We start from the raw sequence: 114,280 nt of genomic DNA on the forward strand, positions 1-114,280 counted from the left end.
CCGCCCGCTCTGGGCGCGGGGGTCGCCCCCCACCCGTCCCCCACCCCCGGCCCCCCCCCCGGCGGCCCCCCCCGGGTTAGCCCCGCGGCGCCCCGGACCGTACGGTCCGGGGCGCCGTCGTGCATACCGCGGGCTCACTCCTCGACGAGGAGCTTCTCGCGCAGTTGGGCCAGGGTGCGGGCTAGCAGGCGGGAGACGTGCATCTGGGAGATGCCGACCTCCTGGGCGATCTGCGACTGGGTCATGTTGCCGAAGAACCTCAGCAGCAGGATGCGCTTCTCGCGCGGCGGCAGGTCCTCCAGCAGCGGCTTCAGGGACTCGCGGTACTCGACGCCCTCCAGGGCCTCGTCCTCCGCGCCCAGGGTGTCGGCGACCGCGGGCGACTCGTCGTCCGTGTCCGGGACGTCCAGGGAGAGCGTGGAGTACGCGTTCGCCGACTCCAGCCCCTCCAGCACCTCCTCCTCGGAGATCGCCAGCTTCTCGGCCAGTTCGTGCACGGTGGGGGAGCGCCCGTGCAACTGGGACAGCTCGGCGGTCGCCGTGGTGAGCGCCAGCCGCAGTTCCTGGAGCCGTCGCGGGACGCGCACCGCCCAGCCCTTGTCCCGGAAGTGGCGCTTGATCTCCCCCACCACGGTCGGTGTGGCGTAGGTGGAGAACTCGACGCCCCGCTCCGGGTCGAACCGGTCCACCGACTTGATCAACCCGATCGTGGCGACCTGCGTCAGGTCGTCCAGCGGCTCGCCGCGGTTGCGGAACCGTCGGGCCAGGTGCTCCACGAGCGGCAGGTGCATCCGGACCAGCCGGTTGCGCAGCTCCGCGTACTCCGGGCTGCCGTCGGGCAGCCCGCGCAGCGTGACGAACATCGCCCGCGCCGCGCTCCGGTCGCGCGGATCGTGCCGGCCCCGACCGGCGCCGGGTCCGCTCACGTCGCGCTCGTGTTCGCTCATGCTTCCCGCCCTCCCCCAGCTCCCGCTGGGAGGTGCCCCCGGTCGCCCGCCCCGGCCGGACGACGACTCGCGTGCGTCCGCGGTGCCGGGAGCGCCCGGCTGTGCCTGCTCCAACCCGGCGGCAGGGTCCGGCGCCGTCGCCGGCTCCGGCCGCCCGACCGGTTCCCGAGTTCCGTCGGTGCCGTCCTCGGGATGCGGCCTGGCCTGCTGTTCGGGGATGCCGCCCGGCGTGCGCGGGGCGGGTCGGCCGCCCGTGCCCCCGGCGGGCGGTCCCGGTGTGTCGTGTCCCTCGTCCCGCACCGGTCCGTCCCCGTTCCTCACGCCGGACCGGGTCCCGCGCCGCGTTGTTTGTAGAGGCTGATCGACACGGTCCGGTCCTCGGCCACGGTCGAGTCGACCTTGCCCGCGAGGGCCGACAACACCGTCCAGGCGAAGGTGTCGCGCTCCGGCGCGCGGCCGTCGGTGGTCGGCGCCGAGACGGTGACTTCCAGGGAGTCGTCCACGAGTCGGAACACACAGCTGAGGACGGAGCCGGGCACGGCCTGCTGGAGCAGGATCGCGCACGCCTCGTCCACGGCGATGCGGAGGTCCTCGATCTCGTCGAGGGTGAAGTCCAAACGCGCCGCGAGGCCGGCCGTCGCCGTCCGCAGCACCGACAGGTAGGCACCCGCAGCCGGCAGCCGGACTTCCACGAAGTCCTGGGTCCCGGGCTCTCCTGCGATCTGGGACACCCTCACCTCCAAGGTGGTACAAGCTCTTCGGGGCTCCGGGGGAGCACCCCCCGGGTAACGCGCAACATGGTGCAGCGGTGACGCTATCGCGCTCACGGCGCGGGTGTCCCGGGGACCCCGCCCCTCGGCATCACTCATCGTAAACACATCGGTACGCACAGTCGGTAGGGGCGGGTGGATACCGATGCGGTGACGGTCCGGCCGCCCGGCACGGCGCGTCGGGGTGTCGTACCCACGGCTCCGCCCACCGAACCGTCGACCGGGCGGTCGTCACACGAGGACGCAGTCGACGAAGCACCAGCGCCACCGCTCGCCGGGCTCGAACGTCCGCATCACCGGATGCCCGGTCTCCTCGTAGTGCCCCGTCGCGTGCCGCAGCGGCGAGGAGTCGCAACAGCCCACGTGGCCGCAGTCGAGGCAGATCCGCAACTGCACCGGGTTGGTCCCCGCGGCCAGACAGCCCAGACAGGTCCGACTCAAGGGTTCCGGTTCCGGCTGGGGCAACGCCGAAACGTGCGTGCACTCCTTCATGCTGGCCCAGGTTACTGATCCGCCCGGCCCCGTGGGGGACCGTGCGGTACGGCCCGGACCGGCCGCCGACGACGGGCGCCGGCCGGGGAGCCGGACGAGAGGGGACCGTCATGGACGCGCTGTCGGTGGTCGGACTGGTCGCGGCGAGCACCGCGGTGGCGGGTGCGGCGCGCCGCACCCCGGTGCCCGCGCCCCTGCTGCTGGTCACCGTCGGACTGATCGCCGCCTACGTCCCCGGCGTCCCCGAGTTCACCCTCGACCCGCACGTCGTGCTGCCGCTGCTGCTCCCGCCGCTGCTGCACCTGGCCGCGCTGGAGAGTTCGTACCTCGACCTGCGGGCCAACCTGCGTCCGGTCGCGCTGCTGTCGGTGGGGTACGTCCTCTTCGCCACCGTCGCCGTGGGATGGCTGGCCTACCTGCTCCTGCCGGGGCTGCCGCTGACGGCCGCCCTGGTGCTGGGGGCGGTGATCGCACCGCCCGACGCGGTGGCGGCCACGGCCGTAGCCCGGCGGGTGGGCCTGCCGTCCCGGATCACCACCATCCTCCAGGGCGAGTCGCTGGTGAACGACGCCACCGCGATCACCGCCTTCAAGGTCGCCCTCGCGGCCGCGGTGGGGGAGGGCATGAGCTGGGCCGGCGGCGTCCACGAGTTCCTGCTGGCCGCGGTCGGCGGGGTCGGCGTCGGGCTGGTCCTGATGGTTCCGCTGCACTGGCTGCGCACCCACCTGCAAGAGCCGCTGCTCCAGAACACCCTGTCGCTGCTCATCCCGTTCGTGGCGTACGCGGCGGCCGAGCAGGTGGGGGCGTCCGGGGTGCTCGCCGTGGTCGTCGTCGGCCTCTACCTGGGGCACCGGGCCTGGCAGGTCGACTTCGAGACCCGGCTCCAGGAGGCCGCCGTGTGGCGGATGGTGTCGTTCATCCTGGAGTCCGCGGTGTTCGCGCTGATCGGCCTCCAACTACCGGTCGTCCTGCGGGGACTCGGGCCGGTCGGCGGGCCGGACGCGGCCTGGTACGCGCTGGTGCTGTTCGTGCTGGTGGTGGTCGTCCGCTTCGTGTGGTGCTACCCCGCCACCTACCTCCCGCTGTGGCTCTCGCCCCGGATCAGGGCCCGCGAGTCGGACACCGACTGGCGACGCCCGCTGGTGGTGAGCTGGGCGGGGATGCGCGGGGTGGTGTCCCTGGCCATCGCCTTCTCCATCCCGCTCACCGTGCACGGGGGAGGACCGTTCCCCGCCCGCAACCTGATCCTGTTCCTGACCTTCACCACCGTGATCGGCACGCTCGTGGTCCAGGGGCTGACCCTGCCCGGCCTGATCCGGCTGCTGAAGCTGCCGGGGCGGAGCCCGCAGGCCCGCACCCTCGCCGAGGCCGAGGCGCAGAACGCCGCCTCGCGGGCGGCCGACGAACGCCTGGCGGAACTCCTGCGGGACCCGCGCAACGCCCTGCCCGAGCCCCTCGTGGACCGGTTGCGGCTGGTGCTGGAGCGACGCCGCAACGCCGTCTGGGAACGGCTCGGCTCGCCCAACCCCGTCACCGGCGAGTCGGTCGACGGCACCTACCGCAGACTGACCCGCGAGATGATCGCCGCCGAGCGGGACGTCTTCGTCCGGCTCCGGGACGCCCGGGCGATCGACGACGAGCTGATGCGCACCCTGCTGCGCCGGCTGGACCTGGAGGAGGCGGCGGTATACCGGGAGGAGGCCGACTGAGCCCCCCGTCACACGGCTTCGGGACCGGGACGACCGGTGACCACCGCGACCAACCGGGTGCCCGCGGGGAAGGCGCCCTCCTCGGTGAGCGACAACAGTGCCCACAGCAGCTTGGCGACGTACAGGCGCTCCACCGCCAGCCCGTGCCGCTGCTCGAAGTCCGCGGCGAAGGCCCGCAGGTGCGCGGGGACCCGGGCGTACCCGCCGCAGTGGAACCGTTCGTCCAGGGACCAACGGCCGCGCGGCCCGCCGAAGGCCGCGTGCTGGAGCGCAGTGGTGGCCCCGGCGAGGAACCCGCCGCCCACCACCGGTATGCCGAGCGCGCGTTGCCGGGGGCCCAGCCCCGCGGCGAGCCCGGCGAGGGTGCCCCCGGTGCCGCAGGCCACCGCGATCACGTCCGCCCGTCCCCGCAACTCCTCGCCGAGCGGCAGGCACCCGCGCACGGCAGCGGCGTTGCTGCCGCCCTCCGGGATCACGCACGCCCCGTCGGCGCCGAGGCCGAACTCGGTCAGCAGCGCGGCGACCACCTCCGGCTCGGACGCACGGCGGTAGGTCGCGCGGTCCACGAACCGCAGCCGCATGCCCTCCGACGCGCACCGGGCCAGCGAGGGGTTCAGGGGGCGCCCGGCCAGCTCCTCACCGCGCACCACCCCGATGGTGGGCACCCCGAGCAACCGCCCGGCGGCGGCGGTGGCCCGCAGGTGGTTGGAGTAGGCGCCGCCGAAGGTGACCACGGTGCGGTCACCCGCCGTCGCGAGGTTGGGCGCCAGCTTGCGCCACTTGTTGCCCACCAGCTCGGGATGGATGAGGTCGTCCCGCTTCAGCGCGAGCCGTACGCCCCGGGCCAGGAAGCGCGCGTCCCGCAGCTCCTCCAGTGGCGAGGGCAACCGGGGGCCCAGGCGTTCCACCCCGGTACCCGCTTCTCCGCTCGCCCCTGCCACCTGCACATTCTCCCGCACCGCACGGCACACCGGCACGGGATGGCGGCCGAGCCGGGGAGCGGGCCCCGCGGCCCGGCCCCGCCCGTCCCGCCGGCGTCGATCAGTGCCGCAGCACCCCGTCCCCGTGCACGGCGATGTGCTGCTCCAGCTCCTGCACCGCGCGCTGGGTCGCCTCCGGGGTGCCGGTGCCGCGCCGCTCCGCGTAGTACGCCGCACCGAGCCGCTTCAGCAGGTCCGATCCGGCGCGCTGCGCCTGCACCTCGTCGAGCTTCTGCTTGCCCTGGGTGAGTCCCTGCTGGACCTGCTCCCGGGCGCGGTCGAGGAATCCCGCCATCGTGAACCACTTCCGTTCGTCGTGCCGCTCTGCGGCTGGTGAGCCTGTTGGTCGTCCGCTGATGTCGTCCTAGGTACGCGCATCAGGAGAACGCGTACCGGGATCTTGGAGTTCCCACACCTGCCCTGCGGACCCCGACTCACCCGATCGGACGGGGGCGCGGCGCCGACTTGACCGACGGCCGGGGAGGAACGGGTGAGGGAACGGTTCGGCAAAAACCCGAAGCATGCCCCGAACGGCGGCTTCCAATCCCGCTCTTTTGTGTGATGGCACCGGGGTCCCCGGTGCTGAAAGGCTCCTCCCGCAGATCGGTGCACGCGTGTGGGAGGGCAAGAAGCATGTCGGTAGGCGAAGAGGTCCGTAGCGAACAGCCGCAGCGGAGCCTCGGCACCGCGGCCGCGCGGAACCTGGCCACCACCACCAAGTCGGCTCCGCAGATGCAGGAGGTCAGCGCCCGGTGGCTGCTGCGCATGCTGCCCTGGGTCGACGTGCAGGGCGGCGCGTACCGGGTGAACCGCCGGCTGAGCTACGCGGTGGGCGACGGCCGGGTCACCTTCGTGCAGACCGGCGAGGACGTCCGGGTCGTCCCCGCCGAACTCGCTGAACTGCCCGCCCTGCGGCACTACGCCGACGAGGGCGTGCTCGCGGACCTGGCCGACCGCTGCGAACAGCGCAGCTACGCCCCCGGTGACCTGCTCACCTCCTTCGGGAACCCGTCCGACGAGGTGTTCCTCCTCGCCCACGGCCGCGTCGAGCGGATCGGCGCCGGCCCCTACGGCGACGACGCCGTCCTCGACGTCCTCGCCGACGGCGCGTACTTCGGCGAGCAGGTGCTGACCGCGTCGGACACCATCTGGGAGCACACCGTCCGGGCCGCCACCCACTGCACCGTCCTCGTCCTGCCCCGGTCGGCGTTCCGGGGCGTCGTCGACCGCAGCGACTCGCTCCGCGCCCACCTCGACTCCCTCCGGGCCGCACCCGAACGGCACGCCAACCGGTACGGCGAACGCGAGATCGACCTCTCCTCCGGCCACGTCGGCGAGGCCAGGCTGCCGGGCACCTTCGTCGACTACGAACCGGCCCCCCGCGAGTACGAGTTGAGCGTGGCCCAGACGATCCTGCGGGTCCACACCCGGGTCGCGGACCTCTACGGCCGTCCCATGGACCAGACCGAACACCAACTCAGGCTCACCGTGGAGGCGCTCAAGGAGCGCCAGGAGCACGAGATGGTCAACGACCGGGAGTTCGGTCTCCTCCACAACTGCGCCTACGAGCAGCGCATCCAGCCGCACGAGGGTGCGCCCACCCCCGACGACCTGGACGAACTCCTCAGCCGCCGGCGCGGGTCCAAGCTGTTCCTCGCCCACCCGGGCGCGATCGCTGCGTTCGGCCGCGAGTGCAACGCGCGCGGGCTGGTCCCCGACACGGTGGACGTCGAGGGGACCCGGATCATGACCTGGCGCGGGGTCCCGCTGTTCCCCTGCGACAAGATCCCGGTCACCGCCGCCCGGACCACCTCCATCCTGTGCCTGCGCACCGGCGAGGACGACCAGGGCGTCGTCGGGCTGCGCCAACCGGGCATCCCCGACGAGATCGAACCGAGCCTGTCGGTGCGGTTCATGGGCATCGACCGGCAGGCGGTCACCTCCTACCTCGTCACCTCCTACTACTCGGCCGCGGTCCTCGTCCCGGACGCACTGGGCGTCCTGGAGAACGTCGAGATCGGCCGCCGGCGGTGACCCGCACCGGCCCGGAACCCGGGAACGGAGCCGACACCCTCGCCGCACCGGCCGTCCCGTGTCCCGCGCCGCCACCGACGGGCGCCGACGACGAGGCGAGCGCGCTGCTGGAGGGGGCGCGGGCCGACGTCGACCCGGAACTGCGCCGGGCCGTGGACGCCATGCCCGGCCCGCTGCGCCGGGTGGCCCGCTACCACTTCGGCTGGGAGCGGGCGGACGGCACCCCCGCCACGGGCAACGCCGGCAAGGCCGTCCGTCCGGCCCTGGTCATGGCCGCGGTACGGGCGTTCGGCGGCCGTCCGCAGGAGGCGGTCCGGCCCGCGGCGGCCGTGGAGCTCACCCACAACTTCACCCTCCTGCACGACGACGTGATGGACCGTGACACCACCCGCCGGCACCGGCCCACCGCATGGACGGTGTTCGGCGTGCCGGACGCGATCCTCACCGGCGACGCCCTCGCCGCGGTGGCCGCACGGCTGCTCGCCGAGGACCCGCACCCGGCGGCGGCGCGGGCGGCGGCCCTGCTCGCCGGCTGCGTGGTCGAACTGTGCGCGGGGCAGCAGACCGACACCGCGCTGGAACGGCGGGACCCGGGCGAGGTGACGCTCGCCGACTGCATCGCGACGGCGGAGGCCAAGACCGGTGCGCTGCTGGGCTGCGCCTGCGCCATGGGCGCGTTGTACGCGGGTGCGGAGGAGGAGGCGGTGGCCGCGCTCGACGCCTTCGGTCGGGAGGCCGGCCTGGCCTTCCAGCTGATCGACGACGTGATCGGGATCTGGGGCGACCCCCGGCGCACCGGGAAGCCCGCCGGGGCGGACCTGTTGGTCCGCAAGAAGTCCTTCCCGGTGGTCGCCGCGCTCTGCTCGGGCACCGCGGCGGGCCCCGAACTCGCCGAACTGTACGCGGCCCCGGCCGGGTCCACCGGCCCCGACGACCTGGCCCGCCTGGTGCACGCGGTGGAGGCGGCGGGCGGCCGGGACTGGGCGCAGCACCAGGCCGCGGACCGGATGGGTCGCGCGGTGCAGTCGCTGGCGCGGGCGCTGCCCGGGCCGGAGTCCGCCGGCGAGTTGCTGTCCCTGGCCGAATTCGTCACCCGCCGCTCGGCGTAGCCGTGTTGCCCGCCCCGCATGACCCTCCGTCATCCGGCCTGGGGTTCAATGAGGTCTTCCAGTTGGGACGCGGTACAGGAGGCGGCGGCGTATGGGCGTGGGGATTCGGACCGGGGGAGCCGCGGACCGGGAGGCCGTGGTCCGACTGCTCGACGAGGGCTTCCGGGACGACCCGGTCAGCGGCTGGGTGTTCCCGGACGAGGAGGGGTTCCGCCGTGCACACCCCCTGATGATGGAGGCGATCCTCGACATCGTGCTGGAGGCGGGTCGGGTGGACCTCACCGAGGACGGGGCCGCGGTCGCCCTGTGGCTGAGCATCCCCGAGGGCGGCCCCGAGGAGGACGGGGCCGAGGAGGACGAGGACGGTCCGGCCCGGATGCGGGAGGCGGTCGACCCCGCCAACGAACGCATCGAGTGGATCGGCCGGCTGACCGAGGGCTGCCATCCGCAGCACGCCGCCCACGAGTACCTGTGGATGATCGCGGTGGACCCGTCGCGCCGGGGCGAGGGCCTGGGCACCGCCCTGATCCGCTCGGTCCTCGACCGCTGCGACCGCGAGGGCACGGCCGCCTACCTGGAGGCCAGCAGCGCCCGCAGCCGGGAGCTGTACCGACGTCTGGGCTTCGAGGTCCGCGAGCCGGTCCTGGAGCTGCCGGACGGTCCGACGATGTGGCCGATGTGGCGGGAGGCCGTCGCCTGAGCCCTTGGGCCGGGGTGCCTACCGGGTGATGACGAAGGTGTACGCGGTGGCCGTGAGGGTGAGGACCGCGCAGACGGCCCAGAGGGCCCACCAGCCGGCGGCGGGGTCGGTCGTCGTGAGGGCCAGACCGCCGGCGGCGACGCCGAGGGGGCCGGGAACGGTACGGACACAACGGGCCTTCATCGGGTCCCCCTGCTCGATCGGGCTCTCCGGGGAACCGTGCAGGGCGGGGTCCGGCCGTGTCAAGCGGCCCCGACCGGTGGGACACGACGAGGGGGGCGACCCGTGGTGACGGGTCGCCCCCCTCGTTCCCCCGGTCGGTGCGCGTGGCACGGGCGCGGGGGCGGGAACCGGGCGGTTCAGCCCTGCTTGGTCTCCCAGAAGATCTTGTCGATCTGTGCGATGTAGTCGAGCGCCTTCTGGCCCGTCGCCGGGTCGGTGGACGCCTTGGCGGCCGAGAGGGCCTTCAGGGCGTCGTTGACCAGCTGGTGCAGTTCGGGGTACTTCTCGAAGTGCGGGGGCTTGAAGTAGTCGCTCCACAGCACCGAGACGTGGTGCTTGGCCAGTTCCGCGCGCTGTTCCTTGATGACGGTGGCGCGCGCCTGGTAGTGCGGGTCGTCGTTGCCGGCCATCTTGTCCTGCACGGCCTTGACCGACTCGGCCTCGATGCGGGCCTGGGCCGGGTCGTAGACACCGCAGGGCAGGTCGCAGTGTGCGCTGACCTTGACCTTGGGTGCGAATAGGCGGGAGAGCATGGAGCCGTCCTTCCTCGTGATCGTCTTCTCAGGTGGGACATTACTCCGTGGGAGAGGGCTTTTCGCGAGGGCCCCCTAGGGCCTAGGACGAAAGACCGGGCGGTTTTTCGGACCGGTGGCGTACGCGGAGGACGGACCAGGAGGTGTCTGATGCCGGAGACGGCACGGGAACGGGAATTCGGTGCGCAGTTCGGGCTGGCCGAGGTGGAGGGGCCGTCGATGGTGCCGACCCTGTACCACGGGGACCGGCTCCTGGTGCGCTACGGCGCTCGGGTGAAACCCGGGCAGGTGGTGGTGCTGCGCCACCCCCTGCAACAGAACCTCCTGATCGTGAAGCGGGCCGTGGGGCGCCGGGACGGCGGCTGGTGGGTCCTCGCCGACAACCCGACGGCCGGCGCGGACAGCACGGTCTACGGGACGGTGCCGGAGGAGTTCGTCCTGGGCCGCGTCCTCGCCCGGTACCGTCCGCGCCGGTCCGGGGGTCAGCGACCGCGGGCGGGGGTGCTCTGCTGGCTGCTGACCGCGGCGCGGCCGGTGTCCGCGCGCTCCGCCTCCCGGCGTTTGCGGGCGCGGTAGGCGGCCACGTTGGCGCGGGTGGCGCACCGGTCCGAGCAGTAGCGGCGGGAGCGGTTGGTGGAGGTGTCCAGGTAGGCGTTGCGGCAGGGCGCGGCCTCGCACAGGCCCAGCCGGTCGACGCCGAATTCGGTCAGGTGGATGGCGAGCCCCATCGCCGCGATGGCGGCGTAGCCGGCGGTGGCGTTCGAGGGGTGGTCGGCCAGGTGCATGTGCCACAGCGGGCGGCCGTCGTCGTCGCGGTGGTCGTGGCCGGAGACCTGGGGGCTCACCGGGAACTCCAGGAGCAGGGAGTTCAGCAGGTCCACCGCGAGGGTCTCGTCCCCCTGGTCGGCGGCCTCGAAGACCGCCCGCAGCCGGGCGCGCACCGAACGCAGCCGGGTCACGTCGGTGTCCGTGGCGCGACGGGCGGCCGACTGGTTGGCGCCGAACAGCTCCCGCACCGCTTCCACCGAGGTCAGCGAGTCCTCGCCCCGGACCGGCTCCTCGCTGTTGACCAGGCGCACGGCGTAATCCGAGTAATAGGCCAGTTCCACTTGTAGTCCTTACGGGTGCCGTCTATCGTCGGGACGGGTGCGGTGGGTAATGACTGCTCATCGCCCAAGGGTATTACGTTCATCGATCGATCCTCAGTGGCCGTACGGGCGAGGAAGGCGGACGACATGACCGGGACCACCACCGGGACCGACTGGCGGGCCTGGCAGGAGAGCTGGGACCGACAGCAGGAGTGGTACATGCCGGACCGCGAGGAGCGGTTCCGGGTCATGCTGGACGTGGTCGAGGCGCTCGTCGGGCCCGAACCCCGGGTGCTGGACCTCGCGTGCGGTACGGGGAGTATTACGGATCGGCTGCTGCGGAGGTTCCCGAACGCCCGAAGCACCGGAGTGGATCTCGACCCGGCGCTGCTCACGATCGCCGAGGGCACCTTCGCCGGGGACGACCGCGTCTCCTTCGTGACCGCCGACCTCACCGCGCCCGACTGGCGGGAGCGCCTGCCGCACGACTCCTACGACGCGGTGCTGACCGCGACGGCGCTGCACTGGCTGCACACCGGGCCGCTGGCCGTGCTGTACGGGCAACTCGCCGGGGTGGTGCGGGAGGGCGGCGCCTTCCTGAACGCCGACCACATGGTCGACGGCGCGACGCCCCGGATCAACGAGGCGGAGGCGGTGCTGCGCCGGGCGCGGCGCGAGACCGCCCGGGCCGAGGGGGCCCTGGACTGGGCCGACTGGTGGGCCCTGGCGGCCGAGGACCCGGCGCTCTCGGCGGCCACCGCACGCCGGTTCGAGATCTACGGGGAGCACGCGGACGGGGACACGCCCTCGCTCGACTGGCACGCACGGACCCTGCGGGACGCCGGGTTCGCCGAGGCCCGGGGGGTGTGGGCCTCGCCCTCCGACGCGATGGTCCTCGCCCTGCGCTGACGGCGCCGGTCGCTCCCGCTCCGTCCGGCGGAGCGGGAGCGACCGGTCAGCGTGCGGTCACAGGACCTTCGACAGGAAGGACCGGGTGCGCTCGTGCCGGGGGTTGGTCAGGACCTCGCGGGGGTCGCCGGACTCGACGACCACCCCGCCGTCCATGAAGACCAGCGAGTCGCCGACCTCCCGGGCGAAGCCCATCTCGTGGGTGACCACGACCATCGTCATGCCCGACTCGGCGAGGTCCCGCATCACGTCCAGCACGTCGCCGACCAACTCGGGGTCGAGCGCGGAGGTGGGCTCGTCGAACAGCATCAGCTTGGGGTCCATCGCGAGCGCCCGGGCGATCGCCACCCGCTGCTGCTGCCCGCCAGAGAGCTGCGAGGGGTAGTTGCCCGCCTTGTCGGCGAGGCCGACCCGGTCCAGCAACTCGTGCGCACGCTCCCGGGCCCGGGCCTTCGCCTGCTTCCTGACCTGGATCGGCGCCTCGATGACGTTCTCCAGGGCCGTCTTGTGCGGGAACAGGTTGAAGCGCTGGAACACCATGCCGATGTCACGGCGTTTGAGTGCGACCTCGCCGTCCTTCAACTCGTAGAGCTTGTCGCCCTTCTGACGGTAGCCGACGAGTTCCCCGTCCACGTACAGCCGCCCGGCGTTGACCTTCTCCAGGTGGTTGATGCAGCGCAGGAACGTCGACTTGCCGGAGCCGGAGGGGCCGATGAGGCAGAACACCTCGCCGCGCGCGACCTCCAGGTCGATGCCCTTGAGCACCTCGACGTTGCCGTAGGACTTGTGGACGCCTTCGGCCTTCACCATCGCGGTCATGCCGCGGCCCCCTTCCGGCCGGACAGGGAGAACACGTTCTTCTTGACCCGCTGCCAGGGCGTCGGCGGCAACTGCCGGCTGGAGCCCCGGGCGTAGTGCCGCTCGACGTAGTACTGGCCGACGCTCAGGACCGAGGTCATGATCAGGTACCAGGCGGCCGCCACGAACAGCATCTCCACGGGCGAGCCGGAGGTCTGTCCGATGTCCTGGGCGTATCTGAGCAGCTCGTAGTACTGCACCGCCGACACCAGGGAGGTCGTCTTCAACATGTTGATGACCTCGTTGCCGGTGGGCGGCACGATGACGCGCATGGCCTGCGGGATGACGATGCGGCGCAGCGTCTTGGAGTGGCTCATCCCCAGGGCGTGGGACGCCTCGGTCTGGCCCTCGTCCACCGAGAGCAGGCCCGCCCGGCAGATCTCCGCCATGTAGGCGGCCTCGTTCAGGCCCAGGCCGAGCAGCGCCGTCAGGAACGGCGTCATAAAGCTCGACCAGTAGTCCTTGTAGATCGGCCCGAGGTCGACGTACTCGAAGACCAGGCCCAGGTTGAACCAGACGAACAACTGGACCAGGACCGGGGTGCCCCGGAAGAACCAGATGTAGAACCAGGCGATGGACGAGGTCACCGGGTTCTTCGAGAGCCGCATCACCGCGAGGAGGATGCCGCCCACGATGCCGATGAGCATGGAGAGTGCGGTGAGCAACAGGGTGCTGCCGACGCCCTTGATGATGCGGTCGTCGAGGAAGTAATCGGGGACCGCACCCCAGTTGATCTTGCCCTGGGCGAACGCGTAGACGATCGAACCCAGCAGGGCCAGGGCGATGAGGGCGGCGACGTACCGACCGAAGTGCCGGACCGGCACGGCCTTGACGGCCTCCGGTCGGGGGGACGGCGGGGCCGCGGGGGCGCCGCCGTCCGTCTTGCCGATGTCAACGGACACGGTGTCTTGCCTTTCGATGCCGTGACGGCTTCAGCGTGCGGGGCGGCTCACTTGCCGCCGTTGACCACGGCCTGCTCGACGGCGCCCGCTTCGACGCCCCACTTGGCGATGATCTTGCCGTACTCGCCGTTGGCGATGATGGCGTCGAGCGCGGCCTTCAGGGCGTCCCGGAGTTCGGTGTTGCCCTTGGCCACGGCGATGCCGTACGGGGCGGCGTCGACCTGCTCGCCGACGATCTCGAAGTCCTTGCCGCCGCCGGAGGTCTTCACCGCGTAGGCCGCGACCGGGAAGTCCGAGGAGCCGGCGTCGGCGCCGCCCGAGCGCAGTCGGGTCTGGGCCTGGGCGTCGGTGTCGAACGCCTCGATGGCGAGCTTCTCGTCACCGCACTTCTCGGCCTGGTCCTTGGCGAGGTCGTGGGAGACCGTGCCGCGCTGCACGACGATCTTCTTGCCGCACAGGTCGTCCCAGGTGGCGATGGACTGGGTCTTGCCCTTGGGCGTGTAGAGGGAGACGCCCGCGTTGAAGTAGTCGACGAAGTCGACGCCCTCGCCGACCTTCTTGCCGGTGTCGCCGTCCACGCCGTTCTGCCGGTCCTTGGTGTCCGTCATCGCGGACATGGCGATGTCGTAGCGCTTGGCGCGCAGCCCCGTGACCAGGGTGTCGAAGGTGCCGTTCTCGAACGTGAACTTCACTCCGAGCTGCTTGCCGAGCGCATCGGCCACATCCGGGTCGATACCGGCGGTCTTGCCCGAGGCGTCCTTGAATTCGACCGGGGGATAAGCGATGTCCGAACCCACCTTGATCTCACCCTTGTCCCGGATGGCCTGGGGGAGCTTGTCGGCCAGCGGCGCGGCGGCAGCACTGCTCTTGCCGGCGTCACCAGCGGGTTCCTCGGCCTTCTTCTCCTTCGTCTGGTCACCGCAGCCGGTCAGCAGCAGCGAGCCGGCGACCGCGATCGCACCGAACGCGACGAGCCGAGCCTGCCCGGACTTCGCAGCGAACGGGCGATGGGGGGAGCGAGCGGTCATGGTGAATCCTCCGGCGAGTGGGTGAGGTGCCGGTGGTCGGCGGGCACACACCTTCGGGTGTCGCGACCACGAGTGATTACGGCATCTTGCCATTCGTGCCTGGTCAAACAGCCCGTCAGGCATGTCAAAATCGGATAACGGGCGGCCCCCGAAATGCGACAGGTCGGTACATCCCTGGCCGGATCTTCTGCGGGGTCGCTCTTCGTTCGCCGGAAAATCTTCGGCACCCCTCCGACCCGGCCGATGCTCTTTGCTAGAGCAATGCGGGCGTCTATGGATCTGTCATGTTCTTGTCCGTATATTCATGACATTCGCCTATGAGTCACATCACCGTCCGTCCCTCGACTCGTCCGCGAAGCCGTCCGTCCGGTATGAAGGTTCATCACACCCCCCACCAGGGGCTCAGGGCGCGCGTGCGGCGCGCCCGTCGCTCCGGGTCCGTATGCGTCACAGGCAGTAGCGCCGTCGAGGTGTTCCCACCCCGCGGCAGCGGATCCGGGCGGTGCCCGCCCACCCCTTTACCAGGAGTGGTCACCCTCAAACAGCAGAGAATTAAGGGGTAAGACAAGTGGCAGCGGAGATCGTCAATCCTCGCAGCGACAGTGACAGCGGTGTGTCCGGGGCCGACGGCGCCGCGCGCGGTCAGGGCGACGGGAAGTACGAGGGCGGCGCCGAACCCCTCGATTCGCTCGACCCCGTGTTCGCCCTGCACCGGGGCGGCAAGATGGCCGTCCAGGCCACCGTGCCCGTCCGCAACAGGGACGACCTGTCCCTGGCCTACACCCCCGGCGTGGCGCGGGTGTGCAGCGCCATCGCCGAACAGCCCGACCTCGTCCACGACTACACCTGGAAGTCCCAGGTCGTCGCCGTGGTCACGGACGGCACCGCGGTGCTCGGACTCGGCGACATCGGTCCCGAGGCGTCCCTGCCGGTCATGGAGGGCAAGGCGATCCTCTTCAAGCAGTTCGCCGGCGTCGACGCCGTTCCGGTGGCCCTCGCGACCACCGACGTGGACGAGATCGTGGAGACGGTGGTCCGGCTCGCCCCCTCCTTCGGCGGCGTCAACCTGGAGGACATCTCCGCGCCGCGCTGCTTCGAGATCGAGCGCAAGCTCCAGGAGCAGCTGGACATCCCCGTCTTCCACGACGACCAGCACGGCACGGCGGTCGTCACGCTCGCCGCGCTGCGCAATGCCGCGAAGCTGACCGGTCGGACGATCGACGAGCTGCGCGTGGTGATCTCCGGGGCCGGGGCCGCCGGGGTCGCCATCGCCAAGTTCCTGCTCGAAGCGGGCATCGGCGACGTGGCGGTCGCCGACCGCAAGGGCATCGTCAGCCGGGACCGGGACGACCTCAACCCGGCCAAGCGGGAACTCGCCGAGATCACCAACCGGGCCGGCCTCACCGGGAGCCTGGAGTCCGCGCTCGCCGGGGCGGACGTGTTCGTCGGGGTCTCCGGCGGCACGGTGGCCGAGGCGGCGGTGGCCTCGATGGCGGACCGGGCGTTCGTGTTCGCCATGGCCAACCCGGACCCCGAGGTCCACCCCAGCATCGCGCACAAGTACGCGGCCGTGGTGGCCACCGGCCGTTCCGACTTCCCGAACCAGATCAACAACGTGCTCGCCTTCCCGGGTATCTTCGCCGGGGCGCTCCAGGTGCGGGCCTCGCGGATCACCGAGGGCATGAAGATCGCCGCGGCCGAGGCGCTGGCCGCGGTGGTCGGTGACGAGCTCTCCGCCGAGTACGTGATCCCGTCGCCGTTCGACGAGCGGGTCGCCCCCGCGGTGACCGCTGCGGTGGCCGCGGCGGCCCGGGCCGAGGGAGTCGCCCGCCGTTAGGCCGGCCGGGCCGTTGGTCGGCCCGCCCGTCCACGTCCTCCACGGGGGTGTGGTGGCCGGTCCCGGAGGTCTCCGGGGCCGGCCTTACTGCGTCCGGGGCGCGCTCCTGCCGGGGAGGGTGCTCCGCGTCACCCGGGTCGGGCGTTCCGGCCGGGCGCGCCCGGGCCTATCGTCGCGGGCATGTTCGCCGCCTACGCCGCTCGCATCGACCGTGATCACCCCCTGGAGGGGTTGGAGCTGGGGGAGCGCCCCGCCCCCGTGGCCCGACCGGGCTGGACCACCGTGAACGTCCGGGCCGCCTCGCTCAACCACCACGACCTGTGGTCCTTGCGGGGGGTCGGGCTCGCCGAGGACCGGCTGCCGATGATCCTCGGCTGTGACGCCGCCGGGGTGGACCAGGACGGCAACGAGGTCGTCCTGCACTCCGTCATCGGCCAGACCGGGCACGGGGTCGGTCCCCGGGAGGGGCGCTCCCTGCTGAGCGAGAAGTACCCGGGCACCTTCGCCGAGCAGGTGTCCGTACCGGAGTGGAACGTGCTGCCCAAGCCGGCCGGGCTCAGCTTCGAGGAGGCCGCCTGTCTGCCCACCGCCTGGCTCACGGCGTACCGGATGCTCTTCACCAACGCCGGTGTGCGGCCCGGGGACTCGGTGCTCGTCCAGGGGGCCGGGGGCGGGGTGGCCACCGCCGCGATCGTGCTGGGCAGCGCCGCCGGGCTCCGGGTCTTCGCCACCAGCCGGGACGAGGCCAAGCGGCGGCGGGCGGTGGAGTTGGGGGCGGTGGAGGCGCTGCCGCCCGGGGCCCGACTGCCGCGGCGGGTCGACGCGGTCATCGAGACGGTGGGGGCCGCGACCTGGTCCCACTCCGTCAAGTCGCTGCGGCCCGGGGGGACCCTGGTGATCTCCGGGGCCACCAGCGGCGATGCGCCCTCGCACGCCGAGCTGACCCGGGTGTTCTTCCTGGAGCTGCGGATCGTGGGCTCCACCATGGGCTCCAAGGACGAGTTGGAGGACCTGCTCGCGTTCTGCGACACCACGGGGGTGCGGCCGGTGATCGACCGGGTGCTGCCCTTGGACCGGGCCCGGGAGGGCTTCGAACGGATGGCCGGGGGCGGGCAGTTCGGGAAGATCGTGCTGACCGTGTAGACCGCCCGGGCGGGCGCCGTCCGTCGGCCGCCCCGAGTGTCAATTCGGGTTGACGCCCGGGGCTTGTCAACTTAAATTGACATCATGACCGAAGCAACGGATCTGGCCGTGAGGGCCGGTGATCGTGACCCCCGGATCGGGCTGCGGGCCGTGGTCGCACTGCGGCAACTGTTGGAGCGGCTGGAGGCCGTCCAGGTGCGCAGCGCGCGGCAGCAGGGGTGGTCGTGGCAGGAGATCGCCACGGAGTTGGGGGTCAGTCGACAGGCGGTGCACAAGAAGCACGGGAGGCAGTGATGTTCGAACGGTTCACCGCGGAAGCGCGAGCCGTCGTGGTCGGCTCGGTGGGGCACGCCGAGCGGCTGGGGGTGCGGAAGGTTCGGGAGGAGCACCTGGCGCTCGCCCTGCTGGACGGCCGGACGGGCCGGGCCGCTGCGGTCCTCGCCGCGCTCGGTGTCGACCGGCGGCGGGAGTCCCTGGAGCGCGAGCTCCTTGGGGCGCGCCGCCGGGCGGGACTGTCCCGGGCGGACGCCGAGGCGCTGGCCGGCCTCGGCATCGACCTCACCCTGATCGTGGACCGGGTGGAGCACGGGCACGGGGCCGGGGCGCTCGACCCCGGGCGGACCGCCCGGCGCGCCGCAGTCCGCGGCCCGCTCTTCGGGCCCGGCTACTCCCGCGAGGCCAAGGCGGTGCTCAAACGGGCCCTGCGGATGGCGACGGAACGCAGGGAGCGGGAGATCGGTGGCCACCATCTGCTGCTGGCGCTGACCGCCCACCCCGGTGTGGTGGCCGAGACGCTCGCCGACCACGGCGCGGGGCTGGAGAGCGTCCGACGGTTGGTGTGGGCGGGGGTGGCCGGCGGGGGGCGCGGACGGGCGGCCTAGACCGCCACGCGGCGCGGCCCGGGGTGGTGCCGGTAGCGGGAAAGGCTCCCTACCGAGCGGAACCGGCGTCCCGAGCCCCGGGGCGCAGCACGCCGGCGATCCGGGCCGCGGCCGTGGACAGATGGTCCCGGGCCTCGCTCAACTGCTCCACCGTGACCCCGTGGTCCCGGGCCGTGTCCCGGACGTCGTCCCGGAAGCGGTCCAGGAGCCGTTCGAGGTCGCGGGCCGGATCACCGGAGGAGGGCTCCTGCGCCCACGGGGGTGCGAAGTCGACCGGGAAGTCGGGTGCGGCGTCCGTGTACGTCGGGCCCTCCGCCCCCGTCCGGCCCGCGGGAGGTCCATCGGCCCCGGAACGGTCGGCTCGGTCGGCGGTGGGTGCGTCCGGCGTGCCGAACCGGCTGAACTCCTCCACCAGTTCGCTGAGCGCCTCGGGCATGCCCGTGGGCCAGTCGTCCGGGGGGACGTGGGCGCGCACCTGGTCCTGGACCCGCTCGACGATCCGTTGGACCTGCTCCTGGGCACGGGCCTGGGCCTCCTTGGCCAGTCGACGGGCATGCTGGGCCTCCTCGCGGGCCCGGCGGCTCTCGTCCCTCGCCCGCCGGGCCTGGTCCTTCCAGCCCTGCTTGGCCCGGGTGAAGTCCTCCTTCACCTGCCGCCACGCCTCCGGGTCCCCGAGCACCCCCGCGAGAGGATCGGAAGGGGCGGTGGTGCCGTGGCCGTCCGGCTCGTCCGCCGAGGGGTTCATCCGTCGGGCGGCCGTGCGCAGGTCGCGGCGCACGTCGTGGGCGGCGGCGCGCACGTCGTTGCGGATCTCCGCGGCGAGCTCGGCCACCGACGCGCGGATCTCCACCTCCAGATCGGCCAGCTCGCCGCTGCGGGCGGCCAGCTCGGCGCGGCCGGCCTCCGTGATCGAATAGACCTTGCGGCCGCCCTCGGTGGCGTGGGTGACCAGTCCCTCGGCCTCCAGCTTGGCGAGCCGCGGGTACACCGTCCCGGCCGAGGGCGCGTACAGCCCGCGGAAGCGCTCCTCCAGGAGGCGGATCACCTCGTAGCCGTGGCGGGGGGCCTCGTCCAGCAGCTTCAGCAGGTACAGGCGGAGGCGGCCGTGGGCGAAGACGGGAGGCACGTCACCGCCCCTTCCGGCCGGTGCCGAGGAGCGGGGCATCGGGTGGGGGTGCGGTGACCGGGACGCCGTGGCACCGCCGCTGCGGCGAGGTGGTGGACCACTCGGTGGTGGTGGGCATGGTGCGGCCTCCCTTGACCCCGGGTCACGCGCCATATCGCGTCTCCCGCAATACACGATATATCGCAGGTGGTCGAGGTCAAAGCGGAGAGGCGGGGCGCTCACGCGCACGGCCATCCAGCGGCGTACGCCCCCGAGCGCCCCCGCGAAGGGCGCACGGCGTGCGCGGACGATCTGCCTTAGCGTGGGGGCATGCTGTCCGACGCGAACCCCGACACCGGCGCGCTCCTGCTGTGCAGGGCGGCACCCGAGACCGTCACCGCAGCGGCCCGGCTGCTGCGGGAACCCTTCCGGTGCGTCGCCGCGGGGGACGGCTGGACGGCCCTGGTCCCCGGGACCGCCCCCTGGGGGGACGGCGGGGACCCGGTGGAGCGGGTGGTCGCGGGCTGGGCCGGCGCGCTCGCGGTCGGCGGCCAGTGGGCCGTGGTGGCGCTGTGGTGGGACCCCGACCACAGCGGATTCCTCCTCGCCTCCGGTTTCCGCCGCCCGGTCGGCTTCGCCTGGCTCGCGGCCGGCACCCCGGTCGGCGAGGACGAGGCCGTCCACACCTTCGCGCTACGGCTCGGCCTCGACCCGGTGCTCGACGTGCAGGCACTGGAGGAGCTGGCCCGCCCGGACTCGGCGGCGGACGCACGGGCCCGGCTGATCGGGCTGGTCGCGGTGCTCGCCCGGACCGGAGTGGTCCTGCCGCCCGGGTTGGCCCCCGGTGCGCCCCTCGCCGAACTGTGGGCGCTCGCCGCCCGGTACGAGGTGGCGGCGACCCACGGGTGGGCGCTGCCGGTGCGGGCGCTCTCGATGGCCCAACTCGCGCTCGGCGTGCCCATGACGGCGTGGGGCCTGAGGACCCGACGGGGGCCGTGGGTGGCGGCCGGGGCGGTGCTCCTCGCCTCCGGCGCGCTGGGGCTGCGCCGGACCCGCTGAGCGGCTGCCGCCGGCGCCGGCCGGCGGCGGGCCCGCAGGCCCTGGGAACCGACCCGCCCCGACGACCCCGCTCCTCGCGCTAGTCGTCCTCGTCCTCGTCGTCGAGACGGGCCAGCCAGGTGGCCAGGCGCTCCACGGGGACCTCGAAGTCCGGATTCAGGTCGACGAAGGTGCGCAGCTGCTCGGCGAGCCACTCGAAGGTGACCTCCTCCTCGCCCCGCCGCTTCTCCAGCTCCTCGATGCCCCGGTCGGTGAAGTACACGTTCCACTCCTGGTCAGGACCCTACGTTGGTGCCTTCAGGGTAAGGCCCCACAACGGGCGGAGGGCCCGGGTGGTGACACCCGGGCCCTCCGCACGGCTCATGCCGGAGGCGTCACGCCTCGAACACCTCGCGCACCAACTGCTCCTGCTCGGCCTGGTGCCGCTTGGCGGAGCCGACCGCCGGCGACGAACCGTGCGGGCGGGAGATCCGCCGCAGCCGCTCGTCGTGCGGGAGGTCCGCCCCGACCGCCAGGTCGAGGTGGTCGATCAGGTTCAGCGCGATGAACGGCCACGCACCCTGGTTCGCCGGCTCCTCCTGGGCCCAGAGGTACTTCTCCGCGTTCGGGTACTTGGAGATCTCCGCCTGGAGCTCCGCACCCGGCAGCGGGTACAGCCGCTCGATGCGGATGATCGCCGTGTCGGTGATGCCGCGCTTGACCCGCTCGGCGTCCAGGTCGTAGTAGACCTTGCCCGCGCAGAAGACGACCTTGCGCACCGCCGCCGGGTCCACCGAGGCGTCCCCGATGACCGGGCGGAAGCCGCCCGTGGTGAACTCCTCCGTCTTCGACGCCGCGGCCTTGAGCCGGAGCATCGACTTCGGGGTGAAGACGACCAGCGGCTTGTGGTGCGGGTTGTGGACCTGCCAGCGCAGCAGGTGGAAGTAGTTCGACGGCAGGGTCGGCATCGCGACCGTCATGTTGTTCTGCGCGCACAGCTGGAGGAAGCGCTCCGGGCGGGCGGACGAGTGGTCCGGGCCCTGGCCCTCGTAGCCGTGCGGCAGCAGCAGGGTGACGCCCGAGGTCTGGGCCCACTTCTGCTCGGCGGAGGAGATGAACTCGTCCACCACGGTCTGCGCGCCGTTCACGAAGTCGCCGAACTGCGCCTCCCACATCACCAGGGCGTCCGGGCGGGCCAGCGAGTAGCCGTACTCGAAGCCCATCGCCGCGTACTCCGACAGCAGGGAGTCGTAGACGTTGTACCGGGCCTGGTCCTCGGTCAGGTACAGCAGCGGGGTGTAGTCCTCGCCGGTGGCCCGGTCGATCAGGACGGCGTGCCGCTGGCCGAAGGTGCCGCGGCGGGAGTCCTGGCCGGAGAGCCGGACCGGGGTGCCCTCCATCAGCAGCGAGCCGATGGCGAGGGTCTCGCCCATGCCCCAGTCGATGGTGCCGTCCTCGACCATCGCCATCCGGCGCTGGAGCTGCGGCAGCAGCCGCGGGTGCACGGTGACCCGCTCGGGGATGCTCACCTGGGACTCGGCGATCCGCTTGACGACCTCCTGGGAGACCGCCGTGGTGACGGTCACCGGGAACTCGGCCTGCGGCTCGGCGATGTGCACCTCGCCGGGCTGCGAGGTGGCCTCGCGGACCTCGGTGAAGACCTTCTCCAGCTGGCCCTGGAAGTCCTGGAGCGCCTGCTCCGCCTCCTCCAGGGTGATGTCGCCGCGACCGATCAGGGACTCGGTGTAGAGCTTGCGCACCGAGCGCTTCTTGTCGATCAGGTCGTACATCAGCGGCTGGGTGAACGCCGGGTTGTCGGTCTCGTTGTGCCCGCGGCGGCGGTAGCAGATGAGGTCGATCACGACGTCCTTGTTGAACGCCTGACGGAACTCGAACGCCAGCCGCGCCACCCGCACGACGGCCTCGGGGTCGTCCCCGTTGACGTGGAAGATCGGGGCCTCGATCATCCGGGCCACGTCCGTCGCGTACATCGACGAGCGGGAGGACTCCGGGGCGGCGGTGAAGCCGACCTGGTTGTTGACGACGATGTGGACCGTGCCGCCGGTGCGGTAGCCGCGCAGCTGCGACATGTTCAGCGTCTCGGCCACGACGCCCTGGCCGGCGAAGGCCGCGTCACCGTGCAGGGCCACCGGCAGGACGGTGAAGTCCGTGCCGCCCTTGTTGATGATGTCCTGCTTGGCGCGGGCGACGCCCTCCAGCACCGGGTCGACCGCCTCCAGGTGGGAGGGGTTGGCGGTGAGCGAGACCTTGATCTGCTCGCCGTCCAGACCGGTGAAGGTGCCCTCGGCGCCCAGGTGGTACTTCACGTCGCCGGAGCCGTGCATCGACTTCGGGTCGAGGTTGCCCTCGAACTCGCGGAAGATCTGCGCGTAGGACTTGCCGACGATGTTGGCGAGGACGTTGAGCCGGCCGCGGTGGGCCATGCCGATGACGACCTCGTCGAGGCGGGACTCGGCCGCCGAGTCGATGACCGCGTCCAGCAGCGGGATGACGGACTCGCCGCCCTCCAGCGAGAAGCGCTTCTGACCGACGTACTTGGTCTGGAGGAAGGTCTCGAACGCCTCGGCGGCGTTCAGCCGGCGCAGGATGCGCAGCTGCTCCTCGCGCTCCGGGTTGGAGTGCGGGCGCTCCACCCGGTCCTGGATCCACTTGCGCTGCTTGGGGTCCTGGATGTGCATGAACTCGATGCCGGTGGTGCGGCAGTACGAGTCGCGCAGCACGCCGAGGATGGAGCGCAGCTTCATCATGGACTTGCCGGCGAAGCCGCCGACCGCGAACTCCCGCTCCAGGTCCCACAGGGTGAGGCCGTGCTCGGTGATGTCCAGGTCGGGGTGCTTGCGCTGGCGGTACTCCAGCGGGTCGGTGTCGGCCATCACGTGGCCGCGGACCCGGTAGGAGTGGATCAGCTCGAAGACGCGGGCGGCCTTGGTGACGTCGTCGTCGTGCGAGGCGTCGATGTCCTTGAGCCAGCGGACCGGCTCGTAGGGGATGCGCAGCGCTTCGAAGATCTCGTCGTAGAAGCCGCTCTCGCCGAGCAGCAGGTTGGCGACGACGCGCAGGAACTCGCCGGAGGCGGCGCCCTGGATGACCCGGTGGTCGTAGGTCGACGTGAGCGTCATGACCTTCGAGATGCCGAGCTTGTTCAGGGTGTCCTGGGAGGTGCCCTGGAACTCCGCCGGGTAGTCCATCGCGCCGACGCCCATGATCACGGACTGGTTGGGCATCAGACGCGGCACGGAGTGGACGGTGCCGATGCCGCCGGGGTTGGTCAGCGAGACCGTGACCCCGGTGAAGTCGTCCATCGTCAGCTTGTTGTCCCGGGCGCGGCGGACGATGTCCTCGTACGCCTGCCAGAACTCGAAGAAGTTGAGCGTCTCGGCCCTCTTGATGGCCGCGACGACGAGCTGGCGGTCACCGTTCGGCTTGACCAGGTCGATCGCGAGCCCGAGGTTGATGTGCTCGGGCTTGACCAGGGTCGGCTTGCCGTCCTTCACCGCGAAGGAGTGGTTCATCGCCGGCATGGCCTTGATGGCCTGCACCATCGCGTACCCGATGAGGTGGGTGAAGGAGATCTTCCCGCCCCGGGCGCGCTTGAGGTGGTTGTTGATGACGATGCGGTTGTCGAACAGCAGCTTCACCGGCACCGCGCGCACGGAGGTGGCCGTGGGCAGTTCCAGCGAGGCGTTCATGTTCTTCACGACGGCGGCCGAGGGGCCACGCAGCGTCACCAGCTCCGGGCCGGCGGGCGCTTCGGCCGCGGGCTTCGCGGCGGGCGCCGGCGCGGCGGCCTTGGCCGGAGCGCCCTGTGCGGTGGCGCTCGGCGCGGGGGCCGGAGTCGGTGCGGTCTGCGGGGCCGCAGCGGCCTTCGGGGCCGGAGCGCTGGGGACGGTCGCGGCCGGCGCGGGCTTCGCGACCGGTGCCTCGGGGGCGGCGACCTCCGCCGGAGCCGGGGTGGCAGCTGCCCCCGGCTTGTAATCGGCGAAGAAGTCCCACCAGGCACGGTCTACCGAGTTCGGGTCCTGGAGGTACTGCTGATAGATCTCGTCGACGAGCCACTCGTTGGCACCGAACGCGGCGGCAGGGCCCTGGCCCTGACCTGCGTGTTCGGTGGTGGGGGAGCTCGGGTTACTGGGGGACTGTGGCGACACGGCGGCAACCGCCCTCTTCCGCTTCACAAGATGATGGACAGCGGGAATTAAGGCTACGCCTTGCGGGGCCAGGAGTGCAGGCGGGACGGGTGATCCGTCGCGTAAGTCACACCGGAACCCGTGTTTCGGGGCGTGAAATGGCGGGAAACAAGCGGGGTTCCCGGTCGTGCGGGGGCAAATGCGCACGTCAGGGCGTGGCGGGGCGGTCGGTGGAGCGCGTCGTGCGCACCACTGCCAGCTCGCGGCCGTACTGGATCGTGTCAGCTCACTCGTTCATCAGGGGACGTCCGGAACCTGAACGGATTCCTCGCGGACGTGACCGTATGTGACGAGAACGTCTCCGGGAGCCGCCATGGCGCAGGGGGGCGGCCCCGGTGATCTTCGGCCTGCCGCCCCGAACCCTAACGTCAACCGGGGCCGCGGGACAGCCCCGGAAGGATGACCTGGATCCGGCAGCCGCGCGTGGACTCCGCGACCCCGATCCGGCCGCCGTGCAACTCCACCGCCCACCGGGCGATCGCGAGCCCGAGCCCGGTCCCGCCGTCGCTGCCCCCGGGGCCCACCGGCACGGTCGTCGGGAGCGCCGCCCCGCCCGCGGCGGGATCGGTGTAGGGCCCCCGGTTGAACCGCTCGAACACCCGGTGCCACTCCGACTCGGGGATGCCCGGCCCCTCGTCCACGACCTCCAGCGTCAGCGAGTCCGGGCCGGCGCCCCCGCGGGCCTTCACGGTGACCCGGCCGTGCGGGGGGCTGTGCTTGACCGCGTTGTCGATGAGGTTGGCGACCACCTGGTGGATGCGCTCCGGGTCCGCGTGCGCGGTGAGCTCGGGGGGGCACACGTCCAGGTGCAGGTGGACGTCGGTGCGGGTGTGGCTGCCGGAACCGGAGGCGAGGCCCCCGCGGGCCGAGGACACCATGTTGGCCTCCTTCAACACGCCCGACAGGTACGGCCACACCTCGAAGCGGCGGGCCTTCAGCGGGACCACCCCGTTGTCCAGCCGGGACAGGTCCAGCAGGGTCTCCACCAGCCGCCCCAGCCGCTCGGTCTGCTTGAGCGCGGTGCGCATGGTCTCCGGGTCGGCGGCCGACACCCCGTCCACCACGTTCTCCAGCACCGCCCGCAGCCCCGCGATCGGGGTGCGCAGCTCGTGCGAGACGTTCGCCACCAGCTCCTTGCGCTGGCGGTCCTGGGCCTCCAGGTCGTCGGCCATGCGGTTGATGGTGGCGGCCAGGTCGCCCAGCTCGTCCCCGCGGTCGTGGCCCCGCACCCGGCGGGTGTAGTCGCCGTGCGATATCGACCGGGCCACCGTGTTCATCTCGTCCAGCGGCGCGGTCAGCGAGTGCGCCACGAACTGGGTGATCAACAGGGTGGCGATGACCGAGAACACCGTGATGAACCGCAGTTCGGTCTCGGTGCGCACGGCGATCATCAGCAGTCCGGTGGTGATGAACACCGAGACCACGACCAGCGTGCCCAGCTTGGTCTTGATGGAGAACGGGCGCAGCCGGGGGGCGCCGGGGCCCTGCGGGCCGGGGGGCCCGCTCACGGCGTCGGGGTCTCCAGCGCGTATCCCACCCCGTGCACCGTGCGGATGCGTTCCGCCCCGATCTTGCGGCGCAGCGCCTTGATGTGGCTGTCCACGGTCCGGGTGCCGGAGGCGTCCGCCCAGTCCCACACCTCGGCGAGCAACTGCTCCCGGGAGAGCACCGCGCGCGGGGTGTTCGCCAGGCACACCAACAGGTCGAACTCGGTCGGCGTCAGGTGCACGTCCCCGCCCCGCACCCGCACCCGGCGCTGGGCGTGGTCGATCTCCAGCTCGCCCAGGCGCAGCGTGCCGCCGCGGGGGGTGGTGGCCGCGAGGGCGGCCCGCTCGACGCGGCGCAGCAGGACGTGCACCCGGGCGGCCAGCTCCCGCATCGAGAACGGCTTGGTCATGTAGTCGTCGGCGCCGACCCCGAGGCCGACCAGCATGTCCGTCTCGTCGTCGCGGGCGGTGAGCATCAGCACCGGAACGGGCCGCTGGGCCTGGACCCGGCGGCAGACCTCCAGGCCGTCGAAGCCCGGCAGCATCACGTCCAGGATCAGCAGGTCGGGCTGCCAGGCCTGGGTGGTGTCGACGGCGGTGGGCCCGTCGCCCGCGGTCTGGACGAGGAACCCCTCCGCGCGCAGCCGGGCCGCGATCGCCTCGACGATCGTCGCGTCGTCCTCCACCACGAGCACGCGCCGCTGGGCGCCGGGCGACACCGGTGCGCCGCCGTGTTGAGTGGTGTGTGTCTGCTCCATCGCCCGCCCCTGACTGAGCCGTTGGGAATCCGTGGGGTGATCCCATGGTTGTGCCAGACGCGTGGTGATCGACGCGCCGGTTGCAGACTAAGGGCACGGAGCGTGAACAGGCTATCCAGTACGGACGGCGAGGTGAACGACGTCCGGAACGCCCCGGGCGACCGGGATTTCCTGGGTACGGACCCCTTGGAACCCGGAATTCCGCAATGTTCCTTCAAAAACGGCGGAGGGTTGCGCGGACCAGACCGCGAGCACCCCGCCGGGGGCCAGTCGCTCGCGGCACAGGGCGATGCCGGTGGGGGTGTAGAGCCCCTCGTTGTCCTCGGTGACCGTCCAGTCGGGACCGTTGTCGACGTCCAGGCAGAGCGCGTCGTAGCTCCGCCCGGCGGTGCGCAGGTGCTCCAGCAGATCGGTGTGGAGGACCTCGGTGCGCGGGTCGTCCAGGGCAGCCCGGGACAGCGTCGACAGGGGGGCGCCGGGGCGGTGCCAGTCGATGACGGCGGCCTCGCGCTCCACCATCGTGATCCGTCCCCAGCGGGGGTCGGCCGCGGCGTGCGCCAGGCTGAAGCCGACGCCCAGGCCGCCGATCAGGAGGTGTCCGCCGTCCCGGTCCAGCGCCGCCGCGGCGGCGTCCACGAGCAGCCGCTCGGACCGGCCGTCCGAGGTGTCCATCAGGAAGCAGCCGTTGGCGATGATCTGGAGCAGGTCGCCGTGGCGGCGCAGGACCACCTCGCCGTGGGGGCCCGTGCGGCGGTCCAGGACCTCCGGCTCCTCCGTGGGGCGGTGCGGGGGAAGGCTGTAGTGGTGCGGCATGCACGCCATTGTGGCCCGGTCGGCGCCGGGCGCGGCCGGATGTCGCCGACGGGTTCCGCTCTCGGCGAACCCGTCGCCGTTCGCCCGGGGAACAAACGGCACCCCCCATGCATTGAGTCAACACAGCTCAACTTGAATGCCGAAGGGGAGATCATGGCTGCTGAGTCTGTTGGTTCCAAGGGCACCGCGCTGTCGCTGCCCGTGCTGCCCCTCGACGACGAGGTCGTGCTGCCCGGCATGGTCGTGCCGCTGGACCTGAACGACGCCGACGTGCGCGCCGCGGTGGAGGCCGCCCAGGCCGCCGCCCGCTCCGCGCCGGGCAAGCCGCGGGTCCTGCTGGTCCCGCGGATCGACGGCACCTACGCCGGCACCGGCGTCCTCGGCACCGTGGAGCAGGTCGGCCGGCTCGCCGACGGCGACCCCGGTGCCCTGATCCGCGGTCGCGAGCGGTTCCGCATCGGCGCCGGCACCACCGGACCGGGCGCCGCCCTGTGGGTCGAGGGCGTCCGCGTCGAGGAGCCCGTGCCCGAGCCGCTGCCCGGCGCCGTCACCGAGCTGATCACCGCGTACAAGGCGCTGGCCACCAGCTGGCTGCGCAAGCGCGGCGCCTGGCAGGTGGTGGACCGCGTCCAGCAGATCGAGGACGTGTCCCAGCTCGCCGACAACTCCGGCTACTCCCCGTTCCTCACCGTGCAGCAGAAGGTGGCGCTGCTGGAGACCGCCGACCCGGTGGCCCGGCTGAAGCTCGCCGCCGAACAGCTCCGCGAGCACCTCGCCGAGCAGGACGTGGCCGAATCCATCGCCAAGGATGTCCAGGAGGGCGTCGACAAGCAGCAGCGCGAGTTCCTGCTGCGCCGGCAGCTCGACGCGGTCCGCAAGGAGCTGCGCGAGCTGAACGGCGACGCCGACGGCGAGGCCGAGTCCGACGACTACCGGACCCGGGTGGAAGCCGCCGACCTGCCCGAGAAGGTCCGCGAGGCCGCCCTCAAGGAGGTCGACAAGCTGGAGCGGGCCAGTGACCAGTCCCCCGAGGGCGGCTGGATCCGCACCTGGCTGGACACCGTCCTCGAACTGCCGTGGAACGAGCGCAGCGAGGACCGGTACGACATCGAGGGCGCCCGGGCGGTGCTGGACGCCGAACACGCCGGCCTCGCCGACGTGAAGGAACGCATCACCGAGTACCTCGCGGTGCGCAAGCGGCGCCAGGACCGGGGTCTCGGGGTGGTGGGCGGTCGGCGCGGCGGTGCGGTGCTGGCCCTGGTCGGCCCGCCCGGCGTCGGCAAGACCTCGCTCGGCGAGAGCGTGGCGCACGCCATGGGCCGCGAGTTCGTCCGGGTCGCCCTCGGCGGCGTCCGGGACGAGGCCGAGATCCGCGGCCACCGGCGCACCTACGTGGGTGCGCTGCCCGGCCGGATCGTCCGGGCGATCAAGGAGGCCGGGTCGATGAACCCGGTGGTCCTGCTGGACGAGATCGACAAGGTCGGCTCCGACTTCCGGGGCGACCCGGCGGCGGCGCTGCTGGAGGTCCTGGACCCGGCGCAGAACCACACCTTCCGGGACCACTACCTGGAGGTCGAGCTGGACCTGAGCGACGTGGTGTTCCTCGCCACCGCCAACGTCCTGGAGGCCGTCCCGGAGGCGCTGCTGGACCGCATGGAGCTGGTCCGCCTGGACGGTTACACCGAGGACGAGAAGGTCGTCATCGCCCGGGACCACCTGCTGCCGCGCCAGCTGGAGCGGGCGGGCCTGAGTGCCGAGGAGGTCACCGTCGAGGAGGGCGCCCTGCGCAAGCTCGCCGGCGAGTACACCCGCGAAGCGGGCGTGCGCACCCTGGAACGGGCGATCGCCCGCCTGCTGCGCAAGGTGACCGCCCAGCACGAGCTCGGCGAGCGGGAGCTGCCGTTCACCGTCACCGACGGGGAACTGCGCGGGCTGATCGGACGGCCGCACCACGTGCCCGAGTCCGCCCAGGACCCGGCCGAGCGGCGGACCGCGGTGCCCGGGGTGGCCACCGGCCTGGCCGTGACCGGCGCCGGCGGCGACGTCCTCTACGTGGAGGCGTCCCTGGCCGACCCGGAGACGGGCGCGGCGGGGCTGACCCTCACCGGTCAGCTGGGCGACGTGATGAAGGAGTCGGCGCAGATCGCGCTGAGCTTCCTGCGCTCGCGCGGCGCCGAGCTGGAACTCCCGGTCGGCGACCTGAAGGAACGGGGCGTGCACATCCACTTCCCGGCGGGCGCGGTGCCCAAGGACGGGCCGAGCGCGGGCATCACCATGACCACCGCCCTGGCCTCGCTGCTCAGCGGACGCCAGGTGCGCACGGACGTGGCGATGACCGGCGAGGTCTCGCTGACCGGGCGGGTGCTGCCGATCGGCGGGGTGAAGCAGAAGCTGCTCGCCGCGCACCGGGCCGGCATCACCACCGTGGTGATCCCGAAGCGGAACGAGCCCGACCTCGACGACGTGCCCGCCGAGGTCCTGGAGAAGCTGGACGTCCACCCGGTGACGGACGTCCGTCAGGTCCTGGAGCTGGCGCTCACCCCGGCGACCCGGACCGCCGCCGAGGGGGTCCCGGTCGCGGCGTGACGACGCGCCCGGCCCCCGAGGCGGCCGAACGGCCCCTTCCCCCGCGGGAAGGGGCCGTTCGGCCGTCCGGGGTCAGCCCGTGGCGAGGGCCTGCACCCGGTCGAGGGCGCCGTTGAACCGGTTGTGGTCGCCGACGGTGGGACCGGTGGAGGTGTACTGCCACATGGTCTGCACGGTCCAGCCCGCCGGGAGCGGCCCGATGGCCGCCGCGTACCGGGCGATCCACAGGGGGTTCACCGCCCCGAAGGCGGCGGAGTCGCCGGTGCACTGCACCCACCAGTTGGTCGCGGTGTAGATGACCGGGTCCCGGCCGGTGCGGTGGCGGTAGCGCTGGGTGAAGTCCCTGATCCAGGTCACCATCTGGGCGGGCGTCTTGTCGTAGCAGGCGTCGCCGTACGGGTTCCACTCGATGTCCAGGACGCCCGGCAGGGTCCGTCCGTCACGGGACCAGCCGCCCCCGTTGTCCACGAAGTAGTCGGCCTGGGTTGCGCCGTTCGTGGTGTCGGGGGTGGCGAAGTGGTAGGCCCCGCGGATCATGCCCACCGCGTACGAGCCGTTGTACTGCTGAGGGTGGTACGGGTTCTTGTAGTACGTGCCCTCCGTCGCCTTGACGTAGGCCCAGCGCACCCCGCTGTCCCACAGCGTCGACCAGGCCACGTTGCCCTGGTGGCTGCTGACGTCCACCCCCTCCGTCTGGACCACCCGGCTCTCCGGCGGCGTCCCGTGCCGGCCGTCGTGCGCGAGGACGCCGATCCCCATGTACGCCGAGCCGCGCGGCGGCACGGCCGGGGCGACGGACTCCTCCGCGGGCTCCGGGTGCTCCGAGGGGCCGTCGGGTTCCGTGGGCGCGGCGGGGACGGGCTCGCCGGCGGCGGCGGGCGCGCCCGGCTCGTCGGCCGGCGGTCCCTCCGTCGCGCCCGCCGCCGGGGCGGGCAGCAGGACCCCCACCGTCAGCAGCAGGGCGGGCAGCGGACGCCGCGCCCACCGGTGGGCGCGGGAACGGGAGCGGGGACGGAACGGGGTACCGGGTCGGTGCACGGCGGGGCCTCCAGTCGGACCGGGGAGAACGGGCTGGAGTTCCAGGAGTACGGCGCCCGCCGCCGGTCCGCGCGTCGAGCGCGGCGGGGGAGCGACCCCGGGAGCGGGACTGCGAAATACTGGACGGGGCCGCGGCGTCGCGGCGCGGCCCGGGAGCGGGCACGAGCACGGACACCGGGAACGGGGACACGGGGCATGGGAACGGGTGTGGACGAGAAGCGGAAGGGCGCGCCTCCCGGGGACGCGGACGGCGCAGCTGCGACGGCGGGGGGTTCCCCCGGCGCCGCGGACGCAGCGGAGCGGGTGCGGGCGGAGTTCCCGGCGCTCGAACGGGAACTGACGGTGTTTCTGCGGCGGGCGAGGGCGGCCTCCGGGGAGATCGCCCGGGCCGTGCACCCGGAGCTGGAGCCGGGCGCGTACGGGCTGCTGGTCCGCCTCGACGAGAGCGGGGTGCTGCGGGCGACCGACCTCGCGGGGTACGTCGGGGTCGGCAAGGCGACCATGAGCCGACAGCTCAAGGCGCTGGAGTCGCTGGGCCTGGTGAGCCGGGAACCGGACCCGGCCGACGGTCGGGCGTCGTTGATCCGTTTGACTGACACCGGGCGGACCCGGGTGCACCGGGTCCGCGAGGCGCGCCGGGCCCGGTACGTCAGCCAGCTGACCGACTGGTCCCCCGCCGAGGTCGCCGAGCTGGCCCGGCTGCTGCACCGGCTGAACGAGTCGACCGCGGGCTGAGCGCGGGCGGTCGGGCGCCGCCGGCGAGGTCGTCGACCTCCCGGAGGGGTATCGGCGCGGGCCGGGCAGCGGTACCCGTTCGCCACGGAGTACGACCCGGACCGCCGCTTCCCCCACCGTGGTCCCCGTCCACGGCGACCGGCCCGTTCCCGAAGGGGAAGCCCCGGCGCCGGGCGTCGCGGACGCGAACGGTGACGGGCGGTCCACGACGTCCGACCGGTGGGAGACCGCGGCGCGGGACCAGAGGCACCCGTCGGCGGTGCCCGCCGAGCCGGAGCCGACCGGGAACCGCTGCGCGGCCCCCTCCCTACCGGGACCGCGCAACGGCCTACAGCACCACGTACCCGGCGGTCGCGTCGTCGTGCTGCTTGCCCGCGGCGGGACGGCCCCCGGCCGTCTCGGCGGCACGGACCTGGTCCAGCAGGACCCCGGGGCCCTGCTTGGCGAGCACGTCCAGGCACTCCGCCCAGTCCCCGAGCCCCAGCCGCTCCACCCAGCGGGAGGCCCCGTCGGTCAGCGCCGCGAGCGAGCGCACCGTGGCGCGGGGCCACTGGCCGGCGACGGCGCGCGCGGCCACCTCCGGGTCGGCGGCGGCGGTGAAGAAGCCGCCCTCCTTGTTGCGCAGCAGGGCGTCGGTGGCCTCGGTGGAGCGCAGCACCTCCCGTGGCGCGCGGTCGAGCCGGTCGTCCAGCACGGCCTGGACGACCCCGTCGACGCGTTCGGCGAGCAGGACGGAGTCGGACAGCACCAGGTACTCGATCCGGGCCGCGTCCCACCGCGCGAGGACCACCGTGGCTTGCGGCGTTCGCACGTGAGAAAGGTCACAAGTCTGACCGTGCGCATTCGCAGTCCTACGGATTGCGTGCGAAAGGACCTCCCGCAGCGTCAGATCAGGGTGCAAAACGGACAGTTCGCCAAGTGCTCCGCCGAGCCGTGCGGTGAACCAGGGAACGCCGTGCACGCATCCGTCGTCACCGGACGGCGGAGTGACGCCGTCGAGGACGACCAGCGTGCCGCCTTGTCCGCAGGCGGGTGAAGCCGCAGAGACGAAGTCCTCGTTGGGGCGGTCGGGGTCACCGGGGAGGGTGGCGAATTCGATGCGCATCGGGCCAGTCTGCACGAGCCCCCATCGATGCCCACGAATCGGCGGCCGGGGTGACGCAGGGGTGAACGGGGGTCAACGGCGCGCCGGTCGCGATGCCGGAGGCACTGCCGGATTTGTGGAAAAATGATCTGTTCCGTCGAAACGTGGTGGGGCATCCTGCCAAACCCTGCCGATCACGTCCAACCGGCGCACCACAACCCCCGCGTGACCCGTGCCAGGGGAACTTGCCGCTCAACTCCCGGTCGATGTTCACTCCTTCGGGTGGCGGGTCCGGTGATGCGCAACCACTCTTCACCGGCGCTGGAATGGTCGGGTCCGAATCCGGCGGACCCCGGTGGGCTGAAGGTCCGTCACCCGGAGCCATGCCTGCCGGAACCAGTGGGTAGTCGACTCAGAATGCGAGCACCGGTGCAGAAGATGCGGCCTCGGCGCAAAGGCGGGCGGACGGCCTCGGAGCGGGGCGCGGTTCCGGCCCCGTCCGGTCCACCCGGGACGCCGCCGCGGGACCCCTCCGGCACGTCGGACCCCGCGCCCCCCGCGGGCAGCGGCGTCCCGACGGTGCCCGAACCGCCTGACGGGGGCTCACCACCCGGTCCACCGGGCAAGCGGCGCGCCCGGGTCCGCAACCGACTGCTCATCTCGGTCACCGTCGTCGCCGCGGTCGTCGCGGGCGCCGGCGCGCCCGCGCTGCTCACCTCCGCGGGCGAGTTGCGCGAGGCGCAGTCCCTGGTCACCGACGCCGAACACGCCCGCCGGGGCAGTTCCCTGGCCCATGCGCTCGCCGAGGAGCGCGACGAGGTCATCGCCTTCATCGCCGCCGGCCGCCCCGCGGGCAAGGGACTCTCCGAGCAGCGCAGCGCCCGGGTCGACCGCCGGGTGCAGGAGCTGCGCCCCGACGCCCCCGCCGCCCTGCGCGCACGCTTGGACGCGGTCGCCGCGGCCCGCCGCGCTGCCCTCACCGGCAAGGGCAGCGCCCTCAAGGCCCACGAGGCGTACGCGGGGGTCATCGCCGAGCTGCACCGGCTCGCCGAGGACGTCGCCGAGCGCACCCCGCCGTCCGCGGCCCCCGGCGCCCGGGCGCTGACCGACCTCGACCGCGCGGTCGAACAGGCCTCCGCGGCGCGCGGGCTGCTGGTCGCGGCCCTGAGGGTGCCCCGCTCGACCACCACCCAGATCAACCCCGTCACCGGGGCCGTCGAGACGGTCACCGAGGACACGGGCGCGGACGCCGCCAAGCGACTCGAACTCAGCACCGCGGGTCAGCTCGCCCACCACCGCTCCCGCGCCGCGCTCGCCGACTTCCGCGAGGTCGCACCGACCGCGGACCTCGCCTCCTACGAGGCCACCGTCAACGGCGCCGAGGTGACCTCCGCCGAGCGCCACCTGGGCCGGCTCACCGACGAGGCCGCGTTCAGCGCCGCGGACGCCGCGCTCGATCCCGCCGAGGTGGCCGCCGCCCTCGCCTCGCGCGTCGACCTGATGCGGAGCGCCGAAGCCTCCCTCGCCGAGGCCCGCCTCGCCCGCCTGGAACGGCTGCGCGACGACGCCGTCACCGACCTGGAGATCCGGGTGGCCCTGCTCGGGGCGCTGCTGCTGGTCGCGGTCGGCGTCTCGATGGGCACGGCCCGGTCGCTGACCCGGCCGCTCGCGGTGCTGCGCCTGGGCTCCGCCCGGCTGGCCGCCGACCCGGCCGCCGAGGAACCCGTCTCCTTCACCGGGCGCAACGACGAGTTCGCCCAGGTGGTGCGCTCGGTGAACGCCCTGCACGCGCACGCCCTCGCCCTGCACGAGCGGCTGGTGACCCTGGAGGACGACCGCAAGCACCTCATCGGCGAGCGCACCACGATGGCCGACCGCACCGCCCGGCTGCGCACCGAACTCGCCGAGGCCGCCGCCCAGCTCGAACGGGTCCGGCACAGCATCCAGGGCACCTTCGTGAACCTCGCGCTGCGCACCCTCGGCCTGGTCGAGCGCCAGCTCGCGGTCATCGAGGGACTGGAGGAGCGCGAGCAGGACCCGGACCGGCTCGCCACCCTCTTCCGCCTGGACCACTTCGCCACCGTGATGCGCCGGCACAGCGAGAACCTGCTGGTCCTCGCCGGTGCCGACCACGGTCACCAGCACCCGGGGCCGGTGCCGCTGGTGGATGTGGCGCGGGCCGCGGTCAGCGAGATCGAGCGGTACGAACGGGTCCGCATCACCTCGCTGCCCCCGCACGCGCACATCGCCGGGTTCGCCGCCGACGACCTCAGCCACCTGCTCGCCGAGCTGATGGAGAACGCGACCTCCTTCTCCCCGCCGGAGACCTCCGTCGAGGTCTCCGGCTGGCTGCTGGAGAACGGCGAGGTGATGCTCTCCGTCCAGGACGAGGGCATCGGCATGGCCGCCGAACGGCTGCGGGAGCTGAACGTCCGCCTCTCCGAGGCCGACGCCCGGGACCGGATCACCGGGCCCGAGGCGGAGGAGGGCCTCGGCCTCGGGCTGTACGTCGTGGCCCGGCTCGCCCACCGGCACGGGGTGCGGGTCCAGCTGCGCGAGCAGAAGCAGGGCGGGGTCACCGCCGTCGTGGTGCTGCCCAAGGGGATGCTGGCCGCCGAGCCCGCCGCGGCGACGGCACTCCCGCCGCCGGTGCCGCGGACCACCGGGGCCGGGACGACGCTGCGGCTGCCCGGCTCGGAGGCCGAGGCCAACGCCAACGTGCTGGGGAGCCGGGCGGACCAGGGCGCCCCGGATCCGCTGATCACCGCGGCCGAGGACGCCGTGCGCCGGGCCGGTGCGGCGGCGGAGCGGGCGATGGACGGACCGTCGACGCATCCCGAGGCTCCCCCCGGGACCGGCGCCCGGCCCGTCGAGGCACTCGCCGAGACGACGATGGAGCTGACGCTCCTTCCGGTTCCGCAGCCTCTCGGGGCGCACGGCTTTGGGGGCGACCCGGTGGGCCGCGCCGGTCGGGGCCCGGGACACCACGCACGGGCCCGGGACGAAGCCCCCGGCGTGACGACGGCGCCCGATTCGCCGTCCACGCCGGCGCGCGATGCACGAACCGCGCCGGCGCACACACCGTCAGAACCGCCTGCCGCGCACCCCGTGCGCCCGGCCGACGGGACCACCGCGTCCGCCGTTCAGGGGGACGCGCCCGCGAGGACACGCCTGACCGACAAGGGGCTGCCCAAGCGGACACCTAGGATCAGTGAGCCCGTGACCGTGGCCCAGCCCAGAGGAGGGGGCGTCGACGCCGACGCCCTGCGGCGCAAGCTCGGGGGCTTTCACCAGGGGGCCGCAGCCGGTCGCCGGGACGTCGCCGCCGAGATCGGCGGGGCACCGGCGGGACCGTCCGGAGGCGGCGGAGGAACACAGGGGGACACAGTCGAGGAGGGAAGCAGTTGACTGCGCCCAGCACATCGTCCGGTACCACCACCACTTCGCCCCGCACCGCCCCGCCGGGCCGCACACGCCCCGGCGGCGGCGCCGCGGGGGACGGAACGGCCCGGGGACACGGGCTGAGCCCCGAGGCCCGCAACTTGCACTGGCTGCTGGAGAACCTGGTCGAGGAGGTGCCCGGTCTGCTGTCGGTGGCGGTCGTCTCGTCGGACGGTCTGCTGTTGCTCTCCTCCGACCCCCGGCACGCCGAGGACGCCGGGCGGGCCGGCGCCGACCGGCCCCAGGGGCCCCGGGGCTCCTCCGCCGACCTCGCCACCATCGTGTCCGGGCTCGGCAGCCTCACGCTCGGCGCCGCCAAGCTGATGGACGGCGGCGGGGTGAAGCAGACCGTCATCGCCATGAGCGGGGGCAGCCTGATGGTGATGTCCATCAGCGACGGCTCGCTGCTCGGGGTGCACGCCACCGCCGACTGCGACATGAGCATCGTGGCCTACCACATGGCCCTCTTCGTGGGCCGTGCCGGCCATGTGCTCACCCCCGAACTCCGCAGCGAGCTCCGGCAGTCGATGGAGGCGCGGCCCCCGGTCGAGGAGAGCGCCGAGGTGCCCCGCCCGCGGGGCCCGCAGGACTTCGGCTCCCACACCGCCGGGAGCGCCCAGTGACCGCTGCCGGTCCTCCGCCCCCCGCGTCCTCCCACCCGGCGGACCCGGCCGACCCGGGTGTCGGGCCCACCGGCAAGTTGCCGGTGCGGGGCGCCGACAAGCGTCCGGCGCGGGTGCGGCCGTACTCCCTGACCGGGGGGCGCACCCGGTTCGGGCACGTCCTGCTGGTGGAGACGTTCGTCGCCGCGCTGGAGGCGCCCGAGGAACGGCGGGAACTGCCCAACGGCTCGCTGGAGACCCGGGTGATGCCCGAGATGCGGGCCATCGTCGAACTCTGCCGACGGATGCGGACGGTCGCCGAGATCGCCGCACTGCTGAAGATGCCGCTCGGCGTGGTGCGGGTGCTGCTGAGTGACCTGGCGGATCAGGGCAAGATCCGTGTATATGGAACCGGTCACGGCCCGGGACAGCCGGACCGCGCACTGCTGGAAAGGGTGTTGAGTGGACTCCGTCGCCTCTGAACCGTTGTCGTCCGCCGAGGTCGACGACGAGCCCCTCAAGGCGTGGCAGACGGACCGCACCCGGGCCCCGGTCGCCACGAAGATCGTCATTGCGGGTGGCTTCGGGGTCGGCAAGACCACCCTGGTCAAGGCCGTCTCGGAGATCGAACCCCTCCAGACGGAGGCGTTGATGACCGAGGCCAGCGCCGAGAGCGACGACCTGTCGGCGACCCCGCAGAAGACCACCACCACGGTCGCCATGGACTACGGCCGCATCACCCTCGACGACGACCTCGTCCTGTACCTGTTCGGCACGCCCGGGCAACAGCGGTTCTGGTTCATGTGGGACGACCTGGTGCGCGGCGCGATCGGCGCGGTCGTCCTCGCGGACACCCGCCGGATAGCCGACTGCTTCCCCGCGCTCGACTACTTCGAGAGCTGCGGACTGCCCTACGTGGTCGCCGTCAACCACTTCGACGGCAGCGAACGCTTCGACGAGGAGGACGTGCGCGACGCGCTCACCGTCCCCGCGCACGTCCCCATCCTGATCATGGACGCTCGACGCCGGATATCCGTCGTCGAAACGCTGTTGGCCCTGGTTCGCCAGGCCCTGGAGTACAGCCCCGCCTAAAGCCGCCGGTGTCGGAAGCGGGCAACCCCCGCTCCGTCCCCGGACGTTCCGTGGTCCAGAGGTTCAACAGGAGAACGCTCGTATGCGGAGAATACTGATAGTCGGAGCCGGTCAGTCCGGACTCCAGCTCGCCCTCGGCCTCCAGTCCCGGGGGTACGAAGTCACCCTCATGTCCAATCGCACGGCCGACGAGATCCGGTCCGGTCGGGTCATGTCCACGCAGTGCATGTTCCACACCGCGCTCCAACACGAGCGCGACCTCCAGCTCAACTTCTGGGAGTCCCAGGCCCCCCGCATCCAGGGCCTCGGCGTCTCCGTCGCCGGTCCCCCCGCGGACGGCACCGAGGACGGCCCCCGCTCCCGCGCCGTCGACTGGGTCGGCCGACTCGACGGACACGCCCAGTCCGTCGACCAGCGGATCAAGATGGCCGGCTGGATGGACACCTTCGCCCAGCGCGGCGGACAACTCGTGATCCACGGCGCCGCCGTCTCCGACCTCGACTACTTCGCCCGCACCTACGACCTCGTACTCGTGTCAGCGGGCAAGGGCGAACTGGTGTCGATGTTCGAACGGGACCCGGAGCGCTCCCCCTACGCCGAGCCCCAGCGGGCCCTGGCCGTGGCCTATGTGCACGGCCTCGGGGCGCGGCCCGAGCACCCCGACTACGACGCGGTGCGCTGCAACCTGGTGCCGGGGGTCGGCGAACTGTTCGTGATGCCCACGCTCACCCTCTCCGGGCGGGCCGACATCCTCTTCTGGGAAGGGCTGCCCGGCGGCCCCGCCGACGTCTTCCGGGGCGTCCGGGACCCCGCCGAACACCTGGCGCTCACCCTGGAGCTGATGGAGCGCTACACCCCCTGGGAGTACGCCCGGGCCACCAAGGTGGAGTTGACGGACGCCCACGCCACCCTCGCCGGCCGGTACGCGCCCACCGTGCGCCGCCCGGTCGGCACGCTGCCGGGCGGCGGCCGGGTGCTCGGCGTCGCCGACGTGGTCGTCGCCAACGACCCCATCACCGGCCAGGGTTCCAATTCCGCCGCCAAGTGCGCCGCCTCCTACCTGGCGTCGATCGTCGAGCACGGGGACGCCGAGTTCGACGAGGCGTGGATGCAGTCCGCCTTCGACCGCTACTGGCAGACCGCGCACCACGTCACCCGGTGGACCAATGCGATGCTCGCGCCGCCGCCGGACCACGTGCTGGGCCTGATCGGCGCGGGCGGCCAGCTCCAGCCGGTGGCGGACCGGATCGCCAACGGGTTCAACGACCCGGCCGACTTCGACGGCTTCTTCTTCGAGCCGGACAGGGCGGACGCCTACCTCGCCCAGGTGGCCGGCTGACCCCGCCGTCCGGCCGGTGCCGGGCCGCCGACGTCCTCGTTAGGGTCGGGGCGTGAGCAGACACGTTCCCTTCCGACGCCTGCACAACTTCCGCGACGCCGGCGGCCACCGCACCTCCGACGGCCGCACCGTGCGCCTGCGGACGCTGTGGCGGTCCGACTCGCTGGGCAAGCTGTCCGCCGACCCCCCGGGGTCGGCGGACCCGGACGGCGACTGGCAGCGGTTCCTCTCCCTGGGCGTGCGCACGGTCATCGACCTGCGGTACCCCCGGGAGGTCGAGGCCCGGGGACGGGTGCCCGCACACCCGTCCCTGACCTACCTCAACCTGAGCGTCGAGCACCGCCCCTACGACCAGGAGGCCCAGGGCCCGGAGGTCGAGATCGGCCCCTACCTCGCCGAACGGTTCCTGGAGGTCGCCGAGGACGGGGTCGGCGAACTGCGCACCCTGCTGACGACCCTGCGCACCGGCGAGGGCCCGTTCGTCGTCCACTGCGCTGCGGGCAAGGACCGCACCGGACTCGTCACCGCGCTGGTGCTCGCCCTGCTCGACGTCCCCGAGGACCGGATCGTCGACGACTTCGCCCGCACCGGGCTCGCCACCGGACGCCTCCTCGACGACTGGCGCGCCGAGCACCCCGGGCGCGAACCCCGCTGGCCCGGCTACGGTCGGGCGCCCGGCGAGGTCATGGCCCGCTTCCTCGCCGGACTCACCCGGCGGTACGGGTCGGCGCGGGGGTACGCGGAGCAGCGGCTCGGGGTGACCGAGGAGCACCGCGCGGCGCTGCGCAGCCGCTTCCTGGAACCGCTTCAGCTGGTCGCGGGGGCCGGGCCGGCAGCGCCGTAACCCGTGTCGGAGCCGTCCCGCGCCCCGGCCGGCAGCGGCGGCGGCAGGTAGGCGGTCAGCGGTGCGGCCTGAGGGTCGGGCCGCACCGCGCCCAGCACCGGGTTGGCCGTCAGCGGGGAGACCTTCACCTCCGCACCCGGCCGGGGCGCGTGCACCACCAGCCCCTCGCCCAGGTACAGCCCCACATGGGTGGCCCCGGGGAAGTACACCACGAGGTCACCGGGGCGCAGCCCGTCCAGCGGCACCCGCGACAGCCGGTCCCACTGTTCCTGACTGGTGCGCGGCAGCGTGCTGCCCGCCGCCTCCCAGGCCCGCGAGGTCAGCCCCGAGCAGTCGAAGGAGTCGGGACCCTCGGCGCCCCAGGCGTACGGCTTGCCGATCTGCGCCACCGCGTACCGCAGGGCCACCGCCCCGCCCGCCGAGGGCGTGCGCTCCGTGGCGGGCGTTCCGGGCGCTCCGCCGGTGGGCGGGGCCTGGGCGGGGGCGGAGCCGGTGGCGGCGGTCGCCTCCAGCCGGCCGAGCGCCGCGAGTTGCTCCGGGGTGAGCGAGGCCAGCAACTCCTCCACCTCATCCAGCCGTTCGCCGACCGCGTCCCGCTGCCGGGCGTGCCGGTCGGCCACCGTCTGCTGTGCGTCCAGCGCGGCCCGGGCCCGGCCGGCCAGCACCGCGGCGGACCGTTCGTCGGCGGAGAGCCGGGCGATGGCCGCCCCCCAGTACCGGGCCGCCCGGTCCCTCAGCTGCCCCTCGGTGAGCAGCCGATCGGGGTCACGGGCCGTCAGCAGCCGGAGGTAGGGGGCGAACGGGTCGCCGCCCCGGTACTGGTCCCTGGCCAGCGATCCGGCGACGGTCCGGCTCCGGTGCAGCTCGCCGCGGGCCTCGGCGAGGCGGGCCTGGAGGGTGCCGACCTCCTGCTGGTGCCGTGCCAGCTCCGCCGCGGTGGCCCGCAACCGGTCGGCGGCGTCGTCCGCCTCCCGGAAGAGCCGTTGCAGGTCGGCCAGGAGCACGGAGACCGGCCGCTCGGGGGGCTTTGGCACCGCGGCGGCGGTGACCGGGCCGAGGGACGCGGTCAGCGTCCAGGCGGCGACCGTCGCCACCGCCGCCCTGACCGCCCGCCCCGCACGCCTTGCTGACATCGCGTCACCTCCGGCCCGGGGGCGCCCCGTGCGCCCCGCAGGGGGAGCTTGCGGGCGCCCCTCGCCCCCCGCGCGCGGGACTGGGCGGAACGGAGCAGTGCGGTCACCCGGAGTCGGTACCCGGCCCCCGTCCCGGGCCGGCCGGCTTGCTCCAGGGCCACCGCGGGCCGACCGGGCCGCCGTCGGGGTCGTACTCGTACTTCCACCCCCGGTGCAGGACCAGGCGCCGGCCCCCCTGCACGGCGACCCGCCGGTAGACGAGGACCGTCGGCGGCTCGCCGTCCGCGCCCGGCACGGGCACCTGGTAGACCTTCGGGGGGTGGCCGGTCGGGCCCACCAGGACCGGGAGCACCCGGCCGTCGAGGGGGCCGCCGACGAACGGGGTGTCTTCGCTGCGCACGTCACGCAGTGTCGCATCCGCCCGGTCCGTCCCGGGCGACCGCCCGTTCCCGATCACCTCTTGTGACCGTTTGACCACTTGAGTTGCACATTTCCGATGAAGAAGGGCAAGAAACGGAAAACCGCTGACCAGGTGACGGCAAGGCTTGCGGAAAGCCGGGCAAAGGCCGGGAACCCGGGGGTGATCAACTGGCACCATGACGCGCATGAATGAAGCCGCCGCCTCCGCGGACCGCCGCGCAGCCGCCCGCGACAGCATCGACGCACTCGCCCTCGGCGACGCCTTCGGCGAGCGGTGGTCCCCGCTGCTGCGCGAGCGCCCGCAGGCCGTCGAGGAGATCCGCGGCCGTCGGATGCCGCGCGAGAAGGAATGGCCCTGGACCGACGACACCGCCATGGCCCTGGCGGTGCTGCGGGTCCTCGACGCACACGACGGGATCGACCCGGTGGCCCTGGCCACCGCCTTCGGCAGCGCCTACGCGGCCGATCCCGACCGCGGCTACGGCGCCGGGATGCGGGAACTGCTGCCCCGCTACGTCGAGCACCCCGGGACCTGGCGCGAAGCGGCCGCCGCCCTCTTCGACGGCCGGGGCAGCCTCGGCAACGGGGCGGCGATGCGGGTGGCACCGCTCGGCGCCTGGTTCGGCGAGGACCTCGACCGCGTCGTCGTCGAGGCCGAGCGGTCGGCCCTGGTCACCCACGCCCACCCCGAGGGCGTCGCGGGCGCCGTCGCCGTCGCGGTGGCCGCCGCCCTCGCCTCCCGGGCCCGACTGACCGTCGCCGCGGTCGCCGAGCGCACCCCGCCCGGCGCGGTCCGCGACGGGCTGCTCGCCGCCGACCGCCTGCCGTTCGCCACCGAACCCCGGCGGGCCGCCGAGGAACTCGGCAGCGGGGTCCTGGTCCGCGCCGACGACACGGTGCCGTTCGCCGTGTGGACCGCCGCCCGCCACCCCGACGACCTGGTCGCCGCCCTGTGGGCCACCGCCGAGGGCCTCGGCGACTCCGACACCACCTGTGCGATCACCGCGGGCGTCGTGGGCGCCCGCACCGGCACCGTCAGCGTCTCCGAGGCGTGGCGCAAACGGCGCGAGGCGCTCCCGGAGTGGGTCGGCGTGCCCACCGCGCCCTGATCCGGCGGGCACCTCACCCGTTCGGCTGAACGCCGTCGGACTCCGCTGGGTACGCCAGCCGCAGGGGGAGACGACCACGGTCCCGTTCCCGGTGCACGTCGACCTCACCGCGCTCCACCCCCGCCCTCCCGGGAGCGCCCGACCTCGGACGCCAGGGCCGCCGCCATCACGGCCCGGGCGATCGGGGCCGCGTCGCCGCCGCCGCTGATCTCCCCGCGGACCGCCGAGGCGTCCTCCACCACCACCGCGACCGCCACCGCCGGCCGCGGGCTGTCCTCGCCCTGCGCCCAGGAGACGAACCAGGCGTAGGGCACGCCCGCGTTGCCCACCCCGTGCTGGGCGGTGCCCGTCTTGCCGCCGACCGTCGCGCCCGGGATCGCGGCCCGCGCCCCGGTGCCCCCGGTGACCACCCCCTCCATCAGCTCCCGCAGCTGTGCGGCGGTGCGCGGGTCCATCGCCTGCCGGGCCGGGCGGGGCGGGGCCGTGCGGACGGTGCTGCCGTCCGCGGTGGTGGTGCGCTCCACCAGGTACGGGGTGCGGACCGTGCCGCCGTTCGCCACCGCCGCCGCCACCACCGCCATCTGGAGCGGGGTCGCCCGGGTGTCGAACTGGCCCACCGAGGAGAGCGCCAACTGGGCGGTGTCCATGTGCCGGTCGAAGGTGCTGGGCGCCACCGCGAACGGAATGCGCACCGCCGGCTCGTTGAAGCCGAAGTCCCGGGCCGCACCGACCATCCCGGCCAGTCCCACCCGGGCCCCGAGCCCCGCCAGGACCGTGTTGCACGACCAGGTGAACGCGTACCGCAGGGAGGCGCCCGCGCAGCCGTCCACCGCGTTGGTCAGCTCCTTCGTGGTGCCCGGCAGCCGGTACGGGTCGGGGACCGAGGTCGGCTCGTCCAGGTCCCGGACCACCCCCGACTCCAGCGCCGCCGCGGCGGTGACCACCTTGAAGGTGGAGCCCGGCGGATAGGTCTGCCGGACCGCCCGGTTGAGCATCGGCTGGTCCGGGTCGGCGTTCAGCTCGCGCCAGGCCCGGTCGACCGCCGGACCGTTGCCGGACAGCACTCCCGGGTCGTAGGAGGGCGAGGAGACCAGGGCCAGCACCCGGCCGCTGTCCGGCTCCACCGCGGCCACCGCTCCCTTGCGGCCGGCCAGCGCCCCGTACGCGGCCCGCTGCGCCGCGCCGTCCACGGTGGTGACGACCCGTCCGCCGGGGCTGCGCGAGCGGGTCAGCTCCGGCCAGAAGGGCAGCGGGGCGAGCAGCGGATCGGTGCCGGCGAGGGTGCGGTCCTCCGCGTGCTCCAGGAAGGTCGTCCCGTACGTCTGGGAGGAGAAGCCGGTCACCGGGGCGTAGAGCGGGCCGTTGCGGTAGGTGCGTTCGTGGCGCAGGTGCTCGTGGGTGTCCTTCGAGCCGGTGACGGGTTCGCCGTCCACCAGGATCGCGCCGCGCGGCTGGGCGTAGCGCTCGATGGCGCCGCGACGGTTGGCCGGGTCCTCGTCCAGCGCGCCGGCCGCGACGAGCTGCACCCGGACCGCGTTGACCAGCAGCGCGGCGAGCAGCAGCAGGCACACCGCGCCGGCGTGCCGGGCGCAGCGCCGCAGGGTGCGCGGGGGGCGGCCGGGCGCGGTCACGGCGCCGGCTCCGCGGGGACCGGGCGGCGGGCGGAGTCGCTCAGCCGGATCAGCAGGGCCACGATGATCCAGTTGGTGACCACGGAGGAACCGCCCTGGGCGAGGAAGGGCATCACCATGCCGGTGAGCGGGATCAGCCCGGTGACGCCGCCGGCGATCACGAAGGACTGGAGGGCGAGGATGGTGGAGAGCCCCACCGCGAGCAGCAGCCCGAAGGGGTCCCGCAGGGCGAGGCCGGTGCGGAAGCCGCGCTCCACCACCAGGGCGTACAGCAGGATCAGCGCGGACAGTCCCGCGAACCCCAACTCCTCGCCGGCGGTCGCCAGGATGAAGTCCGACTTGGCGGCGAAGCCGATGAGGACGGAGTCGCCGAGGCCGAGCCCGGTGCCGGTCAGCCCGCCGGCGGCGAACGCGAAGAGCGACTGGGCGAGTTGACCCGGCCCTTCGCCGGCCTCGATGGAGGCGAAGGGGTGCAACCAGTCCTGGACGCGGGTGTGCACGTGCGGTTCCAGCCAGCCCACCGCCACCGCGCCGACCGCGGCGAGCAGCAGGCCCACCGCGATCCAGCCGGTGCGGCCGGTCGCCACGTACAGCAGGGTGACGAAGAGGAAGAAGAACAGCAGGGAGGTGCCCAGGTCCCGTTCGAGGACCAGGACGAGCACGCTGAGCGCCCAGACGGTGACGATGGGCCCCAGCACCCGGCCGGTGGGGAGCGGCAGCCGCCACGCCCGCCGTCCGGTGTACGCGAGGGCGTGCCGGTGGGCGGCGAGGTAGCCGGCGAAGAACAGCGCCAGCAGCACCTTGGCGAATTCGCCGGGCTGGAAGGAGAGTCCGCCGACCCGGATCCAGATGCGGGCGCCGTTCACGGCGGGGAAGAAGATCGGGACGATCATGAGGAGGAGCGCCGCGGCCATGCTGAGGTACGCGTAGCGCTGGAGCACCCGGTGGTCGCGCAGGGCGAGGACGACCACCGCGAACAGGGTGACGCCCAGCGCCGACCAGACGAGCTGGGCGGGGGCCGCGCGGTCGCCGGGGGTCTCCAGGTCCAGGCGGTGGATGAGGACCAGCCCGACGCCGTTGAGGAGGACCGCGATCGGCAGCAGCAGCGGATCGGCGTGGCGGGCGCGCCACCGGACCGCCAGGTGCGCCAGCAGGGCGAGGGCGCCGAGCCCGACGCCGTGGCCGAGGACGCCCGCGGGGACGGTGCCGGTCCGGCCGAGCCCGGCGGCGCAGTGGCCGAGGACCGGCAGCAGGACCGCCGGGACCAGCAGGGCGAGTTCGGTGCCGCGCCCCCGCGGACGGACGACTGCGGGGGCCGCACCGGTCGGCGGGGCCTCGGCGGTCGTTCCGGTCATGCGGGGAACGTAGCAAGCCGTACGGTTGATGTCCCGTTATGTCGGCACTTGCGGGACGGTCGGCGGGGCGTCAGCAGAAGTGCGGCGCGGGGCCGATGTTGTCGATGTAGTGGGCCGCGCCCCAGGCCCAGGTGCCGTCGGTCAGCAGGTACCAGAGGCTGTTGCCCTCGACGTGCTCCCCGCGGGTCTTGCAGTAGATGTGGACGACCGCCCCGTACGGCTCCTTGCGCAGGACGCGGCTGCCGCGGGTGGGGGAGTCGCGCAGCAGCAGCCCGCCGTGGGCGACGACCCGGCCCTGGTAGGAGTGGTGCCGGCCGTCGTCACCGGTGGGGGCGGTCGGGGCGGCGGCGGCCACGGGGGCCGACACGGCGAGGGCCAGGGCGGTCGCGGCGGTGGCTATGGCGGCGGAGCGCAGCTTCACGGGAACTCCCGGAGTGGGGGGCGGCGGTCGGTTCCACCCTAGGAAGACGGGGTGCGGGCCGCGCGCTGCGTTCCGCCATCGGGTGGGCGCGGCCGGGTCAGTCGGTCCGGGGCGCCGGCAGGGTCAGCCGCGCCACCGCGCCCCGCTCGGCCGGGGCCGGCCCGTCGAGGTTGGCGAACGTCAACCGGGCGCCCAGCGCAGTGGCCTGACCGAGGGCGATCGTCAGGCCCAGGCCGTGGCCCTTGGTGCCGCCCTCGGTGCGGAAGCGCTGGGGCCCGTGCTGCACCAGGTAGGCGGGGAACCCGTCGCCGTGGTCCCGGACGGTGACCTCCGGGCCGTCGACGCTGACCGTCACCGGGGTCCGGCCGTGGGTGAGCGCGTTGGCCACCAGATTGCCCAACACCCGCTCCAGTCGGCGACGGTCGGTCTCCACGCAGGAGTCCCGCACCACCCGCACCTCCACCTCGGCCCCGGCGCTGCGGGCGACCCGTTCGGCCAGCGGGCCCAACCGGTGTGCGGCCAGGTCGGGGCGCTCGCCGCCGGCGTCCAGGCGGGAGATCTCCAACAGGTCCTCGGTGAGCGTCCGCAGCGCGGCCACCCGGTTGCGCACCAGTTCGGTGGGGCGCCCGGGCGGCAGCAGTTCCGCCGCCGCGTGCAGCCCGGTGAGCGGGGTGCGCAGCTCGTGCGCCACGTCGGCGGTGAACCGCCGCTCGCTCTCCAGCCTGCTCTGGAGCGAGGCCGCCATGGAGTCCAGCGCGGCGGCGACCGCGGCCACCTCGTCCTGGGCCCGCGCCGGGTCCCCGGTCCGCGGGTCGTCGACCCGGGCGTCGAGGTCGCCGGCGGTGATCCGGCGCGCCACCCGGGCCGTCGCGTGCAGCCGCCGGGTCACCCGGGTCACCGCGAACGCCCCGACCAGCAGGGTCGCCCCGATCGCCAGCGCCGAGGAGCCGAGGATGGCCCGGTCGAGCCCGGCGATGGTGCGCACCCCCTGCGAGTAGTCGACGGCCACCGCGATCACCCGGTCGCCGTCCGCCGGGCCGGCCGCCCACATGGTGGGGCGCGGCGAGCGGTCGCCGACCATGGTGCCGCGCTCGCCGGCCAGGGCCAGCCGGCGCAGCGAGCCCGGCAGCTCCGGGGGGTCCAGCGATGCTCCGGGGCCCAGCAGTTCGCCGCCCTCGAAGGCCCGGGTCGCGTCCGTCAGCCGGATCAGCGCGCGCTCCCGGGCCTGGTCCACCGTCTGGTGGGTCACCGACGCGTGCACCAGTACGCCCAGCAGCGCGGCCAGCGCACAGCACATCACGGTGATGAACACCGCCGCCTTCCACGGCAGCGACGCCGTCCACGAGCGCAGCCGCCGCAGCGCGCCCCGCCGGCGGGCGTCGCCGGGCGCCGCGGTCACGGGGCGACCCCCGAGGGCGAGGCGCCGGGCCGGGGCCGGGAGCCGGGGGACCGGGCGGTGCCGTCGACCCGGAGGAACTCGTCCTTCGTCGGCAGCATCGCCTGCTGGTGGCGGTCCCAGGACCACACGGTCCGGTACTCGTAGCCGGGGATGCCGGAGACGGCCCGGATCACCAGGTCCCGGCCGGCGACCTGCACCCCGGTCACCGCGTCGGAGGTCTCCATGACCTGGGTCAGCCCCCCGGCGGCCTCGCTGAACACCCGCACCGCCAACTGTCCGTCCGGCAGGCGGATGCCCACGATCAGCTCGGCCCGTCCGTCGCCGGTCAGGTCCCGGTGCTGCGGGGCGAGGACCGGGCAGTCGGGGGTGCCGACGCTCTTGCGGTCGCAGCGTTCGATCCGTTCGACGGTCTTCTCGTCCAGACCCGTCGGGCCGGCGAAGGTGTCCGGGTGCTCGGCCGCCTGGGCCCTCAGCACGGTCAGCGGATCGAGGCGGCGCAGGTCCCCGCCGGGGGCGACGAGCCCCGAGACGGCTTCGGTGGCGGCCTCGCCGTAGTCGAACGCGGGGGCGGAGGCCGGGGGGAGATCCGGCCACAGCCGGGCCGGAGCCACGGCGGTCGGCGTGGCCCCGGCGCTCTCCAACTCACCGGGGTCGCCGCAGCCGCCCAGCAGCAGCAGTGCGGACAGGCCCAGGACCCCGCCGAGACGGACCGCACGAGGTCGGCGGGGTCTGCGGTGGGACACGAGGCACTCCTGCACGGGCGGGCGGGACGAGGATCGTTCAGCCCGCCACGGTACGGGAACGGGCCGGCAACCCCCTAAGCGAGGACCACCCGGTCCGCCCACGCGCCCGGGGGCGCCACCCACCCGCACGGGCGGACCGGACCCTCGGGCCTGGCCGGTTCCCCACCCCGCCGAGCGGGTCGCCTTGCGGCCCGCGAACCCCGCCTGGTCCCATGGGCAGCGGGGGTGGTGCCATGAGCGACCTGCGGGTCGTGCCGGTGCGTGAGCACGGCCGGGACCTCCTCCACGTCACCCTCCGCTCGGGGCGCACCCTCGCCTGGTACGACCACGAACAGGCCCGGGTGACCGTGCTCAGCACCGGGGACGCGGACGCCGTGCTGGCCGCCCTCGCCCCGTACCTGAGCGGCCGGGTCACCGTCGGCCCGCCCGTGGTGCCGGGCGCCGCGGACCTCGCCCGGCTGGCCCTGCACCCCGACGACGACCTCGCCCCCAACCGTCCCGGCGAGGCCCTGAGGATCGACCTGGAGCGGGTCCCCGCCTCCCGGCACCGCTTCCGGGGCCGGGACGGCCGGCCGGAGGCGCTCGCCGCAGAAGAGGCCACGGGCGCCGCGCTGGAGGCACTGGAACCCGGCGGGTGGCGCGTCCTGCACTCCGTCCCGCTGCCGGGCACGGACCGGCTGGCGCACCTGACGATCGGGCCGGCCGGAAGCTTCGCGGTCTCGGTCCTCGCCGGACGGGGGCGCCGGGTCCGGATCGCCGACCCGCAGGTGACGGTCGGGCGGTCCGCGCCCGTTCCGCTGCTGCGGACCGCCCGCTCCCTCGCCGAACGCGCCTCCCACGCGTTGACCGCACCCGTCGCCCCGGTGCTGGTGGTGGTCGGCGCCGGCGCCCTCACCCCCGGCGCGGCCCCGCGGGACCTCCGCGTCCTCACGGCAACCGGACTGGCCGCGCTGGGGCGCACGGGCGGGGTACTGAAACCGGCCGAGGTGGAGACCCTGTACGCAACGGCGCGCGACCGGGGCACCTGGCGCCGGCTCTGAGCGCCGGCACCGCCCCTCAGCGGGGCAACCGCGCCGCCCGCCCCGGGTCGTACAACGGCGCGAGCAGGTCCCCGTGGTGCGCCAACCGCCCCGCGAGGTCCTCGGCCCGCACCACCAGTTCCCCGGGGTCCCGGCACGCCTCCGCCTCCGCCCAGGTCAGCGGCGCCGACACGGTGGGTTCCGGTCCGGCGCGCAGCGTGTACGGGGCCGCGGTCGTCTTCGCGGCGGCGTTCTGACTGAAGTCGACGAAGACCTTGCCGGGACGAAGGTTCCGGGCCATCCGGTGCGTGACCAGCCCGGACAGCTCCCGCTCGGCGGCCACGGCCAACCGCTTGGCGTACGCGCTGACCTCGGCGGACGGCGTCGGCTCCAGACCGACGAGGAGGTGCAGGCCCTTGGCCCCCGAGGTCTTCACGTACGCGTCGAGCCCATCCGCGGCGAGCCGTTCCCGCAGCCACAGGGCCACCTCGCAGCACTCCACGACGGTCGCCGGCGGCCCCGGGTCGAGATCGAGGACCAGCCGGTCGGCCCGCGCGTACGCCCCGTCCCGCCACTGCGGGGTGTGGAACTCCGTCACCAGGTTGGCCGCCCACATCAGCGACGGCAGGTCCTGGACCACCACCTGACGCTGGCCGCCGCTCGAATGGGGGACCTCGGCGGTGCGCACCCAGGCCGGGGTGCCCGGCGGCACGTTCTTGGTGAAGAACCGCTGCCCCGTCGCCCCGTCCGGGTACCGCAGGAACGACACCGGACGGTCCCTGAGCTGGGCCAGCACCGGTTCCGCGGTGATCGCGTAGTAGTGCAGGAGCTGCCCCTTGGTGAATCCGCCCGCCGGGTACAGCACCTTGTCGAGGTTGCTGAGCGCGAGGCGCCGCCCCTCCACCTCGGTCATCGGCGTCATACCATGAGACTGCCACGGAATGGTGCATTTCGGTCAGGTGGTTCCGGCTCCCGGAAGGCGGCGGACGTGCGCTCGATCTGGAACGGCTCCCTCGCCTTCGGCCTGGTCAACATCCCCGTGAAGCTGATGAGCGCCACCGAGAGCCATGCGGTCTCCTTCCGTCAGATCCACACCGAGGACGGCGGCCGGGTCCGCTACCGCAAGGTCTGCGAGCTGGAGGACGAGGAGGTCGCCGCCGCCGACACGGTCCGCGGCTACGAGATGCCCGACGGCACGGTCGTCGCCGTCACCGACGAGGACCTCGCCGCCCTGCCGCTGCGCACCACCAAGACCATCGAGGTGGTCGCGGTACTGCCGACCGACCGGATCGACCCCCTCCAGATGGACACCCCGTACTACCTCTCCGCCCACGGCCCCGACGCCGCCAAGCCGTACCTCCTGTTGCGCGAGGCCCTGCGGCGCACCGACACCGTCGCCCTGACCAAGTTCGCCCTGCGGGGCCGCGAACGCCTGGCGATGCTGCGGACGGTCGACGAGGTCCTGTGCCTGCACTCGCTGCTCTGGCCCGACGAGATCCGCGCCACCGACCACATCGCCCCCGAGGGCCGGGTCACCGTGAAGGACGCCGAACTCGACCTCGCCGACGCCCTGATGGACACCCTGGGCGAGGTCGACCCGGACACGATGCACGACGAGTACCGCGCCGCGCTCGACGAACTCATCACCGCCAAGCTCGCCGGCGAACTCCCCGCCCCCGGCCGCCCCGAGGAACCCGCCGGCGCCGACGTCATCGACCTCGCCGCCATCCTGGAGCAGTCGGTGGCCGCGGCCAGGAAGAAGTCCCGGAGCGCCACGGGGAAGGGGGCGGCGGAGAGCGCCGCGGAGCCGCCCGCGAAGAAGGCGGCGAAGAGGGCGGTCAAGGGGACCGCCAAGAAGACGGCCGGGAGGACCGCCACCGGGGCCACGGCGAAGGGGACGACCAAGAAGGCCGCGAAGAAGACGCCGAAGAAGACCGCCGCGCCCCGCAGGCGCAGCGCGTAGGGTCTTCCGGTGCCGGTCGGCTCTCGCCCCGCAACGTGCTGGACCTGCCTGGTGTCCTGGTGCCCGCCGCATCGCCGCGCCGCTGCCGTGCGGCGATGCGGCCCGAGTCGGCGGACGGCCGTCAGCCCAGCAGGACCGCGGCGACGGACCGTGCCCGGCGGGCGGGGCCGGGGCCCCGTTCACGGAGGGCGGTGACGATCGCCCCGTCGACCAACAGCATGAACTGCGCGGCGAGTTCGGCGGGCCGGGGGCTGCCGGCCGAGGCGAGCAGTCCGGTGAGGTAGCGGACCACCTCGTCCTTGTGCGCGGCGGCCACCCGGTGCGCGGCGCTCTCGGGGTCGGCGCTCTCGATGATCGTGTTGATCGCCGTGCAGCCCCGGAAGTCGTCCTGGTCGAAGCGGTCGGCCAGGGCGTCGAAGACGGCGAGCGGATGTCCCCCGCGGGCGGCGACGTCCTGGGCGAGCCAGTCGAGGAACCGGGTGCCGTACGCCCGGAGCACGGCGAGCACCAGGTCGTCCTTGCCCGCGAAGTGCCGGTAGAACGAGGCCCGTCCCACCCCGGAGGTGGTCACCAACCGCTCCACTCCGACCGCGCGGATGCCTTCGGCGTAGAAGAGTTCCTCGGCGGCGGCGAGGAGGCGGGCCCGTGCTTGCGTCGGCATGTCCCGACTCTAGCCCCGCCCGGGGGCCCGGGGGTGCCGCTCGGCCGGACCCCGCTCCGCGGTGGGGTCAGCCGGTGGGGGCGGTGAAGTCGTCGAGTCCGTTCTCCCGGGTGTTGTGCGCCGCGCGGATCAGCCAGCGCCCGTCCGGGTGGCGCACCATGACCAGGGTGATGAGACCCCTGCGGTCCTCGGCGGCCTCGGCGCCGGGGAGTTGGTGGTCGGGCCAGCTCCAGGAGGTGTGCACCAGGGCGACGTCCGGAGCGAGGCCCCGGACGCGGAGGACCTCCTGGGCGTAGCTCCGCTTCTGGGCGAGGACCGGGGCGGGGACGTCCCGGTGGCCCACCACGTTCTCGCGCCGCGAGGTCCACCAGATCCCGCGGTGGGTGATGAAGTCGCAGTCCTCGGTGAAGAGTTCTCCCCAGGCGTCCATCTCGTGGCGCCGCCACAGCTCGGTGTGGGCGGCCAGGGCCCGCCTGATCCGCTGCTCGTCTTCCTCGTCCATGACGGCAGCCTGCGCCCTCAACCCCGCTTGAGGTCAAGTCGGCCGGGGCCGGCCGCGAAGGGGCGCCGGAGCCCCCATGGGCCAAGGGGGCTCCGGCGCGGGCCGGTCGGTCGGCGGTGTCCGACCGGCGGGAGGATGGTTCAGGTGAGCGGGTGGACCGCTCAGGCCCTTCGGGCCGCCGAGGCAGCGGCTTCCGCCGCGGCCCTGCGGGCCTCCAGTCGGGCGACGGCCCCGTCCCGGTCCCGCTGCGGCAGCGGCACCTGGTCGTGGCCCTCACCCGGCGGGGTGGCCGCCGGACCGGTGGCGGCCGGTCCGGCGGCAGTCGGGGCGGGGCTCCCAGCCGGGGAGCGCCCGGCAGCAGACCCCGGGGGGCGGGGGTGGCCCGAGCGGGCCTGCCGGTGCTGGTCCGCATCGGCGGGATGGGCGTGCGCCGAGGGGGTGGTGGAGCGGGCGTACGCGTGGGAGTGGTCCGGACGTCGGGCGGGGGACGGGATGCCGTTCAGGGGGGCGGCTCCGCTGCCGACCTCCTTGGGCTGCGAGCGCAGCTCGGGGCAGGTCTCGTCCTCGCAGGCCGTCAGGAACGTGTGCAGCGAGCGCAGGAGCTGGAACAGGCCGTCTTCTTCGTCGGCCGTCAGCCTGATCTTCATCGTCGACTTCCCTCCCCATAGGACTGGCTGGCCCATTCATCCCCGTGGCCCCAGGTGTCGTGCGGGGCGGTGGGGTCGTACACCGGCTGCTGGCCGGTCGAGTCGTGCATCGGGTACGGCTGGGGCTGACCGACGGCCTGCTGCGGCTGGTGGGTCGGGTAGCCGTACGGGGGCGTCGGGTACGGGTGCTGCGCCGGGTAGTGGTGGTGATGGTGGACCTGACCCGGGTTGCCGGCGTAGCCGGGCGTGCTGTGGCCGGGGTGCGTGTGGCCGGGGTGGTACTGGCCCGGGTGGGTGTGGTGCACGTGCTGGGTCGCGTGCTGCGGGTGCGGCCGGGCGTGCGAGCCGGTGTGGTGCTCGGCCTGGGCGTGGACCGGACCCATCTGCTGGTACGCGACCTCCTGGTACGGCCGGGCGTGCTCGTGGGTCGGGGGCAGGGTGTCCGTGAAGTCCGAGGCGGACGGGGCCTGGTGGGCGAAGGCGTTCTCGGCCGCGCCGGAGCCGGGCAGTTCCGCGGTGGTCTCGACCGGCGTCGGTCCGTCGACGCCCGTCGGCTCCGTCTCGTCGACGTCGCCGGGCCGGACCTTCGCATCGGGCAGTCGGATGTCGACGTGGAGCGCGCCGGCCTTCTTGCGCTGCTCGCCCCACTCCTCGATCTGGCTGCGGCAGGCGAGGTCGAGGTGGGACAGCTTGCTGGCGTCGACGTGGACCCGCGGCTTGTCGGAGATGGCCTCCAGCGCCTGGATCAGTCGGGGCAGCCGCAGGAAGGTCGCGTTGCCGCGCAGTTCCAGCCGGCCGGTGTCGCCCTTGACGGTCTCCTTGATGCTCATGTGCGACATCCGCAGCGCCAGCAGGACCACGGCGACCGCGAGGCCGGCGAGCACGCCTTCCAGCAGGTTGGCGAAGAAGATGGCCAGCGTCGTGATGATCATGACGATGCCCTCGCCGCGGTCCGTCTTCCACATCTTGACGAACGCCGGCGGGTTGAAGAGCTTCCAGCCCGCGTGCAGCAGCACGCCGGCCAGCACCGCGATGGGGATCAGGCCCAGCAGGCCCGGCAGCAGCAGACCGAAGCCCAGCAGCCAGGCCCCGTGCAGGATGCGGGACAGCTTGGTCTTGGCACCCGCGTTGAGGTTGGCGGCACTGCGCACGATCACCGCGGTCAGCGGCATGGCGCCGACCAGGCCGGAGGCCGCGTTGCCGACGCCCTGGGCGAAGAGCTCCTTGTTGTACTGGGTCCGCGGACCGGTGTGCATGCGGTCCACGGCCGCCGCGCTGAACAGCGACTCCGCCGAAGCGATCACCGTGAAGGTGATGACCATGATGATGACGTCGGGGGCCAGCAGGTGGGTCATCGCGGCCGGGGTGGTGAAGGAGATCGCGTCCAGCATGTTGCCGAACTCGACCTTCTTGACGTCGAATCCGGGCATCGCGCCCACGACGCAGCCCAGGATCACCGCGATCAGCGGGGCCGGAACCTTGTTGAGCGGCGCGGGGACCTTGTACCAGACGAAGCAGAGCAGCACCGCCATCAGACCCAGTGCCAGTGCCGCGACCTTCTGCGGGTTGCCCGCGACGGCCGTCACCAGGTCGCCGAGGCCGCCCACGTTGGCCAGCGGCGTGCCGAGCTGCTTGGAGTCCACCAGGGCGTAGATCTGGCTGAGGATCAGGGGCAGGCCGATGCCGGCCAGCATGCCCTGGACCACCGAGATCGAGATGGACTGGAAGAGCCCGCCCGCCTTGAGCACGCCCAGCACCATCTGGATGAGACCGCTCATCAGCACGACCGGGCCGAGGAGTTCGACGCCGTGCTTGGTGGTGAACTCCAGGACCAGGACGGCCAGGCCCGCCGCCGGTCCGGAGACCTGGAGCGAACTGCCGGGCAGGAAGCCCACGATCAGACCACCGATGATGCCGGTGATGATGCCGAGGGCGGGAGCGACGCCCGAGGCCGCCGCGACGCCGATGCAGAGGGGGAGCGCCACCAGGAAGACCACGATCGACGCCATGAAGTCGGTGCCGATCGCCTCCTTCATGGACGGCTCGGCGTTCGCCTTCTTGGGTCCGCCACCGCCACTCGGGGAGGAGTCGGAGCCGGAGCCCCGCCGTGCGTGGCGGCCCGTACTTCCTTCTCTGGTTCTGTCAGTTGACACCGCGATCGTTCCTTTCGCCGCAGCCGTCCGCCGGGCGGTCGCGCCGTGGGGGAGCGCGGACCGGTGGGGGCGGGTGCGTCAGTGGGGGGTTGGGGTTGAGGGAACGGAACCCTGGGGGGCGGGTCCGGGGACCGGCTCGGTGCCGGTGCACAGGGGTGGCGTGCGGGGGGGGGGGGTTCCGGTACGGGACGGCACGTGCGCCGCACGCAAGTGCTGTCCGGGCCGTCCGTACGGGTGCTGGTCCGTCCCGTACCGGTGCGGGACGCCGCGTCAGCGCCCCGCCGGAGCCGGGCCGCCGTCCGCGCCCGCACGGACGGGCGGGGGCCTGAGCCCTGGCCCCTCGTCCGTCCGCGGGGCCCCGGACCGGCCCGGTTCCGCGCTCAGTGACAGTGGAACGTGCCGTCGTTCTCGTCGAGTTCGTGGATCTCGCAGGTGTCCACGCGGTAGAACCAGCCGTGCAGCCGCAGCCGTCCGTCCGCGATCGCCGCGTGCACCTCGGGGTAGCCGCGGAGCGTCTCCAACTGGGAGACGACGTGCTTCTGGACGTGGGACGAGAGGGTCGGGTCCTCGGGCGGGGTGCCCAGCATCGGGGCCAGCCCGGGACGGGCGAAGGAGACCCACTCCGCCACGCTCGGCAGCGCGGTGAGGTCCTGCTCCTTGGCGACCGCGGCGATGGCGCCGCAGTGCGAGTGCCCGCAGACGATGATGTCCTGCACCCGGAGCACGTCCACCGCGTACTGGAGGGTGGCCGCCTCGCCGGACTGCCGTCCGGGACGGTAGGGGGGGATGATGTTGCCCGCGTTGCGCAGCTCGAAGACCTCGCCCGGGGCGGAGCCCATGATGAGCGAGGGGACGATGCGCGAGTCGGAGCAGGTGATGAAGAGTGTGCCCGGGCTCTGACCGGCGGCGAACTGTCGGTAGGTCTCGCTCTCGGGGGCCACGCGCTGCTGGAAAGTGCGGGCGTTGTCGAGGAGTTTCTTCATGGCACGCTCCTGGCTGAACCAGCAGACCAGAGGCCGAAGGGCCGGGACTGCTGCGGGAGTTGGGACATCCGGGGGTAGATGTCTTGGCCCGGAAGCATGCGGGTAGGGGATGAGTCAGCCGTGAGATCGAGGTGAGAGACCTCTCACCCGTTTGATAACGATGTCAGAGCGCGGCCACGCCCATCTGAGCTGGTGCGGACATCCCCTGTCCGACCCTGGGCAATCCTGTCGGATTGATGACGTCGTGCCTGGTGGTCCCTGGGGTGAGGGGTGGGGACGGTGGGTCGGAACCATGGGTTCCGGTGCCGTGGGCGGAGCCGGGGGGAGCGGGCCGGCCGGGCGGCCGGGAACGCGGATGAGGGCGGTCGGAACGAGGGGGAACCGCCGGACGAGGGGTGCCGGACGCCCGGGCCGGGGCCCCCAGCCGGTGGTGACCGGTGGGGGCCGCTCCGGTTGGCCGTGCGCGCGGAGGGACCGGGTGCACGGAGGGGCGGGGCACCGGATCCCGGTCGGTACCGGGATCGCGGTGGGGGAGGGAGGGGCAGGCCGCGGGTGGGGGTGGGGTTCGGGCGCTGCCGTCGGGTGGGGGGGGTAAGCAGTGGTGGGGGTCGGGGGGTGTCCTGTCGAGGGGGTGAGGGGGTGAGGGGGTGCGTGTCGCGGGGCGGTCAGGCCCGGAGCCGGTAGCCGACGCCCCGGACCGTCTCCACCCGGTCGGGGCCCAGCTTGCGCCGCACGTAGCGGACGTACACGTCGACGATGTTGGATCCGGGGTCGTAGTCGAAGCCCCAGACCCGGCTGAGGAGTTGCTCACGCGTCAGCACCTGGTCGGGGTTGCGCATGAACACCTCCGTCAGGGCGAACTCCCGGGCGGACAGCTCCGCGACCCGCCCGTTCACGTGGACCCGCCGGGTGCGCAGGTCCAGGACCAGGTCGCCGGCGCGCAGCAGCGAACCCTCCGGGCCGCCCTCGGCCCGCAGCCGCAGCCGGACCCGGGCGAGCAGTTCCTCGAAGGCGAACGGCTTGGACACGTAGTCGTCCGCACCGCCCTCCAGCCCCGCGACCACGTCGGAGACGCTGTCCCGGGCGGTGAGGATCACCACGGGCAGGGTGACCCGCAGTTCGCGCAACTTGCGCAGCACGGTCAGTCCGTCCACCGCGGGCAACCCGAGGTCCAGGATCATCAGATCGCAGTTGCCGGCCCGGGCGTGCTCGTAGGCCGACAGTCCGTCACCCACCACCGAAGTGGCGAATCCATATCCCCTTAAGCCTCTTTCCACGAAAGAGGCGATTCCCGCCTCGTCCTCCGCTATGAGAATCCGGTGCATGGTGTCCTTCCTCCCAGGGGTAGTAGGCCGGCAGATCGAGCACGAAGCGCGCGCCACCGGTCTGGGCGTCCTCCACCCAGGCGGTGCCGCCGTGCGCCTCGGCGATCTCCCGGACGATGGCGAGTCCGAGCCCGATGCCCGTACCCGCCCGGCCGGAACCCGACTTGCCCGCCGCGCCGATGAGATTGGCCTGGGCGAACCTGTTGAAGATCCGTTCCTTGTCCATGGGGCCGACGCCGGGACCGGTGTCCCGGACCCACAGCAGCACCCGGCCGTCCCGGATGGTCGACCCCATTTCGACAAGATCACCGTCCAGAGTGTGCCGCACCGCGTTGGCGGCGAGCTGGATCAGGGCCTGGGTGAGGCGCTGCCCGTCCACTAGGACTGTCTCCTCCGAGACGGCGGCGACCCGCCAGTGGCGGTTGCCCAGCGCACGGGCCTTGGCGACGACGTCCACGATGAGATCGGTGAGGTTGGTCTCCCCGATGGTCAGGAAGTCGGGCCGCTCGGCCTTGGCGAGGGTGAGCAGGTCGTCCACGATCCGGCTCATCCGGTCGAGTTCGTCCAGCACCAGGGCCCGGGTGGCGGCCCGGTCCTCGGGGCTGAGCTCCCGGGGACCGCCGTTCCAGGGGGACCAGGCGTCCAGCACCGGGACCTGGCCCTCCCAGGCGGGCCCGCCGGGCCCGCCGCGGACCGGGCCGCCGGCGGCGACTCCGTCCATCAGCTCCAGGTGTCCGCGCACCACCGTGATGGGGGTGCGCAGTTCGTGGCCCACCTCGTCCAGGAAGCGGCGCTGCGCGGTGAACGCCTGCTCCAGCCGGTCCAACATCCGGTTGAAGGTGTGGGCGAGCGCGGCCACGTCGTCGTGCCCGGCCACGTTGAGCCGCTGGGTGAGGTCCGACTCGCTGATCCGGGCGGCGGTCTGGCGCACCAGGCGCACCGGGGCCAGCACCCGTCCGGCGACCATCCAACTGGCCAGTCCGGCGAAGACGAGCGCGCCCAGCCCGGTGGCCAGCAGCATCTTCGCGAGCCGCTGCTGCTCGACGAGTTGGCGGTCGCGGAACTCGACGACGACGAACCGCACGTCCCGGGTGTCGCCCCTGACGTGGACCGGCACCACGCCGTAGCGGACCCGACCCTTCGCGGTGTCCAGCCAACCGGTCCGGGTCCGTTTCCCGTCGAGCGAGGCCAACTCGTGGACCACGTCGGGCTGGTTGTCGAGCCGGATCGGCGGATCGACGGGGCTGCGCCGGTCGGCCCGCCCGTCCACGATGCTGAAGAAGGTCTCCTCCCGGCTGGGGAGGTGGATCGTCATGAAGCGGGTGAGCAGGACGGCGGCATCGGTGTGGGGCCGGCCGTTGTTGTCCGAGTGCGCCGCGTAGTTCCGCAGGTTCTGGACCTCGCGCTGCAACTGGTGGTCCAACTTGGTGTCGAGTTGGGCCTGCCACACGACGATGAGCCCGACGGTGGGTGCCGCGATCGCGGCACCCACCAGGAGCATCATCCAGCCCACGATCCTCGACCGCGCGCTGGTGGTGTGGGTACGCACTCCTAGTCGTCCTCTCCCTCTTCCAGATCGCCGATGCTCACCTCGTCGTCCGGATCGTGGGCATCGGATTCTTCGTGTTCGTCGTTCTCATACGGGTCGTACTCGTCTCCGTCGCGGGGGGCGGGGTGTGCGGTGCTGTAGGGCGGGACGGCCGGAGGCACGGGGGAGCCGCCGGGGGGGTCGGCGGACGTGGGGGCCGGGCCGGAGCGTTCCGGGGCCGGGGGGAGCAGGGGGCTGAGGGCGGGCGGGTCGGAGGCCGACGTCGTCCAGGTGCCGGTGGGGGTGGGCAGGGGGGTCTTCGGGCCCTGGGGGGAGATGGGGGGCGGCGAGACCGTCTGCGAAGGGGCGACATCGCTGGCTTCGGGTCCGCTCACGTCGATCGCGGGCCCCAGGTCGAGGGGCTCGCTCCCGTCCACGAGGGCCCGCCCGGCCACCATGCCGGCGCCCGCGAGGGCTGCCACCACGGTGATCGCCAGATTGGCCTTCCTGAGTCTCATAGGGAGAGTGTCCAGTCCAATCAAACAGGTGACGGAAAAGAGGAGAGGATTCTCATGTCGTTTGCGGCTGACGTGGACTTCGGGTCATTCGAGGAGAGAGTTTCGGTCGTTGTGGGAGATGTTTTCAGCTGACGAACTTCCTCGGTCGCGGTGGATATCACCTGGAGATACGTGGTGAGCGAGGTAACCGTTCAGTAGGGGCGCGTGGGGGCGCGCAAGAGATGCAGGGGGCGGATGAGCCTTTACTTCACGCCGGGGAAGTGGTGCGGAAGGCGGGGGGTTTTGTCTGGCTAAGGAGGGGTTTCCCGTGGCCGGTGTGAGAGGCGGCTCACCCATTGTTCGATAGCGGAGGGAAACCCTCCGCGGATGGGGTCGTCCATCGGCGTCCGCCGCGGCCCCCGGAGCGCCCCCGGCGACCGGTGCCGGCGGCGGCAGTGCCGACGTGTCCATGGCGAACAAGTCCGGTCAGTTGCCCCGATGACGTCGGCCACCGACCGTCGGCATGACGACAATGTGCGCATGGGTGATGACTGGAAGCGACAACTCGACCGGGTCCACGAGGGCTTGGTCCAACGGGACGACCCCGCCGAATGGGTCACCGAGGCCGATGCGGTGGAGGCGTCCTACCGCTACCCCCATCTCCTGCTGAGGGGGCCGGTCTTCGGGCTCGCCGTGGAGGAGCCCGAGCCGGGGGCCGACGAGGGGCCCGGGGACGGAGCCGCCCGCCGCTGGCGGATCGTCTCGCCGGTGGTCTCCGGGCGTCCGCAGGAGGCCCGGGACGAACTCAACTCCCATCTGTGGTTCAAGGCCAAGGACGAGACGGACGACCCCGCGCAGCGACGCGAACTCCTCGCCGCCGTCGCGGTGCTGGAGCGCGAACCCGTCAACGAGGTCGCCGCCCTCGGCCGCCGCTACCGGGTGGTCCGCGGGGACGAGTTCGCCCGCGGCGGCGACGACGGACTCGAACCGCCGCGCCCCACCGACCCCGAACCCGTCGAACGGTCCTGGGAGTTCCCCGGCGCCCTGGCCCAACCGCCCGAGACCGGAGTGGCCATCGACCCCGGTCATGAGCGCGGACTCATGGCGGCCGCCCTGAAGCTGGCGCTGCGGGACTTCCACTACCAGGGCGCCGACCTCCCCGCGGACATGCGGGAGGACAGCGCCCGCGCGGTGCGGACCCACCCCGACGTGGCGCTGCTCCCGGTGGGCTTCGGCGTGGCGGAGCGCAAGGGCGAACGCTGGCGGCCCCGGGGCATGCTGATGCCGACCCCGCACGACGCCCGCCGGATGCTGTTCGACGGACTGACCGAGTTCTGGCCGAAGGCGTTCCGGCTCACCCCGCAGAAGAAGGCGGCCTACGCACGGGCCGCCGACCGGTTCCGCACGGCGGGGCGGGCGGACGAGGTGCGGGTGGCCGGCGACCACTACCGGATCTGCCGGGTCGAGCGGATGATCCGCTGGGGCGCGGACGGCCCCGAGACCCCCCGGCGCTCGGACGTGGACCACTACGGGCCCGACCAGATGCACCCCCGCATGGACGAGGACGGCACCATCCACTACTGAGGCGGGCACCGGACACCCGCGCGAACCGCCCGGACAACTTAGGCTAGCCTAAGTTCATGTCGGTTGCTGCTGTCACGGGCCGCCCATGGGGTGAGCCGCCCACCGGGCTCCCGCTGCGGTGGTCCGATCCCGCGGTCGGTGGGGCCGTGGTGGCACCGCCGTACCTGCTCACCACCGCCGTGTTCGACGGCAGCGAGCCCACCGGCCTGGTGCAGTACGGGGTGCACACCCACGAGGACGCGCTCCTGGTGTGGCCGCACGCCGGCTCGATGACCCTGCACACCGCCGACGCGGTGCGCCGCCTCGTCCCCGGCCAGGGCGTCTGGGTGCCGCCCGGCACCCCGCACGCCTCCGCGGCCGACCCCGGCGGCGTCGGCTGCTACACCTACGTGACCCGCGCCGCCGCCCCCGCCGACTGGTCGGCCCCCCGCGCCCTGAGGGTGGAACGGGCGCTCCAGGAGATGCTGCTGCACCTCGACGTCACCCCCATGGACGACGGACTGCGGCTGCGCACCCAACGGGTGATCCTGGAACTGCTCCAGGACGACCCGCTGCCCGCGCTCGACGTGCCCGTGCCCGAGGACTGGCGCATCCGGGGACTCGCCCACGAAGTCCTGGGAGACCCCGAGGGCGACCTCTCCCTGGAGGAGCTCGCCGCCCGGCACGGGCTGAGCGTGCGCACCGTCACCCGGGCCTTCGCCCAGGACGTCGGGATGCCCTTCACCCGCTGGCGCGCCCTGGTGCGGATGTCCGGCGCGATCACCCTGCTCAGCCAGGGGCAGCCGGTGAACCTCGTCGCGCACCGCTGCGGCTACTCCACGACCAGCGCGTTCAGCGCCGCCTTCCGCCGGGTCACCGGCGCCAGCCCCACCGAGTACCTGCGCGGACTCTGACGCCCCACGGGTGGCCGATTCGCGACGCACCCTGGCCGGAGCGCGACGCCCGGCGGCCTTCCGGTTCCCTAGCGTGGAGCCAAGTGAGGGTTGCCTAACTTCCGGTGCGCGGGGTCGTACGCCCGCGTGTCCCCACCGCGGTGACGGCCGTCACGCCCCACCCCGCCGTCGCGCACCGCGCGGGCACCGACCCCGTCGAAACCGAGGAGAAGCATGTCCCCGTCCACGGCCGAACCCCAGGCCGCCCCCACCCCGGCCCGCCGCCGGCGCGGGGCCTGGACCCGCATCGCCGGGCTGGCCTTCGCCGCCGCCCTGGTCCTGACCGGCTGCGGCAGCACGGAGTCCGGCGGCTCCGGCACGGACGCCAAGAAGGCCGAGCCCGCCGCCGCGGCCAAGGACTTCCCCGTCACCATCAAGCACGCCCACGGCTCCACCGAGATCACCGCCAAGCCCAAGCGGGTCGTCGCGGTCAGCTGGATGTCCCTCGACGTGGTCGCCGCGCTCGGCACCGTGCCGGTGGGCGTCGACGAGCAGTGGGGCGGCGACAAGCAGGGGTACACCCCCTGGTTCCGCGCCCAGGTCGACAAGCTCGGCGGCACCCTGCCCGAGGTCCTCACGTACGGCGACGCCGGCGAGATCGACTTCGAACAGATCCTCTCCCTGGAGCCCGACCTGATCCTCGGTCTGTACTCCGGCATCAGCGACGTCGACTACAAGCGCCTCAGCGAGATCGCCCCCACCGTCCCCTACCTGGAGAAGCCCTGGGACGGCGGCACCTGGCAGGAGATGACCCGCACCGTCGGCACGGCCCTCGGCGAGAAGGGGAAGGCCGAGGCCCTCGTCACCGACGTCGAAGGCCGGCTCGCCGGCGTCGCCCGCGACAACCCCGAGTTCAAGGAGAAGACCTTCGCCTACGGCGTGGCCCTCACCCCCGGCTCCACCGAGGTCGGCCTCTACATGGACTACGACCCCCGGGTGCGACTGCTCACCGAGATGGGCTTCAGCAACACCCCGTCCATGGGGGCCATCGGCAAGACCGTCAAGGGCAGCAACTGGTACGGCGGGATCAGCCTGGAGAAGCTCGACACCATCGACGCCGACGTCTTCGTCGCCTGGGCCAACACCCCCGCCGACGTCAAGCACTCGCTGAAGGACGACCTGTTCACCCGGTGGGAGCCGATCGAGCAGAAGCGGTACGCCTTCGTCCAGGACGCCACCCTCGGCATGGCCACCAGCGGCCCGAGCGTGCTGTCCATCCCGTGGGCCCTCGAACGGTACGTGCCGATGCTCAAGGACGCCGTCGCCGGCAAGGGCGTCACCGGCGCCGCGAAGTAGCGGACCCTCCCCACCCCACCCACCAGGACCCCTCCGTGACGCTCACCTCGCCCCCCGGCGGGCCGGCCCCCGCGGCCGGCCCGCCGGGCCCGCACCCCGGTTCCACCGGGGCGGGCCCGGCGGCCCGCCACCGGCTGCCCGTCCTGCTGACGGCCCTCGTCCTCCTGCTGGTGACGACCCTGCTCAGCCTGATGGTCGGGGCCCGGGCCATCGACCCCGCCACCGTCTGGGACGCCCTCGCCGGCGTCGTCCGCGGCGTCGACCCCGCCACCCTCCCCGACGAACACGTCATGATCCGCGAAGGGCGCCTGCCGCGCACCGTGATCGGACTCGTCGTCGGCGCCGCCCTCGGCCTGTGCGGGGCCCTCATCCAGGCGTTCACCCGCAACCCCCTCGCCGACCCCGGCATCCTCGGGGTCAACGCCGGCGCCGCCTTCGCCGTCACCCTCGCCGTCGGGGTGCTCGGCGTCACCGACCCCACCGGGTTCGTGTGGTTCGCGCTCGCCGGCGCCTTCGTCCTCACCGTCCTCGTCTACGTCCTCGGCTCGCTCGGCACCCACGGCGCCACCCCCGTGAAACTCACCCTCGCCGGCGTCGCCCTCACCGCCGTCTTCAGCGGCATCACCACCGGGCTCACCCTCAAGAACCGCACCACCTTCGACGCCATGCGCTTCTGGGACGTGGGCTCCCTCGGCGGACGCCCCCTCGACGTGCTGCCGGTCGCCGGCCCGCTCCTCGCCGCCGGCGCCGTCCTCGGACTGCTGTGCGCCCGGCCCCTGAACGCCCTCGCGCTCGGCGACGACTCGGCCCGCTCGCTCGGCGCCCGCCTCGGCCCCACCCGGATCGGCGTCGTCCTCGCCGTGACCCTGCTCGCCGGCACCTCCGTCGCGGTCGCCGGTCCCATCTCCTTCGTCGGACTGATGGTGCCGCACGTCGTGCGCTGGATCACCGGCCCCGACCAGCGCTGGATCCTCCCGCTCACCCTGATCGTCGCGCCCGCCTTCCTGCTGGCCGCCGACATCGTCGCCCGGGTGGTGCTGCCGACCGGGGAACTGCGCGTCGGACTGGTCACCGCCCTCGTCGGCGCCCCCGTCCTCGTCGTCCTCGTCCGGCGCCGCACCGCGAGCGGCCTGTGACCACCGCCCGCACCCCCGCCCAGGAAGCCGCCATGCCCCCGGCCCGCGCCCCGCTGCCCGCCGCCCCCGTCCACTTCGGCCGCACCACCCGGACCTGGCGCCGCTGGGGCCTGGCCCTGCTCGTCGACCGGCGCACCGTCCTGGTCTGCGGCGTCCTGGCCCTCGCGGTGCTCGCCCTCGGCTCACTCACCCTGGCCACCGGCTCCCGCTCGCTCACCCTCGGCCAGGTCCTCACCGCCCTCGTCGACCCCGACTCCGACCCCCGCAACCGGCTGGTCGTCGTCACCTGGCGACTGCCCCGACTGCTGTTCGCCGTGGTGTGCGGGGCCGCGCTCGCCGTCAGCGGCGCCCTCTTCCAGTCCCTCACCCGCAACCCGCTCGGCTCCCCGGACGTCATCGGCTTCTCCGCCGGCTCCTACGCCGGCGCCACCGTCGTCCTGGTGCTCATCGGCACCACCGACTACCTCACCGTCGCCGCCGGAGCGCTCCTCGGCGGCGCCGCCACCGCCCTCCTCGTCTACCTGCTCGCCTACCGCAACGGGCTCCAGCCCTTCCGACTGATCATCGTCGGCATCGCCGTGGGCGCCGGCCTCGGCTCGCTCACCTCCATGCTGCTGCTGTCCGTCAACGCCCAACAGGCCATGCTCGCCGCGACCTGGGGCGCCGGCTCGCTCAGCGGCCTCGGCTTCGAGCAGCTCCAGCCCGCCGTCCTGGTGTTCGCGGCCCTGCTGCTGGCCACGGTCGGCGTGGTCCGCCCGCTGGCCCAACTGGAGATGGGCGACGACACCGCCCTCGCCCTCGGCGTGCGCGCCCACCGCACCCGGCTCGCCGCGACCGTCACCGGCGTCGCGCTCACCGCCCTGGTCACCGCCGCCGTCGGACCCATCGCCTTCGTCGCCCTCGCCGCCCCCCAGATCGCCCAACGCCTCACCCGCGGCGCCACCGCACTGCGCATCCTGCCCACCGCCCTCACCGGCGCCCTGCTCCTGGTCGCCGCCGACTTCGTCGCCCAGCGCATCGACCTGCCCGTCGGCGTCGTCACCGTCTCCGTCGGCGGGCTCTACCTCGCCTGGCTCCTCGCCCGCCAGTACGCCGCCCGCCGATGACCGCCCCCGCCCCGCCGTCCCGAGGAACCACCGTGCCCCCGACCGTCCACCCCGCACCGCCCGCCCCGACCACCGCCCGCCTGGCGGCGCGGGACGTGACCCTCGGCTACGCCCGCCACCCCGTCGCCGAACACCTCGACGTCGCCGTCCCCGACGGCTCGTTCACCGTCATCATCGGCCCCAACGCCTGCGGCAAGTCCACCCTGTTGCGGGCGCTGTCCCGACTGCTGGCCCCCACCGCCGGACAGGTCGTCCTCGACGGCCGCCCCATCGCCGAGTACCGCTCCAAGGAGGTCGCCCGCCGACTCGGCCTGCTGCCCCAGACCTCCCTCGCCCCGGACGGCATCACCGTCGCCGAACTCGTCGCCCGGGGCCGCTACCCGCACCAGAAGCTGACCCGCCAGTGGACCCCCGACGACGAGAAGGCCGTCGCCGAAGCCATGGCCGCCACCTCGGTCACCGAACTCTCCGGCCGCCCGGTCGACGAACTCTCCGGCGGCCAACGCCAACGGGTGTGGGTGGCCATGGTCCTCGCCCAACAGACCCCCGTCCTGCTGCTGGACGAACCCACCACCTTCCTCGACCTCGCCCACCAGATCGACCTGCTGGAACTCTTCACCGACCTGCACCTCGCCGGCCGCACCCTCGTCGCGGTCCTGCACGACCTCAACCACGCCGCCCGCTACGCCACCCACCTGATCGCCCTGCGCGAGGGCCGCGTCGTCGCCGAGGGCCCGCCCGAGCAGGTCATGACCGCCGACCTGGTGCGCGAGGTGTTCGACCTGCCCTGCCGGGTCGTCCCCGACCCGGAGACCGGCACCCCCATGGTCGTCCCGCTGGCCCGCCGCCGGGACGGCGCATGACCTCCGACGCCCCGGCCCCCGACACCGCCCTCACCCCCGGCGACCTGTTCCGCACCACCCTGCTGCACGGCGGGCGCGGCAGCCGACTCGCCCTCACCACCCTCGCCTTCATGGCCCACCAGCTCTGCGAGGCCCTGGTCCCCGTCGTCATCGGCGTCGTCATCGACCGGGCCCTCGCCCCGGGCGACCCGGCCGCGCTGCTGCGCTGGCTCGCCGTCCTCGGCGGGGTCTTCCTCGTCCTGTCCCTGTCCTACCAGCGCGCCTCCGCGGCCATGGTCACCGTCTACGGCCACGCCGAACACGAACTGCGCCAGGCCGCCATGACCCGCCTCCTCGACCCGCGCGGACTGCGCCGCCGCCCCGGCCCCGGCGAAGCGCTGGTCCACCTCACCTCCGACACCTACCGGGTCGCCGGCGTCTCCTGGAGCGTCGTCGAACAAGCCGCCACGACCACCGCCATCCTCACCGCCTCCGTCGCCCTGCTGCTGATCTCCGTCCCGCTCGGCATCGGCGTGATCGTCGCCACCGTGCTCGTGCTGTTCCTGATGCGACGGCTGTCGATGCCGCTGGAGGCCCGCGGACTCGCCGAGCAGGGCTCCGCCACCCGGGCCGGCGAGGTGGCCACCGACATGATCACCGGGCTGCGGGTGCTCATCGGCATGCACGCCCGCACCGAAGCCGCCGCCCGCTACCGCACCGCCAGCGACGACTCCCGGCGCGGCGCCGTCGCCGCCGCCCGCTCCGTCCTCGCCTACACCGCGCTGAGCATCGCCCTGTCCGGGGCGTTCCTCGCCGCCCTCGCCACCGCCGCCGGACTCCTCGCCCTCGACGGCCACCTCACCGTCGGCCAACTCGTCACCGTCCTCGGCCTCGCCCAGTTCCTCCAGGGCTCCCTCGCCCACGTCGGCACCTTCGCCGCCAACTGGACCCACAAGCGGGCCTCCGCCCGCCGTCTCGCCGACCTCCTCAACACCCCGCCCCTGACCACCGCCACCCCCGAAGCCGCCACCACCGTCGGCGGCGAGGTCGACGTCACCTGGCAGCCGCCGGGCCACCCCGCCCCCGTCGAGATCCCCGCCGGCACCCTGCTCGGCGTCGTCCCCCGCCACCCCGCCCACGCCCGCGACCTCAGCGACCGCCTCGCCCACCGCGTTCCGCCCCCGCGCGGCGAACTCCTCATCGACGGACGGGACGCCGCCGACCTCGGTCCGCACGGAGTCCGCGCCCGCATCACCGCACCCCCGCACCACGGCACCCTCTTCACCGGCACCCTGCACACCAACCTCACCCCGCCCGGCACCCCGGCCGACCCCGCCCTGCTGCGCGCCGCCGCCCTCGACGACGTCCTGGAACACCTCGGCGGCGCCGACGCCCCCATCGGCGAGGCCGGCAACCGACTCTCCGGCGGCCAACGCCAACGCCTGCTGCTGGCCCGCGCCCTGCACGCCGACACCCCCGTCCGCGTCCTCGACGAACCCACCACCGCCGTCGACCCGGTGACCGAACGCCGCATCGCCGAAGGGCTGCGCACCCTGCCCGGCACCACCGTCCTCATCACCACCAGCCGCATCCTGCTCGCCCACTGCGACCGGGTGATCGACCTCGCCGCCCCCGACACCCCCACGGAACCCGACACCCCCACGGCCCCCGACGCACCGAACGGAACCCCCCGGTGACGACCCCCGACCCCGCCCCGACCGGGATGCTGCCCCTGGCGAGCCCGCGCCGCGCCCGCCGGGAGACCGTCCGCCGACTCGTCCGCCACCGCGGTCGCCTCGCCGCCACGGCGCTCGTCCTGCTCGCCGGCACCGCCGCCACCCTCACCGCACCCCCGCTGCTCGGGCTGGTCGTCGACGCGGTGGTCGACGAGGCCGCCCGCGCCCGGATCGTCCTCCTGGGCGCCCTGCTCGCCCTGGCCTGCCTGGTCGGCGCCGCACTGACCCTCCTCGGCGGCCGGATGCTCGTCGCCCTGGTGCAGGACACCCTCGCCGGGCTCCGCGAGGACGTGTTCGAGGCCGCCGTCCACCTGCCCGCCGAGACCCTCGAAGCGGGCGGCAGCGCCGACCTGGTCTCCCGGGTCACCGGCGACGTCGAAGCGATCTCCGAAGCCGCCACCGACGTCCTGCCCGAACTCACCGGCGCGGCCCTCACCATCGCCCTCACCCTCGCCGGCCTCGCCGTCCTCGACCCGCGCCTCGCCCTCGCCGGCCTGGTCTGCGTCCCCGTCCACTGGTACGCCACCCGCCGCTTCCTGGCCCGCTCCCACCTCGTCTACGGGGACGTGCGCCGACTGGAGGCCGAACGCGGACAGACCGTCATCGAAGCGGTGCGCGGCGCCGAAACCATCGGTGCCTACCGCGCCCAGGAGCTCCACCTCGCCGAACTCGCCACCCGCAGCCTGCGCGCCGTGGACCGCCAACGCGACGGGGTGCGGCTCGCCAACCGCTTCTACGGAGGGCTGCACGTCGCCGAGTACCTCGGCCTGTCCGCCGTCCTCGTCACGGGCTACCTCCTGCTCGGCGCCGGGACCGTCACCCTGGGCACCGCCACTGCCGCGGCCCTCTACTTCCACCGGCTGTTCGGCCCCATCGGTTCGCTGCTCACCAGCCTCGACGACATCCAACGCGCCACCGTCGGCCTCACCCGGCTGATCGGCGTCACCGACCTCGCCGAGCCCGCGGCCCGGCCCGGCGCCCGCCCCGAACGCCCGGCCGCCCCGGCCGTCGAGGTGTCCGGAGTGACCCACACCTACCCCGGCGCCACCCGGCCCGCCCTGCACGACGTCCACCTCACCGTCCCCGCCGGCACCACCGTCGCCCTGGTCGGCGCCAGCGGCTCCGGCAAGAGCACCCTGGCCCGGCTCATCGCCGGCATCGGCCGACCCGACCGGGGACGCATCACCCTCGACGGCACCGCCGCCCACGAGGCCCGCACCCACCTGGTCACCCAGGAGGTCCACTGCTTCGGCGGCACCCTCGCCGACAACCTCAGCCTGGCCGCGCCCACCGCCCCCCGGGACCGGCTCGCCCGCGCCCTCGCCGAGTCCGGCGCCGATCGCGCACTGCCCCGGGACACCGACCTGGACACCGTCGTCGGCGGCCCGGACGGCACCCCGCTGGACGACGGCACCGTGCAACACCTGGCACTCGCCCGGGTGCTGCTGGCCGACCCCCCGTTGGTGGTCCTCGACGAACCCACCGCCGAATCCGGCCCCGCCACCCGGACCCTGCTCACCGAGGCCCTGCGCCGCACCACCCGGGGCCGCACCAGCGTGATCGTGGCCCACCGCCTCGAACAGGCCCGGGACGCCGACCACATCGTCCTGCTGAACTCCGGCCGGGTCGCCGAAGCCGGCACCCACGCCGAACTCCTCTCCCGGGCCGGGGAGTACGCCGCCCTCTGGGACGCGTACACCCGCTCCCCGGCCGCCGAAGCCCCCCGAGCCCTCACCAAGGAGCACCGCACATGATGATCCACCGCGCCACCGTCTCCCGCGTCCAGCACCTCACCCCGACCATGGTCCGCATCACCCTGACCGGCGGGGACCTGCCGTCCTTCGTCTCGACCGGGGTGGCCGACGAGTACGTGCGCCTGTTCTTCCCGCACGGCGCCGACCGCCACGACCTCTCCCTCCCCGTCGCCACCGAGAACAGCTGGGAGACACCCGAGGGCAAACCCACCGCCCCCATGCGCACCTACACCATCCGCGCCGCCCGCCCCGAGGTCGCCGAGATCGACATCGACTTCGTCATCCACTCGCACGGCGTCGCCGGCGGCTGGGCCGCGACCGCCGAGCCCGGCGACCCCCTCGGACTGAACTCCCCGACCGGCCTCTACGACCCGCCCGCCGACCTCGCCCGACAGATCCTGGTCAGCGACCTCACCGGACTGCCCGCCCTGGCCCGCATCCTGGAGACCACCCCCGACACCGTCGCCACCCGCGCCGTCATCGAGGTTCCCGACGAACACTCCGAGCAGCCCCTGCCCGCCCACCCCCGGGCCAAGGTCACCTGGACCCACGGCGGCAACGGCCACGCCCCCAGCCGCCTCGCCGACCTCGTCACCGCCGCACTTCCCGAGGACACCGACCTCACCGGCACGTACATCTGGGTCGCGGGCGAGACCGCCGCCCTGCGCGGCGTCCGCAAGCACCTGCGCCGCACCCTCGCCCTGCCCACCGACCGCTTCAAGGTCGTCGGCTACTGGAACCCGGGCGGCGACAGCTGGTCCGACCGCTACGAGGCGCTGCCCGAGCACGTCAAGGACGAACTCGCCGCCCTGTGGGACGACCCGAAGGACGACCTGGAGGACGTCACCATCGCCTACGAGGACCGACTGACCGGCCTCGGACTCTGAGCCCTCCGCCACGCGTACGGCTCGGGGGGCGGACCCGCCCGAGCCGCCCGTGCCCCGGAACGGATGGGATGACACCTCGTCAATCTCGGTCAACTGCCCCCCACATGAGGAGAACGGCGTCTGCGTGCCCGTAAGCTCAGGGGCAACGCGACACTGTGGAACGGCAACGGGGGCACGTCCATGACACGGGGAACGGTAGCGACCGGCCCGTCCGGCGATCCGGCAACGCGCATCAACGGCCTCCCCCCGGAAGGACCGTTGCCCGGTGGTGGTGGCGCCGGGGACCTGGTGTCCACACCCGCAGTGAAGCGGGAGGCCGCCGGCACCATCGAGACCGAGCTGGAGCCCGACACCGCGAAGGCGGCGAACCGGGTCGACGAGGCCAACGAGAAGGTGATGGGCGGTCTGCGGGGCTGGGCCACCGCCACGGGGATGAGGACGGTCCAGGAGACGTGGGACGGTCAGGTCAAGGCGCTGATGGGGCGGCTCGCCCACGAGAAGAACGCCCTGCGGGCGGCCGCCACGACCCTCCGGGCGACGGACGTGGACCGCAAGGTCCGCATCGACGCCGTCAGGTCGAGCTTCGACACCTACTAGGCCCGACACCGGCACGCGCTCACCCAGTCCCGAGGAAGCCGCACCATGTTGACGTACGACGACGTCATGACCGCCGACTTCACCAGTCTCTCCGGCGCCGCCGACAAGTGGCAGGAGACGGCCGAAGAGTTCGCGAAGGTCGAGAAGCGCTACCGGGAGAGCGTGAGCAGGGTCGCCATGGGCCCGGCCTGGATGGGGGTGAGCGCCGGCGCCGCCCGCGCCAACTTTCCCGCGACCCTCTACGAGTACGAGGCGGCCCGGACCCAGGCCAAGGCCACCGCGTCCCTCCTGCGGAACGCCTTCTCCGAGTTCACCGAGTTGAAGAAGCAACTCGTGTCCGCCCGCGACGATGCCGTCAAGGCCGGGATGAACGTGTCCGCACGGGGCCAGGTCTCCTACGACTACGATCGACTCGGCGCCGAGGAGCGCAGCACCGCCCTCAACCATCCGGCCCACGCCCAGCAGATCCAGGCCGCCGTGCAGAGTTGGCGGGACCACCTGCAAGCCTGCGTCAAGCTCGTGGACGACGCCGACCGGGACCTCAAAAGAGACCTGGAAGCCGTGGTGAAGGACAAGGGCGGCAACAAGAACGACGCCACCGTCGGCGGCTTCAACGGAGACGCCGACACCATCGCCGCTTCCGACGACCGCGCCCGCCAGATCCGGACCCGACTCGCCGCGGTCATGGAGATGAAGGACGACGAGACCCTCGACGACTACCTGAAGCGCCTCCAGCGCGAGGGCATCACCCGACTCACCGGCAGCGAGCAACTCGGCAAGACGATCACCTCGTTCCTCGCGGGTACCGCCAAGGCGTCGATGGTGGCCCAGGCGCTGTACACCAGCGGAATGTGGAGCTACAAGCTCAACAAGTACTTCACGGAATACAAGCCGATGAGTGCTCCAGGTACCCTGGTCGCCAGCAAGGTCAACGCCCAGTTGGCGGCAGCCCGCCCGGGAAGCCTGCTGAGTAAGGTGCCGCCCGGCTTGGCAAGGTTCATGTACGGCTCCGATCTGGCTGCTGAATTCGGTGCTCATGTACGACCTCATAACGGTACCTACTTCATCCCGAAGGCCCACCAGGCGAATCTTGTGACGGTTGCCAAGAACGGTGGTCTGGGGCAGGCGGCCCAGGCTGCGGGTTGGGTGCGTGGCGCGGGCGGTGTGTTCAGTGCGGGGGCCACGGTGTACGGCGTCGCCAATCTGGCCACGTACAACACCGAGATGATCAAGGCGAATCCGGATAAGTTCGCCACCGATCTCACCAGCACGGCCTTCAACGCCTCCATGACGGCCCTGGTGGTGGCGCCCAATCCGGTCACCGCCGGCTTGGCCATTGGTACGGGCGTGGCCTATCTCGGTGCGACGGCGTGGGAGCACCGAGAAGCTATCGGGGACGCTGCAGAGTGGACGGGAAGGAAGGCAGTCGAAGTGGGAAAGGGCGTTTCCGAGGCGGTTGACGATGTCAAGGAAGGAATCGCGAGCGGAGCGAAAAAGCTCTTCAGTAATCCGTTCGACTGATCCGCACCGTGAACCGACCCGGTACAGGGGAGAGACATGCAGTTCGCTACCACTGCCTTCCAGATGGATTACTACCACCACAAGGTCCCGGGTGCGGCCTTCCCCGGTTGGCGGGGAAGTTCCCCGGAACTGGGAGACGTTTGGGTCAGTTACCCGTATCAACTGGGGCCCGAAGCGATTCGTTCCGTCGTTCGTGGTGAGAACATTCCAACCGTCCTCTACGACGCCAAGGGTGCTCATGTCACCTCCGTCATGAGCATGCCGACATTGAATTTCGGGACGCTCAAGGTCGGTGAGGAAGAAGTTGCCATGAGTCGCAACAGGTTGGGGTTGAGTCAAAGGGGGCGTGCACTCCACATGACTTATCGGGCGGACACGTACATGCTGTGGGCGATCGATACCAACTACTACGCTTTCGCGCGCAAGCCGTCGGGCGAGCGCACTGGCGTGACGATCGAGGTACGGCAACACGCCGGCAAGGGGCGATTGCCTCTGATGCGTAACCAGTGCCGCACCGTCACGATCGACGGATACGCCGAGCCGACCGATCTGGCCCTGGCCGTGATGTTCTCCGGGGTCGACTGTTCCACCCTCACCCCGGGCGGAGCCGTCAAAGCGCTCTTCGCCCGTGGCCGGGACCTGATCGTGGAGAACGGTTGACGGTCTGGTTCATCCAGTGGAACGCCTGACCGTTCGGCACCACCCGCCCAGCCATAGCGAAACGAGCTGTCCGCATGCCTTCGTTCGACCTCTCCCGCTACCGGTTCCGCCTCAGCGGCGATGACCTCGGAGCGCTCATCCTGATCGCCGCCGGGGAGGCGGTGCCCGACCAACTGGCCGATTCCGTCGCCGGCTTGCGCGATGCCGGTCTGATCTGGCCGGACGGCAGGCTGGCCGAGGCGCTCCAACCGCTGATCACCACGGTCCTCGACGCGTCGGCGGTCATCGGCATCGAGACCGCGGGCCCGGAGGGCGGGTTGGCGCACGGGGTGCTGGTCGGCGAGGACGGGAGCTTCTCCCACGAGGCGTGGCCCGGCGAGAGCGAGTCGGAGTACGTCCGGGTCGACCGCAACATGCTCGTCTGGGAGCTCGCTCGGATGGTGAACCTCCAACGGACCGAGCCCCCGACCAGCGGCCCCCGTACCGTCACCGCCACACTCGGCGCCCTGGACGGGGCTCTCGGGGCCATGGGAACCGCCACCGCCGAACAACCGTCGGCCGTCCGCACGGCCCTGTCGGCGAACGGCGTCCCCGCCGGTCCGGAACTGGAGCGGCTCGCCGAACTGATCGTCCACCTGCGGTGCAGTTGGCGCATCACCGCAGCCTGGCCCGGCGACGACGGCACCGAACCGGGCCTCACCGCCCGTGGCTTCGCCGTCTGGGACTGCGGCGGCTTCGGCTACTGGCACCGCGAACTGCCCGCGGAGCCCGTCATCGAGGGCACCACGGGCCCGTCCGTTCCGCTCCGGCTCGTTGCGATCCGTCCCCGGGACATCTGGGAGATGCTGGCCGAGCTCCTTCCCGATGCCCCGTCCCTCACCGCCGCCCGAGTCCGCTCCACGGCCGACGGTCCGGCACTCCTCCGTTGATCCGCCGCTCTGCGAGATCGGCCGCAGCCTGCTCGCCGGCCTGCCCGCGCTTGAGTGCATGGTGACGGAACCTCACAGCGGAGCTCACCGAGCGCAGGCGGCTGTCGTCGCACCGGTATCCAGCCCGGACCGCCCGGACCGCCCGGACCGCCCGGACCGCCGGTGAACACCTGAACACCGGACTCCCCGGACTCCCCGGACTCCCCGGACTCCCCGGACTCCCCGGACTCCGCGAGGCGAACCCGCAGGCGGCAAGGGGGCGTTCCGGTCGGGGCCCGCACCCGTGGGCGGGTCGGCGCCGTTAGCCTGTCGGCATGACGGAGCGTGTCGTGCCCGGCCGCGCGGACGGCCTGATCGCGCTGGACGCCGCGGACGCACTGTGGATCGCTCTGACGGCCGGCGGCGGAGTGCCGACGGCTGCCGGGGCCCTCACCCGCTCGCCCGCCCGCGCCGGGGCGGGGTACGTCCTGCTCGGGAGCCGGGTGGTGGCGACGGTGAGAGCGGACGGCGGTCGGTGGGGCGTCGAGGAGCGCGAGGTGCGCCGGGCGGCCGAGGAGCTGAACGCGGTGGGGACCGACCGGCGGGACCTGGTCCGCGTCGGTCCGTTCCGCGCGACGCCGGAGCCGGAGCGCGACGGGGAGACGTCGCTGTGCTGGCGTCGGCGGGTCGCGGCGCAACTGCGGGAACCGTCCGCCCGCCCGCACCACGTGGCCGGCATCGACTGGCGACGGGTACTCGTGGAGCACACCCGGGACGGAAGCCGGCGGACGTGGTGGTTGCCGCGCACGGTGGTGAGGCTGCTCGACGGGGCGGAGCACGCCGAGACGCGGTGGCTGCGTGCCGCGGGGACCCGTGGAACGGTAACGGCCGCGGCCCGCCCGCCCGCCGCCCCTCCCCGGCCGGCCGGAGACGCCGACGGCAGGCGGTCGACGAGCCCCGAGGACTCCGCCGACCCGCCGCGCCCGTACGGCAAGGAGCTCGAAGGCCAGCTGTACTCGGTGCTCAGCCGGAGGCCCGGCATCACCGGGAAGGTGGCCGGGTGGACGTGCGCCGTCTGCCACGGCACCCCCGCCGCGGTCCTGGACCACTGCCACGAGCACGGCTACGTCCGCGCCCCCGTCTGCCAGTCCTGCAACACGCGGGAACGCCCCGACCACTTGTACGCCCACGACGTCCGGGTGGCGAACCGCTACACCCGCCTCTTCCAGACCGACGCCGAGGACTGGCTCCGCCACTGGCACCGCTGCACCGGCTGCCGCGCCCGCACCGTCCTCCCGCTGCCGCACCTCGCCGCCTGGACCGCCTTCATCGCCTGCCGGTCCCTGCGCCCGACCCACCGGGCCCCGCGCGGGCGCGAGCCCTGCGGCCTGCTGCGCGTCTCCTGGACGGGCAGTCAGAACGCGCCCCGTTCCTGCCTGTTCACCGTCACGGTCGACTCCTGCCCCGCGGGCGAGCACCGCGTCCTGGCGCGGATCCCCTACCGCGAGGCCGCCGAGCGGTTCCGCGGCTGGCTGGCCGACACGGCTCCCGCCGTGGCCGCCGCAGCCGGACCCGACCGCCTGGACGGTCTCCCCGCACGGCCCCGACCGGTCGTCGCGGACACCAGTGGCGAGGGCCTGGCGCTCTTCTGAGCAGGACCCCGCCGGCCGCGCGGAGAGGGTCGCGACGAAGGTCTTGCATCGGGCCTTCGTTCAACCGGGCCGACGGACCGTGCGGCAGGGGTGACCGGATCGACCGGAACGCACGTCCCGGGGCGGTGGGGGCGATGCGACGAACGGGCGGGAGGGCGTCCGCTCAGGGGGCCGGTCGGTCGATGCGGGGGCGGGCCGGTCGACCGGGGGTCGGGTCCGGCTGCGGCGGCAGAAAGAAGAAGCCCCTGACTCGAATTCACCGAGTTCAGGGGCTTCTTTGGCACTTCTCGCGAAGTGCCCCCGGCAGGATTCGAACCTGCGCACACGGCTCCGGAGGCCGTTGCTCTATCCCCTGAGCTACGGGGGCGGTGTCGCCGGGCCGTGGTAGCGGCTGGCGACGGGTAGAACACTACCAGCTCAGGCGGGGTGGTCATGACCGGGTTTCGGTGAGCGGCCCGGCGCCCGTACCGCCGGCCGGGGCCGGCGGTACGGGCTGGTGGAGGGCGCGGGACGGGGGCGGCAGCCGGCCGGGTACCCCGGTGGGGTGGAAGTGGGGAAAAGCGGGACGCGGCCGTCCTTGCCCACCTACCCTCGACGTGTGCCAGGCGCCTCGGGCCGGGTGCTTGTTGTGGACGACAACAAGGTCATCCGGCAGCTGATCAGGGTCAATCTCGAACTGGAGGGCTTCGAGGTCGTGACCGCGGCCGATGGTGCCGAAGCCCTGGAGGTCGTGCACGAGGTGCGCCCCGACCTCGTCACCCTGGACGTGGTGATGCCCCGGCTGGACGGGCTGCGGGCCGCCGCGCTGTTGCGTGCCGATCCCCGTACCGAGCACCTCCCCCTCATGATCGTCAGCGCCTGCACCCAGCACGAGGTGGAGAGCGGGCTGGACGTCGGTGTGGACGCGTTCCTGTCCAAGCCGTTCGAGCCCGGTGAGCTCGTCGGCACCGTGCGCACCCTGATCGGGCGCGGGGGCGGGCCCGGAGCGGACGGTGTTCCCGGGGAGCCGGCGTCCGCCCCGGTCGGCGGGGAGCACGAATAGCGGCGGAGGGAGCCGCGGTGGTCCCGTCGAAGGCCGCGGAAGGCACGGGCCGGAAGCCCGCCCCGGGGGGTGCACCCCCGGTCGTCCCCGTTCTGGGGGCGCTGCCGTCCCCGTCCCACACCCCGAAACCCCCGCGCACCGCGGCGGCGGCCTCCCCTACCCTGGTGCCGTGACCCCCGTCGAGCTGTCCCGGACCGTGCTGCGCGCCGTGCGGTCCGCCGTGGACGCCGGGGAACTGACCGTCGCCGCGGAAGCGGTGCCCGGCCGGGTCGCCGTGGAGCCGCCGCGGCCCGGCGGGCTGGGCGACTACGCGACCAGCGTCGCCCTCCGACTGGCCCGCCCCGCGGGCCGCCCGGCCCCGCAGGTCGCGGCGGTGCTGCGGCGACGGCTGCTGGCCGAGGACGGGATCGCCCGGGTGGACGTGACCGGGCCCGGGTTCCTGAACCTCACCCTCGACCGGGCCGTGCACGGGGACCGCGCACTCGTGGCCCGGGTGCTGGTGGAGGGGGAGCGGTACGGCGACGGGGACGCCCTCGCCGGACAGGACCTCGTGCTCGTGGTGGCACCGGAGCTGCGCGCGCGGACCGTCGCCGAGGCCGTGGTCGGCCTGCTGGCCGGGCAGGGCGCCCGGCCCGTGCTCCGCGACGAGCCGTCCGCGGGGGAGGGGGCCCGCCCGCTGCGACCCGTGCCCGCCCGGGGCGTGCGGGAGCCGGCGGTCGACGACCGGCCCGCCGTGGACGCCCTGCGCTGGGCCCTGCTGCACCCCGCCGCGCACGACGCCCCCAAGGACCCGGCCGACCACCTGCCGCGACGGGAGACCAATCCGCTGTTCCGGGTCCAGTACGCCCACGCCCGGACCTGCGCCCTGCGCCGCAACGCCCGTGACCTGGGGTTCTCGGCTCTGCCCGGGGATCTCCCCGACGGGCCGGACGGTGCCGCCGGCGCCCTGGTGCGACAGTTGGCCGCCTACCCCCGGGTGCGTGCCGCCGCCGCCCAGCACCGGGCGCCCGACCGCCTCGCGCGGTACCTGGTGGACCTCGCCGACGAGGTGCTGCGGTTCACCGCCGCCTGCCCGGTGCTGCCGCTGGGCGACGAGAAACCCTCGGCCGCCCACCGCGCCCGGCTGGCGCTCGCCGAAGCCGCCGGGACGGTGCTGGCCGGTGGCCTGACCCTGCTCGGCATCGACGCACCCGAACACCTCTGAGAGAAGCGCACCAGACATGAGTCGTTCCGCCCACCCCGCCGGGCCCCGCCACGCCGACGTGCTGCCCGAGGGCCACTACACCGCCCCGCCCGCCGACCTCAACGCGCTCGATGGCAAGGTGTGGGCCCGTACCGTCGAGCGGGACGAGGAAGGGGTGCTGAACGTCGGCGGGCTCCCGGTCACCCGGCTCGCCGAGGAGTTCGGGACCCCCGCGTACGTGATGGACGAGGGCGACTTCCGGGCCCGGGCGCGCGCCTGGCGCGATGCCTTCGGGACGGACGCCGACGTGTTCTACGCGGGCAAGGCGTTCCTGTCCCGGGCGGTCGTGCGCTGGCTGCACGAGGAGGGGTTGAACCTCGACGTCTGCTCCGGCGGGGAACTCGCCACCGCACTGTCCGCCGGGATGCCGGCCGAACGCATCGCCTTCCACGGCAACAACAAGTCGACCGCGGAGATCGAGCGGGCGATCACCGCGGGGGTGGGGCGGATCGTGCTCGACTCCTTCCAGGAGATCGTGCGGGTGGCGCACGCCGCGGAGCGGCTCGGGGTCCGCCAGCGGGTGCAGATCCGGGTCACGGTCGGCGTGGAGGCGCACACCCACGAGTTCATCGCGACCGCCCACGAGGACCAGAAGTTCGGCCTCGCCCTGGCCGGCGGCCAGGCCGCGGAGGCGGTGCGGCGGGCGCTGAAGCTCGACGGGCTCGAACTCGTCGGCATCCACTCGCACATCGGCTCGCAGATCTTCGACATGGCCGGGTTCGAGGTCGCGGCCCGCCGCGTGGTGGGGCTGCTCGCCGAGGTGCGCGACGAGCACGGCGTCGAGCTGCCCGAGATCGACCTCGGCGGCGGTCTGGGCATCGCGTACACCTCCGAGGACGACCCGCGCGAGCCGCAGGAGATCGCGGTGGCGCTGCGCGAGATCGTCGGGCGCGAGTGCGCGGCGGCCGGGCTGCGCACGCCGCGGATCTCCGTGGAGCCCGGCCGGGCGGTCGTCGGCCCGACCACGTTCACGCTGTACGAGGTCGGCACCGTCAAGCCGTTGGAGGGGCTGCGCACCTACGTCTCCGTGGACGGCGGGATGTCGGACAACATCCGCACCGCCCTGTACGACGCCGAGTACAGCGTCTCGCTGGTGTCCCGGACCTCGGAGGCGGAGCCGGTGCTGGCGCGGGTGGTGGGCAAGCACTGCGAGAGCGGTGACATCGTGGTGCGGGACGCGTTCCTCCCCGGTGACCTGGCGCCCGGTGACCTGATCGCCGTGCCGGCCACCGGTGCCTACTGCCGGTCGATGGCCAGCAACTACAACCACGTGCTCCGTCCGCCGGTGGTCGCCGTCGCGGACGGCGCGGCGCGGGTGATCGTCCGCCGGGAGACGGAGGAGGACCTGCTGCGGCTCGACGTCGGCTGAGGGGCCGCCGCACGACGGGGCCGGCGGTGGGGTGACGTCCGTCACCACCGGCCCGACGCGGGCCCGGGGCGCCGAAAGATCTGCGCCCCGGATGCCCGTGCGTCATGAAATTGATGTCTCATGATGCGGACAATGGGCAGAAACTCCCGTCCGGTGAGTGAGACTGGACCAACCGTAGAAGTACGAGAAGCGAGGTCGGATGATGCGTACGCGTCCGCTGAAGGTGGCGCTGCTGGGCTGTGGGGTAGTCGGCTCAGAGGTGGCGCGCATCATGACGACGCACGCCGACGACCTCGCGGCGCGCATCGGGGCCCCCGTCGAACTCGCCGGGGTCGCCGTCCGCCGGCCCTCCAAGGTGCGGGCCGGGATCGACCCGGCGCTGATCACCACCGACGCCACCGCCCTGGTCAAACGGGGTGACATCGACGTCGCCATCGAGGTGATCGGCGGCATCGAGCCCGCCCGCACCCTGATCACGACGGCCTTCGAGCACGGGGCCTCCGTGGTGTCGGCGAACAAGGCGCTGCTGGCCCAGGACGGTGCCGCACTGCACGCCGCCGCCGAGGAGCACGGCCGCGACCTCTACTACGAGGCCGCCGTCGCCGGGGCGATCCCGCTGATCCGCCCGCTGCGCGAATCGCTCGCCGGGGACAAGGTGAACCGGGTCCTCGGCATCGTCAACGGCACCACCAACTTCATCCTCGACAAGATGGACTCCACCGGCGCCGGCTACCAGGAGTCCCTGGACGAGGCCACCGCGCTCGGCTACGCGGAGGCGGACCCGACCGCCGACGTGGAGGGCTTCGACGCCGCCGCCAAGGCCGCCATCCTCGCGGGCATCGCCTTCCACACCCGGGTGCGGCTGGACGACGTCTACCGCGAGGGGATGACCGAGGTCACCGCCGCGGACTTCGCCTCCGCGAAACAGATGGGCTGCACCATCAAACTGCTCGCCATCTGCGAGCGGGCCGCGGACGGCGGGTCCGTCACCGCCCGGGTGCACCCCGCGATGATCCCGCTCAGCCATCCGCTGGCCTCGGTGCGCGGCGCCTACAACGCGGTCTTCGTGGAGTCCGACGCCGCCGGCCAGCTCATGTTCTACGGCCCCGGGGCGGGCGGCGCGCCCACCGCCTCGGCCGTCCTCGGCGACCTCGTCGCCGTCTGCCGCAACAAGCTCGGCGGGGCCACCGGCCCCGGCGAGTCCGCCTACACGCGCCTGCCGGTCAGCCCCATGGGCGAGGTGGTCACGCGGTACCACATCAGCCTCGACGTCGCCGACAAGCCGGGCGTCCTCGCCCAGGTCGCGACGGTCTTCGCCGAGCACGGTGTGTCCATCGACACCGTCCGTCAGCACGGACGGCCGGACGGGGACGGGGACGCCTCCCTCGTCGTCGTCACCCACCGCGCGCCCGACGCCGCCCTCACCGGCACCGTCGAAGCGCTGCGCCGACTCGACACCGTGCGGGGTGTCGCCAGCATCATGCGGGTTGAAGGAGAGTAACCAGCAATGACCCACCAGTGGCGCGGAATCATCGAGGAGTACCGGGACCGGCTGCCGGTCACCGAGGAAACGCCCGTCGTGACGCTCCGTGAGGGCGGTACGCCGCTCGTTCCCGCGCAGGTGCTCTCCGAGCGCACCGGGTGTGCGGTGCACCTCAAGGTCGAGGGCGCCAACCCGACCGGGTCCTTCAAGGACCGCGGCATGACCATGGCGATCACCCGGGCGAAGGAGGAGGGCGCGCAGGCCGTCATCTGCGCGTCCACCGGCAACACCTCCGCCTCCGCCGCCGCGTACGCGGTGCGGGCCGGGATGGTCAGCGCGGTGCTGGTGCCCCGCGGCAAGATCGCCCTGGGCAAGATGGGGCAGGCCCTGGTGCACGGGGCGAAGATCCTCCAGGTGGACGGGAACTTCGACGACTGCCTCACGCTGGCGCGCGGGCTCTCCGACAACTACCCGGTGGCCCTGGTGAATTCGGTCAACCCGGTGCGCATCGAGGGTCAGAAGACCGCCGCCTTCGAGATCGTCGACGCGCTCGGCGACGCCCCCGACGTCCATGTGCTGCCGGTCGGCAACGCCGGCAACATCACCGCCTATTGGAAGGGGTACGGCGAGTACCTCGCGGACGGCCCCGCCACCCGCACCCCCCGCATGTGGGGCTTCCAGGCTTCGGGCTCCGCGCCGATCGTGCGCGGCGAGGTCGTCAAGGACCCCTCGACCATCGCCACCGCCATCCGGATCGGGAACCCCGCCTCCTGGCAGTACGCGCTGGCCGCGCAGCAGGAGTCCGGCGGGTTCATCGACGAGGTGACGGACCGTGAGATCCTGCGCGCCTACAAGCTGTTGGCCTCCCGCGAGGGCGTGTTCGTGGAGCCCGCCTCCGCCGCCTCGGTGGCCGGCCTGCTGAAGGCCGCCGAGCAGGGCAAGGTCGACCCGGGGCAGACCATCGTCTGCACGGTGACCGGCAACGGTCTCAAGGACCCCGACTGGGCGGTCGCCGGCGCCCCGCAGCCCGAGACGGTTCCGGTGGACGCGGAGACCGCGGCCCGCCGCCTCGGCCTGGTCTGACCCGTCGGACTCCGTCCGCCCGGTCCCGCGCCCGTGCGCACGGAACCGGGCGGACGTCCGCGGCTCCGCCCGCGGGCATGTCCCCCCGGTGTGCGGGGCGTTGGACCTCGTGCCGTGCCCCCGATGGGGTGGGGTGCGGGGTTTGCCGCGTTCTCCCCGCTTCCGGGATGCGTGGGGGGCTTGCGACACGCTTCGTGCGCCTCCTGTGCGCCCTATGTCGCGCGAGAACCTTCCTTCGATAGGCTGTACCGAACCCGTCCGCCGCATATGCCGCGGTGCTGCCCCCGTGGGGCCCACGGGTCCCCCGCACATGGTGAGAACCCCGCAGTTCAAGGAGAGTCGTCGAGCGATGGCCGGTCCCGCCTTCCGAGCCGCCGCCGTCAGGGTGCGCGTCCCCGCCACCAGCGCCAATCTCGGCCCGGGCTTCGACGCCCTGGGCCTCTCGCTGGGGCTCTACGACGACGTGGTCGTCCGGGTGGCCGACTCCGGGCTGCACGTGGACATCGCCGGTGAGGGCAGCGAGACCCTGCCCCGCGACGAGAGCCACCTCCTCGTGCGCTCCCTGCGCACCGCGTTCGACCTGCTCGGCGGCCAGCCGCGGGGCCTGGAGGTGGTCTGCGCCAACCGCATCCCGCACGGTCGCGGGCTCGGCTCCTCCTCCGCCGCGATCTGCGCCGGCATCGTGGCCGCCCGGGCGGTGACCATCGGCGGCGACGCCCGCCTCGACGACGACGCCCTGTTGGAACTCGCCACCGAGATCGAGGGCCACCCCGACAACGTCGCCGCCTGCCTGCTCGGCGGGTTCACCCTCTCCTGGATGGACGCCGGCGCGGCCCGCGCCATCAGGATGGACGCCGCCGATTCCATCGTTCCGGTGGTTTTCGTCCCCGGGAAGCCGGTGCTGACCGAGACCGCCCGCGGACTGCTGCCGCGCACCGTCCCGCACGTGGACGCCGCCGCCAACGCCGGCCGGGCGGCGCTCCTCGTCGAGGCCCTGACCCGGCGCCCCGAACTGCTGCTCCCCGCCACCGAGGACCGCCTCCACCAGGAGTACCGGGCCCCGGCCATGCCGGAGAGCGCCGCCCTGGTCGAACGGTTGCGCGCGGACGGCGTGCCCGCCGTGATCTCCGGCGCGGGACCCACCGTCCTCGCGCTGGCGGACGTGGCGACGGCCGACAAGGTCGCCCGCCTCGCGGGCGAGGGCTGGGCGGCGAACCGGCTCGCGCTGGACGGATCGGGAGCGAGCGTGCTGCCGCTTGCGCACTGACAAGGCTTGCCGGATTTGGAGAGGGGGAATGTTTGTTGGGTCCGGTAGTGTTAATCTCAAGTCTGCACCCGACCCCACCATGACGAGGTGCTTCGTGTCCCCCTTCGGGACAACCATTCTTCCGGGAGCCTCCCGAACCGTTCGGTGCGTCGCACTGCACCGTCTGCGTTAAACGCTCCGGAACCGGCTCCACCCGACCGCGCGGCACAGCAACTCCGCGGCACGGCTCCGGGTAGGGCCACACCAGAAACCTCCTCCGCCGTCGTGGCGGACCACCGCACCGGCACGGCCCACCTCAGGGGCCACCCGTCGGGACAGCACAACCGGTCGCCGAGCCAGACAGGCCGACGTCCGCTCCAGGGAAGGACCCTTCGTGAGCGACACCACCGATCTGATGGGCGTGAGCGCCGACAGCACGGTCGACACCGCTGCCGCGCCCGCCACGGATGCCTCTGCCGCGCCCGCCACCGGTGCTTCCTCCGGCCGGCGCCGCCGCGGCACCGGCCTTGAGGGCATGGTGCTGGCGGAACTCCAGCAGGTCGCCTCGGGCCTCGGCATCAGGGGCACCGCGCGGATGCGCAAGAGCCAGCTGATCGAGGTCATCAAGGAGGCCCAGGCCGGTGGCGGTGCGCCCGCCAAGAGCGAGGACGCCCCCGCCGAGACCAAGCCCAAGCGTCGCGCCACCTCCAAGGCCCGCACCGGCGAGGACGCCGCCGAGCCCCGGACCGAGAAGGCCGCCGCCCGCCCGGCGACCGAGTCAGCCGCTCCCGCGGAGGCCGTCGAGGCGCCCGCCGCCCGCAAGGCCGTCGCCCAGCAGCAGATCGAGATCCCCGGCCAGCCGGCCAGCGAGGACGCCCCCGTCGCCGAGCGCCGCCGGCGCCGGGTCACCGCCGAGGCGACCGGCACCGAGACGGTCACCGCGGAGGTCCGCACCGAGGCCCCCGCCGACAAGGCCGCCGATGCCGAGGGCAACGCCGAGGGCCGCGGTCGTCGCGACCGTCGGGGCCGGGAGCGCGACCGCCGGGGCGGCAAGGCCGACGACCAGGGCCAGCAGGGCGGCAACCAGCAGCGTCAGCAGCAGGGCGGCCGTCAGGACCGGGACCGCAACAACGGTCCGCAGGACGACTACGACGACGAGGCGGGCGGCCGTCGCGGTCGTCGCGGCCGGTACCGCGACCGTCGCGGGCGTCGCGGCCGTGACGAGGTCGGCGGCGTCGAGCCGCAGATCAACGAGGACGACGTCCTGATCCCCGTCGCGGGCATCCTGGACATCCTGGACAACTACGCGTTCATCCGGACCTCCGGCTACCTGCCCGGCCCCAACGACGTGTACGTGTCGCTGGCCCAGGTCCGCAAGAACGGGCTGCGCAAGGGCGACCACCTCACCGGTGCGGTGCGCCAGCCGAAGGACGGCGAGCGCCGCGAGAAGTTCAACGCGCTGGTCCGCCTCGACTCGGTCAACGGCATGGCGCCCGAACTCGGCCGCGGGCGACCCGAGTTCACCAAGCTGACTCCGCTGTACCCGCAGGACCGGCTCCGTCTGGAGACCGACCCGGGCGTGCTGACCACGCGGATCATCGACCTGGTGTCGCCGATCGGCAAGGGCCAGCGCGGTCTGATCGTGGCCCCGCCGAAGACCGGCAAGACCATGATCATGCAGGCGGTCGCCAACGCCATCACGCACAACAACCCCGAGTGCCACCTGATGGTCGTCCTGGTCGACGAGCGTCCGGAAGAGGTCACCGACATGCAGCGGTCGGTGAAGGGCGAGGTCATCTCCTCGACCTTCGACCGCCCCGCCGAGGACCACACGACCGTCGCCGAACTCGCCATCGAGCGGGCGAAGCGGCTGGTCGAACTCGGCCACGACGTGGTCGTGCTGCTCGACTCGATCACCCGTCTGGGCCGCGCCTACAACCTCGCCGCGCCCGCCTCCGGCCGCATCCTGTCCGGTGGTGTGGACTCCACCGCGCTGTACCCGCCGAAGCGGTTCTTCGGCGCGGCGCGCAACATCGAGGACGGCGGTTCGCTGACCATCCTGGCCACCGCGCTGGTCGACACCGGCTCCCGGATGGACGAGGTGATCTTCGAGGAGTTCAAGGGCACCGGCAACATGGAGCTCAAGCTCGACCGCAAGCTCGCCGACAAGCGGATCTTCCCGGCGGTGGACGTGGACGCCTCCGGCACCCGCAAGGAGGAGATCCTGCTCAGCGGCGAGGAACTCGGAGTCGTCTGGAAGCTGCGCCGGGTGCTGCACGCCCTGGACCAGCAGCAGGCGATCGAACTGCTGCTGGACAAGATGAAGCAGACGAAGTCCAACGCGGAGTTCCTGCTCCAGATCCAGAAGACCACGCCGTCCTCCAACGACTGAGTCGTCCGGAGCCTCGGCCGAAGGGCCCCGCACCCCCCGCTACGGGGGTGCGGGGCCCTTCGGGGTTCCGCGGCGTTTCGGTGGATGTGTACGGGCTGGATAGGATCGACGCGGGCTGTGTGCGGAGAACGGACGGGCGGGAGCGGGCGTGTCGACGGAACGGGACGGGACTCGGCACCGGCGCCGTGCGGGACGGCTGCTGTCCGCGGCCGCGGTGGCGCTCGCCCTGCTCGGCGGCGGGGTCCTCGCCGTCACGTCCCAGGGGGGACCGCCCGAACCTCCGCCACTGACCGGCGAGGTCGTCAAACCCCCGCCGGGCGCGGTCACCGCCGGCCCGACGCCCGCCCCGCCCTCCTCCTCGGCCGCCGGCGGCTCGCCCCGCATCACCGCCGGCACCAACAGCACCGCCTCCTGGATGGTGCAACTGGTGTACGCCGACCCCGACTACGGCAAGCACTTCGTGTGCGGGGGCACGCTCGTCGCCCCCCACAAGGTGCTCACCGCGGCGCACTGCCTGGACGACCCCCGCACCGGCGAGCGGCGCGACTGGGAGGGGCGCGGCCAGGTGGCCGTGGGCACCCACCGCAGCGTCACCGTCGCCAATGACGCCGAGCGGGTGGAGGTGGTCCGCACCTGGGTCCATCCCGGGTACGACCGCCGGGAGTTCGCGCACGACCTCGCCCTGCTGACGCTCGCCCGCCCGGTCGCCCAGACCACGCTGGACCTCGCCGGACCGGACGACGCGGGGCTGCACACCCCCGGGGCCGGCGCCATCGCGTACGGCTGGGGAGTGACCACCGCGCAGCAGGAGTCGGCCACCATCGCGCCCGTCCTGCAGAAGGTCACCCTGCCGTTGCAGGCCGATCCGGAGTGCCGGGTCAACCTCGGGCCGGGCTACCGCACCGACGGCAGCATGGTGTGCGCCGGCCAGCTCGGCACGGGGGACGACGTCCCGGGGCGGACCCGTTGCCCGGGCGACTCCGGCGGCCCCCTGATCACCGGCAACAAGGTCGTCGGCGTGGTCTCCTGGGGCATGAGCCGCGGTGCGCAACTGTGCAACGTGGCCGGCACCCACGAGGCGTTCAGCAGGATCGCCGCGGACCAACCGCAGATCCGGCCGCGCGTCGACGACACCGACGTCGACGCGGTCGCCCCGAGCGGTCGGGGCGACGGCCGGGCCGACCTCTTCGTGCGCGGCCGCACCGACGGCACCGCCCGGGTGCTGGCCTCCACGGGCACCGGCTTCGCCGCCCCCAGGGACCTGCCGGGCTCCTGGGCCGGGTACGACGTGGCCCTCCAGAGCGATCTGAACCGCGACGGGCGACAGGACTGGGTGCTGCGCCGCACGGCGGACGGCGCCGTCTTCTGGCGCCAGCGCACCGCCCCGGAGGGCCGCTGGACGGACACCCCGATCGCGGTCGGTTGGGCGGACCGGAAGTTCCTGGTCGCCCCCGGCGACGTGACCGGGGACCGGATGCCGGACCTGCTCTCCGTCACCGGGGAGGGCGTGCTGCACGTGCACCCCGGCAACGGGGACGGCACCCTCGCCGACCCGGTGCGCGCCGGCGAGGGCTACCGGGGCTACAACTCGCTGCGCGGACGCGGTGACTTCACCGGCGACGGCCGCACCGACCTGTTCGCGCGCACCCGGGACGGTCGGCTCCACGTGCTGCGCGGCACCGGGAAGGCGGCGGAGCCGTTCGAGGGGCCGCGGCACGTCCGGGACTGGGTGGGCTACAACGCACTGGCCGCCCCCGGTGACGTCACGGGCGACGGTCGGCCCGACTTCGTGGCCCGCTCCCGGGCCGGGAACCTCTTCCTCTACCCGGGCACCGGACGCACCTCCCGCGGCATCTTCGGCCCGCCCGTACGGATCGGTGGCGGCTTCCAGCAGTACGACCTCTTGAGCTGACCGTTTCCGCACGTACGGTGACTGTACGTGACTGTACGTGATCGGGTGGTGCGGGTGGGGTCCGTCGACTGGTGGGGGCCGGCCGTCGGGTCGACCCTGGGAGCAGGACCCCCGAACAGTCGAGGTACGGATGCCCGACGAGAGCGCCGACGACCGGGCCCCCGGGCCCCCGGCACCCGGCCGCGGTGCCCGCCGGCGTGGCGGGCGCCGCGCGTGGCGGATCGCCGCCTGGACGGCCGCCGGTCTGATCCTGCTCGGCGGCTCCGGCCTCGGGTACCTGTACCTGAGGCTGAACGGCAACATCACGGGCATCGACATCAACGCCGTCCTCGGCACCGACCGGCCCCGGGACCGGGACGACGGCTCGATGGACGTCCTGCTCCTCGGCTCCGACTCGCGGTCCGGGGCGAACGCGGCCTACGGCCGCCCGGACGGGCCGGGCCGTTCCGACACCGCGATGGTCCTGCACGTCAACCGGGGGCACCGGACGGCGACCGTCGTCTCCATCCCCCGGGACACCCTGGTCGACCGCCCGGCCTGCGCGGACGGCCGCGGCGGCACCGTCCCCGCGGCCGCCGAACAGATGTTCAACACCGCCTACGAGGCGGGCGGCCCGTCCTGCGCGGTCAAGACCGTCGAGGCGATGTCCGGTCTGCGCATGGACCACTACCTGGAAGTCGACTTCACCGGCTTCACCCGGCTCGTGGACACCCTCGGAGGGGTGCCTGTCACCCTCACCCGGGCCATCGACGACCCCAGGAGCCACCTGCGGCTCGCCGCCGGCACCCACACCCTCGACGGCGAACAGGCCCTCGGGCTGGTCCGCACCCGGCACGGCGTGGGCGACGGCAGCGACCTGGGTCGCATCCAACTCCAGCAGGCGTTCCTGAAGGCGCTGGTCGAGAAGGTCGACGGGATCGGCCTGCTCTCCGACCCGGCCAAACTGTTCGAGGTCGCCGACGCCGCCACCAGCGCCCTCACCACCGACTCCGACCTGGCCTCGGTCACCAAGCTCGCCGGGTTCGCCGGCGGCCTGAAGGACATCGGGGCCGGGGACGTCACCCCCATCACCCTGCCGGTCGCCTACGACCCGGCCGATCCCAACCGGGTGCTGCCGCTGGAGCGGCAGGGCGCCGCCGTCTGGTCCGCACTGAAGACCGACCGGCCGGTGCCCGCCTGGGCCACCGAGGGCACGGCGACGGGTGACGCCGGCCGGGTGCTCACCGGCCCCTGACCGCCCCGGGCCGACCACCGCGGTCACATCCGGTCGCTTTCCGTGAACGAACCGTCGCACTTGGTTGTTTTCCGACCGCTCCGCAGGTGGTCGGCAGGGTTCGGGAATATGCGGTCCGACAGGCCGGTTTTGGGGGATGCGGCCAGTGCTGGCAGACTGGTCCGCCGGCCCCGGTTCACGCCCGCGCAGCAGGCGTCGGCGACCCGGTGCCCTCCCGAACCTAGGAGACACCGTGAAGCGCGACATCCACCCCGAGTACGTCGAGACGCAGGTCAGCTGCACCTGTGGCGCGTCGTTCACCACCCGCAGCACGATCTCCGGCGGCTCCATCCGCGCCGAGGTCTGCTCCGAGTGCCACCCGTTCTACACGGGCAAGCAGAAGATCCTCGACACCGGTGGCCGCGTGGCCCGCTTCGAGGCCCGCTTCGGCAAGGCCGCTGCCGCCAAGAAGTAGCGAGCACCCTGCGCCGGTCCACGGCCGCCCCCGGGCGGGCCGGGACCGGCGTTTTTTCCTGGCGCGGCCCGCCCCCGCCAACCGTCCGGCACCGGCCCGCCCGATGCCGCCCCCTGCCGTCGCACCCCAGCCGTACCCAGATCAGGAGCCCGGAGATGTTCGAGGCCGTCGCGGAACTCGTCGACGAGCACACCCACCTGGAGCACCAGCTCGCCGATCCCGGGGTGCACGCCAACCAGGCCAACGCGCGCAAGCTCAACAAGCGCTACGCCGAACTCACCCCGATCGTCACCGCCTACCGCTCCTGGAAGGGCCTCGGCGAGGACGTCGCCACCGCCCGCGAGCTGGCCGCCGACGATCCCGACTTCGCCGCCGAGGCCAAGGACCTGGAGCGGGCGCGCGAGGAGCTGACCGAGAAGCTGCGCCTGCTGCTCGTCCCGCGCGACCCCAGCGACGACAAGGACGTCATCCTGGAGATCAAGGCGGGCGCCGGCGGCGACGAGTCCGCCCTGTTCGCCGGGGACCTGCTGCGCATGTACCTGCGCTACGCCGAACGGGTCGGCTGGAAGACCGAGATCATCGACGCCACCGAGTCCGAGCTGGGCGGCTACAAGGACGTCCAGGTCGCCGTCAAGACCAAGGGCGGCCAGGGGGCCACCGAGCCCGGCCAGGGCGTGTGGGCCCGCCTCAAGTACGAGGGCGGCGTCCACCGGGTGCAGCGGGTGCCCGCCACCGAGTCCCAGGGCCGCATCCACACCTCCGCCGCCGGCGTGCTCGTCACCCCCGAGGCCGAGGAGGTCGACGTCGAGATCAACCCCAACGACCTGCGGATCGACGTCTACCGCTCCTCCGGACCCGGTGGGCAGTCCGTCAACACCACCGACTCCGCGGTGCGCATCACCCACCTGCCGACCGGTGTCGTCGCCTCCTGCCAGAACGAGAAGAGCCAGCTCCAGAACAAGGAGCAGGCCCTGCGCATCCTGCGCTCCCGACTGCTCGCCGCCGCCCAGGAGGAGGCCGAGCGGGAGGCCGCCGACGTCCGCCGCAGCCAGGTGCGCACCGTCGACCGCTCGGAGAAGATCCGCACCTACAACTTCCCCGAGAACCGCATCTCCGACCACCGCGTCGGTTTCAAGGCGTACAACTTGGACCAGGTGCTCGACGGAGAGCTCGACGCGGTCATCCAGGCGTGCGTCGACGCGGACTCCGCCGCCAAGCTCGCCGCCGCCTGACCCGCGGGCGCCGACCAGCCCCGGCGCCCGACCACAGCCCAGCCCCGGAGGACCTCGCGTGCAGCCACCCATTGGGGGTCGACCCCCAGGCCCCCGCAGTCTGCTGCTCGCTGAAGTGGCCCAGGCCACCCAGCGGCTGGCCGACGCGGGCGTGCCCTCGCCGCGCAACGACGCCGAGGAACTGGCCGCCTTCGTCCACGGGGTGAAGCGCGGCGAACTGCACACCGTCGCCGACGCCGACGTGGACGCCCGCTACTGGGAGGCCATCAACCGCCGGGTCGCCCGCGAACCGCTCCAGCACATCACCGGCCGCGCCTACTTCCGGTACCTGGAGCTCGAAGTCGGACCCGGGGTCTTCGTCCCCCGCCCGGAGACCGAGTCGGTCGTCGGCTGGGCCATAGACGCGGTCCGCGCCCTCGACGTCGTCGAACCCCTCATCGTCGACCTGTGCACCGGCTCCGGCGCCATCGCCCTGGCCCTCGCCCAGGAGGTGCCCCGCTCCCGGGTGCACGCCGTCGAACTCTCCGAGGACGCCCTCGCCTACACCCTCAAGAACGCCGAGGGCTCCCGCGTCCACGTCCACCAGGGCGACGCCCTCACCGCGCTGCCCGAGCTGAACGGACAGGTCGACCTCGTCATCTCCAACCCCCCGTACATCCCGCTCACCGAGTGGGAGCACGTGGCGGTGGAGGCCCGCGAGTACGACCCGCAGATGGCGCTGTTCTCCGGCGACGACGGCCTCGACACCATCCGCGGCCTGGAACGCACCGCCCACCGGCTGCTGCGCCCCGGCGGCATCGTCGTGGTGGAGCACGCCGACACCCAGGGCGGACAGGTGCCGTGGATCTTCAGCGAAGAGTCCGGCTGGGCCGACGCCGCCGACCACCCCGACCTCAACAACCGGCCCCGATTCGCGACCGCGCGCAAGGCACGCCCGTGACATCCCGGCCCCCGAACCACAGCCCGAACGCGCACGAGGAGGCCCGCTAGATGGCACGGCGATACGACACCAACGACGCGACCGACCGCATCACCGGTCTGCGCGAGGCCGGGTCCGCCGTCCGCCGTGGCGAACTGGTCGTGCTGCCCACCGACACCGTGTACGGCATCGGCGCCGACGCCTTCAGCTCGGACGCCGTCGCCGACCTGCTGGAGGCCAAGGGCCGCGGGCGCAACATGCCGGTGCCCGTCCTCGTCGGCTCCCCGAACACCCTGCACGGCATCGTCACCGACTTCTCCGAACTCGCCTGGGAACTCGTGGACGCGTTCTGGCCCGGCGCCCTCACCCTGGTCGCCCGGCACCAGCCCACCCTGGCCTGGGACCTCGGCGACACCCGGGGCACGGTCGCGGTGCGGATGCCGCTGCACCCGGTGGCCATCGAGCTGCTCACCGACGTCGGCCCGATGGCGGTGTCCTCCGCCAACCTCACCGGCCACCCCGCCCCCGAGGACTGCGACTCCGCCCGCGGGATGCTCGGCGACTCCGTCTCCGTCTACCTCGACGGCGGCCCCACCCCCGGCATCGTGCCCTCGTCCATCGTCGACGTCACCGGAGAGGTGCCCGTCCTGCTGCGCGCCGGTGCCCTCGACGCCGAGGAGCTGCGCAAGGTCGTACCCGGCCTTGAGGTGGCCAGTTGACGGCTTCCGAAGGGCGTGGCATAGGCACGTGGACCACCGGCACCGGGGACACGTTCCGCATCCTCCACGTCAGCACCGGCAACGTGTGCCGCTCGCCGATCACCGAGCGGCTGACCCGCCACGCCCTGGCCGGGCGGCTCGGTGACCCCGCGGGCTGCGGGGTCCTGGTGGAGAGCGCCGGCACCTGGGGCCACGAGGGCGCCCCCATGGAGGCCAACGCCGAGACGGTCCTCGCCGACTTCGGCGCCGACCCCAGCGGCTTCACCGGACGGGAACTCCTCGACGACCACGTGATCCGCGCGGACCTGGTGCTCACCGCCACCCGCGACCACCGGGCGCAGGTCATCTCGATGGGCCACTCCGCCGGGCTGCGCACCTTCACCCTGAAGGAGTTCACCCGGCTGGTGCGGGCCATCGACCCGGCCACCCTGCCGGACGCCGGGGCCGAGGGCGTCGTCGAACGGGCCCGGGCCCTGGTGCGGGCCGCCGCGGCGCTGCGCGGCTGGCTGCTGGCCCCGTCCCCGGACGCCGACGAGGTGTTCGACCCGTACGGGGCGCCGCTGCCGTTCTTCCGCTCCATCGGCGACGAGATCCACGAGGCCCTGGACCCGGTCGTCACCGCCCTGACCGGCGTCACCGACCACCGCTGAGCCGTCCCCGGGGGCCCGTGCCCCGCCCGGGGCCTGCCGGCCGCCGCCGGGACCACCCCGGACACCCGTGCCAGGCGCGGACGGCCGGGCCCTGCGCCCGGGCGACCGCCCGGGGCGCGGGCGGACCGGAGACGGCACGGATCGCGGTACTGTGTGCCGCGGCACTGCGCGGCAAGATCATCGGAGCGTCCGTCCGCGACGAGGTGCGCGGACCCGTCCGCGCCTTCCCGCCGCACCGCGGTCGGCCGGAGTGAGGGGCCGCCCGGACGGAACGCGGCTCCGGGCACTCCCACGGGAGCCCGCACGTTCCCGGTGCAACCGTGCTCGCTACCCGGAAGTCCCCCTCCCTATGCACCCGAAGCTAGGCTGTGGGGCTGAGCTGGCCGAAGACACTTGTGGGGAAGCCTGTGCGTGAATACCTCCTGACGCTCTGTATCACGGCCGCGGTGACCTACCTGCTGACGGGCCCGGTGCGCAAGTTCGCCATCGTGGCCGGAGCGATGCCGGAGATCCGCGCCCGTGACGTGCACCGGGAGCCCACCCCACGGCTCGGCGGCATCGCCATGTTCTTCGGGCTCTGCGCGGGTCTGCTGGCCGCCAGCCACCTCACCAACCTCGGTGAGGTCTTCGTCGACTCCAACGAGCCGCGGGCGCTGCTCTCGGGGGCGGCCCTGATCTGGGTCGTCGGGGTGCTGGACGACAAGTACGAACTCGACGCGCTGATCAAGCTGGGCGCCCAGATGATCGCCGCGGGCGTGATGGTCATGCAGGGCCTGGCGATCCTGTGGCTGCCCGTCCCGGGCGTCGGCATGGTCGCGCTCACCCAGTGGCAGTCCACCCTGCTCACCGTGGCGCTGGTGGTCATCACCATCAACGCGGTGAACTTCGTGGACGGCCTCGACGGGCTCGCCGCCGGCATGGTGTGCATCGCCGCGGTGGCGTTCTTCCTGTACGCCTACCGGCTCTGGTTCGGCTACGGGGTGGAGGCCGCGGCGCCGGCGACGCTGTTCGCGGCCCTGCTGGTCGGCATGTGCCTGGGCTTCCTGCCCCACAACATGCACCCGGCGCGGATCTTCATGGGCGACTCGGGGTCGATGCTGATCGGCCTGGTGCTCGCGGCCGGCGCCATCTCGATCACCGGTCAGGTCGACCCGGACAGCCTCTTCAGCGACCAGGGCGCCGGCCGGGTGCGGGAGGCCGTGCACGCCACGGTGCCGGTCTACATCCCGCTGCTGCTGCCGTTGACGATCATCGCGATCCCGGCGGCCGACCTGGTGCTGGCCGTGGTGCGCCGCACCTGGCGCGGGCAGTCGCCGTTCGCCGCCGACCGGGGGCACCTGCACCACCGGCTGCTGGACATCGGCCACTCGCACAGTCGCTCGGTGCTGATCATGTACTTCTACACGGTGGTGATCTCCTTCGGGACCCTCGCCTACTCGGTGAACGCGGCCTCCATGTGGATCGTGCTGGTGGTCGCGGTGTTGAGCGCGGTGGGCTTCGTGCTGCTGCTGTTGCCCCGGTTCACGCCGCGGGCGCCGCGCTGGGCGGAGAGCTTCGTCCCGCCGCGGTACCGGCGCCGGAAGGTGGCGCCGGAGGCGGCGGCGTCCGGCCCCGCGGCCCCCTCGTCGGCCCCCGGAGCGGCCACGGCGGCCCGTCCGTCGACCACGGGCGCCCGCACCCCGGACGGGGTCGGTGCGGGGCCCCACGGCAGCACCGCGCTCTCCGAGCTGACCGAGGAGGCGCCGGCCGCCGCCGCGGGCGCCCGCTCCCGCGAGCGCGGTTAGCAGCCGCTCGCCCAGGTCTTCAACTTCCCATGGCCACAAGGCACTTCCTGGAGGCCCTCGCCCGCCCGAAGCCCCCGGATGAGAGATGAACACCCGACGGCTCCAGTCCGTCCGTGCGGTGAATCGGGGGTGTCCGGGAGGTGCCCGCGGCGGAGCGGGTGTGCCCCGAGCGGAGTCGAGGCATCACTTTGCGTTGACGATCGGGTAAGGATCTGGCCAAGGGCTTGCCAAGTCGGCGGGCGCGAAGTCGCCCAATACCAGACAGAGCGCCTGAGATCATGCGCACATGAGCGTATTCACTCTCAGGTGTGACAGTGGGCACACTTCACAGGTAAAGACCTCATCAAATAGTTTGTGATACCGTTCACGAGAACCCGGGGCAACGCCGTGGGGCCGTAGTGCGACGGCCCTTCCAGGTCGACGCTCTGTCTCGATTCCCGGGTTTACGCTCGTCCATGACGACACCTGCCCCCATCCAGTAAGCGGAGTTGCCGCCATGCCGTCCCAAGACGCACGCACCGTCCTCCAGGTCGCCGTGCCCACCGCCGCGGTGGGCGCCGTCGCCGCCGGCATCAGTGCCGTCGTCGCGGGGGGCGAGGGGGCGCTCGGTGCTGCCGTGGCGACCGTCGTCGTGATCCTCTTCATGGGCGTCGGGCTCGTGGTGCTCCAGCGCACCGCGAGGTCGCTCCCGCAGCTCTTCCAGGCCATGGGTCTGATGCTCTACACCACCCAGATCCTGCTGCTCTTCGTGTTCATGGCCACGTTCAAGGACACCGAGCTGTTCAACCCGAGGACGTTCGCGGCGACGCTCGTGGCGACCACGCTCGGCTGGATCGGAGCCCAGGCCCGTGCCCACATGAAGGCCAAGATTCTCTACGTGGAACCCGAGGATTCGAAGGCTGAGAAGCCCGCGAAGACCGGTTCCCCGTCGTGAGGGGTAGGGCCGGTATAAGGGCGGGTCGGACTTACTGCTATCGTCCGGTGCCAACTGCGGCATCGCGGGCGCGGGCAAACAAGCTGACGCCTGCTCTAGCGCGAGGCTTGATGCCCGACCGCCGCCCCCACACCCGTAACACCAGTCCAGTGCCGTACTGCGGCTGTGCGCCGCGCCGACACAACGAGGTTGCCGTACCTATGCGCCACGAAGGAGCCCGCGGTGAGTGCTGATCCGACGCAGGTGCTCGCCTTCGAGACCGACTGCCACATCTTCGACGGTTGTGGTTTCCCGGCTCCCGGCCTGCACTCGTTCCTGTTCAAGCCCATCTGGGGCGACGCGGACAGCAACCTGTACTTCAACAAGCCGATGCTCCTCGCCCTGCTCGGGTCGATCATCGTCATCGGTTTCTTCTGGGCCGCCTTCGCCAAGCCGAAGGTCGTCCCGGGCAAGCTCCAGATGGTCGCCGAGGCCGGCTACGACTTCATCCGCCGCGGCGTCGTCTACGAGACGCTCGGCAAGCGCGAGGGCGAGAAGTACGTCCCGCTGATGGTCTCGCTGTTCTTCTTCATCTGGATGATGAACCTCTGGGCCGTCATCCCGCTGGCGCAGTTCCCGGTGACCTCGGTCATCGCCTACCCGGCGGTCCTGGCCCTCATCGTCTACATCGTCTGGGTCTCGCTGACCTTCAAGCGCCACGGATTCGTGGGCGCCTTCAAGAACTTCGCCGGCTACGACAAGTCGCTGGGTGCGGTGCTCCCGCTGTCGATGGCCATCGAGCTCTTCTCGAACCTGCTCGTCCGGCCGTTCACCCACGCCGTGCGACTCTTCGCGAACATGTTCGCGGGCCACACCCTGCTGGTGCTCTTCACCATCGCGTCCTGGTACCTGCTCAACGGCATCGGCATCGCCTACGCCGGCGTCTCCTTCATCATGACGCTGGTCATGCTGGTCTTCGAGCTCTTCGTCCAGGCCCTCCAGGCGTACGTCTTCGTGCTCCTGGCCTGCAGCTTCATCCAGGGCGCGCTCGCAGAGCACCACTGAGCGCCCGCTCCCGCTCCGCACTCGTCCGGTGGCCAACCCCCACCGGTCCGCAAAGAAAAGGAAGAACTGGCATGTCCCAGACCCTTGCCGCTGTCACCGGTTCGCTCGGCTCCGTCGGTTACGGCCTCGCGGCCATCGGTCCCGGCGTCGGCGTCGGCATCATCTTCGGTAACGGCACCCAGGCGCTGGCCCGTCAGCCCGAGGCCGCCGGTCTGATCCGCGCCAACCAGATCCTCGGCTTCGCCTTCTGTGAGGCGCTCGCCCTCATCGGCCTGGTCATGCCGTTCGTCTACGGCCCGTGATCGCCTGACCACGACCAGACCACTAGACGAAAGGCACTGATATGAGCCAGCTGCTCATTCTGGCGGCCACCGAGGAGCAGAACCCCCTCGTTCCGCCGATCCCTGAGCTCGTCATCGGCCTGATCGCCTTCGTCATCGTCTTCGGCATCCTCGCCAAGAAGCTCCTCCCGAACATCAACAAGGTTCTGGAAGAGCGCCGTGAGGCCATCGAGGGCGGCATGGAGAAGGCCGAGGCCGCCAAGACCGAAGCCGAAAGCGTGCTGGAGCAGTACAAGGCCCAGCTCGCCGAGGCCCGGCACGAGGCCGCGCGCCTGCGCCAGGACGCGCAGGAGCAGGGTGCCGCGCTCATCGCCGAGATGCGTGCGGAAGGCCAGCGGCAGCGCGAAGAGATCATCGCCGCCGGTCACACGCAGATCGAGGCCGACCGCAAGGCCGCTGCCCAGGCGCTGCGCCGTGACGTCGGCCAGCTCGCCACCGAACTGGCCGGGAAGCTCGTCGGCGAGTCCCTTGAGGACCACGCCCGACAGAGCCGCACCATCGACCGGTTCCTCGACGAGCTCGACGTGAAGGCCGAGGCCGCCCGGTGAGTGCGCTGCACGGAGCCAGCCGTGAGGCCCTCGCCACGGCACGTGAGCGGCTCGACGCGCTGACGGACAGCACGTCCGTCGACGCGACGCGGCTCGCTGACGACCTGGCCGCGGTCACCGCGCTGCTCGACCGCGAGGTGTCCCTGCGCCGGGTCCTCACCGACCCGGCGCAGTCCGGGGACGCCAAGGCCGACCTCGTCGGCCGCCTCCTGGCCGGTCAGGTCGGCGGGGAGACGGTCGACCTGGTCTCCGGCCTGGTGCGCTCCCGCTGGTCGCGTTCGCGCGACCTGGTGGACGCCCTGGAGGTCCTGGCGGACGTCGCCGACCTCACCGCCGCGCAGCGGGCCGGCCGGCTCGACGACGTGGAGGACGAGCTGTTCCGGTTCGGCCGGATCACCTCCTCGAACACCGAGCTGCGCGCCGCGCTCACCGATCGTTCGGCGACCGTCGCCGCCAAGGAACAGCTGCTGAGCACCCTGCTCGGCACCCGTGCCCGGGCGGAGACCACCCGGTTGGTCACGCGACTGGTCACCCGGCCGCGTGGACGTAGCCTGGAAGCGGGACTGGAGTCCTTGTCCAAGCTCGCCGCGGAGCGCCGCGACCGCATGGTCGCCGTCGTCACCTCGGCCGTACCGCTGAGCGATCAGCAGAAGCAGCGCCTGGGTGCGTCCCTGGCGAAGCTGTACGGGCGCGAGATGCACCTGAACCTGGACGTGGACCCCGCGGTCCTCGGCGGCATCCGGGTGCAGGTCGGCGACGAGGTCATCAACGGCAGCATCGCCGACCGCATCGACGACGCCAGCCGCCGCATGGCCGGCTGAGCGACGCACACCACAGCAACAGAGAACACCGACGGCCCTGGTTGGGCCGTGCAGAGGATTCCTGGGGGTAGCCCCCAGACCCCCAAAGAACTTCGGGCCCAACAAGGAGAGCAGGGAACCCAGATGGCGGAGCTCACGATCCGGCCGGAGGAGATCCGGGACGCGCTGGAGAACTTTGTCCAGTCGTACAAGCCGGACGCGGCCTCGCGCGAGGAGGTCGGTACGGTCACCCTTGCCGGCGACGGCATCGCGAAGGTCGAGGGACTTCCCTCGGCCATGGCCAACGAACTGCTGAAGTTCGAGGACGGCACCCTCGGCCTCGCGCTCAACCTCGAAGAGCGCGAGATCGGTGCCATCGTCCTCGGCGAGTTCAGCGGCATCGAGGAGGGCCAGCCGGTGCAGCGCACCGGTGAGGTGCTCTCGGTGGCCGTCGGCGACGGCTACCTCGGCCGTGTCGTCGACCCGCTCGGCAACCCGATCGACGGCCTCGGCGACATCGAGACCATTGGCCGCCGCGCCCTCGAACTCCAGGCTCCCACGGTCATGCAGCGCAAGTCCGTGCACGAGCCGATGGAGACGGGCTACAAGGCCGTCGACGCGATGACCCCGATCGGCCGCGGCCAGCGCCAGCTGATCATCGGTGACCGCCAGACCGGCAAGACCGCCCTGGCCGTCGACACCATCATCAACCAGCGCGACAACTGGCGCTCCGGTGACGTGAACAAGCAGGTCCGCTGCATCTACGTCGCCATCGGCCAGAAGGGCTCCACCATCGCGTCCGTGCGACGCGCCCTGGACGAGGCCAACGCGCTGGAGTACACGACCATCGTCGCCGCCCCGGCGTCCGACCCGGCCGGCTTCAAGTACCTGGCGCCGTACACCGGTTCGGCCATCGGCCAGCAGTGGATGTACGAGGGCAAGCACGTCCTCATCATCTTCGACGACCTCTCGAAGCAGGCCGACGCCTACCGCGCCGTGTCCCTGCTGCTGCGTCGTCCGCCGGGCCGCGAGGCGTACCCCGGTGACGTCTTCTACCTGCACTCCCGCTTGCTGGAGCGCTGCGCCAAGCTCTCCGACGCCGAGGGCGCGGGTTCGATGACCGGTCTGCCGATCGTCGAGACCAAGGCCAACGACGTGTCGGCGTTCATCCCGACCAACGTCATCTCCATCACCGACGGCCAGTGCTTCCTGGAGTCCGACCTGTTCAACGCCGGTCAGCGCCCGGCCCTGAACGTCGGCATCTCGGTCTCCCGCGTCGGTGGCTCGGCCCAGCACAAGGCCATGCGCCAGGTGTCCGGCCGACTGCGCGTGGACCTGGCCCAGTTCCGTGAGCTGGAGGCGTTCGCCGCCTTCGGTTCCGACCTGGACGCCGCGTCCAAGGCCCAGCTGGAGCGCGGTCAGCGGATGGTCGAGCTGCTGAAGCAGGCCCAGTACCAGCCGATGGCCACCGAGGACCAGGTCGTCTCCGTGTGGGCCGGCACCACGGGCCGCATGGACGACGTGCCGGTCGCGGACATCCGCCGCTTCGAGTCGGAGCTGCTCAGCTACCTGCACCGCGAGGAGCAGGGCCTGATGACCTCCATCAAGGAGGGCGCGAAGATGTCCGACGACACCATCACCGCCATCGGTGACGCGGTCGCGGCCTTCAAGAAGCAGTTCGAGACCTCGGACGGCAAGCTTCTCGGCGAGGACGCGCCTGCCGTCAACGTCTCCAAGTGACGTAAGGAAGGGACCTGACTCATGGGAGCCCAGCTCCGGGTCTACAAGCGTCGCATCCGATCCGTCACCGCGACCAAGAAGATCACCAAGGCGATGGAGATGATCGCCGCCTCGCGCGTCGTCAAGGCGCAGCGCAAGGTGGCGGCCTCCACTCCGTACGCGACCGAGCTGACGCGCGCGGTCACGGCGGTGGGCACGGGTTCGAACACCAAGCACCCGCTGACCACGGAGGCGGAGACGGCGCGCCGTTCCGCGGTGCTGCTCCTCACGAGCGACCGCGGCCTGGCCGGCGCCTTCAACTCCAACGCGATCAAGGCTGCGGAGCAGCTGACGGCTCGCCTTGAGGCCGAGGGCAAGGAGGTCGACACGTACATCGTCGGCCGCCGCGGTGTGGCCCACTACAACTTCCGCGAGCGCACGATCGCGGAGCAGTGGACCGGCTTCACCGACGAACCCACCTATGCGGACGCCAAGACGGTCGCCGGACCGCTCATCGCTGCGATCGAGCGGGACACGGCCGACGGCGGGGTCGACGAACTGCACATCATCTACACCGAGTTCGTGTCGATGATGACGCAGAACGCGGTCGACAGCCGGCTGCTGCCGCTGAGCCTCGACGAGGTCGCCGACGAGGCGGCCCCGAAGGGGCAGATCCTGCCGCTCTACGACTTCGAGCCGTCGGCGGAGGACGTCCTGGACGCCCTCCTCCCGCGGTACGTGGAGAGCCGGATCTACAACGCGATGCTCCAGTCGGCCGCTTCGAAGCACGCCGCCACGCGGCGCGCGATGAAGTCCGCGACCGACAACGCGGGTGAGCTGATCAACACGCTCTCCCGACTTGCCAACGCGGCCCGCCAGGCCGAAATCACCCAGGAAATCAGCGAGATCGTCGGCGGCTCGGCAGCCTTGTCCGACGCGACCGCGGGGAGTGACAGGTAATGACGACGACAGTTGAGACGGCCGTTGCCACGGGCCGCGTCGCCCGGGTCATCGGCCCGGTCGTCGACGTGGAGTTCCCCGTCGACGCGATGCCGGAGATCTACAACGCGCTGCACGTCCAGGTGGCCGACCCGGCCCAGGACGGCGCGCTGAAGACGCTGACCCTGGAGGTCGCCCAGCACCTGGGTGACGGCATGGTCCGCGCCATCTCGATGCAGCCCACCGACGGTCTGGTCCGCCAGGCCCCGGTGACCGACACCGGCGACGGCATCACCGTGCCGGTCGGCGACTTCACCAAGGGGAAGGTGTTCAACACCCTCGGCGAGGTGCTGAACGTTCCCGAGGAGAACGCCAACGTCGGCGAGCGCTGGTCCATCCACCGCAAGGCCCCGAACTTCGACGAGCTTGAGTCGAAGACCGAGATGTTCGAGACCGGCGTCAAGGTCATCGACCTGCTGACCCCGTACGTCAAGGGCGGCAAGATCGGTCTGTTCGGTGGTGCCGGTGTCGGCAAGACGGTGCTCATCCAGGAGATGATCTACCGCGTCGCCAACAACCACGACGGCGTGTCGGTGTTCGCCGGTGTCGGCGAGCGCACCCGTGAGGGCAACGACCTCATCGACGAGATGAGCGAGTCGGGCGTCATCGACAAGACCGCGCTGGTCTTCGGCCAGATGGACGAGCCCCCGGGCACCCGTCTGCGCGTGGCGCTGGCCGGTCTGACCATGGCGGAGTACTTCCGCGATGTGCAGAAGCAGGACGTGCTGTTCTTCATCGACAACATCTTCCGCTTCACCCAGGCCGGTTCCGAGGTGTCGACCCTGCTCGGCCGGATGCCCTCCGCGGTGGGCTACCAGCCGAACCTGGCCGACGAGATGGGTCTCCTGCAGGAGCGCATCACCTCGACCCGTGGTCACTCGATCACCTCGATGCAGGCGATCTACGTCCCCGCGGACGACCTGACCGACCCGGCTCCGGCCACCACCTTCGCCCACCTCGACGCGACGACGGTGCTCTCCCGTCCGATCTCCGAGAAGGGCATCTACCCGGCCGTGGACCCGCTGGACTCGACGTCCCGCATCCTGGACCCGCGGTACATCGCGCAGGACCACTACGACGCCGCCATGCGCGTCAAGACGATCCTGCAGAAGTACAAGGACCTCCAGGACATCATCGCGATCCTCGGCATCGACGAGCTCGGCGAGGAGGACAAGCTGGTCGTCCACCGTGCCCGTCGGGTGGAGCGCTTCCTGTCGCAGAACACCCACGTCGCCAAGCAGTTCACCGGCGTCGACGGTTCGGACGTGCCGCTGGAGGAGTCCATCGCCGCGTTCAACGCGATCTGCGACGGCGAGTACGACCACTTCCCGGAGCAGGCGTTCTTCATGTGCGGCGGTCTCGAAGACCTGCGCAACAACGCCAAGGAGCTGGGCGTCTCCTGAGCCCCCGTGCTCGGGCGAGGGGGCCGTGGCCCGGTCCCCTCGCCCACGCCTCTACACTTTTGACCCAACACCCGGCACGACCGCCGGGTGGTGACCCGAGGAGCACCCTTGGCTGCTGAGCTGCACGTCGAGCTGGTCGCCGCGGACCGCAGTGTCTGGTCCGGCGAGGCCACCCTGGTCGTCGCGCGCACCACCTCCGGCGACATCGGCGTCATGCCCGGTCACCAGCCGCTGCTCGGTGTGCTGGAGTCGGGCCCGGTGACGATCCGGACCACCGACGGCGGGACCGTGGTCGCCGCCGTGCACGGCGGGTTCGTGTCGTTCGCCGACGACAAGCTGTCGCTGCTGGCCGAGATCGCCGAACTGTCGGACGAGATCGACGTCCAGCGTGCGGAGCGGGCGCTGGAGCGCGCGAAGGGCGAGGCCGACGCCTCCGCCGAGCGACGCGCCGACGTCCGCCTGCGTGCGGTGGCGGTGCGCTGACCTGGCGCACTGTGTGACATGACTCAGCCGCGGCCGGGTCCGGAGCCTCTCCGGATCCTGCCGCGGCTGAGGCGATGCTGGATCTGTTCCGCTGTTCCGATACTGATGAGGCGAGGAGGTCGATGCCGGTGCTCCTCGCTCTTCTCGTAGGCGGCGTCGCGCTGGTCGTACTGGTTGTGGCGGGGCTCTTCGCCTTCGGCGTGCGCCGTAGATTGATCCAGCGGTCCGGGGGGACCTTCGACTGCAGTCTGCGGTGGGACACCCCGGAGCCCGCGGACGAGGCGGCCGTCGACACCTCGGGCAAGGGGTGGGGGTACGGCATCGCGCGGTACAGCGGTGACCGGATCGAGTGGTTCCGGGTGTTCTCCTACGCCCATCGCCCCCGGCGGACGCTGGAGCGCTCCGCGATCGAGGTGATCGGCCGTCGGGACCCCGAGGGCGAGGAGGAGTTGGCCTTGCTCTCCGATGCGGTGGTCCTCGCCTGCGTGCACCAGGGCGTCCGGCTGGAGCTCGCGATGAGCGACGACGCCCTGACCGGGTTCCTGGCCTGGCTGGAGGCCGCGCCTCCCGGCCAGCGCGTCAACGTCGCCTGACCCGGCCGGGCTGACACGAATCACTCCGAGTGGCCCCGTGGCCCGCTCCCCGTGCGAGAACCGGGGGAGCGGGCCACGGGGCCACTCGCGTGCGCTGCCCGCTCCCTCGCCCCGGGAGGCACAGGGCCGGGGCGGCCGGCGAAGGACGTGCGCCGGGCCCGTTCGCCCGGTGCGGTGCGGTGCCCGCGCCGGGTCACGGAGCGGGTGCGGGGCCGGCCGCCCTCAGCGGGGACGGCCGGTGGGTGGGGGCATGAGAAGGCCCGGTACGCGCTGGGCGTACCGGGCGGGGAAACCGGGGAGGCGGGGGGCGATCCTGACTCCCCGGCTTCGTTCTCTGCCACCGATGTGAACCGGTGGTGCGGACCGGGGGGCCGGTGTGGGCCGGCACCCCCGGAGCGCGGTTACTTCAGACCTGCGTCGAGCGCGGTGATGAGCTCGCCGTCGGCGGTGTCACCGTCGGCGGACCAGAAGAAGGCGCCGCCGAGCTTCTGGTTCTTGGCCCACGCCATCTTGGTCTTGATGGTGGCGGGGGTGTCGTAGCTCCACCAGTTGTTGCCGCACTTGGCGTACGCGGTGCCGGCGATGGTGCCGGTGGCGGGGCAGCTGTTCTTGAGGACCTTGTAGTCCTCGATGCCCTGCTCGTACGTGCCCTGGCCGGGCCCGGTGGCGGTGCCGCCCGGCGCGTCCTGGGTGACACCCGTCCAGCCGCGGCCGTAGAAGCCGATGCCGAGCAGGAGCTTCTTGTCCGGAACGCCCTGCGCCTTGAGCTTGGCGATGGCGTCAGCGGAGGTGAAGCCCTCCTTGGGGATGCCGTTGTACGTGGTGAGCGGCGAGTGCGGAGCCGTCGGACCCTTCGTGGCCCAGGAGCCGAAGAAGTCGTAGGTCATCACGTTGTACCAGTCGAACGACGCGGAGGCACCGGCGTAGTCGGTGGCGTCGATCTTGCCGCCGGGGGAACCGTCAGCGGTGATCGCAGCGGTGACCAGGTTGTTGGCGCCGAACTTGGCGCGGGTCGCCGCAGCCAGCTTCTTCAGCGCGTCCGGACCGCTGCTGTCGCAGGTCAGGCCACAGGCGTTCGGGTACTCCCAGTCCAGGTCGATGCCGTCGAAGACATCGGCCCACCGCGGGTCCTCGACCATGTCGTAGCAGGACTGCGCGAACGCGGCCGGGTTCTGCGCCGCCTGGGTGAAGCCGCCGGACCAGGTCCAGCCGCCGATGGAGAAGAGGATCTTGATGTTCGGGTACTTCGCCTTCAGCTTGCGCAGCTGGTTGAAGTTGCCGCGCAACGGCTGGTCCCAGGTGTCCGCGACGCCGTCGACGGACTGGGCCGCGGTGTACGCCTTCTCGTAGTCCGCGTACGCGTCGCCGATGGTGCAGCGACCGTTCTGGACGTTGGCGAAGGCGTAGTTGATGTGCGTGATCTTCGCCGCGGTCCCGGAGGTGACCAGGTCCTTCACGTGGTAGTTGCGCCCGTAGACGCCCCACTGGGTGAAGTAGCCCATCTTGATGGTGTCGCCGGGGCCGGGGCCACCGCCGTCACCGGGGGTGCGCACCGCGGTCGCGTCACTGACCGGACCGGTCTGGCCGGCGGTGTCGCGGGCCTGGACCGTGTACGAGTAGTCCGTACCGGCCGTCAGCTTGCTGTCGGTGAACGTGACGTTGCCGGTGGCCGGGTGGGCGACCGTGCCCACCGTGGCGCCGTCCCGGATGACGTCGTAGTCCTTGACGCCCTTGTCGTCCTCGGCCGGGGCCCAGCTCAGCTTGACCGAGGTCTGGGTGAGCTCGGAGGTGGTGGGCTTGCCCGGCTTGGTGGGGGGCTTGTCGCCGGGGACGACGCCGCCGTCACAGGAGCCGCCGTTCAGCAGGCAGTTGCTGGGGGAACCGCTGCCGATGCCGTTGAAGCCGAAGGTCAGCGACTTGCCGGGCTCGATGGTCCCGTTCCAGCCGAGGTTCTTCGCGGTCCAACGGTTGCCGTTGTTGGTGACCGTGGAGTCCCAGGCCGAACCGACCTTGGTACCGGTGGGGAAGTCCCATTCCACGGTCCAGGAGCTGATCGTGGTGGTACCGGTGTTCTTGACGGTCCAGCTGCCGCCGAAACCGTTGCCCCAGTCCTGGGTCTTGGTGAAGGTGGCGGTGGCGTTGGTCGCAGCAGCAGCCGGCGTAGCCAGGCCGACCATTGCGGCGAAGGGCAGCGCCAGGGTCGCGAGCCCTGCCACAGCCTTGTTTCTGAAGCGCATTCTGCGCCTCCTCGGGTGAGTCCGATGTGGGGATGGTGGAACCCAACCTGCGCCGCCCGTGAGCACGTTCCGTCACGGCTCATGGCCATGACACGCTCACCGCAGTGCCGCGAGAATAGAAAGGTCTGGACCATCGGTCAAGAGGTCTGGACCAGAGAAGCGTGGGCATCCCAGGTCAGCGCCTCAGGAAGGTCAAGGACATCCCAACTGACGCATGCTCACCATCCGTCATGAGTGACGGCGATGCCCCCGAGTCGTTTCCCACTCGCGGCGTTCGCGACCCACTGTGACACCCCCGGCGACACCGTTCGGTCCACTCGCCGGTTTCGGACCCCGCGGCAGGGCCTCCCGGGGCCGTCGTCCCAGGTCCGGGCATGGGGTGTTGCTCGTCACACAGACCGGTTCCGGCCTGACTCCCCGTTGCGGTCGGCCCGTTGTGCGGGGAGGATCGGCCCCGCCGGACGGCCCCGCCCTCCCGGGCTCAGCCGCACAGACCGAGTTCCCGGGCGAGGACCGCCGCCTGGACCCGGCTGCGCAGCTCCAACTTGCCCAACATGCGGCTGACGTGCGTCTTCACCGTCGCCTCGGCCATCTCCAGCCGGGCGGCGATCTCGGCGTTGGAGAGTCCGTCCCCGATGCACTGGAGGACCTCCCGCTCCCGCCGGGTCAGCGCCTCCAACACCGTGCGGTCGGCCGTGGAACGCGCCGCACCGTGCGTCGAGTGGGCGAACTCCGCTATCAACCGCCGGGTCACCGCGGGCGAGATCAGCCCCTCGCCGCGCCCCACCGTCCGCACCGCGGTCAACAGGTCCTTGGCGTCGGCGTTCTTCAACAGGAACCCGGCGGCACCGGCGCGCAGCGCCCCGAAGACGTACTCGTCCAGGTCGAACGTGGTCAGCACCAGGACGTCCGCCAGCGCCTCGGTCACCACCTCCCGGGTCGCCGACACCCCGTCGAGCACCGGCATCTGCACGTCCATCAGCACCAGGTCGGGCCGCAGCTCCCGGGCCAGTTCGACCGCCCGCCGCCCGTCCCCCGCCTCGCCCACCACCTCGATGTCCGGTGCGCTGTCGAGGATGAGCACGAGCCCCTGTCGGACGGCCGACTGGTCCTCGGCGACGAGTACGCGGATCACGGGGTGGTCCCTCCCTGGTCTGACGTGCCGACCGCCTCGATCGGCAGGCTGGCGTGAACTCGCCACATCGGGCGGCCCCCGGGGGCGTCGGGCAGCGGCTCGGGGCCCGCCTCGAAGGCGCCGTGCAGCAGCGTGGCCCGCTCCCGCATCCCCACCAGCCCCGCTCCGGAGCCGGGCGCCCGGGGCCCGTCACGGTCGCCGTGGGGGCTGGTGACCGTGACGGTCAGCTCGGGCGGGCGACCGCCCTGGTGCAGTTCCACGGTCACCGCGCCGGGCGCGGCGTGCTTGAGGGCATTGGTCAGCGACTCCTGCACGATCCGGTACGCGGCCAGCTCCACCGGGGCGGGCAGTCGGAGCCCGTCCGTCGGGCGGTCGTCCACCAGGGACACCTCCAGCCCGTTGGTGCGGGCCGTGGCGACCAGCGCCTCCAAACCGTCGAGGGTCGGGGCCGCCGAGGGTTCCCGATCGTCGGAGGAGTCCCGGAGCAGCCCGATCAGACGACGCATCTCGGCCAGTCCCGCGACGCTGTTCTCCCGGATGACGCCCAGGGCGGTCCGGGTGGTCCGGGGATCGTCCAGGGACAGCGCCGCGGTGGAGTGGATCGCGATCGCCGACAGGTGGTTGGCCACCATGTCGTGCAGTTCGCGGGCCATCCGGGCGCGCTCGGCGGTCACCGCCTGGGTGCGGTCGATCTCGGCGAGCAGGGCGGTCTGCTCCGCCCGCAGCCGCTCCGCCGAGGCCATCTCCCGGTGGTTGCGCACCAGGACGCCGGTGGTGGAGGGCGCCACGCAGACCAGAGCCGTCGCCACCCCGATCAGGATCGCCTCGGGAGTGCGGAACCAGGCCAGGAACCCGAGGGTGACGGCGACCGAGATGAGCACGCACCGCACCGGGATGCGGCGGGCGGCGGTGGGACTTCCGTACAGGACCGCCGCATAGACGACGTCAGTGAACATCACCACCGTGATCAGGCTGCCCCGGGTGAACTGGTCGGCGATCACGGCGACCGTGCCCACGGCCAGGGCCAGCGAGGGCCGGGTCCGGCGCTGGGTCTCCATGGCGGCCATCACCACCATGGGCACCAGCACCCAGGCCCCGTCGAGCAGCCGGAACGTGGTGGTGTTGAGCCCGATCGCCCACATCAGCAGCCCCAGCGACAACCCGGACAGGGCGATCACCAGATCGAGCCGCTGGGTCTCGGCGCCGAGGAAGGACGGCAGCCGGGGCCAGGGACCGGGCGAAGGGGACGAGGGCCGCATACCCCCATCCAACACGCTCCGTGGCGCCCCCGCCGTCGCCGACCGGTCGGAGCCCGGGCGCGGTCACTACACAGAAGGATGCAGTACCGCTTCACCCGTGCAGAGGACGCTCCGGGCCCGGGCGGGCGGAAGCATGGGGAGGGAGCCGAAGACGCGAAGACGTGGTGCGGGAGCCCACGGGGGAGAGGAGGGAAACCCGGTCGTGATCGTCACGCTGATCGTCCTGTGCGAAGTGGGCTTCTGGGTCCTGCTGGGACTCGGTCTGGCCTTGCGCTACCTGGCCCGCAGGCCCCGGCTGGGAGCCGCCGTGCTGCTGTGCGAGCCGCTGCTCGAAGTGGTGCTGCTCGTGGTCACCGCCATCGACCTGAAGAACGGGGCGGCACCGGACTGGAAGCACGGTCTCGCCGCCCTCTACATCGGCTTCACGGTCGGATACGGGCACTCCATGATCACCTGGGCGGACGCGCGCTTCCGGCACCGGTTCGCCGGTGGACCCCCGCCTGCCGGGCCCCCGAAGCACGGAGCTGCCCGGGCCCGCCACGAGTGGGGCCTGTGGCTGCGCACGGCGGTGGCCGTGGGCATCGCCCTGGTCCTGCTGCAGGGTGCCGTCTGGTACGTGGGCGACAGCGGGGACGTCTCCTCCCTCCGGGGGTGGCAGGGCACGGCCCTGAAGGCCGTCCTCGTCCATGGGGTCATCGCCCTCACCTACACCCTCTGGCCCTCGAAGCCGGGGTCCGGCCGGGACGGCGGGGAGGAGGACCCCACCGGTAGACGGGGATCGGCCCGCACCGGCTCCGGCACCTCCTGACCGGGCCGTCTCACCGGGCGGTGCGTGCCCCGCCCTGGTCAGCCGGGTGCCCCCGGTCCCCGGGGGCGGGGGTCGTCCTTCCGTCGCGGGGCACGCCTCAGCGTTCGCCGCCGGGCACCCACAGCACGTCGCCGTTCTCCGTGTTGGCGACCCGGGCCAGGATGAACAGCAGGTCCGAGAGGCGGTTGAGGTAGGTGGCGGTGAGCGGGTTCATGGTCTCGCCGTGCACCTCCAGCGCCGCCCAGGTGGACCGTTCGGCACGCCGCACCACCGTGCACGCCTGGTGGAGCAGGGCGGCGCCCGGCGTGCCCCCCGGCAGGATGAAGCTGCGCAGCTTGGTGAGCCGCTCGTTGAACCGGTCGCAGTCCTCCTCCAGCCGGTCGACGTAGAACTGCTCGACCCGCAGGGGCGGGTACTTCGGGTCCTCGACGACGGGGGTCGAGAGGTCGGCACCGACGTCGAAGAGGTCGTTCTGCACCCGGGTGAGGACGGCGACGACCTCCTCGTCGAGCCCGCCCAGGGCGAGGGCGGTACCCAGTACGGCGTTGGCCTCGTTGGCGTCGGCGTAGGCGGAGATCCGCAGGTCGGTCTTGGCCGTGCGGCTCATGTCGCCGAGGTGGGTCGTGCCCTTGTCCCCGGTCCTGGTGTAGATGCGCGTCAGGTTCACCATGGGCCCAGCGTAGTTAGGCGCGGTCCTCCCGGAAGGCCCGTGTGCCCACGGTCACGGCCACCACGGTGAACCCGAGGGCGACCAGCACGCCGAGCAGCACCTCCCCGGTGGCGTAACGGCCCGCGTACGCGTCCCGCATCGCCTCCACCACGTGGCGCAGGGGTATCGCCCGGGAGAGGGCGTCCAGCCAGCCGGGTGCGAGGGACATGGGGAGCACCAGGCCCGACAGCAGCATCACGGGCATGGTCACGGCGTTCACGGCGGGGCCGAACTGGTGGGCGCCGGGCAGGCGCATCGCCAGCGCGTAGGACAAGGCGCTCAGCGCCACCGTCAGCAGGGCCACGAAGGCGAATCCGATGAGGAGGCCCGGGAGCGGAGCACGGAGCCCGAGGGCCAGCGCCACGAGCACCAGGAGCACCGACTGGGCGGTGAGCAGTGCGGCGTCCAGGAGCACCCGGCCGAGCAGGAGGGCGAGGCGGCTGACGGGGGTGGCCCGCATCCGGTCGATCACCCCCTGCCCCTTCTCCAGCATGACGGTGATGCCGGCGAAGGACCCGCCGAAGAGGGCGAGTTGGAGGAGCAGGCCCGGAGCCAGCACCTGCCAGGAGTCGCCGTCCGTGCCCAAGGGCAGCTCGGTGAGCAGGGGCCCGAAGAAGACCAGGTAGAGCAGGGGCATCACCGTTCCGAACAGCATCTGGAACCGGGATCGCAGCGTCTTGCGCGCATAGCGGCCGAAGACGATCGAGGTGTCGGAGAGCAGGGTGGACACGGGGCCTCCCGAGGAGCGGGGCGACGGTGGTGGGCACGGGCTCCGGGCCGTGGCGGCGCGGCCCGATGGGGTCGGTTGCGGGGAAGGCGGGCGGTCGGTCGTGCGGTCATACGGCGAGGGGCGCGGTCCCGCGGGGGACGGGATCGCGGCCGGTGATGGCGAGGAAGGCCTCCTGGAGCGGGGCGTCGAGGGACCCGGTGTGCGCCAGCTTGAGTGCGGTCGGGGTGCCGTCCGCGACCACCACGCCCCCGTCGACGACGACCAGCCGGTCGGCGAGGGCGTCCGCCTCGTCGAGGTAGTGGGTGGTGAGCACGACGGTGGTGCCGTGGGTCTCCCGCACCCGGCGGATCAGGTCCCAGAGCAGGGCCCGGCCGGCCGGGTCGAGGCCGGTGGTCGGTTCGTCCAGGAAGAGCACCTCGGGCCGGTGGGCGAGCCCCATCGCGAGGTCGACGCGCCGGCGTTGGCCTCCGGAGAGCGCCGCCGTGGGCCGGTCGAGGAGCCCGTGCAGGCCGAGCTCGCCGGCGAGTTCCTCGGCGCGTGCCCGCGCCCGGGCGGCGTCGAGCCGGTACAGCCGGCCCTGGGTCACGAGTTCCTCGCGGACGGTCAGCGCGGGGTCGAGGCCGCCCGACTGGGCCACGTAGCCCGTGCGGGCACGGACTCCGGCCGGGTCGGTGGCGAGGTCGCGGCCCGCGACGGTCGCGGCGCCCGCGCTGGGGCGCAGCAGGGTGGTCAGCAGGCGCAGGATCGTGGTCTTCCCCGCCCCGTTGGGGCCGAGGAGGCCCACCACCTCGCCGCGCCGGACGGTGAGGTCGATGCCGCGGACGGCTTCCACGGGGCCGCGCGGGGTGGTGAAGGTCCGGGCGAGACCGGACGCGGTGATGGCGGTCATGGAACCAGGTAAACAGAGTCCCTGAAATTTTGCAATCACTCCAAAGTTTGAGTGACTCGACGTTCCGGGTACGGGAAAGGGGGAAGGCGCCCCCCGGCTCGCTAGGCTGGCCCCATGGCGGATGCGCGGACGACGGGAACGGCGGGTGCACGGGGCGGTTCGACCCGCCCCGACCCGGGGGCGGCCCCGGCCGGGGCGGTCGGGCGCGAGGGGCTGCGGGAGCGGAAGAAGCGCCGGACCCGCCAGCACATCTCCGACACGGCCACCGGGCTCTTCCTGGAGCGGGGCTTCGACGCCGTCACCATCGCGGAGATCGCGGAGGCCGCCGAGGTCTCCGTCAACACCGTCTACAACTACTTCCCGACCAAGGAGGACCTGTTCCTCGACCGTGCGCCCGAACTCGTCGACCGGCTCGCCGGCTGGGTGCGCGGCAGGCTGCCCGGGGAGTCCGCCGCCCGGGCCGTCCTGCGTCAACTCCGGTCCGAGGTGGAAGCCGTCTCCCCCCGGGTGGGGCTCGCCGAGGGGTACGACCGCTTCCTGGTGGTCGTCGAGGACGCGGCCGGACTGCGCGCCCGCCTCCAGGAGGTGGACCAGGAGACCCTCACCAGCCTGGAGCGGACCCTGCGGGCGGAGACCGGCGCCGCCCCCGGCGACCGGCTGCCCGGACTGATGGCCGGCCAGATCGACTGGCTCCACCGGACGGTGATGGCGGTCATCCGCAGCGGGCTGGTGGAGGGCGCCACCCCCGAGGCGGTCTCCCGCGAGGCCCTCGACGCGCTGGACGAGATGGAGGAACTGCTCGGCGAACGGGTCCTCAACTACGCCGTGCGCGCGCCGGAATGACCCCCCTCGCCCGGAACGGGCCGGGGTACGGGCCGGACATCGCGGACGACGCGCGGACTCGGGTGTGATCTGCACCATTCGGGACGTGACACGCATCTCTTCCCGGTCCCGGGGGCGCGTTCGGCCGCTAGGGTCCGCCGCATAGGGTGCGGAAGAACCAACACGTCAACAGCGGTGAGGGGTGCAACGTGGCACGGAAGCTGGCCGTCATCGGCGCCGGTCTGATGGGTTCCGGAATCGCGCAGGTGTCCGCGCAGGCGGGCTGGGACGTCGTGCTGCGCGACGTCACGGACGCGGCGCTGACCCGCGGCACCGACGCCATCAGGGCGTCGTACGACAAGTTCGTCGCCAAGGGCAAGCTCGACGCCGCCGACGCCGAAGCGGCCCTCGCCCGGATCACCCCCACCACCGACCTGGACGCGGCGGCGGACGTGGACCTCGTGGTGGAGGCGGTCTTCGAGCGGTTGGAGGTCAAGCACGAGACCTTCCGCGCCCTGGACCGGATCGTCCGGGAGGACGCCGTCCTCGCCTCCAACACCTCCGCCATCCCGATCACGAAGATCGCGGCGGCCACCGAGCGCCCCGAACGCGTCGTCGGCACGCACTTCTTCTCCCCGGTCCCGATGATGCAGCTGTGCGAACTCGTCCGCGGCTACAAGACCAGCGACGAGACCCTCGCCACCGCCCGGGAGTTCGCCGAGTCCGTGGGCAAGACCTGCATCGTGGTCAACCGCGACGTGGCGGGCTTCGTCACCACCCGGCTCATCTCGGCCCTCGTGGTCGAGGCCGCGAAGCTCCGGGAGTCGGGCATCGCCAGCGCCGAGGACATCGACCTCGCCTGCAAGCTCGGCTTCGGCCACGCCATGGGGCCGCTCGCCACCGCCGACCTCACCGGTGTCGACGTCCTCCTGCACGCCACCGGCAACATCTACACCGAGACCCAGGACGAGAAGTTCGCCCCGCCGGAACTGATGCGCCGCATGGTGGACGCAGGCGACATCGGCCGCAAGAGCGGCCGGGGCTTCTACACCTACTGACGCCGGCACGCACCCCCGCCACCCGACGGTTGGCACCCGGTCCCGGGCCCGTCGGCCGCCCGGTGCCGGGTGCCCGGGCCCCGGCACCCGGCACCGGGCGGGCACGCGGGGCGGAGGCGCCGGCCCGGCGCCGAACCGGACGAGACCCTCCCGGGCCGGGATCACCTCCCGGGGTGAATTCGATATCGGTTCGCTTACAACCAGCAACTACGGTCACCCGCCGGCAGTCAGTTGCAGTGACATGGCGGGAGAGCCGGATCACCCATACGGACCACACGCCGTCCCACCGCTGTCACGGATGACGGTCACGGTCAGCCGCCACGAACACGGGGAGCGCATATGCACATCAGGGGCGACCACGCCGAGTTGGTCGTCGGGGGCCGCCTCGACGTCCGCAGCGCGGCGGACGCCCGTACGGCCCTGCACGCGGCGGTCGACGACGGCGCCGGCGACCTGGTGCTCAACCTGTCCGAACTCGAATCCTGGGACGCCACCGGACTCGGCGTGATCATGGGCGCGCACCGCCGCGCCGGTCGCTGCGGTCGGCGGCTCGTGCTCCGCGACGTGCCCCCGCAGATGCAACGACTGTTGGTCG

General features: G+C 72.7%; 106 protein-coding genes and 1 tRNA gene (1 of these 107 cut by a window edge). 65 read left to right on the forward strand and 42 right to left on the reverse strand.

Annotated features, from left to right (window positions below; all coding sequences use genetic code 11):
* Positions 1-134: 134 nt before the first annotated feature.
* The 3 genes from ABT092_RS07855 to ABT092_RS07865 all read right to left on the reverse strand — a co-directional run bounded on the left by ABT092_RS07855 (position 135) and on the right by ABT092_RS07865 (position 2,209).
* On the reverse strand, positions 135-1,268 hold the full coding sequence (locus tag ABT092_RS07855) for a SigB/SigF/SigG family RNA polymerase sigma factor (RefSeq protein ID WP_351240986.1): 1,134 nt from the start codon (positions 1,266-1,268) through the stop codon (positions 135-137).
* Positions 1,265-1,678: an ATP-binding protein gene (locus ABT092_RS07860; RefSeq protein ID WP_307661212.1), complete on the reverse strand. Its 414-nt coding sequence runs from the start codon at positions 1,676-1,678 to the stop codon at positions 1,265-1,267. Before ABT092_RS07860 ends, ABT092_RS07855 begins: the two co-directional genes overlap by 4 nt.
* Positions 1,679-1,948: 270 nt before the next feature.
* Positions 1,949-2,209 carry a UBP-type zinc finger domain-containing protein gene (locus tag ABT092_RS07865; RefSeq protein ID WP_351240988.1) on the reverse strand — a complete coding sequence of 87 codons (261 nt, stop codon included), beginning with the start codon at positions 2,207-2,209 and terminating at the stop codon, positions 1,949-1,951.
* 110 nt (positions 2,210-2,319) lie between these two features.
* Here ABT092_RS07865 and ABT092_RS07870 point away from each other — a divergent pair, with 110 nt between their 5' ends.
* The gene (locus tag ABT092_RS07870; protein ID WP_351240990.1) at positions 2,320-3,918 is read left to right on the forward strand and encodes a Na+/H+ antiporter; all 1,599 of its coding nucleotides are present in this window, start codon (positions 2,320-2,322) and stop codon (positions 3,916-3,918) included.
* A gap of 8 nt (positions 3,919-3,926) precedes the next feature.
* Here the strand turns inward: ABT092_RS07870 and ABT092_RS07875 are convergent, their stop codons facing one another.
* Both ABT092_RS07875 and ABT092_RS07880 read right to left on the reverse strand, forming a co-directional pair.
* Entirely contained in the window at positions 3,927-4,859 is a 933-nt protein-coding gene (locus tag ABT092_RS07875; protein ID WP_351240992.1) for a 1-aminocyclopropane-1-carboxylate deaminase/D-cysteine desulfhydrase, read from the reverse strand.
* A 100-nt stretch (positions 4,860-4,959) separates the two neighbouring features.
* Positions 4,960-5,193, reverse strand: coding sequence for a hypothetical protein (locus tag ABT092_RS07880; protein ID WP_351240994.1), 234 nt, complete (start codon positions 5,191-5,193; stop codon positions 4,960-4,962).
* A gap of 338 nt (positions 5,194-5,531) precedes the next feature.
* On the opposite strand from ABT092_RS07880, the gene ABT092_RS07885 reads away from it, so the two are divergent.
* The 3 genes from ABT092_RS07885 (at position 5,532) to ABT092_RS07895 (ending at position 8,741) form a co-directional block, all read left to right on the forward strand.
* Positions 5,532-6,932 carry a family 2B encapsulin nanocompartment shell protein gene (locus tag ABT092_RS07885; RefSeq protein WP_351240996.1) on the forward strand — a complete coding sequence of 467 codons (1,401 nt, stop codon included), beginning with the start codon at positions 5,532-5,534 and terminating at the stop codon, positions 6,930-6,932.
* A complete protein-coding gene (locus ABT092_RS07890; protein WP_502968404.1) occupies positions 6,929-8,041 on the forward strand; it encodes a family 2 encapsulin nanocompartment cargo protein polyprenyl transferase in 1,113 nt (370 codons plus the stop codon). Before ABT092_RS07885 ends, ABT092_RS07890 begins: the two co-directional genes overlap by 4 nt.
* Before the next feature lie 91 nt (positions 8,042-8,132).
* Complete coding sequence (locus ABT092_RS07895; RefSeq protein ID WP_351240998.1) at positions 8,133-8,741, forward strand: GNAT family N-acetyltransferase; 609 nt, start codon at positions 8,133-8,135, stop codon at positions 8,739-8,741.
* Positions 8,742-8,759: 18 nt separating this feature from the next.
* Here the strand turns inward: ABT092_RS07895 and ABT092_RS07900 are convergent, their stop codons facing one another.
* The gene (locus ABT092_RS07900; protein WP_351241000.1) at positions 8,760-8,924 is read right to left on the reverse strand and encodes a hypothetical protein; all 165 of its coding nucleotides are present in this window, start codon (positions 8,922-8,924) and stop codon (positions 8,760-8,762) included.
* A gap of 176 nt (positions 8,925-9,100) precedes the next feature.
* The gene (gene sodN / locus ABT092_RS07905; protein ID WP_351241002.1) at positions 9,101-9,496 is read right to left on the reverse strand and encodes a superoxide dismutase, Ni; all 396 of its coding nucleotides are present in this window, start codon (positions 9,494-9,496) and stop codon (positions 9,101-9,103) included.
* A gap of 150 nt (positions 9,497-9,646) precedes the next feature.
* Here sodN and sodX point away from each other — a divergent pair, with 150 nt between their 5' ends.
* Positions 9,647-10,072 (forward strand): nickel-type superoxide dismutase maturation protease, encoded by a 426-nt coding sequence (sodX, locus tag ABT092_RS07910; RefSeq protein WP_351241004.1) that lies wholly within the window; start codon positions 9,647-9,649, stop codon positions 10,070-10,072.
* On the opposite strand, the gene ABT092_RS07915 is transcribed toward sodX, so the two are convergent.
* Entirely contained in the window at positions 9,979-10,605 is a 627-nt protein-coding gene (locus ABT092_RS07915; RefSeq protein ID WP_351241006.1) for a CGNR zinc finger domain-containing protein, read from the reverse strand. The two genes, sodX and ABT092_RS07915, sit on opposite strands and share 94 nt — an antisense overlap.
* Before the next feature lie 126 nt (positions 10,606-10,731).
* Between ABT092_RS07915 and ABT092_RS07920 the strand changes: the two genes are divergently transcribed.
* Positions 10,732-11,493, forward strand: coding sequence for a class I SAM-dependent methyltransferase (locus ABT092_RS07920; protein ID WP_351241008.1), 762 nt, complete (start codon positions 10,732-10,734; stop codon positions 11,491-11,493).
* A gap of 57 nt (positions 11,494-11,550) precedes the next feature.
* On the opposite strand, the gene ABT092_RS07925 is transcribed toward ABT092_RS07920, so the two are convergent.
* From ABT092_RS07925 to ABT092_RS07935, 3 genes are read right to left on the reverse strand one after another with little or no spacing between them, the layout of a single operon-like run.
* The gene (locus ABT092_RS07925) at positions 11,551-12,312 is read right to left on the reverse strand and encodes an amino acid ABC transporter ATP-binding protein (protein ID WP_351241010.1); all 762 of its coding nucleotides are present in this window, start codon (positions 12,310-12,312) and stop codon (positions 11,551-11,553) included.
* Positions 12,309-13,253, reverse strand: a complete 945-nt coding sequence (locus ABT092_RS07930; RefSeq protein ID WP_351241012.1) for an amino acid ABC transporter permease — start codon at positions 13,251-13,253, stop codon at positions 12,309-12,311. Before ABT092_RS07930 ends, ABT092_RS07925 begins: the two co-directional genes overlap by 4 nt.
* 47 nt (positions 13,254-13,300) lie before the next feature.
* Positions 13,301-14,281, reverse strand: coding sequence for an ABC transporter substrate-binding protein (locus tag ABT092_RS07935; RefSeq protein WP_351241014.1), 981 nt, complete (start codon positions 14,279-14,281; stop codon positions 13,301-13,303).
* 568 nt (positions 14,282-14,849) lie between these two features.
* On the opposite strand from ABT092_RS07935, the gene ABT092_RS07940 reads away from it, so the two are divergent.
* The 4 genes from ABT092_RS07940 to ABT092_RS07955 all read left to right on the forward strand — a co-directional run bounded on the left by ABT092_RS07940 (position 14,850) and on the right by ABT092_RS07955 (position 18,142).
* On the forward strand, positions 14,850-16,118 hold the full coding sequence (locus ABT092_RS07940) for an NAD(P)-dependent malic enzyme (protein WP_351241016.1): 1,269 nt from the start codon (positions 14,850-14,852) through the stop codon (positions 16,116-16,118).
* Positions 16,119-16,298: 180 nt separating this feature from the next.
* The gene (locus ABT092_RS07945; protein WP_351241018.1) at positions 16,299-17,261 is read left to right on the forward strand and encodes a zinc-binding dehydrogenase; all 963 of its coding nucleotides are present in this window, start codon (positions 16,299-16,301) and stop codon (positions 17,259-17,261) included.
* 84 nt (positions 17,262-17,345) lie between these two features.
* Positions 17,346-17,555: a helix-turn-helix domain-containing protein gene (locus ABT092_RS07950; RefSeq protein WP_351241020.1), complete on the forward strand. Its 210-nt coding sequence runs from the start codon at positions 17,346-17,348 to the stop codon at positions 17,553-17,555.
* Positions 17,555-18,142, forward strand: coding sequence for a Clp protease N-terminal domain-containing protein (locus ABT092_RS07955; RefSeq protein ID WP_351241022.1), 588 nt, complete (start codon positions 17,555-17,557; stop codon positions 18,140-18,142). Before ABT092_RS07950 ends, ABT092_RS07955 begins: the two co-directional genes overlap by 1 nt.
* A gap of 49 nt (positions 18,143-18,191) precedes the next feature.
* Here ABT092_RS07955 and ABT092_RS07960 read toward each other — a convergent pair whose 3' ends face one another.
* The gene (locus ABT092_RS07960) at positions 18,192-19,268 is read right to left on the reverse strand and encodes a PadR family transcriptional regulator (RefSeq protein ID WP_351241024.1); all 1,077 of its coding nucleotides are present in this window, start codon (positions 19,266-19,268) and stop codon (positions 18,192-18,194) included.
* A 309-nt stretch (positions 19,269-19,577) separates the two neighbouring features.
* Here ABT092_RS07960 and ABT092_RS07965 point away from each other — a divergent pair, with 309 nt between their 5' ends.
* Positions 19,578-20,306 (forward strand): hypothetical protein, encoded by a 729-nt coding sequence (locus ABT092_RS07965; RefSeq protein ID WP_351241026.1) that lies wholly within the window; start codon positions 19,578-19,580, stop codon positions 20,304-20,306.
* Positions 20,307-20,385: 79 nt separating this feature from the next.
* Here ABT092_RS07965 and ABT092_RS07970 read toward each other — a convergent pair whose 3' ends face one another.
* The 5 genes from ABT092_RS07970 to ABT092_RS07990 all read right to left on the reverse strand — a co-directional run bounded on the left by ABT092_RS07970 (position 20,386) and on the right by ABT092_RS07990 (position 27,551).
* A complete protein-coding gene (locus ABT092_RS07970; protein WP_031091411.1) occupies positions 20,386-20,568 on the reverse strand; it encodes a DUF6104 family protein in 183 nt (60 codons plus the stop codon).
* A 112-nt stretch (positions 20,569-20,680) separates the two neighbouring features.
* On the reverse strand, positions 20,681-24,454 hold the full coding sequence (locus tag ABT092_RS07975) for a multifunctional oxoglutarate decarboxylase/oxoglutarate dehydrogenase thiamine pyrophosphate-binding subunit/dihydrolipoyllysine-residue succinyltransferase subunit (protein WP_351241028.1): 3,774 nt from the start codon (positions 24,452-24,454) through the stop codon (positions 20,681-20,683).
* A gap of 407 nt (positions 24,455-24,861) precedes the next feature.
* Entirely contained in the window at positions 24,862-26,001 is a 1,140-nt protein-coding gene (locus tag ABT092_RS07980; RefSeq protein WP_351241030.1) for a HAMP domain-containing sensor histidine kinase, read from the reverse strand.
* A complete protein-coding gene (locus ABT092_RS07985; protein ID WP_351241032.1) occupies positions 25,998-26,738 on the reverse strand; it encodes a response regulator transcription factor in 741 nt (246 codons plus the stop codon). Before ABT092_RS07985 ends, ABT092_RS07980 begins: the two co-directional genes overlap by 4 nt.
* Positions 26,739-26,849: 111 nt before the next feature.
* On the reverse strand, positions 26,850-27,551 hold the full coding sequence (locus ABT092_RS07990; RefSeq protein WP_351241034.1) for a spermidine synthase family protein: 702 nt from the start codon (positions 27,549-27,551) through the stop codon (positions 26,850-26,852).
* A gap of 153 nt (positions 27,552-27,704) precedes the next feature.
* Here ABT092_RS07990 and lon point away from each other — a divergent pair, with 153 nt between their 5' ends.
* Positions 27,705-30,137: an endopeptidase La gene (lon, locus tag ABT092_RS07995; RefSeq protein ID WP_351241036.1), complete on the forward strand. Its 2,433-nt coding sequence runs from the start codon at positions 27,705-27,707 to the stop codon at positions 30,135-30,137.
* 72 nt (positions 30,138-30,209) lie between these two features.
* On the opposite strand, the gene ABT092_RS08000 is transcribed toward lon, so the two are convergent.
* Positions 30,210-31,175, reverse strand: coding sequence for a lysozyme (locus ABT092_RS08000; RefSeq protein ID WP_351241038.1), 966 nt, complete (start codon positions 31,173-31,175; stop codon positions 30,210-30,212).
* A gap of 195 nt (positions 31,176-31,370) precedes the next feature.
* Between ABT092_RS08000 and ABT092_RS08005 the strand changes: the two genes are divergently transcribed.
* Positions 31,371-31,910 carry a MarR family winged helix-turn-helix transcriptional regulator gene (locus ABT092_RS08005; RefSeq protein WP_351241040.1) on the forward strand — a complete coding sequence of 180 codons (540 nt, stop codon included), beginning with the start codon at positions 31,371-31,373 and terminating at the stop codon, positions 31,908-31,910.
* A gap of 328 nt (positions 31,911-32,238) precedes the next feature.
* Here ABT092_RS08005 and ABT092_RS08010 read toward each other — a convergent pair whose 3' ends face one another.
* Positions 32,239-33,015, reverse strand: a complete 777-nt coding sequence (locus ABT092_RS08010; RefSeq protein WP_351241042.1) for a protein phosphatase 2C domain-containing protein — start codon at positions 33,013-33,015, stop codon at positions 32,239-32,241.
* Positions 33,016-33,411: 396 nt separating this feature from the next.
* On the opposite strand from ABT092_RS08010, the gene ABT092_RS08015 reads away from it, so the two are divergent.
* The 6 genes from ABT092_RS08015 (at position 33,412) to ABT092_RS08040 (ending at position 40,312) form a co-directional block, all read left to right on the forward strand.
* A complete protein-coding gene (locus ABT092_RS08015; protein ID WP_351241044.1) occupies positions 33,412-36,402 on the forward strand; it encodes a sensor histidine kinase in 2,991 nt (996 codons plus the stop codon).
* A 113-nt stretch (positions 36,403-36,515) separates the two neighbouring features.
* Positions 36,516-37,058, forward strand: a complete 543-nt coding sequence (locus tag ABT092_RS08020; protein WP_351241282.1) for a roadblock/LC7 domain-containing protein — start codon at positions 36,516-36,518, stop codon at positions 37,056-37,058.
* A 77-nt stretch (positions 37,059-37,135) separates the two neighbouring features.
* Complete coding sequence (locus tag ABT092_RS08025; RefSeq protein ID WP_351241284.1) at positions 37,136-37,519, forward strand: DUF742 domain-containing protein; 384 nt, start codon at positions 37,136-37,138, stop codon at positions 37,517-37,519.
* Complete coding sequence (locus ABT092_RS08030; RefSeq protein ID WP_351241046.1) at positions 37,500-38,129, forward strand: GTP-binding protein; 630 nt, start codon at positions 37,500-37,502, stop codon at positions 38,127-38,129. The genes ABT092_RS08025 and ABT092_RS08030 overlap by 20 nt, the downstream gene beginning before the upstream one ends.
* 82 nt (positions 38,130-38,211) lie before the next feature.
* A complete protein-coding gene (locus ABT092_RS08035; RefSeq protein ID WP_351241048.1) occupies positions 38,212-39,468 on the forward strand; it encodes a styrene monooxygenase/indole monooxygenase family protein in 1,257 nt (418 codons plus the stop codon).
* Positions 39,469-39,520: 52 nt separating this feature from the next.
* Positions 39,521-40,312, forward strand: a complete 792-nt coding sequence (locus ABT092_RS08040; RefSeq protein WP_351241050.1) for a tyrosine-protein phosphatase — start codon at positions 39,521-39,523, stop codon at positions 40,310-40,312.
* Here ABT092_RS08040 and ABT092_RS08045 read toward each other — a convergent pair.
* Both ABT092_RS08045 and ABT092_RS08050 read right to left on the reverse strand, forming a co-directional pair.
* Positions 40,276-41,445: a C40 family peptidase gene (locus tag ABT092_RS08045; protein ID WP_351241052.1), complete on the reverse strand. Its 1,170-nt coding sequence runs from the start codon at positions 41,443-41,445 to the stop codon at positions 40,276-40,278. The two genes, ABT092_RS08040 and ABT092_RS08045, sit on opposite strands and share 37 nt — an antisense overlap.
* A gap of 103 nt (positions 41,446-41,548) precedes the next feature.
* Positions 41,549-41,845: a DUF8847 domain-containing protein gene (locus ABT092_RS08050; RefSeq protein WP_351241054.1), complete on the reverse strand. Its 297-nt coding sequence runs from the start codon at positions 41,843-41,845 to the stop codon at positions 41,549-41,551.
* Positions 41,846-42,050: 205 nt separating this feature from the next.
* Between ABT092_RS08050 and ABT092_RS08055 the strand changes: the two genes are divergently transcribed.
* Entirely contained in the window at positions 42,051-42,974 is a 924-nt protein-coding gene (locus ABT092_RS08055; protein ID WP_351241056.1) for an ADP-ribosylglycohydrolase family protein, read from the forward strand.
* A gap of 104 nt (positions 42,975-43,078) precedes the next feature.
* On the opposite strand, the gene ABT092_RS08060 is transcribed toward ABT092_RS08055, so the two are convergent.
* From ABT092_RS08060 to ABT092_RS08080, 5 genes are all read right to left on the reverse strand, one after another.
* Complete coding sequence (locus ABT092_RS08060; RefSeq protein WP_351241286.1) at positions 43,079-44,575, reverse strand: penicillin-binding transpeptidase domain-containing protein; 1,497 nt, start codon at positions 44,573-44,575, stop codon at positions 43,079-43,081.
* A 26-nt stretch (positions 44,576-44,601) separates the two neighbouring features.
* Positions 44,602-45,960, reverse strand: a complete 1,359-nt coding sequence (locus tag ABT092_RS08065) for an FtsW/RodA/SpoVE family cell cycle protein (protein ID WP_351241058.1) — start codon at positions 45,958-45,960, stop codon at positions 44,602-44,604.
* Between the two features lie 70 nt (positions 45,961-46,030).
* Complete coding sequence (locus tag ABT092_RS08070; RefSeq protein ID WP_351241060.1) at positions 46,031-46,381, reverse strand: SH3 domain-containing protein; 351 nt, start codon at positions 46,379-46,381, stop codon at positions 46,031-46,033.
* Between the two features lie 97 nt (positions 46,382-46,478).
* Complete coding sequence (locus tag ABT092_RS08075; protein WP_351241288.1) at positions 46,479-47,741, reverse strand: ATP-binding protein; 1,263 nt, start codon at positions 47,739-47,741, stop codon at positions 46,479-46,481.
* Positions 47,742-47,776: 35 nt separating this feature from the next.
* On the reverse strand, positions 47,777-48,523 hold the full coding sequence (locus ABT092_RS08080; protein ID WP_351241062.1) for a hypothetical protein: 747 nt from the start codon (positions 48,521-48,523) through the stop codon (positions 47,777-47,779).
* 233 nt (positions 48,524-48,756) lie between these two features.
* Between ABT092_RS08080 and ABT092_RS08085 the strand changes: the two genes are divergently transcribed.
* Positions 48,757-49,563, forward strand: a complete 807-nt coding sequence (locus ABT092_RS08085) for an NERD domain-containing protein (RefSeq protein ID WP_351241064.1) — start codon at positions 48,757-48,759, stop codon at positions 49,561-49,563.
* 16 nt (positions 49,564-49,579) lie between these two features.
* Here ABT092_RS08085 and ligD read toward each other — a convergent pair whose 3' ends face one another.
* Entirely contained in the window at positions 49,580-50,464 is an 885-nt protein-coding gene (ligD, locus tag ABT092_RS08090) for a non-homologous end-joining DNA ligase (RefSeq protein ID WP_351241066.1), read from the reverse strand.
* A 66-nt stretch (positions 50,465-50,530) separates the two neighbouring features.
* Between ligD and ku the strand changes: the two genes are divergently transcribed.
* Entirely contained in the window at positions 50,531-51,505 is a 975-nt protein-coding gene (gene ku, locus ABT092_RS08095) for a non-homologous end joining protein Ku (protein ID WP_351241068.1), read from the forward strand.
* Positions 51,506-51,626: 121 nt separating this feature from the next.
* On the opposite strand, the gene ABT092_RS08100 is transcribed toward ku, so the two are convergent.
* From ABT092_RS08100 to ABT092_RS08135, 8 genes are all read right to left on the reverse strand, one after another.
* Complete coding sequence (locus tag ABT092_RS08100; RefSeq protein ID WP_351241070.1) at positions 51,627-52,166, reverse strand: TetR/AcrR family transcriptional regulator; 540 nt, start codon at positions 52,164-52,166, stop codon at positions 51,627-51,629.
* 67 nt (positions 52,167-52,233) lie between these two features.
* Positions 52,234-52,668 (reverse strand): SgcJ/EcaC family oxidoreductase, encoded by a 435-nt coding sequence (locus ABT092_RS08105; RefSeq protein ID WP_351241072.1) that lies wholly within the window; start codon positions 52,666-52,668, stop codon positions 52,234-52,236.
* A 161-nt stretch (positions 52,669-52,829) separates the two neighbouring features.
* Positions 52,830-53,315, reverse strand: a complete 486-nt coding sequence (locus ABT092_RS08110) for a hypothetical protein (protein WP_351241074.1) — start codon at positions 53,313-53,315, stop codon at positions 52,830-52,832.
* Complete coding sequence (locus ABT092_RS08115; protein WP_351241076.1) at positions 53,312-55,468, reverse strand: SulP family inorganic anion transporter; 2,157 nt, start codon at positions 55,466-55,468, stop codon at positions 53,312-53,314. Before ABT092_RS08115 ends, ABT092_RS08110 begins: the two co-directional genes overlap by 4 nt.
* A gap of 380 nt (positions 55,469-55,848) precedes the next feature.
* Positions 55,849-56,451 carry a carbonic anhydrase gene (locus ABT092_RS08120; protein ID WP_351241078.1) on the reverse strand — a complete coding sequence of 201 codons (603 nt, stop codon included), beginning with the start codon at positions 56,449-56,451 and terminating at the stop codon, positions 55,849-55,851.
* A 665-nt stretch (positions 56,452-57,116) separates the two neighbouring features.
* Positions 57,117-57,776, reverse strand: a complete 660-nt coding sequence (locus tag ABT092_RS08125) for a response regulator transcription factor (protein WP_351241080.1) — start codon at positions 57,774-57,776, stop codon at positions 57,117-57,119.
* The gene (locus tag ABT092_RS08130; RefSeq protein ID WP_351241082.1) at positions 57,679-59,325 is read right to left on the reverse strand and encodes a sensor histidine kinase; all 1,647 of its coding nucleotides are present in this window, start codon (positions 59,323-59,325) and stop codon (positions 57,679-57,681) included. Before ABT092_RS08130 ends, ABT092_RS08125 begins: the two co-directional genes overlap by 98 nt.
* A 2-nt stretch (positions 59,326-59,327) precedes the next feature.
* The gene (locus ABT092_RS08135; RefSeq protein ID WP_351241084.1) at positions 59,328-59,822 is read right to left on the reverse strand and encodes a hypothetical protein; all 495 of its coding nucleotides are present in this window, start codon (positions 59,820-59,822) and stop codon (positions 59,328-59,330) included.
* 519 nt (positions 59,823-60,341) lie between these two features.
* On the opposite strand from ABT092_RS08135, the gene ABT092_RS08140 reads away from it, so the two are divergent.
* From ABT092_RS08140 to ABT092_RS08205, 14 genes are all read left to right on the forward strand, one after another.
* Positions 60,342-61,385 (forward strand): DUF5954 family protein, encoded by a 1,044-nt coding sequence (locus ABT092_RS08140; RefSeq protein ID WP_351241086.1) that lies wholly within the window; start codon positions 60,342-60,344, stop codon positions 61,383-61,385.
* A 56-nt stretch (positions 61,386-61,441) separates the two neighbouring features.
* The gene (locus ABT092_RS08145) at positions 61,442-62,278 is read left to right on the forward strand and encodes a helix-turn-helix domain-containing protein (RefSeq protein ID WP_351241088.1); all 837 of its coding nucleotides are present in this window, start codon (positions 61,442-61,444) and stop codon (positions 62,276-62,278) included.
* A 213-nt stretch (positions 62,279-62,491) separates the two neighbouring features.
* Positions 62,492-63,613 carry an iron-siderophore ABC transporter substrate-binding protein gene (locus ABT092_RS08150; protein ID WP_351241090.1) on the forward strand — a complete coding sequence of 374 codons (1,122 nt, stop codon included), beginning with the start codon at positions 62,492-62,494 and terminating at the stop codon, positions 63,611-63,613.
* A 35-nt stretch (positions 63,614-63,648) separates the two neighbouring features.
* Positions 63,649-64,749 carry a FecCD family ABC transporter permease gene (locus ABT092_RS08155; RefSeq protein WP_351241092.1) on the forward strand — a complete coding sequence of 367 codons (1,101 nt, stop codon included), beginning with the start codon at positions 63,649-63,651 and terminating at the stop codon, positions 64,747-64,749.
* 32 nt (positions 64,750-64,781) lie between these two features.
* Complete coding sequence (locus ABT092_RS08160; RefSeq protein WP_351241290.1) at positions 64,782-65,855, forward strand: FecCD family ABC transporter permease; 1,074 nt, start codon at positions 64,782-64,784, stop codon at positions 65,853-65,855.
* On the forward strand, positions 65,852-66,718 hold the full coding sequence (locus ABT092_RS08165) for an ABC transporter ATP-binding protein (protein WP_451362446.1): 867 nt from the start codon (positions 65,852-65,854) through the stop codon (positions 66,716-66,718). Before ABT092_RS08160 ends, ABT092_RS08165 begins: the two co-directional genes overlap by 4 nt.
* A complete protein-coding gene (locus ABT092_RS08170; protein WP_351241096.1) occupies positions 66,715-68,394 on the forward strand; it encodes an ABC transporter transmembrane domain-containing protein in 1,680 nt (559 codons plus the stop codon). The genes ABT092_RS08165 and ABT092_RS08170 overlap by 4 nt, the downstream gene beginning before the upstream one ends.
* On the forward strand, positions 68,391-70,187 hold the full coding sequence (locus tag ABT092_RS08175) for an ABC transporter ATP-binding protein (protein ID WP_351241098.1): 1,797 nt from the start codon (positions 68,391-68,393) through the stop codon (positions 70,185-70,187). Before ABT092_RS08170 ends, ABT092_RS08175 begins: the two co-directional genes overlap by 4 nt.
* The gene (locus ABT092_RS08180) at positions 70,184-71,074 is read left to right on the forward strand and encodes a siderophore-interacting protein (protein ID WP_351241100.1); all 891 of its coding nucleotides are present in this window, start codon (positions 70,184-70,186) and stop codon (positions 71,072-71,074) included. The genes ABT092_RS08175 and ABT092_RS08180 overlap by 4 nt, the downstream gene beginning before the upstream one ends.
* A 288-nt stretch (positions 71,075-71,362) precedes the next feature.
* Entirely contained in the window at positions 71,363-71,671 is a 309-nt protein-coding gene (locus ABT092_RS08185) for a hypothetical protein (protein ID WP_351241102.1), read from the forward strand.
* A gap of 45 nt (positions 71,672-71,716) precedes the next feature.
* Positions 71,717-73,192 (forward strand): hypothetical protein, encoded by a 1,476-nt coding sequence (locus tag ABT092_RS08190; protein ID WP_351241104.1) that lies wholly within the window; start codon positions 71,717-71,719, stop codon positions 73,190-73,192.
* Positions 73,193-73,228: 36 nt separating this feature from the next.
* Entirely contained in the window at positions 73,229-73,852 is a 624-nt protein-coding gene (locus ABT092_RS08195) for a hypothetical protein (protein ID WP_351241106.1), read from the forward strand.
* 74 nt (positions 73,853-73,926) lie between these two features.
* Complete coding sequence (locus tag ABT092_RS08200; RefSeq protein WP_351241108.1) at positions 73,927-74,781, forward strand: histidine kinase; 855 nt, start codon at positions 73,927-73,929, stop codon at positions 74,779-74,781.
* 314 nt (positions 74,782-75,095) lie between these two features.
* A complete protein-coding gene (locus ABT092_RS08205; protein WP_351241110.1) occupies positions 75,096-76,412 on the forward strand; it encodes an endonuclease domain-containing protein in 1,317 nt (438 codons plus the stop codon).
* A 295-nt stretch (positions 76,413-76,707) separates the two neighbouring features.
* On the opposite strand, the gene ABT092_RS08210 is transcribed toward ABT092_RS08205, so the two are convergent.
* A tRNA-Arg gene (locus tag ABT092_RS08210) sits at positions 76,708-76,779 on the reverse strand.
* A 177-nt stretch (positions 76,780-76,956) separates the two neighbouring features.
* Here ABT092_RS08210 and ABT092_RS08215 point away from each other — a divergent pair.
* The 25 genes from ABT092_RS08215 to ABT092_RS08335 all read left to right on the forward strand — a co-directional run bounded on the left by ABT092_RS08215 (position 76,957) and on the right by ABT092_RS08335 (position 104,038).
* A complete protein-coding gene (locus tag ABT092_RS08215) occupies positions 76,957-77,454 on the forward strand; it encodes a response regulator (RefSeq protein ID WP_351241112.1) in 498 nt (165 codons plus the stop codon).
* A gap of 169 nt (positions 77,455-77,623) precedes the next feature.
* The gene (gene nrtL, locus ABT092_RS08220; protein WP_351241114.1) at positions 77,624-78,658 is read left to right on the forward strand and encodes an ArgS-related anticodon-binding protein NrtL; all 1,035 of its coding nucleotides are present in this window, start codon (positions 77,624-77,626) and stop codon (positions 78,656-78,658) included.
* A gap of 16 nt (positions 78,659-78,674) precedes the next feature.
* Positions 78,675-80,066, forward strand: coding sequence for a diaminopimelate decarboxylase (gene lysA / locus ABT092_RS08225; protein WP_351241116.1), 1,392 nt, complete (start codon positions 78,675-78,677; stop codon positions 80,064-80,066).
* A 202-nt stretch (positions 80,067-80,268) separates the two neighbouring features.
* Positions 80,269-81,567 carry a homoserine dehydrogenase gene (locus ABT092_RS08230; RefSeq protein WP_351241293.1) on the forward strand — a complete coding sequence of 433 codons (1,299 nt, stop codon included), beginning with the start codon at positions 80,269-80,271 and terminating at the stop codon, positions 81,565-81,567.
* Positions 81,568-81,573: 6 nt separating this feature from the next.
* On the forward strand, positions 81,574-82,632 hold the full coding sequence (gene thrC / locus ABT092_RS08235; RefSeq protein WP_351241118.1) for a threonine synthase: 1,059 nt from the start codon (positions 81,574-81,576) through the stop codon (positions 82,630-82,632).
* A 349-nt stretch (positions 82,633-82,981) separates the two neighbouring features.
* The gene (thrB, locus tag ABT092_RS08240) at positions 82,982-83,899 is read left to right on the forward strand and encodes a homoserine kinase (RefSeq protein WP_351241120.1); all 918 of its coding nucleotides are present in this window, start codon (positions 82,982-82,984) and stop codon (positions 83,897-83,899) included.
* Positions 83,900-84,272: 373 nt separating this feature from the next.
* Positions 84,273-86,270 carry a transcription termination factor Rho gene (rho, locus tag ABT092_RS08245; RefSeq protein ID WP_351241122.1) on the forward strand — a complete coding sequence of 666 codons (1,998 nt, stop codon included), beginning with the start codon at positions 84,273-84,275 and terminating at the stop codon, positions 86,268-86,270.
* A 148-nt stretch (positions 86,271-86,418) separates the two neighbouring features.
* A complete protein-coding gene (locus ABT092_RS08250; RefSeq protein WP_351241124.1) occupies positions 86,419-88,182 on the forward strand; it encodes a trypsin-like serine protease in 1,764 nt (587 codons plus the stop codon).
* A 130-nt stretch (positions 88,183-88,312) separates the two neighbouring features.
* Positions 88,313-89,416 carry an LCP family protein gene (locus ABT092_RS08255; RefSeq protein WP_351241126.1) on the forward strand — a complete coding sequence of 368 codons (1,104 nt, stop codon included), beginning with the start codon at positions 88,313-88,315 and terminating at the stop codon, positions 89,414-89,416.
* A 232-nt stretch (positions 89,417-89,648) separates the two neighbouring features.
* Entirely contained in the window at positions 89,649-89,870 is a 222-nt protein-coding gene (gene rpmE / locus ABT092_RS08260) for a 50S ribosomal protein L31 (RefSeq protein ID WP_351241128.1), read from the forward strand.
* A 155-nt stretch (positions 89,871-90,025) separates the two neighbouring features.
* Positions 90,026-91,102: a peptide chain release factor 1 gene (gene prfA, locus ABT092_RS08265; RefSeq protein WP_351241129.1), complete on the forward strand. Its 1,077-nt coding sequence runs from the start codon at positions 90,026-90,028 to the stop codon at positions 91,100-91,102.
* Between the two features lie 58 nt (positions 91,103-91,160).
* Positions 91,161-92,042 carry a peptide chain release factor N(5)-glutamine methyltransferase gene (gene prmC, locus ABT092_RS08270; RefSeq protein WP_351241130.1) on the forward strand — a complete coding sequence of 294 codons (882 nt, stop codon included), beginning with the start codon at positions 91,161-91,163 and terminating at the stop codon, positions 92,040-92,042.
* Between the two features lie 50 nt (positions 92,043-92,092).
* On the forward strand, positions 92,093-92,740 hold the full coding sequence (locus tag ABT092_RS08275; RefSeq protein ID WP_351241131.1) for an L-threonylcarbamoyladenylate synthase: 648 nt from the start codon (positions 92,093-92,095) through the stop codon (positions 92,738-92,740).
* Positions 92,737-93,390 carry an arsenate reductase/protein-tyrosine-phosphatase family protein gene (locus tag ABT092_RS08280; RefSeq protein ID WP_351241132.1) on the forward strand — a complete coding sequence of 218 codons (654 nt, stop codon included), beginning with the start codon at positions 92,737-92,739 and terminating at the stop codon, positions 93,388-93,390. Before ABT092_RS08275 ends, ABT092_RS08280 begins: the two co-directional genes overlap by 4 nt.
* A 407-nt stretch (positions 93,391-93,797) precedes the next feature.
* Positions 93,798-95,174, forward strand: a complete 1,377-nt coding sequence (locus ABT092_RS08285; RefSeq protein WP_351241133.1) for an MraY family glycosyltransferase — start codon at positions 93,798-93,800, stop codon at positions 95,172-95,174.
* Positions 95,175-95,670: 496 nt separating this feature from the next.
* Entirely contained in the window at positions 95,671-96,108 is a 438-nt protein-coding gene (locus ABT092_RS08290; protein WP_351241135.1) for a Cg1360 family ATP-synthase-associated protein, read from the forward strand.
* A gap of 222 nt (positions 96,109-96,330) precedes the next feature.
* Entirely contained in the window at positions 96,331-97,152 is an 822-nt protein-coding gene (atpB, locus tag ABT092_RS08295; protein ID WP_351241137.1) for a F0F1 ATP synthase subunit A, read from the forward strand.
* 71 nt (positions 97,153-97,223) lie between these two features.
* Positions 97,224-97,454, forward strand: a complete 231-nt coding sequence (atpE, locus tag ABT092_RS08300) for an ATP synthase F0 subunit C (RefSeq protein ID WP_351241139.1) — start codon at positions 97,224-97,226, stop codon at positions 97,452-97,454.
* A 41-nt stretch (positions 97,455-97,495) separates the two neighbouring features.
* Positions 97,496-98,041, forward strand: coding sequence for a F0F1 ATP synthase subunit B (locus ABT092_RS08305; protein WP_351241141.1), 546 nt, complete (start codon positions 97,496-97,498; stop codon positions 98,039-98,041).
* Between the two features lie 5 nt (positions 98,042-98,046).
* The gene (locus ABT092_RS08310) at positions 98,047-98,862 is read left to right on the forward strand and encodes a F0F1 ATP synthase subunit delta (protein WP_351241295.1); all 816 of its coding nucleotides are present in this window, start codon (positions 98,047-98,049) and stop codon (positions 98,860-98,862) included.
* Positions 98,863-98,985: 123 nt separating this feature from the next.
* Positions 98,986-100,581, forward strand: a complete 1,596-nt coding sequence (gene atpA / locus ABT092_RS08315) for a F0F1 ATP synthase subunit alpha (protein WP_351241143.1) — start codon at positions 98,986-98,988, stop codon at positions 100,579-100,581.
* Positions 100,582-100,602: 21 nt separating this feature from the next.
* Positions 100,603-101,520, forward strand: coding sequence for a F0F1 ATP synthase subunit gamma (locus ABT092_RS08320; protein WP_351241145.1), 918 nt, complete (start codon positions 100,603-100,605; stop codon positions 101,518-101,520).
* Positions 101,520-102,962 (forward strand): F0F1 ATP synthase subunit beta, encoded by a 1,443-nt coding sequence (atpD, locus tag ABT092_RS08325; RefSeq protein ID WP_351241147.1) that lies wholly within the window; start codon positions 101,520-101,522, stop codon positions 102,960-102,962. Before ABT092_RS08320 ends, atpD begins: the two co-directional genes overlap by 1 nt.
* Before the next feature lie 108 nt (positions 102,963-103,070).
* Positions 103,071-103,445, forward strand: a complete 375-nt coding sequence (locus ABT092_RS08330; RefSeq protein WP_351241149.1) for a F0F1 ATP synthase subunit epsilon — start codon at positions 103,071-103,073, stop codon at positions 103,443-103,445.
* 128 nt (positions 103,446-103,573) lie between these two features.
* On the forward strand, positions 103,574-104,038 hold the full coding sequence (locus ABT092_RS08335) for a DUF2550 domain-containing protein (RefSeq protein ID WP_351241151.1): 465 nt from the start codon (positions 103,574-103,576) through the stop codon (positions 104,036-104,038).
* Between the two features lie 401 nt (positions 104,039-104,439).
* On the opposite strand, the gene ABT092_RS08340 is transcribed toward ABT092_RS08335, so the two are convergent.
* The 3 genes from ABT092_RS08340 to ABT092_RS08350 all read right to left on the reverse strand — a co-directional run bounded on the left by ABT092_RS08340 (position 104,440) and on the right by ABT092_RS08350 (position 108,669).
* Positions 104,440-106,275 (reverse strand): glycosyl hydrolase family 18 protein, encoded by a 1,836-nt coding sequence (locus ABT092_RS08340; RefSeq protein ID WP_351241153.1) that lies wholly within the window; start codon positions 106,273-106,275, stop codon positions 104,440-104,442.
* Positions 106,276-106,756: 481 nt separating this feature from the next.
* Entirely contained in the window at positions 106,757-107,410 is a 654-nt protein-coding gene (locus tag ABT092_RS08345) for a response regulator (protein WP_351241155.1), read from the reverse strand.
* On the reverse strand, positions 107,407-108,669 hold the full coding sequence (locus tag ABT092_RS08350; RefSeq protein WP_351241157.1) for a sensor histidine kinase: 1,263 nt from the start codon (positions 108,667-108,669) through the stop codon (positions 107,407-107,409). Before ABT092_RS08350 ends, ABT092_RS08345 begins: the two co-directional genes overlap by 4 nt.
* Positions 108,670-108,871: 202 nt before the next feature.
* Between ABT092_RS08350 and ABT092_RS08355 the strand changes: the two genes are divergently transcribed.
* Positions 108,872-109,477, forward strand: a complete 606-nt coding sequence (locus tag ABT092_RS08355) for a hypothetical protein (protein WP_351241159.1) — start codon at positions 108,872-108,874, stop codon at positions 109,475-109,477.
* A gap of 97 nt (positions 109,478-109,574) precedes the next feature.
* Here the strand turns inward: ABT092_RS08355 and ABT092_RS08360 are convergent, their stop codons facing one another.
* The 3 genes from ABT092_RS08360 to ABT092_RS08370 form a co-directional block, all read right to left on the reverse strand.
* Positions 109,575-110,147 (reverse strand): cob(I)yrinic acid a,c-diamide adenosyltransferase, encoded by a 573-nt coding sequence (locus ABT092_RS08360; protein ID WP_351241161.1) that lies wholly within the window; start codon positions 110,145-110,147, stop codon positions 109,575-109,577.
* Between the two features lie 13 nt (positions 110,148-110,160).
* Positions 110,161-110,916, reverse strand: coding sequence for an ABC transporter permease (locus ABT092_RS08365; RefSeq protein ID WP_351241163.1), 756 nt, complete (start codon positions 110,914-110,916; stop codon positions 110,161-110,163).
* 106 nt (positions 110,917-111,022) lie between these two features.
* Positions 111,023-111,805, reverse strand: coding sequence for an ABC transporter ATP-binding protein (locus tag ABT092_RS08370; RefSeq protein ID WP_351241165.1), 783 nt, complete (start codon positions 111,803-111,805; stop codon positions 111,023-111,025).
* A 114-nt stretch (positions 111,806-111,919) separates the two neighbouring features.
* Between ABT092_RS08370 and ABT092_RS08375 the strand changes: the two genes are divergently transcribed.
* The 3 genes from ABT092_RS08375 to ABT092_RS08385 form a co-directional block, all read left to right on the forward strand.
* On the forward strand, positions 111,920-112,648 hold the full coding sequence (locus ABT092_RS08375) for a TetR/AcrR family transcriptional regulator (protein WP_351241167.1): 729 nt from the start codon (positions 111,920-111,922) through the stop codon (positions 112,646-112,648).
* Positions 112,649-112,836: 188 nt separating this feature from the next.
* Positions 112,837-113,685: a 3-hydroxyacyl-CoA dehydrogenase family protein gene (locus tag ABT092_RS08380; protein ID WP_351241169.1), complete on the forward strand. Its 849-nt coding sequence runs from the start codon at positions 112,837-112,839 to the stop codon at positions 113,683-113,685.
* 339 nt (positions 113,686-114,024) lie between these two features.
* A protein-coding gene (locus tag ABT092_RS08385; RefSeq protein ID WP_351241171.1) for an STAS domain-containing protein crosses the window boundary here: on the forward strand, positions 114,025-114,280 show its 5' portion. The gene runs 68 nt beyond the window's last position; only the first 256 of its 324 coding nucleotides appear in the window; the start codon lies at positions 114,025-114,027; its stop codon lies beyond the right edge, outside the window.

It is taken from the genome of Streptomyces sp. NPDC002490 (assembly GCF_040296045.1).
GTDB lineage: Bacteria > Actinomycetota > Actinomycetes > Streptomycetales > Streptomycetaceae > Streptomyces.

What these genes read in the sequence shown, in the direction of transcription:
- ABT092_RS07865 (WP_351240988.1), bottom strand. Translation starts at nt 2,209, where the DNA reads ATGAAGGAGTGCACGCACGTTTCGGCGTTGCCCCAGCCGGAACCGGAA.
- ABT092_RS07870 (WP_351240990.1), top strand. Translation starts at nt 2,320, where the DNA reads ATGGACGCGCTGTCGGTGGTCGGACTGGTCGCGGCGAGCACCGCGGTG.
- ABT092_RS07880 (WP_351240994.1), bottom strand. Translation starts at nt 5,193, where the DNA reads ATGGCGGGATTCCTCGACCGCGCCCGGGAGCAGGTCCAGCAGGGACTC.
- ABT092_RS07885 (WP_351240996.1), top strand. Translation starts at nt 5,532, where the DNA reads ATGTCGGTAGGCGAAGAGGTCCGTAGCGAACAGCCGCAGCGGAGCCTC.
- ABT092_RS07895 (WP_351240998.1), top strand. Translation starts at nt 8,133, where the DNA reads ATGGGCGTGGGGATTCGGACCGGGGGAGCCGCGGACCGGGAGGCCGTG.
- ABT092_RS07900 (WP_351241000.1), bottom strand. Translation starts at nt 8,924, where the DNA reads ATGAAGGCCCGTTGTGTCCGTACCGTTCCCGGCCCCCTCGGCGTCGCC.
- sodN (WP_351241002.1), bottom strand. Translation starts at nt 9,496, where the DNA reads ATGCTCTCCCGCCTATTCGCACCCAAGGTCAAGGTCAGCGCACACTGC.
- sodX (WP_351241004.1), top strand. Translation starts at nt 9,647, where the DNA reads ATGCCGGAGACGGCACGGGAACGGGAATTCGGTGCGCAGTTCGGGCTG.
- ABT092_RS07920 (WP_351241008.1), top strand. Translation starts at nt 10,732, where the DNA reads ATGACCGGGACCACCACCGGGACCGACTGGCGGGCCTGGCAGGAGAGC.
- ABT092_RS07925 (WP_351241010.1), bottom strand. Translation starts at nt 12,312, where the DNA reads ATGACCGCGATGGTGAAGGCCGAAGGCGTCCACAAGTCCTACGGCAAC.
- ABT092_RS07935 (WP_351241014.1), bottom strand. Translation starts at nt 14,281, where the DNA reads ATGACCGCTCGCTCCCCCCATCGCCCGTTCGCTGCGAAGTCCGGGCAG.
- ABT092_RS07945 (WP_351241018.1), top strand. Translation starts at nt 16,299, where the DNA reads ATGTTCGCCGCCTACGCCGCTCGCATCGACCGTGATCACCCCCTGGAG.
- ABT092_RS07950 (WP_351241020.1), top strand. Translation starts at nt 17,346, where the DNA reads ATGACCGAAGCAACGGATCTGGCCGTGAGGGCCGGTGATCGTGACCCC.
- ABT092_RS07955 (WP_351241022.1), top strand. Translation starts at nt 17,555, where the DNA reads ATGTTCGAACGGTTCACCGCGGAAGCGCGAGCCGTCGTGGTCGGCTCG.
- ABT092_RS07965 (WP_351241026.1), top strand. Translation starts at nt 19,578, where the DNA reads ATGCTGTCCGACGCGAACCCCGACACCGGCGCGCTCCTGCTGTGCAGG.
- ABT092_RS07985 (WP_351241032.1), bottom strand. Translation starts at nt 26,738, where the DNA reads ATGGAGCAGACACACACCACTCAACACGGCGGCGCACCGGTGTCGCCC.
- ABT092_RS07990 (WP_351241034.1), bottom strand. Translation starts at nt 27,551, where the DNA reads ATGCCGCACCACTACAGCCTTCCCCCGCACCGCCCCACGGAGGAGCCG.
- lon (WP_351241036.1), top strand. Translation starts at nt 27,705, where the DNA reads ATGGCTGCTGAGTCTGTTGGTTCCAAGGGCACCGCGCTGTCGCTGCCC.
- ABT092_RS08005 (WP_351241040.1), top strand. Translation starts at nt 31,371, where the DNA reads ATGGGAACGGGTGTGGACGAGAAGCGGAAGGGCGCGCCTCCCGGGGAC.
- ABT092_RS08010 (WP_351241042.1), bottom strand. Translation starts at nt 33,015, where the DNA reads ATGCGCATCGAATTCGCCACCCTCCCCGGTGACCCCGACCGCCCCAAC.
- ABT092_RS08015 (WP_351241044.1), top strand. Translation starts at nt 33,412, where the DNA reads ATGCGAGCACCGGTGCAGAAGATGCGGCCTCGGCGCAAAGGCGGGCGG.
- ABT092_RS08035 (WP_351241048.1), top strand. Translation starts at nt 38,212, where the DNA reads ATGCGGAGAATACTGATAGTCGGAGCCGGTCAGTCCGGACTCCAGCTC.
- ABT092_RS08045 (WP_351241052.1), bottom strand. Translation starts at nt 41,445, where the DNA reads ATGTCAGCAAGGCGTGCGGGGCGGGCGGTCAGGGCGGCGGTGGCGACG.
- ABT092_RS08055 (WP_351241056.1), top strand. Translation starts at nt 42,051, where the DNA reads ATGAATGAAGCCGCCGCCTCCGCGGACCGCCGCGCAGCCGCCCGCGAC.
- ABT092_RS08065 (WP_351241058.1), bottom strand. Translation starts at nt 45,960, where the DNA reads ATGACCGGAACGACCGCCGAGGCCCCGCCGACCGGTGCGGCCCCCGCA.
- ABT092_RS08085 (WP_351241064.1), top strand. Translation starts at nt 48,757, where the DNA reads ATGAGCGACCTGCGGGTCGTGCCGGTGCGTGAGCACGGCCGGGACCTC.
- ligD (WP_351241066.1), bottom strand. Translation starts at nt 50,464, where the DNA reads ATGACGCCGATGACCGAGGTGGAGGGGCGGCGCCTCGCGCTCAGCAAC.
- ABT092_RS08100 (WP_351241070.1), bottom strand. Translation starts at nt 52,166, where the DNA reads ATGCCGACGCAAGCACGGGCCCGCCTCCTCGCCGCCGCCGAGGAACTC.
- ABT092_RS08105 (WP_351241072.1), bottom strand. Translation starts at nt 52,668, where the DNA reads ATGGACGAGGAAGACGAGCAGCGGATCAGGCGGGCCCTGGCCGCCCAC.
- ABT092_RS08110 (WP_351241074.1), bottom strand. Translation starts at nt 53,315, where the DNA reads ATGAAGATCAGGCTGACGGCCGACGAAGAAGACGGCCTGTTCCAGCTC.
- ABT092_RS08120 (WP_351241078.1), bottom strand. Translation starts at nt 56,451, where the DNA reads ATGAAGAAACTCCTCGACAACGCCCGCACTTTCCAGCAGCGCGTGGCC.
- ABT092_RS08125 (WP_351241080.1), bottom strand. Translation starts at nt 57,776, where the DNA reads ATGCACCGGATTCTCATAGCGGAGGACGAGGCGGGAATCGCCTCTTTC.
- ABT092_RS08135 (WP_351241084.1), bottom strand. Translation starts at nt 59,822, where the DNA reads ATGAGACTCAGGAAGGCCAATCTGGCGATCACCGTGGTGGCAGCCCTC.
- ABT092_RS08140 (WP_351241086.1), top strand. Translation starts at nt 60,342, where the DNA reads ATGGGTGATGACTGGAAGCGACAACTCGACCGGGTCCACGAGGGCTTG.
- ABT092_RS08145 (WP_351241088.1), top strand. Translation starts at nt 61,442, where the DNA reads ATGTCGGTTGCTGCTGTCACGGGCCGCCCATGGGGTGAGCCGCCCACC.
- ABT092_RS08150 (WP_351241090.1), top strand. Translation starts at nt 62,492, where the DNA reads ATGTCCCCGTCCACGGCCGAACCCCAGGCCGCCCCCACCCCGGCCCGC.
- ABT092_RS08160 (WP_351241290.1), top strand. Translation starts at nt 64,782, where the DNA reads ATGCCCCCGGCCCGCGCCCCGCTGCCCGCCGCCCCCGTCCACTTCGGC.
- ABT092_RS08165 (WP_451362446.1), top strand. Translation starts at nt 65,852, where the DNA reads ATGACCGCCCCCGCCCCGCCGTCCCGAGGAACCACCGTGCCCCCGACC.
- ABT092_RS08170 (WP_351241096.1), top strand. Translation starts at nt 66,715, where the DNA reads ATGACCTCCGACGCCCCGGCCCCCGACACCGCCCTCACCCCCGGCGAC.
- ABT092_RS08180 (WP_351241100.1), top strand. Translation starts at nt 70,184, where the DNA reads ATGATGATCCACCGCGCCACCGTCTCCCGCGTCCAGCACCTCACCCCG.
- ABT092_RS08190 (WP_351241104.1), top strand. Translation starts at nt 71,717, where the DNA reads ATGTTGACGTACGACGACGTCATGACCGCCGACTTCACCAGTCTCTCC.
- ABT092_RS08195 (WP_351241106.1), top strand. Translation starts at nt 73,229, where the DNA reads ATGCAGTTCGCTACCACTGCCTTCCAGATGGATTACTACCACCACAAG.
- ABT092_RS08200 (WP_351241108.1), top strand. Translation starts at nt 73,927, where the DNA reads ATGCCTTCGTTCGACCTCTCCCGCTACCGGTTCCGCCTCAGCGGCGAT.
- ABT092_RS08205 (WP_351241110.1), top strand. Translation starts at nt 75,096, where the DNA reads ATGACGGAGCGTGTCGTGCCCGGCCGCGCGGACGGCCTGATCGCGCTG.
- lysA (WP_351241116.1), top strand. Translation starts at nt 78,675, where the DNA reads ATGAGTCGTTCCGCCCACCCCGCCGGGCCCCGCCACGCCGACGTGCTG.
- ABT092_RS08230 (WP_351241293.1), top strand. Translation starts at nt 80,269, where the DNA reads ATGCGTACGCGTCCGCTGAAGGTGGCGCTGCTGGGCTGTGGGGTAGTC.
- thrC (WP_351241118.1), top strand. Translation starts at nt 81,574, where the DNA reads ATGACCCACCAGTGGCGCGGAATCATCGAGGAGTACCGGGACCGGCTG.
- thrB (WP_351241120.1), top strand. Translation starts at nt 82,982, where the DNA reads ATGGCCGGTCCCGCCTTCCGAGCCGCCGCCGTCAGGGTGCGCGTCCCC.
- ABT092_RS08255 (WP_351241126.1), top strand. Translation starts at nt 88,313, where the DNA reads ATGCCCGACGAGAGCGCCGACGACCGGGCCCCCGGGCCCCCGGCACCC.
- prfA (WP_351241129.1), top strand. Translation starts at nt 90,026, where the DNA reads ATGTTCGAGGCCGTCGCGGAACTCGTCGACGAGCACACCCACCTGGAG.
- ABT092_RS08275 (WP_351241131.1), top strand. Translation starts at nt 92,093, where the DNA reads ATGGCACGGCGATACGACACCAACGACGCGACCGACCGCATCACCGGT.
- ABT092_RS08290 (WP_351241135.1), top strand. Translation starts at nt 95,671, where the DNA reads ATGCCGTCCCAAGACGCACGCACCGTCCTCCAGGTCGCCGTGCCCACC.
- atpE (WP_351241139.1), top strand. Translation starts at nt 97,224, where the DNA reads ATGTCCCAGACCCTTGCCGCTGTCACCGGTTCGCTCGGCTCCGTCGGT.
- ABT092_RS08305 (WP_351241141.1), top strand. Translation starts at nt 97,496, where the DNA reads ATGAGCCAGCTGCTCATTCTGGCGGCCACCGAGGAGCAGAACCCCCTC.
- atpA (WP_351241143.1), top strand. Translation starts at nt 98,986, where the DNA reads ATGGCGGAGCTCACGATCCGGCCGGAGGAGATCCGGGACGCGCTGGAG.
- ABT092_RS08320 (WP_351241145.1), top strand. Translation starts at nt 100,603, where the DNA reads ATGGGAGCCCAGCTCCGGGTCTACAAGCGTCGCATCCGATCCGTCACC.
- atpD (WP_351241147.1), top strand. Translation starts at nt 101,520, where the DNA reads ATGACGACGACAGTTGAGACGGCCGTTGCCACGGGCCGCGTCGCCCGG.
- ABT092_RS08340 (WP_351241153.1), bottom strand. Translation starts at nt 106,275, where the DNA reads ATGCGCTTCAGAAACAAGGCTGTGGCAGGGCTCGCGACCCTGGCGCTG.
- ABT092_RS08350 (WP_351241157.1), bottom strand. Translation starts at nt 108,669, where the DNA reads ATGCGGCCCTCGTCCCCTTCGCCCGGTCCCTGGCCCCGGCTGCCGTCC.
- ABT092_RS08360 (WP_351241161.1), bottom strand. Translation starts at nt 110,147, where the DNA reads ATGGTGAACCTGACGCGCATCTACACCAGGACCGGGGACAAGGGCACG.
- ABT092_RS08370 (WP_351241165.1), bottom strand. Translation starts at nt 111,805, where the DNA reads ATGACCGCCATCACCGCGTCCGGTCTCGCCCGGACCTTCACCACCCCG.
- ABT092_RS08375 (WP_351241167.1), top strand. Translation starts at nt 111,920, where the DNA reads ATGGCGGATGCGCGGACGACGGGAACGGCGGGTGCACGGGGCGGTTCG.